Below are 114847 nucleotides of genomic sequence, written 5' to 3' on the forward strand. Positions count from 1 at the left end.
TGAGCCGTCGGCGCGTACGACGTTCCGGCCGACCCGTTCGTAGAGGTTGCGCGGGTGGCCCGGCACGTACTCCTCCAGCCGGTCGAGTTCGCGCAGGAGCCGCCCGTACTCCTCGGGCAGCACGGTGACGAGGTCCCCGCGGACCTCGCCGCCCGGCTGCTCGACGACGTAGGGATAGCCGGGACCGTCGTACAGCACCGCGCCGGGGAGCCGGCCGGGTTCCTCCGAGCGCGTGCGGCCGCGAAGGAACAGGTCATGGTTGCCCTCGCCGGGGCGGAGGGTTCCGTAGACGAAGAACGGCAGGGACGGCGAGGTCGGCAAGGACTGCGAGGTCACAGAAACGATTCTGTACCCCCTCCGACTCCCCACACATCTCCTCGAAGGCGCTATGGACATGACATGCCGACGGCCCTTAAATCTCAGGGACATCAGCGCGCCACCCCCACGCCTTCCAGGCGCCTTCCCAAGGAGACCGATGAGTCGGACACGGCATCACCGAGGATCCCGTCTCGCCACGGCCGGCATCGCCGCCACGACCGCCACGCTGCTGGCCGCAGCACTCTCCCCCGCCGCCCACGCCGACGGCAGACCGACCCGGGCTACCGCGATCGAGAACGCGGCGTCGGCGCTCCTCGCCCACGCCACCGGCCTGGGACTCACCTCCACCCAGGACACCTCGGTCCGCGACGTGATCGTCGACAAGGACGGCACCCAGCACGTCCGCTACGACCGCACCTACCGCCAACTCCCCGTGCTGGGCGGCGACTTCGTGGTCCACCTGGCCCCGAACGGCACGTACCGCAGCGCGGACCGGGCCACGCGGAGCGCGATATCCCTCCCCTCCATAACCCCGAAGGTCTCCGCCCCCAAGGCCGCCGACCTCGCGGTGAACGCACTGCGCGCCGCCAACCTGGGTCAGACCCTCCGCCAGTTGAAGGCCAAGCCGGAGCTGGTGGTCGACGCCCTGCACGGCACCCCCAAACTGGCCTGGCGCACCAACGCCGTCGGCAAGGACTCGCTCGGCAACCCGGTCGCCCGCACCGTCCTGACCAACGCCCTCACGGGCGCGCAGATCGACGCCTGGGACAGCATCGAGACCGCGACGGGCGACGGCAAGTCCCTCTACAGCGGTACGGTCCCGCTGGAGACGACGCAGTCCGGGTCCTCGTACCAGCTGAAGGACCCCACCCGCGGCAACACCTACACCGGCGACGCCGAGAACAAGACCGACCTGTGCATCTTCGGCATCTGCTTCAGCCGCGCCCCCGCGACGCTGTACACGGACACCGACAACCACTGGGGCACGGGGACTGCGAGCGACCGTTCCTCGGCGGCGGTGGACGCCCAGTACGGCACCAACGAGACCTGGGACTACTACAAGAACGTCCACGGCCGCAGCGGCATAGCCGGCGACGGCAAGGGCTCGTACAACCGCGTCCACTACGGCAACAGCTACAACAACGCCTTCTGGGACGACAGTTGCTTCTGCATGACCTACGGCGACGGTGACGGGACGACCTTCGGCCCGCTGGTCGCGCTGGACGTCGCCGGCCACGAGATGACCCACGGCGTCACCTCCAAGACGGCCGCCCTGACCTACTCGGGCGAGTCCGGCGGCCTGAACGAGGCCACCTCCGACATCCTCGGCACGCTGGTCGAGTGGTACGCCAACAACCCGTCCGACCAGGGCGACTACCTGATCGGCGAAAAGATCGTCAAGTCCGGCTTCGGCAAGGCGGCCCTCCGCTTCATGGACAAGCCGTCCAAGGACGGCAACTCCGCCGACTACTGGAGCAGTTCGGTGGGCAACCTGGACGTCCACTACTCCTCGGGCGTAGCCAACCACTTCGCCTACCTCCTCGCGGAGGGCAGCGGCGCCAAGACCATCAACGGCGTCAGCTACGACTCCCCCACCTCCAACGGCTCCACGGTCACCGGCATCGGCCGCGACAAACTCGGCAAGATCTGGTACCGAGCCCTGACCGTCTACATGACGTCCTCCACCAACTACGCGGGCGCCCGCACGGCAACCCTCAACGCGGCGAGGGACCTCTACGGCGCGGGCAGCACGGAGTACAACGCGGTGGCGGCGGCTTGGAGCGCGGTCAACGTCAACTGACCTCTCGCCCGCCTGATGGTGCGGCTGTCCAGGTTGACCGAAGCCTGGACAGCCGCACTGCCGCGCTCGTCCACCCCTGCCGGATCCGCACCTCGGGCACCGGAATCCTCCGGGCGCACGGACTCGGGAACTGCCTCACGCCTGGGCGAGAGGTGCGACGGGAACGGTGGCGCCGAGCGCGGCGCTCTGTAGCGCCGTGATGCGCTCGATGACGAGCCCCACCAGCACGGCCGCCGCGATCATGAGGGCCTCCTCCACCACGAGGAAGGCCATCGACCCCGGGGCCACCCGGCCCGCCACCGTGAGCACCATCGCGTGCGCGATCCAGGCGACCCACCACAGATTCACCAGGGTCGTATCTCGCTTCTCCTGCCACGACGCGGAGCTCGCGCGCCCGATGTCGAGGACCGACCGGCGAGGGACAAAGAAGTTGAGCACCGGTATGAACCACGCGCCGACCCTCCAGCCCCGACTCGGGACCGAGGTTTGGGGCGACAGCTCCTGGGCGTTGCGCCGGGACCGGGCGAGCCACACGAGGAACAGCACGATCGCGAGAGTCATCAGATAGAGGAAGATCATGGAGATGAAGCCCGACTTGTGCAGGGACGCGTCCGTGGGGTGCAGGTAGTGGTCCCGGACCGCCGCCGCGCGCAACGCGTCCGTCACGGCGGCCACCGCTATCGCCGCCTGCGCGCAGCGGGCAAGGGTCCGGGGAGCTTTGCGGGCGGTACTCGTCATCGTCTTCGGCCTGTCTCGGAGGCGTGTGCGGCCGCGGCGGACGCCGGGGCGGAGTGATCATAGGATCTGATCGCCGTTACGATCAGGCGGAATGCGGCCGAAGTTGCCTCAGACTGCACGAAGAACAGTCCCAGCGACACTGACCAGCCTCAGCGGAACGCGGCGACATTGCGGTCGACCCAGTCGGCGAAGGGGCGCGGCCGAGGACTCGCTGGACGTCCGGACTGACACGCTGCTCGGCCGGGCTCGGGAAACCGAGGATGTCCAGAGTGTCGAGGCCCCGCAGGAAGCAAATTTCGGGGGGCCTCCGCCTTCAAAGCACTGAACGCACCCTACAGCTCCCAGTTCCCTATGAGCTGCGGCCTGGATCCACCTGCCAGCTTCGCAAAGAACTCGTCGACATGGTCCGCATAGGCGAATACCGAAGAGTCCATCCCGGCATAGAACCTTCCAGAGGGCGACACGTAAACGGTGAGATGAAAGCCGTCAATGCCCAATGGACACAGAGATTCACTAGCCACCCTAGCGCAGCGACCCGCAATTCTAGCGTCACGCTCAGTGCACACTCGCGCTGGATCAAACTCAGTCCAACAGAATATCTCTCTGCCCTTCAACTCGATGCTGGGCGGATGCTCAACCCGAAGTTTGCAGAACGCCTCCAGGAATCGACGCGCAGCAGCCGATACGTCGAAGCGAGTGCACTCTGACAGGATAGACACGCTGCCTCCGGTAGGCCAGTCGAGCTCCTGACCGTAAGAAATTCGATATCGCCGCTTGGACTGCTCCCACGACCAGCCGATCACGCTGCACACCACGGGGTCCATCAACGCCGACACGGACTGGAAGCACCAGCCCGACACCCTCGATGACAACGGCTACCCCGCCGTGAAGACGACCGTGCCCAGCGGTGCGAACAGCAACTGCGGCAACAGCACGGCGAGCTTCCGCGTCGACGACCAGATCCAGAAGATCGCCGACGGCAACAAGGGCACCTGGACGATCGCGCTCTTCGGGAACGAGTCCAAGACCAGCTCAAACGACGACTACCTGCGTATGTCGCAGGTCCTCAGCCTCACCACGAACTTCGACATCCCGCCCGACACACCCACGAAGCTGCACACCACGCCGAAAGCCCAGAGCGCGGACAGCGACTGCGTGACGGGCAGCGACGCGATCGGCTGGATCGGTGCGACGACGTACGACGCCGCCGGCAGCAAGGTCCAGCTGCACTCCACCGTCATCACCCATATCTCGGGCGAGCATGCCCAGGCTCACTACCACGTCTGGGACCGCACCGACCTCGACGCCGACGGCAACGCCGTGGACAAGGGCACACCGGACAGCGACATGGTGGCCTCGGGCCAAGACGCCGACGCGCCCATCGGCTTCACCCTCAAGGACGGCCACGAGTACGGCTGGGACGTCTACGCCCAGGACAACTCCTCGCTGAAGATGAAGTCCCCGATCAGCGACCACTGCTGGTTCGACACCGACTTCACCCCGCCCCAGACGCCGGTCATCGCCGACAACCCGCACTTCCCGCCCGTCGGTAGCGGTGCCGGCGACACCAACGCGGGCAGCGGCGTGACCACCAGCTTCTCCGTCTCCGCCGCCGACGGCACCCCGGCCGACACCTGCGACCCGGCCGGCTGCAAGTCCAGCGGCATCGACCACTTCCTGTGGCAGCTGGACAGCCAGCCGACCGCCACGACCGGCCACACCGCGAAGGTGGCCTCGACCAGCGGCAGCACCGCCTCCGGCACCGTCACGGTGCCGGTGACCAACTGGGGTGTGCACACCCTGTACGTCGCCGCCGTGGACAAGGCAGGCAACATCTCGCAAAGCCCCGCCGGCTATACCTTCACCGCGCCCTGGGACCCCAAGACCAAGATCGCCCCCGGTGACGTCACCGGCGACGGCAGCCCCGACCTGCTCGCCACCACCAGCACCGGCGACCTGGAGCTGATCCCCGGCGACAGCGACCCCGCCCAGGCACCCGCCCCGGCACAGGACGGCCCCGTCAGCGGCACCCCGCCCGCCATCACCGGCCCGGTCATCGTCTCCACCGCCGACGACGCACCCCCCACCGACGACTCGCCCACCCACACATGGAAGGACTACCTCGTCGCCCATCGCGGCAACCTGCACGGCGACGCCCATGACGACCTGTTCGCGTACAACGTCAAGAGCCACCAGTTGTACGTCGTCAAAAACGACCTCGACCCCAAGGACGACGGCTCGGTCCCGCGCGACCCGTACTCCACCTTCCCCGGCTTCCTCGGCCGCCGCTACGACGTCGTGGCCAAAGATCCCTGCGAGTCCACGACCACCGTCCCCGCTGACCGCTGCGCGGACGCGGGCTACGACCCGAAAGCGCCCTGGGACATCTCCCAGCTGGTGACCGCAGGCGACGTCTACGGCAACAGCGACCACCCCGCCGTGATCACGGTCGAACACGGCAAGCTGTGGATCTACCAGACCTACGGCACCGGCCGCATGGGAAATCCGCGGCTGCTCGGCGACGGTGACTGGTCCGGCCTGACCCTGATCGCCCCGGGCCGCGTCGGCGGCACGTTCACCGTGGACGCCGACGGCAACGGCAAGGTCACCGGCGGAACCCCCACCCTCTGGGCTCGCGACGACGCCTCCGGCACCGTCTACACCTTCCCGATCGACGTCGGCTCCTCCACGACCCTGCCCAAGCTGCTGCACGCCCCCGTGCGCACCGATCTCGCCTCGGCCCTCAAGACCGCGGCGGGCGGGAGCGTCTGCCTCGACGACACAAACGCCCACACCGAGGACCACACCAAAATCCAGATCTACACCTGCAACCGCTCCGCCGCCCAGCAGTGGGTCCTGCACGACGACGGCTCTCTGCGCGTCCTCGGCAAGTGCCTCGACGTCACCGGCGGCGACACCGACAACGGCACGCTGGTCCAGCTGTACACCTGCAACGGCAGCGCCGCCCAGAAGTGGACGACCGGTGCGTCCGGCAGCCTGGTCAACCCGCAGTCCGGCAAGTGCCTCGACGATCCGGGCGCGAGCACCACGAACGGCACCCAGGTCCGTATCTACACCTGCAACAGCAGTGCGGCCCAGAACTGGACAAGCAGCGCCGCCGCAGGCTGGACCGCGCACCCCCCGACTGCTCTGCCCATGGTCCTGCGCAAGCACGACTACCCCACCGTGGCCTCCCCCGGTGACGTCAACAGCCCCTCCGGCGGTCCCGACGGCAGACCGGACCTGTACGCCACCGACACCTCGGGACAGCTCACCGAATACCCTGGCGCAGCCCCAGCCGGCACTACAGCCTCTTTCGCCGACCCCGTGGGGCTGGGTACGGTCACCGACACTGCCACGCATCGTTGGAAGTTCGATGACGGCACCGGCACCACCGCGGCCGACTCCGCGGGCGGCCTGCCCGCCACCCTGACCGGTGGAACCGCCTGGACCACTGATACCGACCGCGGCACGGTCCTCAGCCTCAACGGCACCTCTGCCTATGCGGCCACAAGCGCTCCGGGCGTGGATACCAGCGGCAGTTTCACGGTCTCGGCCTGGGTCAGGCTCAAGTCCCTGTCCGGCGGCAACTCCACGTTCGTCTCACAGTCCGACGACCCGTCTGTCGGCGCGGCCAACGGGTTCCAGCTCTACTACTCCTCCGCAGCCCAGGTCTGGGCCTTCGGCCGCCACGACGACGACAGCACCAGCACCGACTTCACCTCCGTCTACGGCGCGAAGGCCGTGGCCGGCAAATGGACCCACCTCGTCGGCGTCTACGACGCGGACGCCGGGCAACTCCTGCTGTACGTCAACGGCCGCCTGACGGCCTCGAAGACGTACACGGGGAGTGCCTGGAACGCGGGCGGTCCCGTCCAGTTCGGGCGTCGGCTCTATCAGGGCGCCTACGGTGAATACGCGAGCGGCCGTCTCGGTGACGTCCGCCTCTACGGCACCGCGCTTCCTCCGGCGGACGCGGCAGTACCGGGCGGCGGCGCAATACTGTTGCAACTCGGCTGAGCGCACGTGCGTCTCCCCCGTCACTTTGACGGGAGCGTGATGGGTTCCCCGGCCGCCGAGTACCTTCTTGACCCTCACACCGTGTCAGGCGGTCAGCTCGGAGACATCATGTTCACCATCGGAGACTTCGCCCGGCACGGCCGTGTCTCGGTCCGGATGCTGCGGCACTATGACGCGACCGGACTGCTGCACCCGGCTCACGTGGATCCCCTCAGCGGCTATCGCTACTACACCGCTGCCCAGCTCGCCCGCCTCAACCGGATCATCGCGCTCAAGGACCTCGGATTCACCCTCCAGCAGGTCCAGGACATCGTGGACGAGAAGGTCGGCGTCGAGGAGCTGCGCGGCATGCTGCGGCTGCGGCGGGCCGAACTGGAGACCGCTGTGGCCGCGGCGGGGGCACGGCTGGTCCAGGTCGAGGCGAGGCTCCGAGCGATCGAGAGTGAGGGGCACATGCCCACGAACGACGTCGTCATCAAGAGCGTCCCCGCTGTCCGGGTGGCGGAACTGACCGCGACCGCCGCGAGCTTCGGGCCCGAGGACATCGGCCCGGTCATCGGGCCGCTCTACGGCGAGCTGTTCCGGCGTCTGGAGGCGGCGGGTATCACCCCCACGGGGCCCGGTATCGCCTACTACGAGGACGCCCCGGAGGGCGGCGGCAGGATCAGCGTCCACGCCGCCGTCCAGGTCTCCGCCCCTCTCCAGGACGGCGCCTTCCGGATCCTCGACCTGCCGTCCCTCGACCAGGCGGCGACCATCGTCCACCGCGGTTCGATGGACACCGTGCTCCCCACCGCCCAGGCCCTGACCCGCTGGATCGACGCCAACGGCTACCAGCCGACCGGGCACCCCCGCGAGATCAACCTGGAGTGTCCCGAGAATCGTGAGGACTGGGTGACCGAGCTTCAGGCACCGGTGACCCGGGCCTGATCGTCGCGCCTCGGCCTGCTGAGTGCACGTGTGCGAGAGGGCCGGTGCCTGTTCAGGCGCCGGCCCTCTCGTGTGAGGCCTTGGTCAGGCAGCCAACTCCGGCTCCTGCGCCGAGGCTTCGGCCGGCTGTTCCGGCTTCGTGTCGCGCATCACCAGCGTGGCCAGGATCGCCGCCGCGAGGACGCCCGCCGCGCTGAGGGTGAAGGTGGTGGACATCGCGGAGGTGAAGGCCTCGCGGGCCGTGTGCAGGAGGGTCGGGTCGGCGGTGGTGTACGCGCCGGCGATGGACTGGCGGGCCGCGGTGGGGGCGTTGGAGGGCATGTGGTCCGCGTAGCCGCTGGAGAGGAGTGAGCCGAGGATCGCGATGCCGAGGGCGGTGCCGGCCTGCTGGATGGTGTCGTTCAGGGCCGAGCCGACGCCCGCCTTGTCCGCCGGGATGGTGCCCATCAGGGCGCCGACCGCGGCCGGCATCGCCATGCCCGCGCCGAGGCCGAGGAGGCCGAGGGCGATCGCCGGGACGGTGAAGCCGGAGTCGGCGTCGACCGTGGTCAGCAGGGCGAAGCAGGCGACCATCACCAGCATGCCGGTGAGGACGACGAAGCGGTTGCCGATCCGGGCCGCGAGCTTGACGCCTCCCGTGTTGCCGATCAGCGCGGTCACCGCCAGCGGCAGGAAGGCCAGGCCCGCCTTGACGGGTGAGTAGCCGAGGACGAACTGGAGGTACTGGGTCAGGACCAGCAGCAGACCGCCGTTGCCTATCTGGACCAGGGCCAGGGAGAGCGAACCGCCGCTGAAGTTGCGGTGCTTGAAGAGGGACAGGGGGACCATCGGGGCGGCGGTCACGTTCTGCCAGACGACGAAGCCGGTGAGGGCGATCACGGCGGTCGCGAGAGTGAGCAGGGAGCGGCCCGCGAACGCGCCGTGCTGCGGGATCTCGATGATCCACCAGACCAGGGCGGTCATGCCGACGGCGGAGAGCACCGCGCCCAGCGGATCGGCCTTCTGCCAGGGCGCCTTGGACTCCGGCATGAGGAGCAGGCCCGCGGCTACGGCCAGGGCGACGACCGGGACGTTCAGGAAGAAGATCGAGTGCCAGGAGAAGTGGTCGATCAGCACGCCGCCGAGGATCGGGCTGCCTACCAGGCCGAGCATCGACACCGAACCCCACGCGGCCATCGCCTTGCCGCGTTCCTCCTCGTCGAAGACGGTGATGAGGATGGACAGGGTGGAGGGCATGATCAGCGCTCCGCCGACGCCCATCGCGACCCGGGCGGCGATGACTTCACCGGGGTTCACGCAGAAGACCGCGGCCAGTGACGCCGCCCCGAACAGCATCAGGCCGATCAGCATCACCTTCCGGCGGCCGAAGCGGTCACCGAGGCTGCCCGAGGTGAGCAGCAGGCCGGCGAAGACCAGGATGTAGGAGTCGAGGATCCACTGGGTCTGCTGGGCGCTCGCCCCGAGGTCCTCGGTCAGCGAGGGCACGGCGACGGTGAGTGCCATGCTGTCGATCACCAGGACCAGCGTGCTCAGGCAGAGCACGACGAGGATCCACCAGCGGCGGGGATCACGCGGCTGCCTCAAGGTCTCCTTCAGGGCTTCCATCGGTCTTCCTCTCGGTCAGCACAATCGGTCAACGCCATCGGTCAGCGCAATCGGTTTGGCGCAATCGGTCAGCGCACACTGTTCCCGGCTTGCGAACACCGTTCCTGCGGCGCCTGCGAACACTGTACGCATCGCGGAACGGTGTGCGCAACCCACGATCGCTGTACGCTGGCCGCGCACGATGTACGCAGACGGGCCCGTCGGGGATGGGCGCGAGAGCCGTAGAGGAGCCCCATGGCCGCCAAGGCGAAGACGACGCAACCGGATCCGGTCCCCTCCGTCTGGGCCCGGCAGCGGCGCGAACCCGACCAGCCCGGCCTCAGCCGGGAGGCGATCGTCCGCGAGGCGATCGCGATGCTGGACGCCGAGGGAGTGGACGCGCTGAGCATGCGCAAGCTCGGCGCCCGCCTGAACGCCGGCGCGACCTCCCTCTACCGGCACGTGGCCACCAAGGACGAGCTGATGGAGCTGGCCGTGGACGAGGTCGCCGCCGAGACCCACGTACCGCCGGCGGACAGCCCCGACTGGCGGGCCGCCGTCTCCGAGGCCGCGAACTCCTTCCGGGCGACGGCGCTCAGGCACCCCTGGCTTTCCTCGGTCATCGGCCAGGCGGGCCTGACCTACCTCGGCCCCAACCTGATGGCCTACTTCGAGCGGCTCGCCGCGCTGTTCGCCGCGATCGGCTTCCCCGAGCCGCGGGGCGCGATCGACGCGGTGCTGTCCTACACGCTCGGCATGAGCACCACGGAGGCCGCCTGGCTCACCACGGTCGCCCGCTCCGGGCACGGCGAGGCCGAGTTCGTCGCCCGGACGCTGCCCGCCGTCCAGCAGGCCGCGGCCGGCCACGACCACCTCGCCGATTCCTACGCCGAGGCCTCCGCGGCGGCGGAGGACCCCGTGCGGGTGCGCGACGCCAAGTTCGCCTACGGCCTGGACGTCGTCCTGGACGGGCTGGCGCTGCGGCTGCCGCAGGGCTAGGAGTTCCGCGACCGGACGTTCACCCCGGGGCGCCCGGCCGTTCGGGTGCTCTTGTCCGGGGCCTCTCGTACGCCCATGACCTGCCGGAACGCCCCTCGGCGGGCCGGGCGGCGACACCCGTTCATCCCATCCCGGGCCTCCGCTCGACAAGCGCGCGCGGCGAAGTGCCATTTACCTCGGAAGAGCACGTCAACGAGTCGGACGAGCTCGAGGGAGCACCATGCGTCGCACCGCCCGTCTGCTGACCGGTACCGCGCTCGCCGCCGCCACCGCCGGGCTGGCCGGCACGCCCGCGTACGCCGGGAACACCACCGGGCTCGACGTGTACCCGTCCACGGTGGCCCCGGGCGACACGGTCACGGTGAACACGGCGGCCTGCGGCGGGCGGGGCGCGGCGGCCGGGGACGCCACCGCGGTGGGCGGCGGAACGTTCATGCTGGCGCCCAGTACGCACGAGGGCGAGGCGATCGGACAGTTCCGGGTGCCGCCGAGCGCTCAGCAGGGGACGTACGAGATCGTCGCGCGGTGCGCCGAGGGCAGCACAGCCGGCAAGACCGGTGCGGCCGGTGCGGCCGAGGACGGCAAGCGGGTGGCGGGCGACCTGGTGGTGACGCTGGCGACCGCGCGCGACCAGCTCCAGCCGCACGGAAGTGTGAAGACCGGGGTCGGCGGCGCACTGGGCCCCGACCCCACGCATACCACGGCGGGTGTGGCGGCTCTGGCCGTCGCCGCCGCGGGCGGTACCTGGCTCCTGCATCGCCGGGCGAGAGGCGACGGGTTCTGACGGACACCCTCCGCTGTCCGTCAGCCGGTACCGCTGGCCCCCTCCCCCTCCGGGTCCGATGCCCCTCGTGGCCCGGAGGGGGAAGGGGGTCCACCTACGGAAGGAAATCCGGGAAAGGGAACCGGGAAGGACATCGCATGCGCAGGATCGGGGACACCGCGATAACCGCGGTCACCGTGGCCGCCCTGGGCTCCGGTGTGTGGCTGCTGGGCAGCGGCTACGGGACGCACGCCCCGCCCCAGCCGTCCGCCGTCGAGGGCCGCCCCGATCCGGCCGAGGAACGGCTCGCGTCCCCCGCGCTGGCCGCCTCGCCGCCCACCCGTATCCGTATCCCCGCGATCCGCGTGAACGCCCCGCTGATGGGGCTGGGCCTGACGAGTTCGGGCAGCCTGGACGTGCCGCCCGCGGGGAACAAGAACCTCGCCGGCTGGTACGAGGCCGGCACCAGCCCCGGCGAGCGGGGCACCGCGATCGTCGCCGGGCACGTCGACAACGTCGAGGGCCCCGCCGTCTTCTACGACCTCGGCGCCCTCAGGCGCGGCGCCACGATCGAGATCGCCAGGCAGGACGAGAGCGTGGCCGTGTTCACCGTGGACGCGGTCGAGGTGTACTCGGCCCGGAACTTCCCCGACGAGAAGGTGTACGGCGCGGCGAAGCGCCCCGAGCTGCGGGTGATCACCTGCGGCGGGGGTTACTCGAAGACGACCGGCTACCAGGGGAACGTGGTCGTCTTCGCCCACCTGACGGGTAGCCGACGGGGAGCCGACAGCGGGGAGTCGTAGCACCTCACAGCGGCGTACGGCCCGCTCCCAGGCCCCTCACACCCCCTCCCCACCCCCGCTGAGGGCAGCGTTCCCCGCGGGAAACAGATGTGATGCGGCCGGGTAACGTCCGCACCGCACGCTCAAGGACATGACCTCGAATACGCGTGTGGTGGTGATCGGCGCCGGCCTCGCGGGCGTACGGCTCGCCCGGCGGCTCGGTGAGCTCGGCACGCCCGCGCTGCTCGTCGGCGAGGAGGAGCACCGCCCGTACAACCGGGTGCTGCTCGCCGAGGTGCTGGCCGGCCGTTACGCACCCGAGGTGATCGCCCTCCCGGCGTTCGACGGGCTGCTCCGCACCCGGGTCACCGGCATCGACCGCGCCGCACGTCAGGTGCGCTGCGCGGACGGCTCGGAGATCGCATACGACGCGCTGGTCCTGGCCACCGGCTCCAACCCCGTACTCCCGCCGCTGCGCGGCCTGTTCACCCCGGACCACGAACTCCCCGAGGGCGTGCACGCGTTCCGCACCATGGACGACTGCCTGGGTCTTTCCAAGGCGGTCCGGCCGGGTGTGCGGGCGGTCGTCATCGGCGGCGGGCTGCTCGGGGTCTCCGCGGCCCGGGCGCTCGCGGTGCGCGGCGCGCAGGTCGTCCTCGCCCAGCAGGGCGAGCGGCTGATGGAGCGTCAGCTCGACCCGGTCGCCTCGAAGCTCGTCCGGCGCCACCTGAAGGACCTGGGTGCCGAGGTGCACACCGAGTGCCGGGTACGGGACGTGCGCTGCGTGGGCGGCGCGGTCCGCTCGGTGGAGATGGCCGACGGCTACGCCCTCGACGCCGACCTGGTCGTCCTGGCCTGCGGGGTGCACCCGCGGACCGGGCTCGCCCAGGACGCCGGGCTCGCCGTCCGCAAGGGCATCCTGGTCGACGACGAACTGCGCACCTCCGACCCGCACATCCACGCGATCGGCGACTGCGCCCAGCACGACGGCACGGTGTACGGCCTCGCCGCCCCGGCACTCGAACAGGCCGAGGCACTGGCCGAGTTGCTCGCGGGACGCGCCGACGCCCGCTACACCGGCACCCGTTCCCTGACCCGGCTCACCCTGACCGGGCAGGACTCCCCCTTCGACCTCGCCGCCTTCGGGGAGCCCGAGCCGCGTCCCGGCGACGACGTCGTGCAGCTCACCGACGCCACGCGGGGCACCTACCGCAAGGTCGTCGTCCGCGACGACCGGCTGGTCGGCGGGGTCCTGGTCGGCGAACTCGGCACCGTCGGGGCGCTCGCCCGCGCCTGGGAGGGAGCAGAGCCGCTCCCCACGGACGGCGGCCCCCTGCTCCACCTGCTCACCAACGATGGAGGCTCCTGATGACCGCCACCCTGGGGGCCACCCCCACGATCGTGCTCGTCGGCCACGGCATGGTCGGCCAGCGCTTCCTCGAAGCGCTCGCCGAGCGCGGCCTGACCGCCACGCACCGCGTGGTCGTGCTGTGCGAGGAGCCGCGCCCCGCCTACGACCGGGTAGCGCTCACCTCTTACTTCTCGGGCCGGACGCCCGAGGAACTGTCCATGACCGACATGGAATTCATCGACACGCACGGCATCGAGCTGTACGTCGGCGACCCGGCGGAGACGATCGACCGCGAGGCGAGGAAGGTCACGGCCAGGTCGGGCCAGGTCTTCGAGTACGACACCCTCGTCCTCGCCACCGGCTCGTACCCCTTCGTACCGCCGGTCCCGAACAAGGACGCCGAGGGCTGCTTCGTCTACCGCACGATCGAGGACCTGCTCGCGATCGAGGAGTACGCGAAGACGGCCCGGGTGGGCGCCGTGGTCGGCGGTGGTCTGCTCGGTCTCGAGGCCGCCGGTGCGCTGAAGGGCCTCGGACTCACCTCGCACATCGTGGAGTTCGCGCCGCGCCTGATGCCGGTGCAGGTCGACGACGGCGGCGGCGCCGCGCTGCTGCGCACCATCGAGGAGATGGGCCTGACCGTGCACACCGGCGTGGGCACGCAGGAGGTCGTGGTCGACTCCGAGGGCGCCGTCACCGGTATGAAGCTGTCCGACGGTTCCGAACTCGCCACCGATCTGGTGGTGTTCTCCGCCGGTGTCCGCCCCCGCGACCAGCTCGCCCGCGACTGCGGCCTCACGGTCGGCGAACGCGGTGGCATCACGGTCGACGAGCAGTGCCGCACGGTCGCCGACCCGCACGTGTTCGCGATCGGCGAGTGCGCGCTGGCCTCCGACGGCCGGGTGTACGGGCTGGTGGCGCCCGGTTACGAGCAGGCGGAGACGGCCGCGGCGACCATCGCGGACGACGAGGCGGCGTTCACCGGCGCCGACCTGTCCACCAAGCTGAAGCTCCTCGGCGTCGACGTGGCCTCCTTCGGCGACGCGCACGGCACGACCGAGGACTGCCTGGACGTCGTCTACTCCGACTCCCGGGCGGGCCTGTACAAGAAGCTGGTCATCGGCCGCGACGGCACGCTGCTCGGCGGCATCCTGGTCGGTGACGCGGACGCGTACGGCACCCTGCGCGCGCTGACCGGCTCGGTGCCCCCGATCTCCCCCGAGTCGCTCGTCCTGCCCGCCGGAGCCGACTCGGGGGCCCAGCTCGGCCCGTCCGCCCTCCCCGACGAGGCGATCATCTGCTCCTGCCACAACGTCAGCAAGGGCACGATCCGGGGCTCGGTCACCGAGCACAGCTGCACCACGGTGCCCGAGGTGAAGAAGTGCACCAAGGCCGGTACCGGCTGCGGCAGTTGCGTGAAGGTGCTCGGCCAACTGGTCACCGCCGAACTGGAGGCGAGCGGCGTCGAGGTCGACAAGGGCCTGTGCGGCTGCTTCTCCCAGACCCGCGAGGAGCTGTACGAGATCGTCCTCGCCCTGCGCGTCGCCTCGTACCAGGACCTGCTGGACCGGTACGGCCGCGAGGGCGCCCGGGGCGGCGACGGCTGCGAGGTCTGCAAGCCGGCGGTGGCCTCGATCATCGCCTCCCTCGCCCCGACGATCGGCGCGAGCGGCTACGTCCTGGACGGCGAGCAGGCGGCCCTCCAGGACAGCAACGACCACTTCCTCGCCAACCTCCAGAAGAACGGCTCCTATTCGGTCGTGCCGCGCATCCCCGGCGGTGAGATCGCCCCGGAGAAGCTGATCGTGATCGGCGAGATCGCCCGGGACTTCGGCCTCTACACGAAGATCACCGGCGGTCAGCGGATCGACATGTTCGGCGCCCGCGTGGAGCAGCTGCCGCTGATCTGGGCCCGGCTGGTGGACGCCGGCTTCGAGTCCGGGCACGCCTACGGCAAGTCGCTGCGCACGGTGAAGTCCTGCGTGGGCCAGACCTGGTGCCGCTACGGCGTGCAGGATTCCGTGCGGATGGCGATCGACCTGGAGCTGCGCTACCGGGGGCTGCGCTCCCCGCACAAGCTCAAGTCCGCCGTGTCCGGCTGCGCCCGGGAGTGCGCGGAGGCCCAGTCGAAGGACTTCGGCGTGATCGCCACCGTGGGCGGCTGGAACCTCTACGTCGGCGGCAACGGCGGCGCGACCCCGCGCCACGCGGACCTGCTGGCCCAGGACCTGTCCGACGCCGAACTGATCCGTCTCATCGACCGGTTCCTGATGTTCTACATCCGCACCGCTGACCGGCTGGAGCGCACCTCCACCTGGCTGGAGCGGATCCCTGGCGGCCTGGACCACGTACGGGACGTCGTGGTGGAGGACTCGCTCGGCATCTGCGAGGAACTGGAGGCGCTGATGGCGGCACACGTCGGCGGCTACCGCGACGAGTGGGCCGAGACCGTCAACGACCCCGAGAAGCTGGCCCGGTTCGTGTCCTTCGTGAACGCCCCGGACACCCCCGACCCGGTCGTCGGCTTCGTGCCCGAACGCGACCAGATGAAGCCCGACCTGCCGCTGCTGTCCATCGGCATGCGCCCCACCGAAGACATTCTGGAAGGAAGCGCCCAGCGATGACCCTGGCACCCGAGACCACCGACCTGAAGGTCCAGATCCAGCTGGACACCGAGACCGACGACTGGTTCACGGTCTGCGACCTCAGCACCCTGACCCCGGGCCGGGGCGTGGCCGCGCTGCTCCCCGACGGCCGCCAGGTCGCCCTGTTCCGGGACCGGAACGGCCGGCTGTACGGCATCGACAACCGCGATCCGTTCGGCGGCGCGGCGGTCCTCTCCCGCGGCCTGACCGGCACCCACCAGGGCCGCCCGTTCGTCGCGTCCCCGCTGCTGAAGCAGCGCTTCGACCTGGTCAGCGGGGAGTGCCTGGACGACGGCTCGGTACGCGTCGCCGCGTACGAGGTGCGGGCCTCCTGAGGACCGGGGCCGACTGATTCTCAGGTCCTGGCCGCCACGCCGCCCGCGCGCGGCGGCCAGGACCGCTCCCGCCACCAGGATCCCGGCGCCCGCCGACTGGGTGCCCGTGAAGGACTCCCCGAGGAAGACGGCGGCGCACAGCGTGCCGATGGCGGGGACGAGGAACATCATCAGCGAGGCGGACGCCGGTCCCACCTCCTTCACGCCGCGGTAGTACAGCAGGTTGGTGAGGGCGGCCGGGCCGAGGTCCGCCCTCACCGGCGGCGCTGAGGAGCTCGTGCGCGACGAGCGGCTGACCGCCGCGGTCACGGCGATGGCCGCCCGGGGCGCGACCCGGCCCGCGCGTACCCGGCTGCTGTCTCCGGCGGGCGAGCGGACCCGGGCGGTGCGCCGGGCCCGGGACGTGCTGCGCGAGCGCTTCGCCGAGCAGCTGTCCGCGCGGGACCTGGCGGACGCGGCGGGGGTGAGCCGCTTCGCGCTGTACCGGGCGTTCCGCGAGGAGTACGGCATGGCGCCCAGCGACTACCAGCGCCACCTGCGTCTCAGCCGGGCCCGGCAGTTGCTCGCGGCCGGCCGGCCGGCGGCCCTCGCGGCGGCGGAGACCGGCTTCGCGGACCAGAGCCACCTGCACCGCTGGTTCGTCCGCGGCTACGGGGTGACGCCGGGGGTGTTCCAGCGGGCGGCGGTCGTATCGTGATCGACTGACGATAATTGACCGATCGTTCTGGACAACGGTAGCGTGCGGCGCATGGCCAGAACCAAGGAGTTCGACCCGGACGCGGCGCTTCAGTCGGCCCTGGAGCTGTTCTGGCGGCAGGGCTACGAGGCGACGTCGATGTCCGACCTGGTGGCACACCTGGGCATCGGCCGGGCCAGTCTCTACGCGACCTTCGGCAGCAAGCACGAGCTGTACCTGAAGGCGCTGGACCGCTACCAGCAGAACTGTGACGCGCCACTGCTGCGCGAGCTGTCACAGCCCGGCCCCGCCCTGCCCGCCGTACGGGCCGTCGTTCGGCGTTTCGCCTCGGAGGCAGCCACCGAGGAACGGCGACTGAGCGGTTGCCTGGTCACCAACACGGCCGCCGAACTGGCCCCGCACGACCCGGCCGCCGCCCGCCGCGTCCAACACAGCTGGGACCAACTGGAGACCCTGCTGCACTCGGCGCTGCTCCGCGCGCAGGCCCAGGGCGAACTGGCCGCCGACCGCGATCCGCAGACCCTCGCGCGCCTGCTGCTGGTGCTGATGCAGGGCCTGCGGGTCGTCGGCAAGGCCTCGCCGGACCCGGCCCGGGTGCGGGACGCGGCGGAACAGGCGCTGGCACTGCTCGACTGAGGCACTCCGGCCAGGGACGTCTTTTGGTCCCTCCATACTGAACCGATCGGTCAAAAACAAGGGGAGATCATGACCACCACGAACACGACCCGCTTCACCGGCAGAACCGTCCTCGTCACCGGCGCCGGATCCGGCATCGGCCGTGCCGTCGCCCTCGCGTTCGCCGCCGAAGGGGCACAGGTCGTCGTGGCCGGGCGGCGGCGCGAGCCGCTCGACGAGACGGTCCGGCTGATCGAGGACCGGGGCGGCAAGGCGCTCGCGGTGACCGCCGACGTCTCGCGCGCCGAGGACGCCGAGGCGCTGGTCCGTGCGGCGGTGGACCTCCCCCGCTCTCGGCTTCGCTCGAGCGGGGGGACCCCCATCGGCTCGCTCGACGTGGCCGTCAACAACGCGGGCGTCTTCCGGGGCGGGCAGCCCCTCGCCGATCTCCCCGAGGCCGACTGGCGCGAGCAGCTCGACGTCAACGTCACCGGCGTGTTCCTGGCCCTGCGGGCCGAGATCCGCCGGATGCGGACCCAGCCGTCCGGCGGCGCGATCGTCAACGTCTCCTCCACCTTCGGGGCGCACACGAGCCCGGCCGGGGCCGCCGCGTACTCCGCCACCAAGGCCGCCGTGACCGCGCTCAGCCGGTCCGCCGCCGCGGACCACATCCGGGACGGGGTCCGCATCAACGTGGTCAGTCCCGGTGCCACGGCCACGCCCATGTCCCTGCGTCGCGGCGAGACGGAGGCCGACCGGGCCGAGCGCGCCCGGGCCACGCTGCCGCTCGGCCGGATCTCGGCCACCGAGGAGGTGGCCGCCGCCGTCCTCCACCTCGCCTCCGACGCCGCGGCGTCCACCGTCGGCACGGACCTGGTGGTGGACGGTGGCGGCTCGCTCTAGCGCGTCACGCCTCCGGCCGTCACGGTTTCAACGCGTCGTACGTGACCCCCGTCAGCCGCTCGGACTCCGCCCAGAGCCGCTCGCCCATCGCGTCGTTGAGCGTCCACGGTGCCCGCCAGGACGGCGCCGGCGCGCCCCGCCACGCGGCGAACGACGGGCCGAAGAAGGCGTCGGGCCGTACGTCGGGGGCGGTCGCCGCGTACAGCGTGGGCAGGGCGCCCGCCTCGGCCGGCTGGGCGACGACCCGGTTGCCGAGCTCCACGAGCCGCTCGGCGACCCTGCGGCCCTCGGCCCGGACACCGGCGGTCTGGAGGTTGGTGGCGGCGTACCCGGGATGGGCGGCGGCCGCGACGACCTCCGACCCGGCACCCGCGAGCCGGCGGCCCAGCTCATGCGTGAAGAGCAGGTTGGCGGTCTTGGAGCGGGCGTAGGCGATCCAACGCCGGTACCGGCGCGCGCTGTCGAGATCGGCCGGGTCGATGTTGGCCAGCGTGTGCATCATGCTGGACACGGTCACGATCCGGGCGCCGGGCGTGCCGAGCAGCGTGGGCAGCAGCAGGCCGGTGAGAGCGAAGTGGCCCAGGTGGTTGACGCCGAACTGGGTCTCGAAGCCGTCGGCGGTCGTCCCGTACGGCAGCGCCATCACACCGGCGTTGTTGACGAGCAGGTCGATCCGGTCGTACGGCAGGCCGTGCGCGAACTCCCGTACGGACGCGAGGTCGCCGAGGTCCAGCAGACCCAACTCCGCGGACGCGCCCGGCACTTCCCCGGTGACCCGCTCGACGGCCTCCCTCCCCCGCGCCTCGCTCCGGCACGCCATCACCACCCGGGCCCCCCGGCGCGCCAACTCCCGTGCGGTGACGTAGCCGAGGCCGCTGTTGGCGCCGGTGACCACGGCGGTGCGGCCGGTCTGGTCGGGGATGTCGTGCGCGGTCCAGCCGGGCATGAGCCTGGTCCTTCCGAAGGGATCGCCATGGGGAATCACCGGTACCAGGATGTCGTGACCGCCGCCGAACGCAAAGAACCCCTGTGACGTCAGGCCGTCCGGGCGCGCCGCTCGTCCCACGCCACGATCCGCCGCAGGGCCAGGGAGAAGGCCCAGGCGCCCAGGAACAGGGCGGTGGCTATGCCGAGGGTCCACCAGCGCAGGTCCGCCTTCACCACGAGACGGTTGCCGACAGCCGGGTGGAGGCTGTTCAGCAGGACGTGGAAGAAGAAGGTCAGACCGGTCAGGTAGACGGCGTACCAGGCGGGCTTGTTCCACTCCTTCAGAGCGCGTCCGTCCATGCCGGACAGCGGGAGCAGGCCGAAGACCACCACCTCGATGCCGGCGACGACCGCCAGCCCCACGGCGTAGGCGAGCAGGTAGCGGAGGCTGCCGGGCGGGGAGTGCCTGGTCTGGACGGACTGGACCAAGGGCGCGCCCAGCACCCAGACGAGCACCGCGGCGGCCAGGACGCAGATGCCGCCGATCAGCACCGCCTGGCCCTTGGGCATGACCCCGCCGGGGGCACCGGGCCGGTTGCCGCGGGCGCCGAACACCATGTAGACGGCTATCAGGCCGTAGACATACGGGACCGGGAACTCCAGTAACCGGGACATCGCCGTCATCAGGGCCGCGAGCAGCAGCCCTACTGGGACCACCCGCAGCTCGGAGCGGACTCCGTGCCCGCGCGGGCGGGTCAGGGAGTCCTTGGTCTTCTCGTAGGTGACCAGGACGATGAGCATCGACGCTGCGGCGCCGACGGTCTTGCCCACGGTCGACAGACCCCAGTTGGTCCTGGCATCGGCCCAGACGGCCATCGAACCGCCGAGGAGCGCGTAACCACACACCCTGGCCCAGCCGGGCAGCCATGCCTCGCGCTCCGCCCGCCCCGCCCGGCGACGACGCCACCAGCGCGTTATCGCACTGTCGGCCAACTGGTTCGGGAAGGCCCTCTCCAGAAGGAGGACCAGCATCAGGAACCAGGCAGCCATGCCCGCCGACCCGGCCAGGTCCTTCAACGCCCACGAGACGTGGGCCGGGGTGCGCAGGGCGTCGGCGAGACCGGGCGCCGGGTGGTGGCCGGTCCCGCCGCCCGAACCGTTGCCGCCACCACCACCGCCACCACTGTTGCCACCGCCGTTACCACCGCCACCGCCGTTACCACCGCCGCCGCTGTTGCCACCGCCGTTGCCACCGCCACCGCTGTTGCCACCGTCGCTCCCGCCGTCGGTGCCCCCCGAGGACGTCGGGGTGATCTCCCCTGTCTTGCCCTCGGGGTGCACGGTGGATCCGAGGGGCAGCTCGAAGACCGCCAGCGGGTCCGGTGACGGCAGGATGATCTCGCCCGCCTTCTCACGGTCCCGACCCGGGCAGTCCAACTGCACGTCGTGACGCCCGTCCATGTCGCCCGGGAGGTGGGCGTGGAGGTCGATGAACGCCCAGAGCCCCGCCCCCGCGTCGCCCTCGGTCGAGCCGTCGTCCAGCCAGGTGTGCAGGCGGCGGCCGCCGATGACGATGGCGCCCCGTGTGCACGCGGCCGGATAGTCGGTCATGTGGATGGTGACGTCATGGGCATCCTCCGGCGGCCCGGTGACGGGCGGGTCCACGGTGAACGTCCTGGAGTCCTGAACCGCTTGCGGCGAGTCACAGGTCGCGGTCACCTCATGCCCCCCTTCCGCGGCGGACGACGGGACGGACAGCGTGACGGTGAAGGCCCCGTCGGGGTCGGGTGTGCCGCCGACGGCGGCCTCCCCGTCCCACTGGACGTCCACCCCCGCGCCCTCGTCGCACACGAATCCCTCGCCGGTGACCGTCAGTTGCTGCTCCGGCCGGCCGGAGTCGGCTGACAGGCTGAGATGCGGGTCGGGTTCGGGACGGGTCGGCTCGATGACCTCGAAGGTGGTTTCGGCGGTGGGCGCGTCGTCCACCGCCGTGCAGACCGCCGTGATCCCGTACTGCCCGGGGGCGGCGTCCGCCGGCACGGCGACGGAGCGCGTGAAGCCCCCGCTGTCGTCGACCGTCAGGTCCATCGGTTGCTGCCCGTCCACGGTGAGCGTCAACGGGCCGGCGAGCCCGTCGCCCTCGGAGCAGTCGAAGTCCGCGCCGGTCACCGTGAACGACTGGCGGGGTTCCACCCGTTGACCGGGGGGCGTCAGCGAGGGATCAGCGGGCGGAGGCGGCGGAGGCGGGTCGTCCGTCTCGGTGTCCGTCGGCTGCGGGTCGGGCTGTGGATCGGGCTCTGGGTCGGGGTCCGTAGGGGACTCGACCGGACCCGACGGCTCCGGCGTGTCGTCCGCCCGGACCCCGGTCACCGCCCGCGCGCCGCCGCTCGCCACGGCCACGCTCGGTGTCGCCGTCACCGCCACGAGCAGCACCGCCGACACGACCGCCCGCCCCAGCCCCCGACCACATGTCCGCCCGCCCCACCTCATGACCGTCCCCCCTCACACCCCCGCGGCCCCCCGCACGCCGCGCCCCCTCGGCCTCCACCACGTCAGACGAACGGGCAGCCCCCGACTGTTTCCGGCCGCGGGGGGCGCAACATGGTGCGCCCCCGCAGCCGCCAGACCCGCACGCCCCCACCACGCGCCTCCGAGCTGGCTTTCACGCTCCGCTCCCCGGGGTTCGTGTACGCAGGCACGCCGAAGGGGCGGCACCCCCGCACAGGGTGCCGCCCCTTCTTCTCGTGCACCGGAGCCGCCGTCGATCGGTTGAGGGTCGGGGACCGACGACGGCTCCGGGGTCTCGCGGGAGGGTCAGCGGTGGTCGCTGCCCTCCGACTGGGTGGCCGCACGGCCGGCCTCCAGGCGGGCGACCGGGATGCGGAACGGGGAGCAGGAGACGTAGTCGAGTCCGGCCTCGTGGAAGAAGTGGACCGACTCGGGGTCGCCGCCGTGCTCTCCGCAGACGCCGAGCTTGAGGTCGGGGCGGGTCTCGCGGCCCGCCTTCGCCGCCGCCTTCACCAGGGAACCGACGCCGTCCTTGTCGATCGTCTCGAAGGGGGACACCCCGAAGATGCCCTTCTCCAGGTAGGCGGTGAAGAAGCTGGCCTCGACGTCGTCCCGGCTGAAGCCCCACACCGTCTGGGTGAGGTCGTTGGTGCCGAAGGAGAAGAACTCCGCGGCCTCGGCGATCTGACCGGCGGTGAGCGCGGCGCGCGGCAGCTCGATCATCGTGCCGATCGACAGCTTCAGCGACACGCCCGTGGCCGCCTCGACCTCGGCGACGACCTGGTCGGCCTCCTCGCGGACGATCTCCAGCTCCTGGACGGTGCCGACGAGCGGGATCATGATCTCGGCGCGCGGGTCGCCCTTGGCGTTCTTGCGCTCGGCCGCGGCCTCGGCGATGGCCCGGACCTGCATGGTGAACAGGCCGGGGATGACCAGGCCGAGACGGACGCCGCGCAGACCCAGCATCGGGTTCTGCTCGTGCAGCCGGTGCACGGCCTGGAGCAGGCGCAGCTCGTTCTCGTGCGGCTCCTGACGGGACTCGGCGAGGGCCACGCGGACCGAGAGTTCCGTGATGTCGGGGAGGAACTCGTGCAGCGGCGGGTCGAGGAGGCGGATGGTGACCGGGAGGCCGTCCATCGCTGAGAACAACTCCACGAAGTCCTGCTTCTGCATCGGGAGCAGGGCCTTCAGGCTCTCCTGGCGCTCTTCCTCCGTGTCGGCCAGGATGAGGCGCTCGACCAGCTCGCGGCGGTCGCCGAGGAACATGTGCTCCGTGCGGCACAGGCCGATGCCCTGCGCGCCGAAGCGGCGGGCGCGCAGCGCGTCCTCGGCGTTGTCCGCGTTGGCCCGCACCCGCAGCCGGCGCTTGCGGTCGGCGAAGGCCATGATCCGGTGCACGGCCTCGACGAGTTCGTCGGCGTCGTGGGCTCCGGCGTGCATCCGGCCCTCGAAGTACTCCACGACCGGGGAGGGGACCACCGGGACCTCGCCCAGGTAGACCTTGCCACTGGAGCCGTCGATGGAGATGACGTCGCCCTCCTCGACGACGTGCCCGCCCGGGACCGTCATCCGGCGCCGCTTGGTGTCGACTTCGAGGTCCTCGGCGCCGCAGACACAGGTCTTGCCCATGCCGCGTGCGACGACGGCCGCGTGGGAGGTCTTGCCGCCGCGGGAGGTGAGGATGCCCTCGGCCGCGATCATGCCGTCCAGGTCGTCGGGGTTGGTCTCCCGGCGGACCAGGATGACCTTCTCGCCCGAGCGGGACCACTTGACGGCGGTGTAGGAGTCGAAGACGGCCTTGCCGACCGCCGCGCCCGGCGAGGCCGCGATGCCCCGGCCGACCTGCTCGGCCTTGGCGTCCTCGTCGAAGCGGGGGAACATCAGCTGCGCGAGCTGGGCGCCGTTGACGCGCTGGAGCGCCTCGGTCTCGTCGATCAGGCCCTGGTCCACCAGCTGGGTGGCGATGCGGAAGGCGGCACCGGCGGTGCGCTTGCCGACGCGGGTCTGGAGCATCCACAGCTGGCCGCGCTCGATGGTGAACTCGATGTCGCAGAGATCCTTGTAGTGGTTCTCCAGGGTCTCCATGATCTGCATGAGCTGGTCGTACGACTTCTTGTCGATCTGCTCCAGCTCGGCCAGCGGGACCGTGTTGCGGATGCCCGCGACCACGTCCTCGCCCTGGGCGTTCTGGAGGTAGTCGCCGTAGACGCCCTGGTGGCCGGAGGCGGGGTCGCGGGTGAAGGCGACGCCGGTGCCGGAGTCGGGGCCGAGGTTGCCGAAGACCATGGAACAGACGTTGACGGCCGTGCCGAGGTCGTGCGGGATGCGCTCCTGGCGGCGGTAGAGCTTGGCCCGGTCGCCGTTCCAGGAGTCGAAGACCGCCTTGATGGCGAGGTCCATCTGCTCGCGCGGGTCCTGCGGGAAGTCCCGGCCGGCCTCCTTCTTCACGATCTTCTTGAAGGTGGTGACCAGCTTCTTCAGGTCGGCGGCCTCCAGCTCGGTGTCGACCGTGACCTTCTTGGCCTCCTTGGCCTTGTCGAGGGCCTCCTCGAAGAGCTCGCCGTCGACGCCGAGGACGGTCTTGCCGAACATCTGGATGAGGCGGCGGTAGGAGTCCCACGCGAAGCGGTCGTCGCCGGCCTGCTTGGCCAGGCCCTGCACCGACTTGTCGGAGAGGCCGATGTTCAGGACGGTGTCCATCATGCCGGGCATGGAGAACTTGGCGCCGGAGCGGACGGAGACCAGGAGGGGGTCGTCGGCCTGGCCGAGCTTCTTGCCCATCTTCTGCTCGAGGGCGTCGAGGTGCGCACTCACCTCGTCACGCAGTGCCGCGGGCTCCTCGCCGCTGTCGAGGTAGACCTTGCAGGCCTCGGTGGTGATGGTGAAGCCGGGCGGCACCGGGAGACCCAGGTTGGTCATCTCGGCGAGGTTGGCGCCCTTGCCGCCCAGGAGGTCCTTGAGGTCCTTGTTGCCCTCGGTGAAGTCGTAAATGAACTTCGCTACGTGGGGTTCTTTGTTTTCCGACACGGGTCTCGACTCCTTGAGGCCGCGGTGGCTGCCCTGACGGCGAGGAACATACCCAGATCGAAGGTGCCTGGGTACGTCCACTTGCGTGTCATGCGCCCGTAACCAGCCGTCCGCCAGCGGATCCAAAGTCAAAGCTTGGCAAGCGGTGACGGGCGAGTGTTTTCACTTCTTGAACACACAGGTGCCCACAGGTGCGATTTTCCGCTCAGATGAGCGGGGCGCTCGCACGTCTGATTTCGATCGATGAACGATCAAGGGGTGGCACCGAGTGCCACCCCTTGGAGAAGTGCAGTCGCGCAAGATCCGCTCATCTGAGCGCTACCCTTATCAAGGGTGGCGAGAATCACGCTGCCACAGCGCGCCGAATTTCACCATGCGGACGTGCGTCCGGACGTCACACACCCAGCGCCAGCAGCCGTTCCTCCACCCGCTCCGGCGCGTACAGATGCTCCACGACCAGGGCACCCGCCCCCACCAGCCCGGCCCGCTCCCCGAGCCGCGAGGTGACGACGTCCAGGTGGGCGGTGGAGCGCGGCAGGGCCCGCTGGTAGAGCAGCTCCCGTACGCCGGTGAGGAAGGACGTCCCGGCCAGGTCGCCGGCGATCATCAGCACGCCGGGGTTGAGCAGCGTCACCACGGTCGCCAGGACGTCCCCGACCCGGCGCCCGGCCTCCCGGGCCAGCGCCGCCGCCTCCGGGTGCCCGGCCGCCAGCAGGTCCCGCACGTCCGAGCCGCTGGCGGCCCGCACACCCGCCTCGGCGAGCCGGCGGGCCACGGCGCCACCGCTGGCGACGGCGGCCAGACAGCCGTACGACCCGCACCGGCACAGTGCCTCGGCGCCCTCCGGCACCCGGATGTGCCCGATGTCCCCGGCGCCGCCGTCGATGCCCCGGTAGATGGAGCCGTCCACCACGACCCCGGCGCCGATCCCGGTCGACACCTTCACCAGCACGAACGCCGAGCAGTCCGGGTGCCCGGTGCGCTGTTCCCCGTACGCCATGAGGTTGGCGTCGTTGTCCACGAGCACGGGGACGCGCGGGGCACCAGTGCGCTCGGTGAGGGCACGGGCCAGGCGGCCTCTTATGTCGTAGCCGTCCCAGCCGGGCATGATCGGCGGCTGGACGACCCGGCCGGTCTCGCTGTCGACGGGCCCCGGTACGGCGAGCCCGATGCCGCAGACCTCCTCCGCCCGGTACCCCGCCTTCTCCAGCAGCTCGGCGAACCACCGGCCGAGCTCGCCGAGCACGGTGTCCGGGCCGTCCTCGACGGCCAGCGTGCCGGAGTGCTCGGCGAGCATCTCGCCGGTGAGCGTGAGGACCGCCACGCGCGCGTGCCGGGTGTCGAGGTCGGCGGCGAGGACGACGGCGTGGGCGTCGTCGAACTCCAGGGTGATCGAGGGCCGGCCGCCCAGCGGGGAGCCGACCGGGCCACCGGCGCCCTCGCGCAGCCAGCCGGCCCGGAAGAGACGGTCGAGCCGCTGGCCGACGGTGGCCCGGGACAGCCCGGTGACCTGCTGGAGGGCACCACGCGTCGTGGCGCGCCCCGTGCGCACCAGTTCGAGCAGATCACCGGCGCTCGCCTGACTCCGACCGCTCATGCACACCCCCTTGTGCTTCTCAAGTCTGCATTACATAGTGAGTTTTGCGTGTTAAATAGACGTAACCCTACGGTGGTCACGGCCGAACCGCTCGGCCGGACGTCTTTCGGGGAGCCCCGAGTGGATCGCACTGCCCAGCTCACCGCCGACCGCACCGCGCGTGCGATCGCATACGATCCGCCGTCCGCGGCGAGGTCGACCGGTTCACCGCACGTCGGCGCCGCCCGCGTGCTGGAGGGCAACTGGACGGGCACGTCGACGGTCCCCTCGCGCAGCCTGTACCCGCACCAGTGGTCCTGGGACTCCGCGTTCATCGCGATCGGCCTGCGGCACGTCTCGCCGTTACGGGCGCAGACGGAGCTGGAGACGCTGCTGGCCGCGCAGTGGGGCGACGGGCGCGTCCCGCACATCGTCTTCAACCCCTCCGTACCGCTCGACGCGTACTTCCCGAGCCCCGACTTCTGGCGCTCCTCGACCGCGGGGCGCGCTGCGGGCGCCCCGCGCACCGTACAGACCTCCGGCATCGTGCAGCCACCGGTGCACGCGCTGGCGGCCTGGCTGGTGCACCTCGCCGACCCGGGGCTGTCCCGGGCCCGGGGCTTCCTGGCGGGGGTGTACCCGCGGCTGGCCGCCTGGCACCGCTATCTGCTGCACCGACGGGACCTGGGCGGCGGCGGGCTGGCGTCCGTCGTGCACCCCTGGGAGCAGGGCATGGACAACAGCCCCTGCTGGGACGCCCCGCTCTCCCGCGTCACCCCGGCACCGGCCCGCTCCTTCCGCCGTGCCGACCTCGACCACGGAGCGGCGGAGGCCCGGCCGACGGACCTGGACTACGGGCGGTACGTGCGGCTGGCGACGGACTACCGGGACGGCGGATATGCCGACGGCGGAGGGGAGTTCGCTGTCGAGGACCCGGCCTTCAACGCCCTGCTGATCGCCTCCGAGCACGCGCTGGCCCGGATCGCCGAGGAGCTGGGCGCGACCGGCACGGCCCGGCACGCGCGCGCGGAACGCCTGACGGACGCGCTGCTGGAGAGGCTGTGGGACCCGGCGCGGGGCATGTTCCTCTGCCGGGACGTACGGGACGGCGGCCTGATCCCCGAGCGCGGCGTCTCCGGTCTCGTCCCGCTCCTCCTGCCCGGCCTGCCCCGCGAGACCGCCGCCGCGCTGGTCGGCACGCTCACCGGCCCGCACTTCGGCCTCGGCGCCACCACCCGTCTGGTGCCCAGCTACGACCTGCTCGGCGAGGCCTTCGACCCGCACCGCTACTGGCGCGGCCCCGCCTGGTTCAACACCGGCTGGCTGGTGGAGCGGGGCCTGCGCGCGCACGGCGAGCGGGAGCGGGCCGACGCGCTGCGGGCGGACCTCGTGCACACCGCCGGGGCGACCGGGTTCGCCGAGTACGTCGACCCGTACACCGGCGAGGCCCGCGGCGCGCTCGGCTTCGGCTGGACCGCCGCGCTCACGCTCGATCTGCTTCACGGGTCCCCCGGGCACGGCGTGTCCCCCGAGGGCCCCGGCGCGTTCGACAGGAGTGACTTCCACAGGAGCGACCACCGTGGAAGCGACCCCCGTGGAAGCGATTCTCACGGAAGCGACTCCCACGGAGGCGACCCCCGTGGAAGCGAATCCCGCGGAAGCGATTCTCACGAAAGCGACTCCCGCGGAAGCGACTTCGGCAGCAGCGACAAGGGAGGGGGCCGGGGATGACGGACCGGCATCATCTGCTCGTGCATGGCGCGACCTTCGCGGCCGTGGGCGACCGGGGCGACATCAGCGGCGTCCGGGGCGGCGGCTCCCCGGACGGGTTGTTCGTCCGCGACGGCCGACACCTCAGCCGCTGGCAGCTCACCGTGGACGGCGCGGTGCCCGAGGTGCTCACGCCGGTCGCGGACGGCGACGGCACGCGCTGCGTCCTGGTCCCGCGCGGCGGCCGGCAGGAGCCGCCCGCGCACACCCTGTTCCGTGAACAGGCGGTCGGTGACAGCTCGTTCGTGGAGTCGCTGCGGGTGACCAGCAACCGCCCGGTGCCCACCACGGTCCGCCTGGCGATCACCGCCGACGCCGACTTCACCGACCAGTTCGAGCTGCGCTCCGACCACCGCACCTACGCCAAGACCGGCGTCGTACGCTCCCGCCGGGTCCTGGACGACGGCCTGGAGTTCACCTACCGCCGCGGCGAATGGCGGTCCGTCACGACCATCACGGCCGACCCCGCCCCCGACGGTGTGGAGGAGACCGGCACGGGAGCCCGCCGGCTCGTGTGGACCCTCGAACTGGAACCGCACGGCACGGCCGAGCTGGTGCTGCGCGTGATCGCCCGGCCGCACGGCGAGAAGCGGGCGTTGCGGGTGCCGCGCTCCCCCGCCGCGGTGAACGAGCAACTGCTCGCTGCCGAGGGTGAGTTCGTGGAGGGCGTGGCCTTCCCGACCGGCTGGCCGGAGCTGGCGGCGGCCTGTGCCCGGGGTCTGACCGACCTCGCCTCGCTCCAGGTCCCGGCGACCGGGCCGGACGGGGAGGAACTGCGCGTACCGGCGGCGGGCGCGCCCTGGTTCCTCACCCTCCTCGGCCGCGACGCCCTGCTGACCTCGCTGTTCACCCTCCCCTACCGCCCCCGCCTGGCCGCCGCGACACTCCCCGCGCTCGCCGCCACCCAGGCGACCCGGAGCATCCCGGCCTCGGTCGCCCAGCCCGGCAAGATCGTGCACGAGGTGCGGCACGGCGAGCTGGCCCACTTCGGGCAGGTGCCGTACGGGCGGTACTACGGCTCGGTCGACGCCACCCCGCTGTTCCTCGTCCTGCTCGGCGCGTACGTCGAACAGACCGGGGACGCGGCCCTCGCCCGCCGGCTGGAACCGCACGCCCGCGCGGCGATCGGCTGGATGCTCGACCACGGCGGCCTGGCCTCGCGCGGCTACCTGGTGTACCGCGCCGACCGGGGCGGCCTCGCCAACCAGAACTGGAAGGACTCCCCCGGCGCCATCTGCTCGGCCGACGGCACCCGCCCGCACGGGCCGGTGGTGGCGGCGGGGGCCCAGGGCTACGCCTACGACGCGCTGCGCCGCACGGCGTGGGTGGCGCGCACGGTGTGGGGCGACGAGACGTACGCGGCCCTGCTGGAACAGGCCGCCGCCGACCTGCGCGACCGCTTCCAGCGGGACTTCTGGATGCGGGAGCGCTCCTTCCCCGCGCTCGCGCTGGACGGAGAGGGCCGCCAGGTCGATGCGCTGGCCTCGGACGCGGGGCACCTGCTGTGGTCGGGGCTGCTGGACAAGGAGTACGGGGAGGTGGTCGGCCGCAGGCTCCTGGAACCGGACTTCTTCTCGGGCTGGGGCGTCCGCACGCTGGCGGCCGGGCAGTCGGCGTACCACCCGCTCTCCTACCACCGCGGTTCGGTCTGGCCGCACGACAACGCGCTGCTCACCCTGGGTCTGGCCCGCTACGGCCTGCACGACGAGGCCCGTACGGTCGCCCACGCCCTGGTCGACGCGGCGACGGCCACCGGGCACCGGCTGCCGGAGGTCCTCGCGGGGTACGGTCGCGACACCCACGCCGAGCCCGTGCCGTACCCGCACGCGTGCGTACGCGAATCCCGCTCGGCGGCGGCGCCGTTGGCGCTGCTCACGGCGGTCGGGGGCGCCTAGGGTCTGTTGCCCCGGTCCCGTCCGAATGGAGTATTGGCGAGCCGTTTGCCGGGTGTTTGCCCAGGGTCCTGAACAGGCATCGGAGGCGAGCCGTACGGGATGGCGGCCGGCCCCTGCCTCCCCGCGTGGCCTGCCGCCTCCGTTCACGGGCCTCGCACGGAAGGACCTCCGGGTTGCCTCAGCACACGAGCATTCGCCAGTCACCGGAAACGGACGGCGCCGCCGCCCGGCCGGACTTCGAGGAACCCGGGGCCGAGACCGAGGGCGCTGCCTCTGCCGAGGCCGGGCCGGACGACTCCGGCGAAGCCGCCACCGGGAACGCCGGCGGGGACGGCACCGCGCGGGCCGCCGAAGCAAGCGCCCCGGAAACGGAGCCCCCGTCCACCGGCCCGAAGCCCGCCCCGGACGCCGCTGCCGACCCGGAGGCCACCGCCCAGGCGGCCCCGGAAGAGACCGCCACTTCGGAAGCCGCCGCCTCCGAGCCCACACCGGAGACCGACGCCCCGGAGACCACGGGCGCGGCCACCACCTCCACGGCGCCCCCCACGGCCACCTCGAAGGACGCCCCCGAGGCAGCCACCCCCACCCCGGCAGGCGCGCTCGAAGCGACCGCTCCCGCGACCACCCCCGAAGCCGATACTCCAGAAACCGACGCCCCCGAAACCGCCGACGGGGCCCCCACCGCCGGCCGGCGTCCCGCGCGGCGTGGCTGGCCCGGGTGGAGCGGGCGAGCCCGGATGCGGCGGCGGCGGGAGGCGTGGCGGGCGGCGCATCCGACGGCCGCTTCCGTGCTGTCGGTGTCCGTGACCGTACTGGCCGCCGCGCTGGTGCTGGCCGCGCTGCTGCTGCCGAACACCGTGGTCGGGCTCAAGCCGGTGAAGTTCGCGCGAATACCGGCGGAGGCGATCATCGGGGCCGCCGTGATGCTGGCGCTGCCGCGCCGCCCCCGGGTCGTGCTGGCGGCCGTCTCCGGCGTCGCGCTCGGTGCGATGACCGTACTGAACTTCCTCGACATGGGCTTCAACCAGTACCTCGGCCGGACCTTCAACCCCATCCTCGACTGGACCCTGCTCAGCGACGCGCAGTCGTACCTGAACGACTCCCTCGGCAAGACGGTCACGCTCGCCGCCACCGTCGGCGTCATCGCGCTCGTCCTGCTGCTGTTCCTCCTGCTGGCCCTGTCCACGGTCCGGCTGAGCAACCTGCTGGCCCGCAACACCGGCGCGGCCACCCGGGGCACACTGATCGCCGGCGTCGTCTGGATCACCTGCTCCTCCCTCGGCATCCAGATCTCCGGCGTGCCGATCGCCTCCGACCGCACCGCCGCCGCCCTGAAGGTCCAGGCGCACAAGGTCGAGAGCACCCTGCGCGACGAGGCGGAGTTCGAGAAGGTCGCCAAGGTCGACGCCTTCGGCAACACGCCGGCCAGCCAGCTGGTGCCGGACCTGCGCGGCAAGGACATGATCTTCACGTTCATCGAGAGCTACGGCCGCAGCGCGATCGAGGACCCGATCATGGCGCCCGGCGTGGACAAGACGTTGGACGTGCGGACCAAGGCCCTGGCCAAGGCGGGCTTCCACGCCAAGAGCGGCTGGCTGACGTCGGCGACGTACGGCGGCAGCAGCTGGCTCGGCCACTCCACCACCATGTCGGGCCTGTGGATCAGCAACCAGCAGCGCTACCGCACGGTCATGGCCAGCGACCACCTGAGCCTCACCGACGCCTTCAAGAAGACCGGCGCGTTCGACACGGTCGGTGTGATGCCGGGCGTGCAGAAGGGCTGGCCGGAGCAGAAGTGGTACGGCCTCGACAAGGTCTACAACGCCTTCCAGCTGGGCTACAAGGGCCCGAAGTTCAGCTGGTCGACCATGCCGGACCAGTACGCGCTCCAGCAGTACCAGGAGCGGGTGCACAGCAAGAAGGTCGCCGCCGGCAAGTCGCGGATGTCGCTGCTCATCCTGACCTCCAGCCACCAGCCCTGGGCGCCGATCCCGAAGATGGTCGGCTGGGACCAGCTGGGCGACGGCTCGGTCTTCAAGGGCATCGAGGCGGCGGGCAACAAGCCCGAGGACGTCATCGCCGACACCACCAAGTCCCGCGAGGAGTACGGCAAGTCGATCCAGTACTCGGTGACCGCCCTCACCCAGTGGCTGGAGCGCTACGGCAGCGACGACACCGTCCTGGTCTTCCTCGGCGACCACCAGCCCATCGCCCGGGTCAGCGGCAACCACGCCAGCCGGGACGTCCCGGTCTCCATCGTCGCCAAGGACCCGAAGGTGCTGGACAAGATCGCCGACTGGAACTGGACGGACGGCCTGCGGCCCGCGCACGACGCGCCGGTGTGGAAGATGAGCTCCTTCCGGGACCGCTTCCTGACGGCGTACGGCTCGACCCCGCACCCGAAGAGGCGCTGACCGTCACCCCGCGGCGAGCGGCGCCGCGGGGTGTCAGCCCCCGGAGGTGTCCAGCTCCGCGTCCTCGCTGACGCCCGCGCAGTCGTACGGGTCCTTCAGCCAGCCGTCCGGCAGGACCACGCGGTTGTTGCCGGAGGTACGGCCGCGGGGGCCGTCTGCGCCGGTGGGCCAGGGCTGGTCGAGGTCCAGCTCGTCCAGGCCGGAGCGGAGTTCCGCGAGGGAGGAGGTGATGGCGAGGCGCTTGCGCTTCTCCGAGCCGACCGCGAAGCCCTTCAGGTACCAGGCCACGTGCTTGCGGAAGTCGACGACGCCCTTGGACTCGTCGCCGATCCACTCGCCGAGGAGGGTGGCGTGGCGGACCATGACGTCGGCGACCTCGCGGAGCGTGGGGCGCGCGACGGCCTCCGTCCGGCCCTCGAAGGCGGCCACCAGGTCCGCGAACAGCCAGGGCCGGCCCAGGCAGCCGCGTCCCACGACCACGCCGTCGCAACCGGTCTCCCGGACCATCCGCAGCGCGTCCTCGGCGGACCAGATGTCGCCGTTGCCGAGCACGGGGATCTCGGGGACGTGCTCCTTCAGGCGGGCGATGGCGTCCCAGTCGGCGGTGCCGCCGTAGTGCTGGGCGGCGGTGCGGCCGTGCAGGGCGATGGCCGTGACGCCCTCCTCGACGGCGATGCGTCCGGCGTCGAGGTAGGTGATGTGGTCGTCGTCGATGCCCTTGCGCATCTTCATCGTGACCGGCAGGTCCCCGGCGCCCGACACCGCCTCGCGGAGGATCGCGCGCAGCAGGTTGCGCTTGTACGGGAGGGCCGAGCCGCCGCCCTTGCGCGTCACCTTCGGCACCGGGCAGCCGAAGTTCAGGTCGATGTGGTCGGCGAGGTCCTCCTCCGCGATCATGCGGACGGCCTTGCCGACGGTCGCCGGGTCGACGCCGTACAGCTGGATCGAGCGCGGCTTCTCGGTCGCGTCGAAGTGGATCAGCTGCATGGTCTTCTCGTTGCGCTCGACCAGCGCCCGGGTCGTGATCATCTCGCTCACGAACAGGCCCTTGCCGCCGGAGAATTCCCTGCACAGGGTGCGGAAGGGCGCGTTGGTGATGCCCGCCATGGGGGCGAGGACAACGGGCGGCTGGACGGTGTGCGGGCCGATCGACAGGGGCGTGGTGGGCGTGGGCATTGCCCCATTGTCACCCATGGCCCGTGATCGTGTACCGGTAATTAGTTAGACACACTATCGAAGTGGACGTACGATGGACACATGCCCGAGCTGAGCCATCGCCGACGTCTGCTCGTGCTCGCGATCTGCTGCATGAGCCTGCTGATCGTCAGCCTCGACGTCACCGCCCTGAACGTCGCCCTGCCGTCCATGCAGAGCGATCTGCACGCCACCACGTCCGGCCTCCAGTGGACGATCGACGCCTACACGCTGGTGCTGGCCTCGCTGCTGATGCTCGCGGGCTCCACGGCCGACCGGGTCGGCCGCAGGAAGGTCTTCATGACCGGCCTGATCGTGTTCGTGACGGGCTCGCTGCTGTGCTCCCTCGCGCCCAGCCTGGGGGCGCTGGTCGTCTTCCGGATGATCCAGGCGGTCGGCGGCTCGATGCTCAACCCGGTCGCCATGTCGATCATCACCAACACCTTCACCGACCCGCGTGAGCGCGCCCGCGCGATCGGCGTGTGGGGTGCGGTCGTCGGCATATCCATGGCCGCCGGTCCGCTGGTCGGCGGCCTGCTGGTGGAGTCGGTCGGCTGGCGCTCGATCTTCTGGGTCAACCTCCCGGTCGGCCTGGCCGCGCTCCTGCTCACCCTGCGCTTCGTCCCGGAGTCCCGGGCGCCCAAGGCCCGCCGCCCCGACCCGGTCGGCCAGCTGCTGGTGATCGCCCTGTTCGGCTCGCTCACGTACGCGATCATCGAGGCGCCGGACTCGGGCACGGGCCGGGTACTGCCGTTCGCGCTGCTTGCCTTCGTCGCCCTCCTCGGACTGCTGTGGTACGAGCCCCGGCGCGGCGAACCCCTCATCGACCTGCGCTTCTTCCGGTCCGCGCCGTTCAGCGGGGCCACGGTGATCGCCATCAGCGCGTTCGCGTCGCTGGGTGGCTTCCTTTTCCTGTCGACGCTGTACCTCCAGAACGTGCGCGGTCTTGACGCCCTCCACGCCGGTCTGTGGATGCTGCCGATGGCCGTGCCGACCTTCCTGTGCGCGCCGCTGTCCGGCCGGCTGGTCGGCAGCCGGGGGCCGCGGCTGCCCCTGCTGATCGCCGGGCTCGCCATGACCGCGAGCGGGGTGCTGTTCGCCGCGTTCGAGGCGGAGACGTCGAACGTCACGCTGGTCATCGGGTACGTGCTGTTCGGCATCGGGTTCGGCTTCGTGAACGCGCCGATCACCAACACGGCCGTGTCCGGGATGCCGCGGGCGCAGGCCGGGGTCGCCGCGGCCGTCGCCTCCACCAGCAGGCAGCTCGGGCAGACGCTGGGGGTCGCCGTGATCGGGGCGGTGCTCGCGTCCGGGGTCGGCTCGTCGTCGTACCGCACCGCGTTCGTGTCGGCGGCCAGGCCGGGCTGGTGGATCCTCACCGCCTGCGGCCTCGCGGTCCTCGCCCTCGGCGCCCTCACCAGCGGCCGCTGGGCCCGCCGCACGGCCGAGCACACAGCCCGGCGGCTCCAGTCCAACGAGGTACGGGAAGCGGCCGGCGTCGGCTGAGCCGCCTGCTCCGCGGGCCGACGACCCTGTACGGCATGTCCGCGTCCGCCGCCCGGCGGATTCAGTCCACGGAGGCCAGGGAAGCGGCCGGCGTCGGCTGAGCCGCCTGCCGGGTCTCCTGTTCGAGGACGAACGCGTACAGCTGCTCCACGCGCTCCCTGCTCACCTCGTCGGTCGGCACGTACGTGACCATCCGGGCGCCGACCTCCGGGTTCAGCCACAGGTCCACGTGGTCGAGGGTGAGGAGGCCGACGTAGGGGTTGAGGAACTGCTTGGTCTTGCCGCGGGTGCCGACCACCTCGTAGCGGTCCCAGTTCTCGCGGAACTCTGGTGACGCGCACTCCAGCCGCTTGATCAGCATCTTCCAGGCGGGTTCGCCGAGGTGGCCGGCCATGGAGGCGCGCAGCTTGGCGGCCATCAGGCGCCTGGTCTCCTCCAGGTGGACGATCGCGGCCCGCCACTCCTCGTTGGTGTGGACGAGGAGCATGCAGTTGCGGTCCTCGGGCGGGACCGCGTCCAGGTCGCCCATCAGACGGGCGTAGGTGCGGTTGTAGGCGAGGATGTCGTACCGGCTGTTCTGGATGCAGGCCGGGACCGGCTCCAGCCGGCGCAGCAGCTCGAACTGGGCCGGGGTGACCCCCGAGCAGTTCGAGGCGGGTGTCGGGTCCACGGAGCCGGCCAGCTGGAAGAGGTGGGCGCGCTCGCTCGCGTCCAGCATCAGGGTGCGGGCCAGGGCGTCGAGGACCTGTACGGAGACCTGGATGTCACGCGCCTGCTCGAGCCAGGTGTACCAGGTGACGCCGACCGCGGAGAGCTGGGCGACCTCCTCGCGGCGCAGTCCGGGCGTGCGGCGCCGGGTCCCGCGGGGCAGCCCCACCTGCTCCGGGGTGATGCGCTCGCGGCGGCTGCGCAGGAAGGCGGCCAGCTCGTGGCGCCGGATGTCCGAACCCCTGTCCGGCCGGGCCGGGTTCTCCTGGGCCGTGGTCGTCATGTCTCCAGCCTGCCGTCTCGCGGACCCTGTTGCCAGGTACTCCTTGTACCAGGACTAGAAGACTCTGGTACCAGTCTGGGCGCACGCGCAGGCTCGGGGCCATGACCGAAACCGTCACCACGCCCACCGTCCGCTCAGCGGCGGCGCCACCGGCACTCGGCACCCTCGGACTGTTCACCGTCCTGCTGGCCGCGTCCCTGCCCCTGGTGGACTTCTTCATCGTCAATGTCGCCCTGCCCACCATCGGCGCGGACCTGCACGCGAGCGAGGCCGTCCTCGAACTGGTCGTCGCCGGTTACGGGGTGGCGTACGCGGTCCTCCTCGTCCTCGGCGGGCGCCTCGGCGACCTCTTCGGCCGCCGCCGGCTCTTCCTCGGCGGCATGGCCGCCTTCGGTCTGACCTCACTGGCCTGCGGGCTCGCGCCGGGCGCCTGGAGCCTGGTCGCGGCGCGGGTCGCGCAGGGCGCGTCGGCGGCGGCGATGCTGCCGCAGGTGCTCGCCACCATCCAGGCGACCACCACGGGCCCGCGCCGGGCCCGTGCCATGAGCCTGTACGGCGCCACCGCCGGCCTGTCCATGGTGGCGGGCCAGATCCTGGGCGGCGTCCTGGTCGCCGCCGACATAGCGGGCACCGGCTGGCGCTCGGTGTTCCTGGTGAACGTGCCCGTGGTGCTCGCCGGTCTGGTGCTGGCCACCCGCGCCGTCCCGGAGACCCGCTCCCAGCGGCCCGAGCCGCTCGACGGCCCCGGCACGGTGCTGCTCGCGCTCTCCCTGCTCACGCTGCTCGCCCCGCTCACCGAGGGCCGGGCGGCGGGCTGGCCGGTGTGGACGTGGCTGTCGCTGGCGGCGTTCCCGGGGGTCGCCTCGGCCTTCTACGCGGTGGAGCGGCGGGCGGACCGGCAGGGCCGTACGCCCCTGGTGCCGCCGAGCCTGTTCGCGCTGACGTCGCTGCGCCGGGGGCTGGTGCTGATGGTGCCGTTCTCGATCGGCTTCAGCGGGTTCATGTTCGTCATCGCGGTGGCCCTCCAGCGCGGTGCGGGCCTCGGGCCGGTCCCGGCGGGCATGGCGCTGGCCCCGATGGCGGTGGCGTTCCTCGTCGTCTCGCTCGCCGGGCCGCGCCTGGTGGCCCGCTACGGCACGCGTGTCGTCACCGCCGGATCCCTGGTCCAGGGCGTCGGCGTGGCGCTGATCGTGCTGGCCGCCTGGCGGGACTGGCCGGACCTGGGCTTCGTGGAGCTCCTGCCCGGTGCGGCGGTCGCCGGCGCGGGGCAGGCGCTGCAACTGCCCGTCGTCATGCGGATCGTGCTCTCCGAGGTGCCGGCCGCCCGGGCCGGCGTCGGCAGCGGTGTGATGGTCACCACCCAGCAGTCCGCCCTCGCCCTGGGCGTCGCCACCCTGGGCACCCTCTTCCTCTCCCTCGTCCCCGGCCACGGCATGCGGGACGCCCTGGTGACGACGCTGCTGGTGCAGCTGGCCGGGGTGGTGCTGACCGGGCTGCTCAGCCTGCGGCTGCCGCGGACGATCCGGTGACGAGCGGGTGACTAGCAGGTGAGACAGAACACAGCCTGGTGAAGTACGGGCCCGGGGCACTCTGTTGGCGTAGAACGTCGGGGGGCGCGGAACGCGGGGCGCCGGTACGGGAGGGCACATGTCGCGGGACAGCACGAGCGAGATAAGCCGCTGGGACCAGCACGGCCGGCGGCACGTCGTCAGAGCGCGGCGGGCGGGCGTGCAGCGCACGATCAGATGTGACACCTGCGGCTGGCGCAAGGGGGCGCCGTTCCTGTCCTGGGCGAGGGCCGCGGAGCACCTGGCCGAGGCGCACCAGGCGACGGTGGACCCGACCGCGGCGGCGTGAACGGTCCGGCGGTCCGGCGCTCCGATGACTTTCCGCAGCGGGAGGAGTCGTACGTACGACCGCGACCGCGAGCGACGGAAGGCCTGGGACCGATGAGCGAACGACGGGATCTGCACGAGCTGCTCCGGCGGTACGTCGACGACGGGTCGGTCCCCGGAGCGGTGGGCCTGCTCGCCCGAGGGGACGACGTCGAGGCGGTGGCCGTCGGTTCCATGGACGCCGGCGGCTCCGCCCCGATGGCCCGGGACTCGATCTTCCGGCTCGCCTCGGTCACGAAGCCGGTCACCGCGGCGGCGCTGATGATGCTGGTGGAGGAGGGCCGGGTGGCGCTCGACGACCCGGTGGACACCTGGCTGCCGGAGCTGGCGAAGCCGGTGGTGGTGCGGACCCCTTCGAGCCCCGTCGACGACGTGGTCCCGGCGGCCCGCCCGGTCACCGTCGAGGACCTGCTCAGCTTCCGGGCGGGCTGGGGCCTGCACTCCGACTTCTCGCTCCCGGCCGTCCAGGCGCTGCTCGGGGTGCAGAAGCTCGGCGACGCCATGCGGGAGCGGCCGGACCCCGACACCTGGCTGGCCTCGCTCGCCGCGGTGCCGCTGCTATACCAGCCGGGCGAGGCATGGCTGTACGGCACCTGCTCCGACATCCAGGGCGTGCTGATCGCCCGGGTCTCCGGCAGCAGCCTGCCGGACTTCATGGCCGAGCGGATCTTCGAGCCGCTGGGCATGACGGACACCGGGTTCGCGGTGCCGGCGGGTGAGCGCGGACGGTTCACGACCGCCTACCGGCCCGGCACCGACGGCACGCCGGAGGTCACGGACACCCCGGACGGCGACTTCAGCGGCATCCCCGAGTTCCCCTCCGGCGGCAGCGGGCTCGTCTCCACGGCCGACGACTGGCTGGCCTTCGCCCGGATGCTGCTGGGCGGCGGCGAATGGCGGGGTCGCCCCCTGCTGACCCCCGCCTCGGTCAGCCGGATGACGGCCAACCACCTCTCGGCGGCCCAGCGGGAGATGGGCGCGCTCTTCCTGCAGTGCCAGGGCTGGGGCTACGGCGCCCAGGTGGACGTCGCCCCGTCCGACCCCTGGAACGTCCCCGGCCGCTACGGCTGGCTCGGCGGCACCGGGACCACGGCCCATCTGGTGCCCACCACGGGAACGGTCGCCGTCCTGCTGACCCAGGTGTCCATGACGAGCCCGAAGCCGACCCCGCTGATGCGGGACTTCTGGCGGGTCACCGCGTGAGGCCGGCCTTCAGGCCCCGCACCAGCAGGTCCACCAGACTCGCGAGGTCGTCCTCCACCCCCTGCTGCTTCCACTCGGGGGCGTAGCGCGGGTCGTGGAAGCGGACGGTGGCCTGGAAGACGGCGCGGGCGGTGGTGGCGGGGTCGGGGGCGGTGAAGGTGCCCGTGCCGACGCCCGCCTCGATGATCCGGGTCAGCTGGCCGGTCAGGTCGGTGATGTGCTCGGAGACCGCCGGGCCGCTCTCGTCGACCAGCACCATGTACGTGGCGAACAGCTCGGGGTCGTCGCCCGCCTTGCGGCGCTTGGCCTCGAACAGGGCCCCGAGCCACTCGCGCAGCCGGGCCCCGGGGTCGCGGTCCCCTTCGGCGGCGATCCCGGACAGGGTCTGGGACGTGCGGTCCAGCCACCGTTTGGTCACGGCCTCCCGCAGCGCCGCCTTGGTGCGGAAGTGGCGGTAGACGCTGCCGTGGCTGACGCCGAGCGCACGGGCCACGTCCACCACGGTGGCCTTGGCCGGGCCGTGACGGCGCAGCACCTCCTCGGTGGCTTCGAGGATGCGCTCGGCGGTCAGGGCTTCGGTGGTCGGAGACATGTCGTGAACCGTACCCGGCGTGTCACCTGCTGCCGAGGTGGCCCATCTGTGAGGCCGGGTAGCGGTCGCCCGCCGCCGCGTCCGCCGGGACCGCCTCCTCGATCGCGGCGAGGTCGGCCGCGTCCAGCGTGACGTCCAGGGCGCCCAGCGACTCGGTGAGCCGCTCCCGGGTGCGGGCGCCGACCAGCGGCACGATGTCCTCGCCCCGGGAGAGCACCCAGGCGATGGCGATCTGCGCGACGCTGACGCCCTTCTGCTCGGCCGTCTTCCGCAGCGCCTCGACGAGGCGGAGGTTGTGCTGGAGGTTCTCGCCCTGGAAGCGGGGCGAGTGGGCCCGGAAGTCGTTCGCGGCGAGCTGCCGGTCGGGGGTGAAATGGCCGGAGATCAGACCGCGGGAGAGGACGCCGTACGCCGTGATGGCGATCCCGAGCTCACGGGTGGTCGGCAGGACCTCCTCCTCGATGCCGCGGGAGATGAGCGAGTACTCGATCTGGAGGTCCGAGATCGGCGCGGTGGCGGCGGCCCGGCGGATGCTGTCGGCGCCGACCTCGCTCAGGCCGATGTGCCGGACGTACCCCTTCTCGACCAGCTCGGCGATCGCGCCGACGGTCTCCTCGATCGGCACGTCCGGATCGGCCCGGGCGATGCGGTAGACGTCGATGTGGTCGGTGCCGAGGCGCTGGAGCGAGTAGGCGGCGAAGTTCTTCACGGCGGCCGGGCGGCCGTCGTAGCCGCTCCAGTTGCCGTCCGGGTCGCGCAACGCGCCGAACTTCACGCTGGTCAGCGCCTGCTCGCGGAGGGCGGCGGGGGCGGTGCGCAGGGCCTCGCCGATCAGCATCTCGTTGTGGCCCATGGCGTAGAAGTCGCCGGTGTCGAGCAGGGTGATGCCCGCTTCCAGGGCGGCGTGGATGGTGGCGACGGCCTCGGTCCGGTCCGCGTCCCCGTAGAGCGCGGACATGCCCATGCAGCCGAGGCCGAGGGCGGAGACCTGGGGGCCGGTGGTTCCGAGTGTGCTGGTTCGCATCGTCATGTCCCTCACTCTTCCATGACAGCTGACAGATTTCAATATCTGTCAGCTGTCATCCGTCAATCCAGGCGCACGTAAGTTTGGTCCAGACCTATTGACGAAAGGTCTGGACCACGCGCACTGTCATGCCTACGACACCTCACCGCACCCCCACCGGGAGGCCTCGCATGATCCGCCGCACGCTGCGCCTGCTCACCACCGCGCTGACCGGGGCTCTGCTCGCCCCGCTCGCCCTCGCCACCGCACCGGCCGCCTCCGCCGCGGACACCTGCGCCGTGAAGTCCCGCCCGGCCGGCAAGGTCCTCCAGGGCTACTGGGAGAACTGGGACGGCGCGGCCAACGGCGTCCACCCGCCCTTCGGCTGGACCCCGATCACCGACTCCCGTATCGCCGCGCACGGCTACAACGTGGTCAACGCGGCCTTCCCGGTCATCCGCTCCGACGGAACGGCCCTCTGGGAGGACGGCATGGACACCGGCGTGAAGGTCGCGACGCCCGCGGAGATGTGCGCGGCGAAGGCGTCCGGGCAGACGATCCTGCTGTCGATCGGCGGGGCGGCGGCCGGCATCGACCTCTCGTCCAGCGCCGTCGCCGACCGGTTCGTCGCGACGATCGTGCCGATCCTGAAGAAGTACAACTTCGACGGCATCGACATCGACATCGAGACCGGCCTGGTCGGCAGCGGCAGCATCACGCAGCTGTCCACGTCCCAGGCCAACCTGATCCGCATCATCGACGGGGTGCTGGCGAAGATGCCGTCCGGCTTCGGTCTGACGATGGCCCCGGAGACGGCCTACGTCACCGGCGGCAGCATCACCTACGGCTCCATCTGGGGCGCGTACCTGCCGATCGTCAAGAAGTACGCCGACAACGGCCGCCTGTGGTGGCTGAACATGCAGTACTACAACGGCAGCATGTACGGCTGCTCCGGCGACTCCTACTCGGCGGGCACGGTCGCGGGGTTCACCGCGCAGACCGACTGCCTCGACAAGGGGCTGGTGGTGCAGGGTACGACCGTGAAGGTGCCCTACGACAAGCAGGTGCCGGGCCTGCCCGCGCAACCCGGCGCGGGCGGCGGCTACATGTCGCCCTCACTGGTCTCCCAGGCCTGGAGGCACTACGGCACCTCACTCAAGGGCCTGATGACCTGGTCGGTCAACTGGGACGGCTCGAAGAACTGGACCTTCGGCGACAACGTCAAGTCGCTCCAGGGTCGTTGACCCTCACCGGGCGGTCAGCGCCAGCTTCGCGCCCAGCGCCACGAACGACCCCGCGAAGCTCCGCCGCAGCCACGTCATCACACGCGGCCGCGAGGTGACGTGGCCGCGCACGGAGGCGGCGAGGACGCCGTACGCGGCGAAGACGACGAACGTGGCCAGCATGAACACACCGCTCAGCCCCAGCATCCGGACGACCGCGTGCGGCTCGTCGGGGCTCACGAACTGCGGCAGGAACGCGAAGAAGAAGACGGTGAGCTTGGGGTTGAGCAGGTTGACCAGCACCGCCCGGCCGATCACCCGCGCCGCCGGGCGCGGGGCGGCCTTCTCGTCCACGGCGATCGCCTCCTTGTCCCGCGCCGTCGCCCAGGCCATGTACAGGAGGTAGGCGACACCGGCGTACTTGAGGACCTGGAACGCCGTCGCGCTCGCGTTCAGCAGCGCGGCGACCCCGGTGACGGTGGCGACCACGTGCGGCACGATCCCGAGCGTGCAGCCGAACGCGGCGACGACGCTCGCCCGGCGCCCCTGGGAGAGCCCGGCGGCGAGTGTGTAGACGACGCCGGTGCCCGGCGTGGCGACGATGACGAGGGTGGTCAGCAGGAAGGCGAGGCTCATGCGGGCCACCCTGTCGCCGCCGTGGCCCGGGCGACAGGGCCAATCGCGGGCGGCGCTGCCGGACCAATCGGTCCGTGAGAGAGCCGAACACACCGGTGCCGGGCCCCCGAAGGGACCCGGCACCGGTGGAACGGACGCCTCAGTGGATGCGTCAGCTGCCGATCAGGCGGCCCGCGAGGTAGCCCTCGATCTGGTCCAGCGACACGCGCTCCTGCTTCATCGTGTCGCGCTCACGGACGGTCACCGCGTTGTCCTCGAGCGTGTCGAAGTCGACGGTGACGCAGTACGGCGTGCCGATCTCGTCCTGGCGGCGGTAGCGGCGGCCGATGGCGCCGGCGTCGTCGAACTCGATGTTCCAGTTCTGGCGCAGCGCCTGGGCGAGGCCCTTGGCCTTCGGGGACAGCTCCGGGTTGCGGGACAGCGGGAGCACCGCGACCTTCACCGGGGCCAGACGGTGGTCCAGGCGCAGGACCGTGCGCTTCTCCATCTTGCCCTTGGCGTTGGGCGCCTCGTCCTCGACGTAGGCGTCGAGGAGGAAGGCCAGCATGGTGCGGCCGACACCGGCCGCGGGCTCGATGACGTACGGCGTCCAGCGCTCGCCGGCCTCCTGGTCGAAGTAGGAGAGGTCCTGGCCGGAGGCCTTGGCGTGGGCGCCGAGGTCGTAGTCGGTGCGGTTGGCGACGCCCTCCAGCTCGCCCCACTCGCTGCCGCCGAACTGGAAGCGGTACTCGATGTCAGCGGTGCGCTTGGAGTAGTGGGAGAGCTTCTCCTGCGGGTGCTCGTACCACCGCATGTTCTCCTCGCGCAGGCCCAGGCCGGTGTACCAGTTCCAGCGCTGCTCCATCCAGTACTCCTGCCACTTCTCGTCCTCGCCCGGCTTGACGAAGAACTCCATCTCCATCTGCTCGAACTCGCGGGTGCGGAAGATGAAGTTGCCGGGCGTGATCTCGTTGCGGAAGGACTTGCCCATCTGCGCGATGCCGAACGGCGGCTTGCGGCGCGAGGTGGTCTGCACCTGGGCGAAGTTGGTGAAGATGCCCTGGGCGGTCTCGGGGCGCAGGTAGGCGACGGAGCCGGAGTCCTGCGTGGGGCCGAGGTGGGTGGAGAGGAGGCCCGAGAACTGCTTGGGCTCGGTGAACTGGCCCTTGTTGCCGCAGTTCGGGCAGTTGATGTCGGCCAGGCCGTTGGCCGGGGCGTGGCCCTTCTTCTCCTCGTACGCCTCTTCCAGGTGGTCGGCGCGGAACCGCTTGTGACACGAGGTGCACTCGGTCAGCGGGTCCGAGAAGGTGGCGACGTGACCGGAGGCGACCCAGACCTCGGGGGCCAGGATGACGGACGAGTCGATACCGACCACGTCCTCGCGCGACGTCACCATGTAGCGCCACCACTGGCGCTTGATGTTCTCCTTGAACTCGACACCCAGCGGCCCGTAGTCCCAGGCGGCACGCTGTCCGCCGTAGATCTCACTGCACGGGAATACGAAGCCACGGCGCTTGCTCAGGCTGACGATGGTGTCGATCTTGTCGGCGGCCACGGTGCTCTCTTCATTACGACGACGGGCGACGAAGCGAGTTGCTTCCAGCGAATGCTTCAGGGTACCGGCGTGGCCTCCCCCTCAACCAAATCGGTAGCCCCTTCAACCGTTGTTGACAACGGTTTCCATTTTTGTTGAAAATGAGTGTCATGAACGTACGACGACTCATACCCGCGGTGGCGACGACCGCGGTCACCGCCCTCGGCCTCGCCACCCTCTCCGCCTGCTCCGGCGCGAGCGCCGCGGGCAACACGGACAAGTTCGACGTCGTCGCGTCGTTCTACCCGATGGCCTTCCTCGCCGAGCGGATCGGCGGGAGCCACGTCCACGTCACCAGTCTCACCCAGCCCGGCCAGGAACCGCACGACCTGGAGATCAGCGCCAGGCAGACCGCGCAGCTCGAGGAGTCCGACGCGGTGCTCTACCTCAAGAACCTCCAGCCCGCCGTCGACAAGGCGGTCGCCCAGTCCGAGGTGAAGACCAAGATCGACGCCGCCTCCCTCACCTCCCTGGAGAAGCACGGCAACGAGGCCGGCGGCCACGCGGCCGAGCACGACTCCTCGAAGAACGAGGAACTGGCCGGCCTCGACCCCCACGTATGGCTCGACCCGGTGCGCTACGCCCAGGTCGCCGAGGGCGTCGGCAAGGCCTTCGAGAAGGCCGACCCCGACCACGCCGCCGACTACAAGGCGAACACCGCTGCCCTGGTCAAGCAGCTGGACGACCTGAACACGCGGTTCAAGAACGGCCTCGCGCACACGAGGACCAAGGTCTTCCTCACCACCCACGCCGCCTTCGGCTACCTCGCCGAGCGCTACGGCCTGACCGAGGAGGCCATCAACGGCCTCGACCCCGAGTCCGAGCCCAGCGCCTCCCGCGTCAAGGACCTCGAGACGATGGCGAAGGCCGACGGCGTCACGACCGTGTTCTACGAAACGCTCGTCAGCGACAAGACCGCGAAGACCATCGCCGCCGACGCCGGGCTGAGGACGGACGTCCTCGACCCGATCGAGGGCATCACGTCGAAGTCCCGCGGCAAGGACTACTTCACGGTCCAGGAGTCCAACATCAAGGCCCTTCAGAAGGCCCTGGGGGCCAAGTGACAGCCCCACCGACACCCGCGGAGGACGACGCCATGACCGAGCCGCCCGTCATACGTCTGCACGGCGTACGCGCCGAGCTGGGCTCCCGGGCCGTGCTGCGCGGCATCGACCTCACCGTGCGCCGCGGCGAGGTGGTCGCGCTGCTCGGCGCGAACGGATCCGGCAAGTCGACCGCGATCCGCACGATCATCGGCCAGGTGCCGGTGAGCGCGGGCGGGATCGAGCTGTTCGGCACCTCGCGCCGCGCCTTCCGGGAATGGGCGCGGGTGGGCTACGTACCGCAGCGCACCACGGCCGCGGGCGGCGTCCCCGCCACCGTGACCGAGATCGTCTCCTCGGGCCGCCTCTCCCGCACCCGCTTCGGCCTCTTCCGCAAGGCCGACCGCGAGGCCGTACGGCGCGCCCTGGAGCTGGTCGGCATGGCCGACCGGGCCGGGGACTCGGTCACCGCCCTCTCCGGCGGCCAGCACCAGCGGGTGCTGATCGCCCGCGCCCTGGTCGCCGAACCCGAGCTGCTGATCATGGACGAGCCGATGGCGGGCGTCGACCTGGCCAGCCAGGAGGTGCTCGCGCGGACCCTGCGGGAGCAGGTGGAGGCCGGCACGACGGTCCTCCTCGTCCTGCACGAACTGGGCCCCCTGGAACCCCTGATCGACCGGGCGGTCGTCCTGCGCGACGGCTGCGTCACCCACGACGGCCCGCCCCCGCGCGCGGTCGGCCAGCATGCCCTGCCCGGCCACGACCACGTCCACCCGCACGCGCCGGCGGGCACCGAACCCCACCGCACAGGACTGCTGAGCTGATGGAACTCCTCGACTACGCCTTCATGCAGCGGGCGCTCCTCGCCGCCGTCCTCGTCGGTGTCACCGCCCCCGCGATCGGCATCTACCTCGTGCAGCGCCGCCAGCCCCTCATGGGCGACGGCATCGGGCACGTGGCGATGACCGGCGTCGGCCTCGGCTTCCTCCTGAACGCCTCGCCGGTGTGGATGGCGACCGCCGTCTCCGCGCTCGGCTCGGTGCTGATGGAGCTGATCCGCTGGTACGGGAAGACCCGCGGCGACATCGCCCTCGCCATGCTCTTCTACGGCGGCATGGCCGGCGGCGTGATGTTCGTCAACCTCGCGCCCGGCGGCTCCAACGCCAATCTGAACTCGTACCTCTTCGGCTCCCTGTCGACGGTCTCCCCGTCGGACGTGACCGCCATCTCGCTGCTCGCCGCCTTCGTGGTCCTGGTGACCCTGGGACTGCGCCGCCAGCTGTTCGCGGTCAGCCAGGACGAGGAGTTCGCCCGGGTCACGGGGCTTCCCGTGCGCGCGCTGAACCTGCTCACGGCGGTCACCGCGGCCGTCACGGTCACCGTCGCCATGCGGGTGGTCGGCCTGATCCTGGTCTCCGCACTGATGGTGGTCCCGGTCGCCGCCGCGCAGCAGCTCACCCGGAGCTTCGCCGCCACCTTCGCTATCGCCGTCGCGCTCGGCGTGACCGTGACCATCGGCGGCACGGTCACCTCGTACTACCAGGACGTCCCGCCCGGCGCGACGATCGTGCTGCTGACCATCGCGGCGTTCGTCGTCCTGACCGCCCTGGCCACTCCGCTGGCCCGCCGCCGCGCCCGGGCGGCCCCCGCCGCGCGGCCCGCCGGGGATCCGGCGGAGTGCTCGATTCCGGCCACCCGGGGGGCCGCCGACGAGCTCGGCGTCTGACCGCGCACAGGCCGGGCTGGCACAATGGCCCGGGCTGATGTGAGACGTGAGCCGACGAAGGAGGAACCGGTGACGACCGCTGGACCGCCCGTGAAGGGCCGTGCCACCCGGCAGCGTGCCGCCGTGGCGGCAGCCCTCGACGAGGTCGACGAGTTCCGCAGCGCGCAGGATCTCCACGACATGCTCAAGCACAAGGGCGACTCGGTCGGCCTGACCACGGTCTACCGCACCCTCCAGTCCCTCGCCGACGCCGGCGAGGTCGACGTCCTGCGCACCTCCGACGGCGAGTCCGTCTACCGCCGCTGCTCCACCGGCGAACACCACCACCACCTCGTCTGCCGCGTCTGCGGCAAGGCCGTGGAGGTCGAGGGCCCCGCGGTGGAGAAGTGGGCCGACGCCATCGCGGCAGAGCACGGATTCGTCAACGTGGCACACACGGTGGAGATCTTCGGCACCTGCGCGGAGTGTGCCGCCAAGTAGGCCCGCCCTCAGACCCCTGACCGGCTGGGCATCGGCCTGCGGACGGTGCTGAACAGCCGGGCCAGGACGGCCGAGCGGCCCTGGTCCGCCGTGTTCGGCGCGATGGCGGCCACGCCCGCCCGGAGCCACTCGTCCCACTCGGGGCGGTCGGCCGGGTCCAGGCGCCCGTGGGCCTCGGCCAGGTCCAGGATCTGGGTGCCTATCTCGGTCGCCATCGAGCCGCCGTGGAAGCGGTAGCGGCTGCCGACGACACCGAGGTGACACACGTTCACCCGCCCGCCGGCCAGGGCGACGGAGATGTTGAGGAAGGTCTCGACACCGAAGTCCGGCGGCAGCGGGGCGGCCCGCAGGAGGCGGGTCCGGACGGCTCGGTAGCCCGTGAGGGCGTTGGCCCCGTGGAAGCCGACCTCCGGGAAGAACCGGCCGGTGAGCGGCTCGTAGATGGTGAACGTGGACGCCAGGATGGTGCCCGGGTGGTCGTACTCGTAGTCACCGACCACATGGTCCGCCGTGCCGCCGGCCGCGGCCTCGCGGAGCAGCGCGGCGACGTTCCGCTCCGAGGTGACGAGGTCGGCGTCGAGGAAGCACGTCCACTCGCTGTCCACCGCCGACACGGCAAGCTGCATGGCCGCGCCCTTGCCGAGCGGGCCGCCGATCACCTCCGCACCGGCTTCGCGGGCCCGCCGGGCCGTGTCGTCGGTCGAGCCGCTGTCCACGACCAGCACCCGGTCGCCGGGCCGCGCGGCCGCCAGGGCCTGGCCGACGATCGTGGCCACCGTGGCCTCTTCGTTGTGCGCGGGAATCACGAAAGTGAACAAGCGGAACCAGCCCCCGGTGAGATCGAGCAGTCGCTCAAGATCTTAAATCGCACACGCGAGCGGCTTATTCCGGGCGGACGGGTTCCGCAGGGTCAGACGCGGGTGGCGTTGCGGTCGAGGACTGTGCCGGCCCTTCCATGGCCGTCGGCGGGATGGCCTGACACCGGCCGCCAGCAGCGCCACCTCCAGGAGGAGATAGACCGTCAGCACGCCGATCGCCCGCAGTTGCAGCCGCCCCGCCCGGCTCACCCGCATCCGGGTGAGCCGGGATCGTACAGTCGGCGCGGTGGCTACTCGGCGTCCGGGCGGCCCCTCATGTCCCGCTCCATGGCGAGCAGTTGCTCGTTGGGCACGGCCCCGCCGAAGCGCCGGTCGCGGGAGGCGAACTCGACGCACGCGCGCCACAGGTCACGGCGGTCGAAGTCCGGCCACAGCACGTCCTGGAAGACCATCTCGGCGTACGCGCTCTGCCAGAGCAGGTAGTTGGAGGTGCGCTGCTCACCGCTGGGCCGCAGGAACAGGTCCACGTCCGGCATGTCCGGGTAGTAGAGGTACTTCTGGATGGTCTTCTCGGTGACCTTGGCCGGGTCGAGGCGGCCCGCCCGCACGTCCTCCGCCATCGCCTTCGCCGCGTCCGCGAGCTCGGCCCGGCCGCCGTAGTTCATGCAGAAGTACAGCGTGAGCCGGTCGTTGTCCTTGGTCTGCTCCTGCGCGACCTGGAGCTCCTTGGCGACCGACTTCCACAGCTTGGGCATCCGCCCCACCCAGCGCACCCGGATGCCGAGCTCGTCGAGCTGGTCGCGGGTCTTGCGGATGAAGTCGCGGTTGAAGTTCATCAGGAAGCGGACCTCGTCGGGCGAGCGCTTCCAGTTCTCGGTGGAGAAGGCGTACAGGGAGATGCTCCCGACGCCGACCTCGATCGCGCCCTGGAGCACGTCCAGTACGCGCTCGGCCCCGACCTTGTGCCCTTCCGTCCTCGGCAGCCCGCGCTCCTTGGCCCAGCGGCCGTTGCCGTCCATGACGATCGCCACATGGTTCGGGACGAGCTCACCGGGGAGCTTGGGCGCGCGGGCGCCGGACGGGTGCGGCTCCGGCGTGCTGTACTCGCGGCGCTGGCGCCCCAGGATTCCGCGTACCACCATGTGCTTCTCGTCTCCCTCGGTGTTGCCGGTCCACTTCGTTGCCGGTCTACTTCTCTACGCCGGTCTATTTCTCTACGCCGGTCTACTTCTCTACGTACCGGAGCGAGCGCAGCCCGCGCTCCAGATGCCAGTGCAGGTAGGCGGACACCAGCCCGCTGCCCTCCCGGACGTACCGCGGCTCGCACGCGTCCGCGGTGTCCCAGTCTCCCGTAAGCAGCGCGCCGAGCAGTTCGAGGGTCGCCGGCGACGGTACGACGCTGCCGGGCACCCGGCAGTCCACGCACAGGGAACCGCCCGAGGCCACCGAGAAGAACCGGTTCGGACCGGGCATCCCGCACTTGGCGCAGTCGCCGAAGCTCGGGGCGTACCCGTTGACGGCGAGCGAGCGCAGCAGGAAGGCGTCCAGCACCAGGTGCGGCGCGTGCTCGCCGCGGGACAGCGTCCGCAGGGCGCCGACGAGCAGCAGGTACTGCTGCACGGCCGGCTCGCCCTCGTGGTCGGTGAACCGCTCGGCGGTCTCCAGCATGGCCGTCCCGGCGGTGTAGCGGGCGTAGTCGCTGACGATGCCGCCACCGTACGGCGCGATGGTCTCGCTCTGCGTGCACAGCGGCAGCCCGCGCCCCACCAGCTCGCTCCCCCGCGCGAAGAACTGCACGTCCACGTGGGAGAAGGGTTCGAGCCGCGCCCCGAACTTCGACTTGGTCCGCCGCACCCCCCGAGCCACCGCCCGCACCCGCCCGTGCCCTCGCGTGAGCAACGTGATGATGCGGTCCGCCTCACCGAGCTTCTGGGTGCGCAGCACGATGCCGTCGTCCCGGAACAGACTCACAGCCCACCCCCGCCGGGCCTCTGCCGGGGGTCCGGGGGTCGTCCCCCGGGAGACAGCGGCATGATGCGGTCCGCTTCACCCAGCTTCTGGGTGCGCAGCACGATGCCGTCGTCGCGGAACAGACTCATGGGGTCCATTCTCCCCTACGGCGCCGGCGGCCCTGTGCGTAGCGGTGGGCCAGGGCGTGGAAGGCCTGCTTCGGTTCCCGGTGCCAGGGGGAGCGTGGGTCGCCGGGGCGGTCCTGGACGGGCTTGGTGATGGCGTAGCTCGCGAGGTCGAGGTCGTGGCGCGGGTCGTCGGGGCGGTACGGGGCGTCCGGGGTGACGAACTCGAACGCCATCGCCGCGTAGAGCCCCATCGCCTCGAAGACGTCCACGAGGCCGGTGAGGTAGGCGGCCTGGGTGTGTTCGCTGCGCACCGGATGTCCCTTGATCTCCTCGGGCCGCTTGTCGTGGTCGACGATGTCCCAGGCCATGCCGCCCGCCTCGGGGGCGCCGACGTACGCGCACGTGCCGAACTCGGTGACGGCCAGCGGCTTCCCCCGGCGCAGATGGCGGCGCAGTTCCCGGACGTGGTCGGCGCGGCACGGGAAGTACGCGTAGTAGTCGATGCCGACGATGTCGAAGAGCCGCCAGTCGACGCGGTCGTCCTCCGCGGCGGCGTAGCTGAGATTCCCCCCGAACACGGAGCGGCCGACCGCCGCGGCCTTCGCGGTGAAGCGGTCGAGCAGGCGCTGCGCCCGCACCGGGTCGAAGGTGCCGTCCAGGAGGTGCCGGACGCGCTCCAGGGCGTTGTCGCCCGGCACGATCCCCGGCACGAACAGGATGAACTCGCACCCGACGCTGAGGTCGACGCTCGCCCCCTGTCGGCGCAGCCGCTCCGCGAACCGGCCGCACTCGGCGAGGTGCTCCAGGATCTCCCGCTCGGGGACGTCCCCGAGGGTCGGCTGGAGCCAGACGTGCAGTCCGCGTTCGGCGGCCTCGGCGGCGGTGGCCGTGAGGCGTTCGACGCCGTCGCCGGTGACGTCGACGGTGTCGGCGTGCAGGTCGTCGCGGACGGCCCGGATGTCCTCGCGCATCCGGGCGGCGCTCCACGCGGTGGCCGGGGTCGCGCCCTCCCCGACCGTGTAGACGACGCCCCGGTGGCGGAGCCCGCGCCGGTGCCCCGCGGCCGCCGCCGTCGGCCCGGTCGCCGCGGCGGGGCGCGCGGGCAGCAGCGCCGCCCCGGCGCCGGCCGCCGCCGCCCCGGCGAGGAAGCGTGCCCGGCTGATTCCTTCGCTCTTCTTCTCCATACGGCGACCGTGCCGGGCGCACCACCCGACGGGCCATCCACCGATGGTCTACGGCAGTGCGACGAAGGTACGGGTTGTTCGTTGAGGGGCACATGGACGAGACGGCGGTACTGGTGGCCCTGTGGCGTGCACTGCATCTCGAGGTGGACGCGCCACCGTACGTGTTCGTGGACGAGGTCGGGATCCGGCTCGCGGAGCCGGAGCCGGGGTGGCGGGGCCGTCCGACGATGGACCCGCGGTTCACGGCCCCGGGCCGGGCGAGCATCGTGGCCCGGGCCCGGTTCGTGGAGGACCTGGTGGCGGAGCAGGCCGCGCGGGGCGTCACCCAGTACGTGGTGCTGGGCGCCGGGCTGGACACGTTCGCCCAGCGCAGGCCGCCGGGCGCCGAACGGATCGACGTCTTCGAGGTGGACCTCCCCGCACCCCAGGCGTGGAAGCGGCGGCGTCTGCTCGACCTCGGCTACGGCGTCCCGGAGTGGCTGCACCTCGTGCCGGTGGACTTCGAGACGGGCGAGGACTGGTGGGAGAACCTGTCGGCGGCCGGCTTCGACCGCACGCGGCCGGCGGTCGTGGCGTCGACCGGCGTCAGCGTCTATCTCACCCCGGAGGCGAACGCGGCGACGCTGCGCCGGGCCGCGGCTCTCGCTCCGGGTTCCTCGCTGGCCGTGTCGTTCATGCTGCCGACGACGCTGGTCGTACCCGAGGAGCGGGCGCTGTTGGAGGTGGCGGCCCGGGCGGGGGCGGCGGCCGGGACCCCCTTCCGCAGCCACTTCACCCCGCAGGCCCTGATGTCCCTGGCCGAGGAGTCCGGCTTCCGCACCACCCGCCACATCTCGGCATCTCACCTCAGCGACCGCTACTTCGCCGGCCGTACGGACGGCTTCCGCCCCCTGGGTGCCGAGGAACTGCTGCTGGCGACCACATAGGGCCACCGTCAGCGTTCTCAGGGCCACCGTCAACGTCCTCCGTGGCTCCGTGACTCCGTGACTCCCTCCGGACCCCGTCGCGCCGGCCGGGCAACCGAATGTGCGCCGTCGGTGGTCGGAGGGAGCAAGGGGGTGCTTGATGCAGGCCGAACAAGAGGCCCAGTACGAGGAGTTCGTCAGGGCGCGGTGGTCACGTCTGGTGCGCACGGCGTATCTGCTCACGGGCGACGCCCACCACGCCGAGGATCTGACGCAGACCGCGCTGGCCAAGGCGTACCGGTCGTGGCGGCGCGTCTCGCGCAGCGACAACCCGGAGGCGTACGTCCGCCGGATGCTGGTCACGTGCAACAGCGACCGCTTCCGCAAGCGGCGGGTGACCGAGGCGCTGACGGCGGCGCCGCCGGAGACGACGCGGCGGGACGATGCGGTCTCCCGGGTCGACGAGCGCGGCGCGCTGGTCGGGGCGCTGGCCGAACTGCCGCCGAGGCAGCGGGCGGTGGTGGTGCTGCGCTACTGGGAGGACCTGTCCGAGGCGGAGGTGGCCGAGGCGCTCGGCTGCTCCCCGGGCACGGTCAAGAGCCAGGCGTCCAAGGCGCTGGCCAAACTGCGCAGACATCCGGGGCTCCTCCCGGCCGCGCGGGCCGAAGAGGGTGAGCGGGCCGAGCGGGCCGAGCGGGTCGACAAGGCGGCGGCGCACAGCGGTGCCACGTCCGGACAGGGAGGCGAGAGGTGAGCGGAGAGACGCAACGAAAGGGTGTCGAGGGGGAGTTCGAGGAGCGGCTGCGCGGGATGCTCAGCGAGACCGCGTACGCGATGGGGCCGCCGCCCGTGCCGTACGGGACGATCCGGCGGCAGGGCGTGGTGGAGCGGCGCCGGCGGGTGGCCGCGGTGGGGGCCGTGCTGGTGGCGCTGGCCGCGCTGCCGGCGGGCGCGTACGCGCTGGGCGACGGGCGGCACGGCAGGACCGGTACGGCGGCCCCGACGCCCTCCGCGAGCGTCTCGCGGGGGACCGCGGCGGCGCCGAGCGCGTCGCCCTCGGGGCCGGAACGGCCCGTCACGAAAGGCCAGTTGCTGGACGGGGTCACGTTCGGGCAGGCGGTGGACGGGCTGGAGAAGTGCCTCGCGGACGACGCGAAGCGCGTCCACCCCAAGGGGTACGCCGACCTGGGTGAGGTCGCGGACTACCGGATCATCCTGGCCATGCGCAGCACGGGCGACTCCAACGCGCCCGGCGACGGCGTCCACGTGGTCGCGGTGACGAAGGACCCGGCGCCGAGGCGGATCCGGCTGATCTGCGCGATCGTGGACGGCGAGGCCCAGGGGCTCAACACCTCGGTGGGCGACGAGGCTCCCCCGGACGCCGGCGCGGTGTACCCGGACATCAACAGCGGCGCGCTGTACCAGCAGTCGTTCATCGACAAGGGCAAATGGAAGCTACCGTTCCGTTGGGGGATCATCGGCACGGTGAAGCCGTCGGTGACCAAGCTGGCGGTCTCCTACGGGGGCGGGAGCGGCAAGGCGGTCGTGGACCACGGCTGGTTCGTGGCGTACGGCACGCTGGACCAGCAGGTGACCGTGGCGCCGCACATCAAGGGCTACGACGCGGCGGGCAAGCTCGTGTACGACTCCGACCGGGACGAGTCCTACGCCAAGACGCTCCCCTGACGGCGCGGAAACCCGCCATTGGTCCAACCTCTGGCGGATACCGCCGTTCGTGTGCCATCCCTTGACCGCCCCCACGGGCCCTCCTAAGGTCACGCTGACCGACCGGACGTAGGACGTCGTATCTCCTGGACGTCGTATCTCCCCCGCTGGAGGACCCGTGCGCGACGTGACCCACGACGTGCCGGCGGTGCACCGCCGGTCGTTCCTGAAGCACACCGGCGCGCTGGGCGCGGCCGCCGCCCTCACCTCGTCGTTACCCGCGCTGACCTCGTGCTCCTCGGGCCCGGAGTCGACGAACGACACCGGTGGCGGGGGCGGCGGGGACCGCACCCTGACCGCGGTGATCGGCTACGGCAACGACGGCAGCTGGGATCCGACGCAGACGGCGTCCGCGTTCGCCATGGCCGCCAACAACCACATCTACGAGGGGCTGCTCGACACCGACCCGATCTCCCGCGAGCCGTACGCGGCGCTCGCCACGGAGGTCCCCAAGGATCCGAACAGCACGTCCTGGAGGTTCACGCTGCGGGCCGGGGCGACCTTCCACGACGGGAAGCCGGTCACCGCCGACGACGTCGTCTTCGTCTTCGGCCGGATCCTCGATCCGAAGACCCAGACCCTCGCCAAGGGCTTCTTCGCGAGCTGGCTGAAGGAGGTGCGCAAGGTCGACGCGCGGACCGTGGAGCTGGTGCTGAGGTTCCCGTTCCCGGAGGGCGTCGCCCGGCTCACCCTGGCCAAGGTGATGCCGAAGCACGTGTTCTCCCGGCCCGGCGCCTGGGACGACGCGATCAAGGGCAAGGCGATCGGCTCGGGACCGTACCGGCAGACCGCGCACCACCCGAAGTCCAACACCACCTTCGAGGCGTTCGACGGCTACAACGGGCCGCGCAGGGCCGCCTTCAAGAAGATGAACTGGCTGACGATCGTGGACGCGGCACCGCGCGTCGCCAAGATCTCCGGGTCCGGCGCGGGCGCCCAGATCGCCGACAACATCCCGTACGCCAACATCGCGCGGCTGGAGCAGGGCGGGCTCACGGTCGCGGGCGGCGCCGGGATGAACAACCTGTTCCTGATGTTCAACACCAGGCACAAGCCCTTCGACGACGTACGGGTGCGGCAGGCGCTGCACCACGCCATCGACACCGAGAAGATGGTGCGGGTGGCGCTGAAGGGGCACGGGAAGCCGTCCTCGTCCTTCCTCGACGAGGGCAACCCGGCCTACCGGCGGGCGAAGACCGTCTACGACCACGACCCCGACAAGGCGAAGGCACTGCTGAAGGCCGCCGGGGTCAGCGGTCTGAAGATCGACATCCTGGCCGTCAACGTCAGCTGGATCGTCGACTGCCTGCCCACCATCAAGGCATCCTGGGACGCGATCGGCGTCGAGACGACCCTCTCCCCGCAGGAGACCACCGCCGTCTTCACCAAGATGGACCAGAAGCAGGACTACCAGGTGGTCGCCGCCGCCTCGAACCCCAACCAGTTCGGCCTCGACGCCGACCTGATCATGCACTACAACTACGGCCCCGAGAACCTCTGGATGCGCTACACCCGGTGGGCCGACGACCCCGTCGCAAAGCAGCTGTTCAAGGACATGGACCGGGCGACCCGGGAACCGGACCCGGACCGGAAGAAGGCGATGGTCCAGGACTACATCGACGTCGTCGCCGAACAGGCCGTGCTCTACCCGGTCGTCCACAACGAGCTGATGACCGCCTGGGACCCGAAGAGGCTCACCGGGATAAGGCCCCAGCCGTACCCGGGCATCAACCTCCTCCAGGCCAAGTGGGCCTGAGGGCATGACAGCCGTCGTACGGATCCTGCTCCGCCGTGTCGCCCTGCTCGTGCCGCTGATGCTCGGCATCGTGCTGTTCGTGTTCCTGGTGATGAGGTTCTCGGACGTCGACCCGGCGTCCGCGTTCTTCCAGGGCGCCAACCCGACGCCCCGGCAGCTGCACGACTTCCGGGAGCGCAACGGCCTGCTCGACCCGCTGCCCGTCCGCTACGCCCACTTCGTCGGCGACCTGCTCCACGGCGACCTGGGCACCAGCGCGCTGACCCGGGCGCCGGTCGTCGACCAGGTCACCACCGCGCTGCCGCTCACCCTCCAGCTGACCTTCCTCGGGCTCGGCATCGCGGTGGTGCTGGCGCTGGCCGGCGGGATCACGGCCGCCGTCCACCGGGACCGGCTGCCGGACCAGGTGATCCGGGTCGTCTCCCTCGTCGGGGTCGCCGCGCCCGGCTTCTGGCTGGCGCTGCTGATGATCCAGTACCTGGCGGTCGACCGGGGCTGGTTCCCGACCGGCGGCTACGTCAATCCGGCCGACTCCTTCACCGGCTGGCTGAGGACGATGGCCCTGCCCGCGTTCGCGCTGTCCCTGCCGGTGGCCGCCCAGCTGACCCGGATCGTACGGACGTCGGTGGTGGAGGAGCTGGACAAGGACTACGTGCGCACCGCGATCGGCGGCGGGCTGCCGCCCCGGGTGGTGGTCGGCCGGAACGTCCTCAGAAACGCCCTGGTCAATCCGCTCACCGTGCTCGGCCTGCGCGTCGGCTATCTGCTCGGCGGTGCCGTCGTCATCGAGACGATCTTCTCGCTGCCCGGCATGGGGAAGCTGATGATCGACGCCGTGCAGAACGGTGACCCGGCGGTGGTCCAGGGGGTCGTACTGACCACGGCGACCGGGTTCGTCGTCGTCAACCTCGTCATCGACATCCTCTACCTGCTCGTCAACCCACGTCTGAGGGCGGCCTGATGGTCACGCGCGCCGATCTCACCGAGCGGCTCTCCCGGCCCGGCGTCCGGCTGCGCGGACGGCACCGGCTGCCGGCGCTGTCGAAGGCCGCCGTCTGCTTCCTGGCGCTGGTCGTCCTGGTCGCCGTCCTCGCGCCGGTGCTCGCCCCGCACGATCCACTCGACCAGCAGGACCCGGTCGACGGCACCGGACATCCGTCGGCGGCGCACTGGATGGGCCAGGACAGCCTCGGCCGGGACCTCCTCAGCCGGCTGATGTACGGCGCCCGCTGGTCGCTGGCGATCGGGCTCGGCGCGACCGGGCTCGCGCTGGTCGCCGGGGCGCTGCTCGGGGCGCTCGCGGCCACCTCCCGCAAGGCCGTGGACGAGACGCTGATGCGCTGCCTGGACGTGGTGATGGCGTTCCCGGGCATCGCGCTGGCGGCCGTGCTGGTCGCCGTCTTCGGCGGCGGGATCGGCGTACTGATCTGCGCGATCGCCTTCCTGTTCACGCCGCCGGTCGCACGGGTGGTGCGGGCCAACGTGCTCGACCAGTACGGGGAGGACTACGTCACCGCGGAACGTGTGATCGGCGCCCGCACCCCGCACATCGTGCTGCGGCACGTGGCCGTCAACTGTGCCGCCCCGGTGCTGGTGTTCTGCACGGTCCAGGTTGCCGAGGCCATCGTCTTCGAGGCGTCGCTGTCCTTCGTCGGCGCGGGGGTGCGGCCCCCGGACCCGTCCTGGGGCAGTGTCATCGCCGACGGCAAGAACATGGTGCTGACCGGGGGCTGGTGGGCGACCGTCTTCCCCGGGCTGCTGATCCTGCTCACCGTGCTGTGCCTGAACATCCTCTCCGAGGGCGTCTCGGACGCCTGGGCGGCCCCGGCACCCCGGGAGGTGGCGGCGCCCGAGGACCGCCTGGAGGCACCGGAACCCGGCACCGGTGAGGTGCTCCCGCTGCCCGGCCTCGCCGACGCCGCCCGCCGGCTGCGCGCGCGGGCCCGGCCCCGGCCCGCGCCCGGCGGGCCGCCGGTGCTCGCGGTGGAGGACCTCACCATCGGCTTCCCGGGCCGGCACCGGGGCGTGGACATCGTGGCCGGCGTCGGCTTCGAGGTGCGTCCGGGCGAGGTGCTGGGGCTGGTCGGCGAGTCGGGCTGCGGCAAGTCACTGACCGCGCTCACCGTCATGGGGCTCCAGCCCGCGGGCGCCCGCGTGCGCGGCCGGGTGCGCTTCAGGCAGCGGGACCTGCTCGCCGAGCCGATGCGGGTACGGCGGCGGCTGCTCGGCCACGAGATGGCGATGGTCTACCAGGACGCCCTGTCCTCGCTGAACCCGGCGATGACCATTCGCGCCCAGCTGAAGCAGCTCGTGCGCCGCGGCGGCCGCCGCGGTCCGGGGGAACTGCTGTCACTGGTCGGCCTCGACCCCGACCGCACCCTGCGCAGCTACCCGCACGAACTGTCCGGCGGCCAGCGCCAGCGCGTCCTGATCGCCATGGCCCTCTCCCGCGACCCCGCCCTGATCGTGGCCGACGAGCCGACCACCGCCCTGGACGTCACCGTGCAGGCCCAGATCATGGAGCTGCTGCTGCGACTGCGCAAGGAGCTGGGCTTCGCGCTGATCCTGGTCTCGCACGACCTGGCGCTGGTCGCGGACGTCACCGACCGGGTGGCGGTGATGTACGGCGGGCAGATCGTGGAGACGGGCGTGACCGCCGACCTGGTTCAGGCACCGGCCCACCACTACACGCGCGGGCTGCTCGGCAGCGTGCTGTCGCTGGAGTCGGCCGAGGAACGGATGACGCAGATCAAGGGGGTCGTACCGGCCCCCGCCGACTTCCCGCCGGGCTGCCGCTTCGCCGACCGCTGCCCGCTGGCCACCGAGGTCTGCCACACCACCGCGCCCGCCCTCGCGGGCACCCCCGCGCACACGGCCGCCTGCCACCACCCCGCGGTGGAGCTGACGTCGGCGGAGAGCGAGGAGGCCCTCCAATGACCGCTGTCGTGCAAGTCCGGGGCGCCCACGTCGTCCACAGGGCCCGCAGCGGCGGCCTGTTCGCGCGGGACCGGGTGTACGCCCTGACCGACGCCGATCTCACGGTGGCGCCCGGCGAGACGGTCGGGGTCGTCGGCGAGTCGGGGTGCGGGAAGACGACGCTGGCGAAGGTGCTCGTGGGCATCCAGCGGCCGACCTCGGGGACGGTGTCGTACGGGGGCCGCGACCTGTGGTCGATGCCGCCCGCCGAACGCCGCTCGGCCGTCGGCGCGGGCACCGGCATGATCTTCCAGGACCCCTCGACGGCCCTGAACCGCCGGCTGACGGTACGCCGGGCCCTGCGCGACCCGCTGGACGTCCACGGGCGCGGCACACGGGCCGAACGGGAGGACCGGGTACGGGAGCTGATGGCCCTCGTGGGTCTGCCCCGGGCGCTCGCCGACGCGCTGCCCGGGCAGCTCTCCGGCGGACAGCGGCAGCGGGTCGCCATCGCCCGCGCGCTCGCCCTGGACCCCGCCCTGGTGGTGGCGGACGAGCCGACCAGCGCCCTGGACGTCTCCGTCCGCGCGCAGATCCTCAACCTCCTGCTGGACCTGAGGGAACGCCTCGGCCTGGCTCTGGTGTTCGTCTCGCACGACATCCAGACGGTACGGCGGATGAGCGACCGCGTGATCACCATGTACCTGGGCCGGATCGTCGAGGAGAGCCCGGCCGGCCGGGTCACCGACCGCTCCCGCCACCCGTACACCCGGGCCCTGTTCTCCGCGACCCCCGGCCTGCTGGACCCGATCGACCCGATCCCGCTGACCGGGCCGGTGCCGTCGGCGACCCGGCCGCCGAGCGGCTGCCCGTTCCGCACCCGCTGCTGGAAGGCGGACGAGGTGTGCGCGGCGGAGCTGCCGGACTTCTCGGCCGCGTCGGACCCCGGGCACCGCTACCGCTGCCACCATCCTGTGGAGGAGGACCGTTCGACCCGCGACCTCGTCCCCCAGAGCCACCCCAGGGAGCCTTCATGACCTTGCCCGCCCCGCTCTCCGGTGTCGTACCGCCCGTCTGCACACCCCTGACACCGGACGGCGAGGTGGACGTCCCCTCGCTCCTCAGGCTGGTCGACCACCTGGTGGCGGCCGGGGTGCACGGCCTGTTCGTGCTCGGCTCGACCTCCGAGGCGGCGTTCCTCACCGACCTCCAGCGCAGGCTGGTGGTGGAGGCCGTCGTGCGGCACGTCGGCGGCTCGCTGCCGGTGCTGGCCGGGGCGATCGACATGACCACGCCCCGGGTGCTGGACAACGTCCGCGAGGTCACCGCGGCGGGCGCCCAGGCGGTCGTCGTCACCGCCCCCTTCTACGCCCGCACCCATCCGGCGGAGATCGCCCGCCACTACCGCCGGGTCGCCGCCACCTGCCCGGTGCCGGTGTTCGCGTACGACATCCCGGTGGCCGTGCACACCAAGCTGCCCGCCGAACTCGTGCTGGCACTGGCCGCCGACGGGGTGCTGGCGGGGCTGAAGGACTCCAGCGGCGACCTGGGCGGCTTCCGGCAGGTCGTCACCGGCGTCCGCGGTGGTCCGGGCGCCGGCGGCTTCAGCGTGCTCACCGGGTCCGAGCTCGTCGTCGACGCCGCCCTCGCCCTGGGCGCCGACGGGGCCGTGCCCGGCCTCGCCAACGTCGACCCGCACGGCTACGTCCGCCTCGACGAGCTGTGCCGGGCGGGCGACCTGGACGGCGCCCGGGCCGAACAGGAGCGGCTGTGCGCCCTGTTCCGGATGGTGGGCGTCGGGGACCCCGCGCGGATGGGCCAGAACTCCTCGGCGATCGGCGCCTTCAAGGCGGCCCTGCACCTGCGGGGCGTGATCGACTGCCCGCTGACCGCCGAGCCGCAGATCCCGCTGTCGGCGGAGGAGGTCGAGCAGGTGGGGAAGTTCCTGGCGGCGGCGGGTCTGCTCTAGCCCGGCTCCAGCCGGCGGAACTCGATGGTCTCGTACGGCCCCGCCGCGCCCGTCTCGTACAGGATCCCGACGGTGTCGTGGCCGGTCTGCACGAGGTCGGAGTAGGCGGCCGGCCGGTCGGACAGGGTCAGCACCTTGCCGAAACCCGCCCCGCCGTCCGTGCTGCGCCAGATCGCCATGGAACGGCGGGCGGTGGGCACGGAAGGCGCCGAGAACAGCAGCGGGGCCCCGGGTCCCCGCATCTGGAGCACGCTGCCCTCGACCACCGGCACGTCGTCCAGCGTCGGCTGGACGGCGTAGGGCCGGTCGAGGGTCTCCCCGCCGTCGCCGGAGTAGGTGTCGAGGCGATTGCCGGGGCTGGTGCCGTTCTGGTCGCGGGAGCTGAAGTACAGTCGTCCGTCGGGGAGTTGGGCGGTGGTGCTCTCGTTGGCGTTGTTCAGGCCGTCGTAGGAGTCGTCCACGAAGCCCAGCCGCCAGCCGCGCCCGCCGTCGTCGCTGTAGAGCGCGTGGGCGCCGTAGTACTTCGCCTCCTGGCCGGTGTCCGGGGAACCGGCGGGCGGGGCCGCCGAGTGGTTGGCCGGGACCACCAGCCGCCCCGCGTGCGGACCGCGGGTGAGCGCCACCGCGTGCCCCGGTCCCGTCGCGTACCAGCGCCAGCCGCGCGGCTTCACCTCGTCGGTGATGTCCCGGGGCCGCGTGAAGTGCCGGCCGTCGTCCCGGCTGCGCTGTACGAACACCCGGCGGCCCTGCTCGGCGGTGACCTCGCCGCGCATGATCTGCGCCTCGGTCACGGCACCGCTGTTGTAGGAGGTCAGCAGCACGATCGCGCCGGTGCGCGGGTCCACCACGGGCGCCGGGTTCCCCCGGGTGTCCCCGTCCCCGGCGGCGACCACCGCGAGCGGGCCCCAGGTGCAGCCGCCGTCGGTGGAGCGGCGCAGGACGACATCGATGTCACCGGTGTCGCCCGCACCGCTGTGCCGCCCTTCGGCGAAGGCCAGCAGGGTGCCCGTCCGCGTGGCGACCACGGCCGGGATGCGGTACGTGTCGTAGCCGCCCTCCCCGGAGACGTACGGCACGGAGGACACGCAGCCGGGCGTGGCGTGGGCGGCCCGGGTGGCGGTGAGCGGGGTGAGGAGCACGGCGGCGGCGAGGAGGGCGCGGCTCAGCAGGGTCACGGCCCCATGTTTCCCTCAGGCACCGGTCCGGACTCGTACGCCACGACGTGCCTAGGACGGTGTCCGGGCCGCCGCCAGCAGCCTGGTCACGTCGTCGGCGCGGATGGTGAGGGCGGCGCCGACGGTGATCAGGGCGTCGCGTTCGGCCGGGGTGTAGGGGCCGTCGGCGAGGGCGATGCGGGCGGCCTGGAGGAGGATCGCCTCGCGGCCGGCGGCGGCGAGGTGCGGGGCGAGCGGGTCGAGGGACTCGTGCAGCTCTATGGCCAGGCTCGCGCCGCCCGGCTGCCCGAAGACCCGGCCGGTGTCGGCGTGGAGCGCCTCGACGAGCGCGGCGAGCTGCTCCTCGGTGCAGTCCTGGAGGCCGGCGGCGCGCACCCCGCCGGCCGCGGTCTCCAGGGACGCGCGGGCGCAGGTGCCGCCCGCCGCGAGGACGGCGAGGGCGACGGTGTGCACGGCGTCGCGGAGCATGGCGGAGAAGCGGGAGGTGGTCGGGTGGTCGAGTACGTCGGTGCCGAAGTGGTGGCGACAGGACGCGCACTCCACGACCGGTCCGGTCACGCCGCGCGGCAGGACCGGCACGCCCAGGAGGGTGAAGCGGCGGCGGCCGGTGAGGCGCTCGTAGTTGCGGTCGCCTCCGCAGCCCGGGCAGAAGAACTCGCCGTCACCGACGGGCGTCCACGCGACGCGCGTACCCACGATGCGGACAAGCCTGGTGGCACGGTCGTCTCGTCCCCGTACTGGCAGCACGTCGCACCTCCGTAACGACGCGGCAACATCGCCGCGCTGGCGTGATGTTAGCCACATTGTTGAGGTGGAGTCAGTACCCCGTACGAGACCTGTCCGTGACCTTCACGAACAGATGGCCGATACACGACGGTGCCCTGACCGCCTCGAAAGGCGGTCAGGGCACCGAAAGCGCTGGTCGGAGGGTGTCAGCGGGTCGCGCGGTTCACGGCTGACACGACCGCCTTGAGTGACGCACGCGTCGTGTTCGCATCGATGCCGATACCCCACAGGACCTTGCCGTCGATCGCGCATTCGATGTAGGAGGCGGCCTGCGCGGAGGCACCCTCGCTCATCGTGTGCTCCGTGTAGTCCAGCAGGCGTACGTCGATGCCGACGGACTGCAGGGCGTCGAAGAAGGCGGAGATCGGACCGTTGCCGGAACCGGTCAGGACGGTGTCCTCGCCGTCGACCGTGGCCTCGACGGTGAGGGTGTCCACTCCGTCGGTGTCGGTGGTCGTCTGGCCGGTGCGGACCTGGATGCGGCCCCACGGGTTCTCCGGGTTCGGCAGGTACTCGTCCTGGAAGACCGCCCAGATGGCGCCGCCGGTGACCTCGCCGCCCTCGGCGTCGGTCTTCGCCTGGATGATCTTCGAGAACTCGATCTGCATCCGGCGGGGCAGGTCCAGCTTGTGGTCGTTCTTCAGGACGTACGCGATACCGCCCTTGCCGGACTGCGAGTTGACGCGGATGACGGCTTCGTAGGAGCGGCCGACGTCCTTGGGGTCGATCGGCAGGTACGGGACCGCCCACTCGATGTCGTCGACGGTGACGCCCTTGGCCGCCGCGTCGGCCTCCATGGCGTCGAAGCCCTTCTTGATGGCGTCCTGGTGGGAGCCGGAGAAGGACGTGTAGACCAGGTCGCCCACGTACGGGTGGCGCGGGTGGACCTCCATCTGGTTGCAGTACTCCCACGTGCGACGGATCTCGTCGATGTCGGAGAAGTCGATCTGCGGGTCGACGCCCTGCGAGAACAGGTTCATGCCCAGGGTGACCAGGTCGACGTTGCCGGTGCGCTCGCCCTGCCCGAACAGACAGCCCTCGACGCGGTCGGCGCCGGCCATCAGGGCCAGCTCGGCGGCGGCGACGGCGGTGCCGCGGTCGTTGTGCGGGTGGATCGACAGGCAGACGTGCTCGCGGCGGGACAGGTTGCGGCCCATCCACTCGAAGCGGTCGGCGTGCGTGGAGGGGGTCGAACGCTCCACCGTGGCGGGCAGGTTGAGGATGATCTCGCGGCCCGGGCCGGGCTGCCAGACGTCCATGACCGCTTCGCAGACCTCCAGCGCGAAGTCCAGCTCGGTGTCGGTGAAGATCTCGGGGCTGTACTGGTAGCCGAACTCCGTCTCGGGGCCCAGCAGCTTCTCGGCGTACTCCATCACCAGGCGGGTGCCGTCGACGGCGATCTGCTTGATGTCGTCCTTGGAGCCGCGGAAGACGACCCGGCGGAAGACCGGGGCGGTGGCGTTGTACAGGTGGACGGTGGCCCGGCGGGCGCCCTTGAGGGACTCCACGGTCCGCTCGATCAGGTCCTCGCGGGCCTGGGTCAGGACGGAGATCGTCACGTCCTCGGGGATCGCGCCCTCTTCCTCGATGATCGAGCGCACGAAGTCGAAGTCGGTCTGGCCGGAGGCGGGGAAGCCGACCTCGATCTCCTTGTAGCCCATCTTGACCAGCTGGTCGAACATCCGGCGCTTGCGCTCGGGCGACATGGGGTCGATCAGGGCCTGGTTGCCGTCGCGCAGGTCGGTGGAGAGCCAGCGGGGGGCGACGGTGATACGCCGGCCGGGCCAGGTGCGGTCGGGGATGTCCACCTGGTCGTACCGGCCGTACTTGTGGATCGGCATGGAGGTGGGCTGCTGGCGGTTCGCCATGATTGCGTGGGCTCCTCGAGAAGTCCGGTGTGACCGGTGTCCGGAAGGACGGCCGACGACGCAACACCAAGCTCCGCGGGGAGGGAGTCGGCCTTGTCTACAGGCCCTCGCCGCGGCAGCTAAGGAGAAGCAGCCCGAAACGCATGATGCTCCGCAGCCTAGCCGAGGCCCCGCCGTACGCGCGGGACCGTCCCAGTATGCGGGACCGCGAGTTCGAAAAAGAATGAATAGGACAAAAAGTGCGCCATACCACTCCGTGACGCTGGGCGACGCCGAATGTCGGGGTATTTCACCAATCATGGTTGCGAGTAGTGACACGGAGGTCACTCAGTGCAAGGGTGCCCGGCATGACGACCAACGGGGGCTTCCAGCCCGTCTTCTGCACGATCGTGCCGCCGCACGTCCTCGACAAGCTCGCGCAGGCCGAGGACTCCGCGCTCTCCGCGCCCGCCCGCCGCTCCCTGGAGCACGACGCCTACCAGCGCACCAAGCGGCGCCTGACCACGGTCATCGGCGCGCCCACCGTCGCCCCGCCCGCCGGGGCCACCGCCGACCAGCCGCACCGGACCATCTACGACGCCGGGCACACCGAGAACCTGCCCGGCGAGAAGGTCCGCGCGGAGGGCTCCGACCCGGGCGAGGACGCCACCGTCAACCGCGCCTACGCGGGCCTCGGCGCCACCTTCGAGCTGTACCTGAAGGCGTACGGCCGCCACTCCATCGACGACAACGGGCTGCCGCTGGACGCCACCGTGCACTTCGGCGAGGGCTACGACAACGCCTTCTGGAACGGCGAGCAGATGGTCTTCGGCGACGGGGACAACGAGATCTTCCTCGACTTCACCATCCCGGTCGACGTCATCGGCCACGAGCTGACCCACGGCGTCACCCAGTACACCGCGAACCTGGAGTACTACGGCCAGTCCGGCGCGCTGAACGAGTCGGTCTCCGATGTCTTCGGCTCGCTGATCAAGCAGTACAGCCTCGGCCAGACCGCCGCCGAGGCCGACTGGCTGATCGGCGCCGGGCTGCTCGCCCCGCGCGTCACCGGCACCGCGCTGCGCTCGATGAAGGCCCCGGGCACGGCGTACGACGACGACGTCCTCGGCAAGGACCCGCAGCCCGCGACCATGGACGACTACGTCCGCACCGGCCGCGACAACGGCGGCGTCCACATCAACTCCGGCATCCCCAACCACGCCTTCTACCTGGCCGCCACCGCCCTCGGCGGCCACTCCTGGGAGAAGGCCGGCCAGATCTGGTACGACGTGCTGACCGGCGGCGAGCTGCGGCAGGACGCCCTGTTCGCGGACTTCGCCACGCTGACCGTGAAGGCCTCGCGCGAACGGTACGGCGCCGGGGACGAGCTCCAGGCCGTGCAGAAGGCGTGGGAGCAGGTCGGGGTGCGGACGCTGTGACGCGGACGCTGTGATTCCCGGCGGATCCGTACTAGACAGGGACCCATGCGGATTCGGGTGAGGCGCACGGGTGGGTTCGCGGGCATCGAGCGCCGCGCCGAGGTGGACACCTCGGGGCGGCCCGATGCCCACGAGTGGCAGGCCCTGGCCGAGAAGGCACTGGCCGACGGCCGGGGCACGCCCCCGGCGGGGGTTCCGGACGGCTTCAGCTACGCGATCACCGTGGACGGGACGACGGTGTACGCCGCCGATCCCCGGCTGACGCGGGAGCAGCGCGAGCTGATCTCGCGCGTCCTCAAAGAGGGCGCCTAACGCCCCCGGGACGCCGCCCACTCCTCGTCGAGCATGCCGAACTGCACGCCGTCGTACCAGGTGTCCCCCACCCGTACGGCGGCCCGGCGGCGCCCCTCCTCGACGAAGCCGAGGCGGCGGAAGGCCCGGATGGCGCGCTCGTTGCCGCTCCAGGTGTCCAGTTCGACCCGCCGCAGCCGGCAGGAGCCGAACAGGTGGCCCAGCAGCAGCCGCAGCGCCTCGGAGCCGTAGCCGCCGCCCCAGCGGTCGCGTTCGCCGATGGTGACGCCGACGGTGGCCCGGCTCGCGAACGGGTCGAGGTCGCGGTAGTCGGCCATGCCGATCGGGCGTCCGCCCTCCCGCTCCTCGACGGTGAAGGTCGCCCCGTCGCGCGGGTCCTCGCGCAGCCGGGCCTCGTGGAAGCGCTCCATCGCCTCCCGGGTGACGGGGCCGAAGCCCGGGTGGCCTCCGGTGGCCCAGTGCACCACCTCGGGGTCGTTGCGCCAGCGCAGTTGGGCGTCCAGGTCCTCGGCGCGCAGTGCCCGAAGTCGTACGAGTTGGCCGTCGATCATCAGATGATCATAGATACCTGTTCCCGCCTGGGCGTTGACTTCCGTTACCGGCGGTAAGGATGATCGCGCCCATGGCGACTGATGCAGGCAACCCGATACCCCGGTTCCCGGCCGGCTTCCTGTGGGGCGTGTCGACCTCGGCCCACCAGATCGAGGGAGCGGCGGGCGAACGCGAGCCTTCCGTGTGGGACGCGTTCACCGCCGGGCCGGGGCGGGTCAAGGACGGCTCGACGGCGGAAGTGGCCTGCGACCACTACCACCGCTACCGGGAGGACGTGGCGCTCCTGGCCGGCCTGGGAGTGGACGCGTACCGCTTCTCGATCTCCTGGCCCCGGGTGAACTCCCCCGGCGGCCTGGACTTCTACGACCGCCTGGTGGACGAGCTGTGCGCGGCGGGCGTACGGCCCGTCCCGACCCTCTTCCACTGGGACCTGCCGGCCGCGCTGGACTGGCTGGAGCGGGACACGGCGTCCCGGTTCGCCGAGTACGTGTCGGTGGTCGCCGAGCGGCTCGGTGACCGCGTGACGAAATGGATCACCCTCAACGAGCCCGCGGAGCACACCCTGCTCGGCCATGCCCTCGGCGTCCACGCGCCCGGCCGGAAGCTCCTGTTCGACGCGCTGCCGGTGGCCCACCACCAGTTGCTGGCCCACGGTCTGGCGGTACGGGCGCTGCGCGCGGCCGGCGCGAGCGACATCGGCATCGCCAACTCGCACGGGCCGACCTGGCCGGCGTCGAAGGAGAGCGCCGACACCGAGGCCGCGGACTTCTACGACGTCCTGCTGAACCGGCTCTTCGCCGAACCGCTGATCCTCGGCGAGTACCCGTCCGGGCTCGGCGAGTTGATGCCCGGCGACGTCACCGCGGACCTGAAGGTCATCTCGGAGCCGATCGACTGGTACGGCGTCAACTACTACGCCCCGACGAAGGTGGGCGCCCCGCAGGGCACCGAGATCGAGTTCGGCGGCATCACCATGCCCGCCGAACTGCCCTTCTCCGTACGGGACGTCGAGGGCCGCCCGGTGACGGACTTCGGCTGGCCGATCGTCCCGGAGGGGCTGACGGAGCTGCTCACGGGCTTCCGCGACCGCTACGGCGACCGCCTCCCGCCCATCGTCATCACCGAGAACGGCTGCTCGTACGAGGGCATCGACGACCAGGACCGGATCGCCTACCTGGACGGCCACGTACGGGCCCTGCACAGGGCGGTCGAGGCGGGCGTCGACGTCCGCGGCTACTTCGTCTGGTCCCTGCTGGACAACTTCGAGTGGGCGGAAGGCTATGCGCGCCGCTTCGGGCTGGTGCACGTGGACTACTCGACGCTGGAGCGCACCCCGAAGGCCTCGTACGGCTGGTTCCGGGAGCTGCTGCGGGCGCAGAGATGAGAGCCGTCCGCCCGCCGGGCGCGCTCACCGAGCCCGTCGAACGGGTCGGCCGGGGCTGGACGGCGTCCCTCTCGCTCGCCAACGGAGCGATCTGGGTGGGCTGGTACGGCCCCCTCCAGATCCTGCTCGCCTCCCAGGCCAAGGACTTCGCGCCCGGCTCCGGCATGTCGAAGGAGACGATGCTGGCCTGGGTGACGGGCGCCGGCGCGGTGGTGTCGCTGGTGGCGAACCCGCTCTTCGGCGCGCTGTCGGACCGTACGACGTCCCGCCGGGGCCGCCGTACGCCGTGGATCGTGGCCGGGACGGCGGGCGGCGCGCTGTCCCTGCTCCTCCTCGCGGGCGCGGGCGGGACGGCCACGATGACGCTGGGCTGGTGCCTGGTCCAGCTGACCCTCAACGCGGCCTTCGCCGCGGTGACGGCGGCGGTCCCCGACCGGGTGCCCCGGCTCCAGCGGGGCTCGGTCGGCGGCTGGCTCGGGGCGGCGCAGATCCTGGGCGTGGTCGGCGGCACGGGACTGGCGACGGCCGCCGGGGGTGTCGGGGCGGGCTACGTGGCCTGCGCGGTGTTCACGGCGGTGGGCGTGCTGCCGTACGTGTGGCGCTACGAGGATCTGCGGCTGGCCGCCGAGGACCGCCCGCCGTGGTCCTGGCACGGCTTCCTCGCGGGTTTCTGGCTGAGCCCGCGCCGGTATCCGGACCTGGGCTGGGCGTGGCTGACCCGCTTCCTGATGAACCTCAGCAACGCACTGGTGCTGCTGTACCTCCTGTACTACCTGCGCGACCGCCTCCACCACCACGACCCCGACCAGGGCGTGCTGATCCTGACCGCGGTGAACGGGGTGACCCTGCTGGCCACCGTCGTGGTCGGCGGGGTGTGGTCGGACCGGGTGGGCCGGCGCAAGCCGTTCGTGGTGTGGTCGGGCGTGCTGATGGCGGTGGCGACGGCGGCGCTGGCGGGCTGGCAGACCTGGCCCGGCGCGATCGTGGCGGCGGCGGTCCTCGGCATCGGCTTCGGTGTGTTCACCTCCGTCGACTTCGCCCTGATGACGGACGTCCTGCCGAAGGCGCTGGACCGCGGCAAGGACCTCGGCGTGATCAACATCGCCAACGCCCTCCCGCAGGTCGCGGCCCCCGCCCTCGCCGCGCCGATCGTGACGTACCTGGGCGGCTACCGGGTGCTGTACCTGGTGGCGGCCGTGATCGGGCTGGCGGGGGCGGTGCTGGTGGGACGGATCAGGGGGGTGGAATGAAAGGCGGGGCTCAGAGGGCGCCGGCGTCCCGGGCCGTCCAGACGCTGGGGTAGAGGGGCCGGAAGCCGAGTTCGCGGCGGATCCGCTGGTTGGACATGATCCCGAACCACGGGTCGGGGTCCGTGAGCTCGTGGAGCCCGGCGGGGACCTCGACCCCGTTGAGCCGGTACAGCTCCACCGTCGTGACGGGGGCGTCGTCGGCGATGTTGTAGATCCGGCCCGCGATGCCCGGCGCGTACAGCAGACGCATCAGGCCCTGGGCGACGTCCGCGTGGTGGGCCATCTGGAGGCGCTGGTGCGGGGCCCAGTTCTCCGCCCAGTGCAGGGAGTTCGCCAGGTGCGGGTCGCCCTCGCCGTAGACGAAGGGGAGCCGTCCGACCCGTACGTCCAGGCCCTCCAGTGCGAGCAGCTCCCGCTCGGCCTCGGCCTTGGACTCGGGGTAGGCGCCCCACATCTCGCCGCCGGGCCGGCTCTCGTCCTCCTCGGTCAGCGGGCGGCCCCGTCCGACGCCGTACACGTTGCCCGTGCTGACCTGCACGAACCGCTCCACGCCGGAAGCCTGCGCCGCGCGGCCCAGGGCCACCGCCGCGTCCCGGTTGACGGCCCACGCCTCCTCGTCCGGCACCCCGCGGAAGGAGGCGGCGACGTTCACGACCGCGTCCACCCCGGCGAGCGCCTTGCCGAGCGTCTCCTCGTCCCGCATGTCCCCCACGGCCACCTGGGCGCCCAGCTCCGCGAAGGGCTCGCCGCGGGCCGCGTCCCGCACCAGGACCCGTACCCGCTCGCCCGGCTGCCGCTGGGCCAGCAGCCTCGGCACGAAGCGCCGCCCGACCTGTCCCGTCGTCCCGGTCACCAAAGTCAGCACGATGTGCTCCTCACGCACTCTGTCGCCTGTCGTCGCCGACCAGCCTCGGCGGACGGGACAGGGGGCGGGAGAGACCTCCTGATCAGGGGATCGGCAGTCCCTGGATAAGCCGGACGGCCTCCCGCACCCTGGAGAGGTGAACCGAGCCGAACTCGCCGACTTCCTGCGCCGCGGCCGGGCCCGCCTGGACCCCTCCGACGTGGGCCTCACGGCCGGCGCCCGCCGCCGAACGCCGGGGCTGCGCCGCGAGGAGGTGGCGTCCCTGGCCGGCATGTCGGCCGACTACTACACCCGCCTGGAGCAGTCCCGCGGCCCCCGCCCCTCCCGCCAGATGCTCACCGCGCTGGCCCGCGCCCTGCGCCTCACGGAGGACGAACGCGACCACCTCTTCCACCTCGCCGGCGAGGAGCCGCCGCGCCGGGAGGCGACGAGCACCCACGTCCGCCCCGGCCTCCTCCTGGTGCTGGACCGGCTGCACGACACCCCGGCGCTGGTGGTGACCGACTGCGGCGAGGTCCTGGCCCAGAACGCGATGTCGCGGGCGCTGAGCGGAGACGCCCTCGCCCGCCCGCCCCGCGAGCGCAACATGCTCCGCAGCTTCTTCCTGGACCCGGCGGCCCAGGACCTCTTCCCGCCCGAGGACCGCCCGGAGCGGGCCCGTGAGCAGGTGGCGAGCCTGCGCGCGGTGGCGGCGGCCCGCCCCAGGGACCCGGAGCCCGCCGCCCTCGTCGCCGAACTGCGCGCCGGTAGCGAGGAGTTCGCCCGCCTATGGGACGAACACGAGGTGGCCGTCCGCCGCGCCTCGACCAAACGGTTCCGGCACCCCGTGGTCGGCGTCCTCGAACTCGACTGCGAGGTCCTCGTCAACTCCGACCACAACCAGCAACTCGTCGTCCACACGGCCCGCCCGGGCACGGAATCGTACGAACGGCTTCAACTGTTGCGGGTGGTGGGCCTGCAGGACATGACACCCAGCCCGGCCGGCTGACGGCCTCAGGCGGCGCCGGCGTCGGTCGCCGCCAGGACCGCGACCCGCGTACGGGAGGGGTCGAGCACGGCGAAGGCCAGGTCCGCCGTGTCGTGGTGGAACCAGTCCGTGAACGCCATGAACCGCAGCCACCGGTGGTCGACGGCCTGCCACGCGGCCTGCGGGAACGGGGCGTCGACGGGCAGTCCCAGCAGGGCGTACAGGCTGTCCCACGCGTACAGCCGCGCGTAGGCGCCGCCCTGTGGGGTGCCGTTCACCCCGCCGTGGCGAGCGGCCGAGAACAGCTCGTTCAGCACATCGTCGGCGGTCGTCCGGCAGGCGACGGGGGCACCATGGCGCGTGCCCTCGCCCGCCAGGCAGTCCAGGGGTAGTTCCCGGAGGAAGGACATGCCGAAGTCGTCCGGGTCGAGCGAACGCGGCAGCGAGAAGAAGCGCACCTCGGGGTTCCGGGCCCAGCCGCCGGCGGTGAAGGGCCGGCCGTCCGTACGCGGTCGTCGTCGGTCGCCTCCACCGCTTACGCGCTGCTGCCGCTCCGCCGTCCGAGGGGGGAACCTCCGGGAAGCGCGCGCGGAGCTGGGCCGTCGTCTTGACGGACCCGAGACCGCGCACCCGGACGCCGAAACGGTGCTCGATGTCCAGCCGGGTTCTGGGCAGCCGGGCCAACGGATGCCCCAGTTCCCGCAGTCCCTCCGCGTACGCGTCCAGCGCGGGCCGTCCCCCTCCGGCGCCGATCAGCGCCAACTCGCCCAGCAGACAGGCCCGCAGCTCCACCGCCGGGTCGGTGAGGTCGTCTGGCGGGGCGTCGACCTGGCGGACCCGACCGGCACGAGCGCGCCCGAGCTCGTCCTTAGCATGTGGCGGGTCGCCCGCCTGCCGGGCATCCTCCGCCCCGAGTCGGACGCACCGGAGCCGGGCAAGGCCGGGTTCCGGGCCTACGACGAGGCGCTGGAGGAAGTACTCGGCAGGCCCTGAACCGACACGCCGTCTCAGAACCCCAGCCGCCGCAGCTGCTTCGGGTCCCGCTGCCAGTCCTTGGCGACCTTCACGTGGAGGTCGAGGAAGACCGGCGTACCCAGCAGCGCCTCGATGTGCTTGCGGGACTTGATGCCGACCTCCTTCAGGCGCTTGCCCTTGGGACCGATGATGATCCCCTTCTGGCTGGGGCGCTCGATGTAGACGTTGGCGTGGATGTCGAGGAGGGGACGGTCCGCGGGCCGGTCCTCGCGGGGGAGCATCTCCTCCACGACCACCGCGATGGAGTGCGGCAGCTCGTCGCGCACACCCTCCAGCGCGGCCTCGCGGATGAGTTCCGCGATCATGACCTGCTCGGGCTCGTCCGTGAGGTCGCCTTCGGGGTAGAGCGCCGGGCCCTCGGGGAGCAGCGGGACCAGGAGGTCCGCCAGCAGGTCCACCTGCTTGGCGCCCACCGCCGACACCGGGACGATCTCCGCCCACTCGATGCCCAGCTCCTTGCCCAGCTGGTCGATGGCGATCAGCTGCTCGGCGAGGGACTTCGAGTCCACCAGGTCCGTCTTGGTGACGATGGCGACCTTCGGGGTCTTCCGGATCCCGGCCAGCTCCTTGGCGATGAACCGGTCACCGGGGCCGATCTTCTCGTTCGCGGGCAGGCAGAAGCCGATCACGTCGACCTCGGCCCAGGTCGTGCGGACCACGTCGTTCAGGCGCTCACCGAGCAGCGTGCGCGGCTTGTGGAGGCCCGGGGTGTCGACCAGGATCAGCTGCGCGTCCGGCCGGTGCACGATGCCGCGTACCGTGTGCCGCGTCGTCTGCGGCTGGTTCGCCGTGATCGCCACCTTCTGCCCGACGAGAGCGTTCGTGAGGGTGGACTTGCCCGCGTTGGGACGGCCCACGAAGCAGGCGAAGCCGGCACGGTGGACGGTCTCGCCCGACTCTTCGGATGACTGGGTACGAACGCTCATGGCGTTCATTGTCCCTGATCCACAGGGCCCCGCCGTACAACCGGGGTCCACCGGTTCTCCCCGTGAGGTTCCGGAAACCCACCCGCAACGAAACGTCACGGAAACACACCCGTACGCAACCGGAAACGCGCGCCGGTGACGCTCTGACGAGCCCCCACACCGTTGGAGACACCCGTGACCCTCGCCGCAGCACACGCCGCAGCGCACGTCGACACCGGCGACACCGCCTGGCTGCTCGCCGCCACCGCCCTCGTCCTGCTGATGACCCCGGGCCTCGCCCTCTTCTACGGCGGCATGGTCCGCACGAAGAGCGTCCTCAACATGCTGATGATGAGCTTCGTGTCGATCGCCCTGGTGACGGTGGTGTGGCTGGCGGGGGGTTACTCGCTCGCCTTCGGCGACGACATCGGCGGCGGGATCATCGGCGGGCTCGACCACGCCGGAATGGCCGGTCTCGGCCCGGGCAGCGTGCAGGGGACCGTTCCCACCCTGCTCTTCGCCACCTTCCAGCTCACCTTCGCGATCGTCACCGCCGCCCTGGTCAGCGGCGCGATCGCCGACCGCGCGAAGTTCTCCGCGTGGCTGGTCTTCGTCCCCGTGTGGGCGCTGCTCGTATACGTTCCCGTCGCCCACTGGGTGTGGGGCCCGGGCGGCTGGATCCTGGACAGGCTCGGCGCGCTCGACTTCGCGGGCGGTCTGCCGGTCGAGATCACCTCCGGCGCCTCCGGGCTGGCGCTGTGCCTGGTCCTCGGGCCGCGGCTCGGGTTCAAGAAGGACGCCATGCGGCCGCACAACCTCCCCATGGTCGTGCTCGGCGCCGGCCTGCTCTGGTTCGGCTGGTTCGGGTTCAACGCGGGCTCCGCGCTCGGCGCGAACGGCCTGGCCGCCGCGGCCTTCCTCAACACCCTCGCCGCCGGCTGCACCGGTCTGCTCGGCTGGCTCTTCGTCGAGCAGAAGCGGGACGGCCACCCCACCACCCTGGGCGCGGCCTCGGGTGCCGTGGCCGGCCTGGTCGCCATCACCCCCTCCTGCGGCTCCGTCTCCCTGCTGGGCGCCCTGGTGGTCGGCCTCGCCGCCGGTGCCCTGTGCAGTTACGCCGTGAGCTGGAAGTTCAAGCTGAACTACGACGACTCCCTGGACGTCGTCGGCGTCCACCTGGTCGGCGGAATCGTCGGCACCCTGCTCATCGGTCTCTTCGCCGAGAAGGCGATGACCGGCGGCACGGAGGGCCTCTTCTACGGCGGTGGCGTCACCCAGCTCGGCAAGCAGCTGCTCGCCGTCGTGGTCGTCGCCCTGTACGCCTTCGGGATGACGTACGGCATCGGCAAGCTGCTCGACAAGGCGATGGGCTTCCGGGCGAGCGAGGAGCAGGAGTACACCGGCCTGGACCTTACGGTGCACGCCGAGACGGCTTACGATCACGGGGTCCTGGGCCACGGCGCCCCGGTGTCCCAGTCCGTCCCCACCGCCCAGAAGGTCGACACCCAGGCATGAAGCTCATCACCGCCGTCGTCAAGCCCTACCGCCTCGACGAGGTCAAGACCGCCCTCCAGGAACTCGGTGTGCACGGCCTGACCGTGACCGAGGCCAGTGGGTACGGCCGGCAGCGCGGCCACACCGAGGTGTACCGCGGCGCCGAGTACCGGGTCGACCTGGTGCCCAAGGTCCGTATCGAGGTCGTCGTCGAGGACGCCGTCGCCGACGACGTGATCGACGCGATCGTCAGGGCCGCGCAGACGGGGAAGATCGGGGACGGGAAGGTGTGGGCTCTGCCGGTGGAGACGGTCGTACGCGTGCGGACGGGCGAGCGCGGCCCCGACGCACTCTGAGCAGGGCCCCGGCCGCCACCCCGGCGACGAACACCACCGCCACCACCAGCCAGGGCAGCGCGAGGAAGGAGGCACTCGCCGACTCGCGGGTGCCGGTGGCGCTGGCCGTCAGGGTCACGTCCCCCCAGTCGAGCTGGGGCGCGCCCCGCCAGGGTTCGCTGAGCCGCACCCGCTGTCCGGGCAGCAGTTCGGAGGGGATCCTCGTCAGGTCGCGAGCCAGCAGCGTGCGGCCGAACAGGCCCGTCGCCTTCAGCTCCACCTTCGGGTCGAGAGTGACGTTGCCGGTGTTGTGCAGGGTGTAGGAGACGGTCGCCGTGCTGGCGCCGAGGCCGGGGACGAGCGGCTGGTGGTGGGTGACGTGGACGTTCTCGACGGCGACGGCGGGCAGCGTGGGCCCGCCGACCCGCAGGTAGACGCGGGCGCCGACGGCCCGTTGCAGACCCAGCGCGAGGGATCCACCGCCCTTGGCGGGCCCCTTTTCGACGCGTTCGTCCAGTGCCACGATCGCGCCCGGGTGGTCGCCCGGTTCGGCGCCCTCGGGAACGCGCAGTGTGAAGGGGACGGTGACCTTCTTGTGGCCGGGGACGGTGATCCGGGACTTCGCGGGCCGCGCCCAGGCGCCGACGCCCCGCATCCGCTCCTTGAGCGTGCGCACGGCGAAGCCGCCGTCGCGGGCGGTGTTGTAGGCGTCGGCCGCGTACAGCCGGAAGGTCAGGGGCTCGCCGGTCTTGTTGGCGACGACCACCTTGTCGGTGATGGTCTGGCCGGGGTCGGCGGAGAGGTAGAAGTACGGCCGGGCGGCGATGCGGGAGGAGACGGGGTAGACGGACCAGCTGCCGTTGTCGGCGGCATGCGCGGGGACCGTCCCGGCGGCCAGGAACAGGCCGAGGAGCAGGAGGAGGACGTACGGCTTGCGCATGGGTGCGGACCCCCACAGGCATGAGTCGGGTCGGCGGTCGGGCGGGTGCGGCCCCGGTGCGGTCGGGCGCCCGGCCACCGGCGAGGTGACGCGTACGCTCAGCTGAGCGTGAGGGTGAGGACGCCGGAGTACGCGCCCGGAGGCGTGAACGCCGGTACGTCCAGGGAGAGTCCGGCATCGACGGTGAACTCGCCGCCGGTGAGCGTGGAGTCGGGGGTCGACGCCAGGGTCGCTCCCGAGGTGCCCACCGTGCCCGCCGAACCGGCCTTGCAGGTGCTCGGGCTGCCCGCCTTGGTGGCGCAGGCGGGGGTCCAGCTGAGCTTTCCGGCGTCGATCTTGGCGCCGGGACCGGTGAAGTCGGTGACCTTGCCGGTCAGGGACCAGCCCGCGGGGCCGCCGCGGAAGTCCTTGACGGTCACCGTGTTGAGGGAACCCGTCGACGCCCCGCCCTTGCCGAAGTCGACCGCCGACAGCGACACGGCGTCCCCGGCCTGGGACATGGACAGCGTCCCCGCCTTCACGGTCGTCGTCAGCTTCTGGCTGCCGGCGGGCACGGGCGTGGTGTCGTTCACGACGTAGGAGGCGGGCGGGGCGCCCTTCTCCGAGCTCCAGGAGGATCCCTCGTACGCCACGATCCCGGTCGTCGTCTTGTCGTTGACGGCGAGCGAGCCGCTGAAGGAGCCGTCGGTGCCGGCGGTCACGGTCGCGGTGTCCGCGGTCTGTGCGTTCCCGGAGCGTCCGGCCAGTGTGACGGTCGCGCCCGCCGTGAAGCCGGTGCCGTTGACGGTGACGCTGTCACCGGGGTTTCCGGAGGCCGAACCCAGCGTGATGGCACGGTTGTTGACCGGGGCCGAGTCCGTCGCGGTGACGGTCTCGGAGACCGGCGCGGGCGGGTTGGTCACCGTGCACGGGGTGTCCAGCTCCAGGATGTAGCTGGTGTGGATGTTGTAGTCGCCGGGCGAGAGCTTGATCGCGCCGGGCGAGGTGACCTTGAACGTGCCGGTCATGGAGAACGACGGGAAGACGCCCTTGCCGGGCACCGGGTCGTTCTTCTTCGGCCCCGCCACCGTCACGTCCCCGGTCTGCGCGCCACTGAGGGTGACCTTGCCGGTCGGGGTCATGATGTCGGCGGGCAGAGCCAGGTCGGTGGGGTTGTTGGCGGCCGGGGTGACCACGGTGTACGTCACGGTGACCGTGTCGCCGACCTTCGGGCTGGTGTTGTCCACCGAGACGTTCCCCGTGGTGGTGCCGTCGATCGGCGGGAGGCCCGCGATGGCGGGCGGGATGCAGTGCGTCGCGTAGTCCACGTTGGTGCCGGTCGCGCCCGCGGGGCAGGCCAGCGCCCCGCCCGCGGTGACCGCGACCGTCGTCACCGCGAGCAGCGACGCCCAGCGGCGCCGGCGCGGTCTTCGGAGTGTCGGACCCATGCTTGCCCCCTCCTGAGGGATGCGGGCGCAGCGGCTCGGCTGCGCCGACAGGGGGCCATTGATGAGGAGGCAGCGTGAGAAGTCAATGCAGATGCCGCAGAAAGCTGACGGATCATCAGTTCTGCGGCATCCGGAGCGGATGGCTCAGTGCGAGTGCTCAGAACACGAACGGGCCGGGGGACTGCTTCGCGGTCGCCGTACAGGTGACGTTGATCCCGAAGATGGTCATCACCAGCGAGCCGCCGTAGAACTCCAGGCTGTCGCCGGAGGCCACGGTGCCGCTGAGCGGGCCGACCGTCACGGGGTCCCCGGCGGCCATGGCCGGATTCTTCGTCCCGGTGAAGACGGTCGTGCCGCCGCTCTTCTTCACCATGGTGAGCTTGGACGTGATCGAGTCCTTCGCCAGGGCGAGCGGTGTGGTGATGGCGGTGGACGTGAGGGTGATGGTGGCCGAGGTGCCGCTCTGCGTGGCGGTGAGCGTGGCCGCCCCACCACCGAACAGCCCGCAACTGGCGTTGATCGTCGCCGACGTCGGAGTGACGGCGGCCGCGGAGGGCGCGAAGGCCAGTCCGGTGACCGCGAGGGCCCCGACCAGCAGTGCCGCACCCGTACTTGCGCGCTTGCCTCTCATGGGCATGAACTTCCTTCCCGTCGCCTGTGAATGCGCGTCGACGGGCCGTCGGTCTCGGCAGGTGGGTGCGGTCAACTGCACGACGGCTCGAATCTGACGGTCCGTCGGAAGTGACGAGTCTCATTGATGCGCGGCGGGCAAGCGCTTGCAAGGTTGCATTCCGGCCATTCACTTTTGGTGGGTGGGCTCAGGCCGGGGGTCTGGGGGCGGAGCCCCCAGGGGCCTCAGCTCGCCGGGACGGTCAGCCGGATCGTGCCGTCGGGCGCGGCCACCAGCACCGGCGTCCCCGCCCCGCCGAGGTCCCGCACGGCCGCGAGGTCATCCGCCGGGAGGGTCTCCGCGTCCGTCACCACCGCCGCCGCCTCCAGGGACTTCGCCCCGGAAGCCACCGCCATCGCGACCGCCGTCCGCAGGGCGCTGAGCCGGAGGGAGTCGAGGGCCACGCTCCCGGCGACATACGTACGGCCCGTCTCGTCCCGCACCGCCGCGCCCTCCGGCACACCGTTGCGGGCCCGCGCGGAGCGGGCCAGGGTGACGATCTTGCGGTCCTCGGGGTCGAGCGCGTTGCTGTCGGTCATGCCCCGAGCATACGGAGTCAGGGCCGGTCGAGGCGGAGCCGGTCGGCGCGGGGCAGTCCGGCGACGACCAGGTCGTAGGAGTCCTCGATGAGCTCCCGGACCAGGCGGTCCGGGAGCTCGCCCTCGACGGTGACGGTGTTCCAGTGGCGCTTGTTCATGTGGTAGCCGGGGGCGATCAGCCCCTCGTGCTCGGTCCTCAGGCGCACCGCGTCCTCGGGGTCGCACTTGAGGTTGACCTTCAGGGGCCGGTCGTCCAGCCAGCTCAGCGCGAACATCTTGCCCAGCACCTTGAAGACCGAGATCTCCGGGTTGAACGGGAAGTCCTCCACCGCCGCGTTGAACGACAGGCAGAACGCACGCAGCTCCTTGGGGGTCACTCCGGCTTCGTCTCCTCGTCGTCACCCGGCAGGTCCGGCGGAGCGACCGGCTCCACCAGCACCGTCACGATCTTGTTGCGTCGTCCGGCCGCGGCCTCCGCCGTCAGGCGCAGCTTGCGTCCGTCCGGCAGTTCGACCTCGGCGGAGGCGCCGGCGATGGGCACCCGGCCCAGCGCCTTGGCCAGCAGGCCACCGACGGTCTCCACGTCCTCGTCGTCGTACTCCTCCAGGCCGTACAGCTCGCCGAGGTCGGTGATGTCGAGGCGGGCGGTGACCCGGTGGCGGCCGTCGCCGAGGTCCTCGACGGGCGGGAGTTCACGGTCGTACTCGTCGGTGATCTCACCGACGATCTCCTCGAGGATGTCCTCGATGGTGACGATGCCCGCGGTGCCGCCGTACTCGTCGATGGCGACGGCGACGTGGTTGCGCTGCTTCTGCATCTCGCGCAGCAGATCGCCGGCGTTCTTGGTGTCGGGCACGAAGAACGCGGGCCGCATCGCCGTGGACACCAGCTCGTTCTCGGCGTCGCGGCTGATGTGCGTCTTGCGGACCAGGTCCTTCAGGTACACGATCCCGACGATGTCGTCCTCGTTCTCTCCGGTGACGGGGATGCGTGAGAAGCCGGACCGGAGGGCCAGGGTGAGGGCCTGGCGGATGGTCTTGTAGCGCTCGATGACGACCAGGTCGGTCCGGGGGACCATGACCTCGCGGACCAGGGTGTCGCCGAGTTCGAAGACGGAGTGCACCATGCGGCGCTCGTCGTCCTCGATCAGGGACTCCTGCTCGGCGAGGTCGACCAGCGCGCGCAGCTCCGCCTCGGAGGCGAAGGGGCCGCGGCGGAAGCCCTTGCCGGGGGTGAGCGCGTTGCCGATGAGGATCAGCAGGTACGGGATCGGGCCCATGATCCGGGCCAGCGGCAGCAGGACGTACGCCGCCGCCGTCGCCGTGTTCAGCGGGTGCTGGCGGCCGATGGTGCGCGGGGAGACGCCGACGGCGACGTACGACACCAGGACCATGACGCCGATCGCGACGAGCAGGGCCTGGGCGGTGCCGTGGATCTCCTTCAGGCAGGCGTACGTGACCAGCGCCGCGGCCGCCATCTCGCAGGCGACGCGGACCAGCAGGGCCACGTTGAGGTAGCGGGTGGGGTCGGCGGCGACCTGCGCGAGCTTGGCGCTGCCGCGCCGCCCGGACTTCACCGCCTCCTCCGCCCGGAAGCTGGAGACCCGGGCGAGGCCCGCCTCCGCGCAGGCGGCGAGCCAGGCCACGACGACCAGGGCGATCGCGCCGAGGACGATCTGAGGACTCATGGGCCGCGCTTACGAGACGGTCGGCGCCGGAGACGGCCCGGTCAGGCCCTGCTCGGCCCGCCAGCCGTCCACGATCGCGGCCTGGAGCCCGAACATCTCGGCCTTCTCGTCGGCTTCCTCGTGGTCGTACCCGAGCAGGTGCAGCACGCCGTGGACGGTGAGCAGCTGGAGCTCCTCGTCCATGGAGTGCTGCGTGGGCGCCTCCGCGCCCTGCTTGGCGGCGACCTCCGGGCAGAGCACGATGTCGCCGAGGAGTCCCTGCGGGGGCTCCTCGTCGTCCTTGCCCGGCGGCCGGAGCTCGTCCATCGGGAAGGACATGACATCGGTCGGCCCGGGCAGGTCCATCCACTGGATGTGCAGCTGCTCCATGGCGCCGGCGTCCACGACGATCACCGAGAGCTCGGAGAGCGGGTGGATGCGCATCCGAGCGAGCGCGTAGCGGGCGATGTCGAGGATCGCCTGCTCGTCGACCTCGGTTCCGGACTCGTTGTTGACGTCGATCGACATGGTGCTGTGCTTGTCTACTTCCCCTTGTGCCCGGCCTTGCCCCGGACGCCCTTGTGCGTTCCGTTCTCCGTGCCGTGCTTGGTGTCGTACTTCTCGTACGCGTCGACGATACGGCCGACGAGCTTGTGCCGTACCACATCCTGCGACGACAGCCGGGAGAAGTGGACGTCGTCGAGCCCCTCCAGGATCTCCTGCACCTGCCGCAGACCGGACTTGGTGCCGGTCGGCAGGTCCACCTGCGTCACGTCACCCGTGATCACTATCTTGGAGTCGAAGCCGAGGCGGGTGAGGAACATCTTCATCTGCTCGGGGCTCGTGTTCTGGGCCTCGTCCAGGATGATGAAGGCGTCGTTGAGCGTGCGACCTCGCATGTAGGCGAGCGGCGCGACCTCGATGGTCCCGGCGGCCATGAGCCTGGGGATCGAGTCCGGGTCGAGCATGTCGTGCAGCGCGTCGTAGAGCGGGCGCAGGTAGGGGTCGATCTTCTCGTAGAGCGTGCCGGGCAGGAAGCCCAGCCGCTCGCCGGCCTCGACCGCCGGGCGGGTCAGGATGATGCGGTTGACCTGCTTGGACTGCAGGGCCTGCACCGCCTTGGCCATGGCCAGGTAGGTCTTGCCGGTGCCCGCGGGGCCGATGCCGAAGACGATGGTGTGCTTGTCGATGGCGTCGACGTACCGCTTCTGGTTCAGCGTCTTGGGACGGATCGTGCGGCCGCGCGAGGACAGGATGTTCTGCGTCAGTACCTGGGCCGGGGTCTCCTGCCCGTCGCTCGTCCCTGCGTCGCTCGCCTTGAGCATGGCGATCGAGCGTTCCACTGCGTCCTCCGTCATCGGCTGCCCGGTGCGGAGCACCAGCATCATCTCGTCGAACACGCGCTGGATGAGGGCGACTTCCGCCGCGTCGCCGACCGCGCTGATCTCATTGCCCCGGACGTGGATGTCGGCCGCCGGGAAGGCCTTCTCGATCACGCGCAGGAGGGAGTCGCCGGACCCCAGTACGGTGACCATGGGGTGCTGGGCGGGCACGGTGATCTGTGCTTTCGCCTGCTCCTGCGCGGGGGTGCGAGCTGTGGGTGTCTGAGTCATGGGCCGGCGCTTAAGGCCTGCGGTTCCTCCTCGTCACGGCCGCATAGCTGAGGGCGGCCTCGCGCTATCAAGAGTACGACGGGGGGCTGACTACGCCGTAAGGCTTTTCGTACAAGCGGGTGTCCAGGGCGCGAAGCCACTGCCGTCACGCCGACCGGCCGAACCCGATCGTCGGCACGGCCCGGCGCCGGGGCCACGCCGTGAGCGGCTCCTGGGGGGCCAGGCCGGCCAGGAACGCGTAGCGGCGCAGGGCCGCGGGGTCCTGGCCGGTCACCGACTGGACGCGGCGCCACCACGCGCCGATCTCCGCCCACCCGGGGGCCGACAGGGAGCCGCCGAACTCCTGGACCGACAGCGCGGCGGTCAGCCCGGCGAAGGCGAGGCGGTCCGCGAGGGGCCAGCCCGCCAGGGTGCCGGTGACGAAACCGGCGACGAAGACGTCCCCGGCGCCGGTGGGGTCGAGGGCCTCGACGGCGATCGCGGGCACCTCGGCGCTCTCGCCGGTGCGCCGGTCCACCGCGTAGGCGCCCTCCGAGCCGAGGGTGACCACCGCCACCGGCACGTGCTCGGCGAGGGCGTGGGCCGCCGCGCGCGGGGAGTCGGCGCCCGTGTAGCGCATGGCCTCCTCGGCGTTCGGCAGGAACGCCTCGCAGTGCTCCAGGTCGGCAAGCCCGGCCAGGTCCCAGGCGCCGGTGTCGTCCCAGCCGACGTCGGCGAAGATCCGGGTGCCCTCGCCCGCGGCCTGCGCGATCCATGGTGCCCGCTTGCCCGGGGTCAGCGAGGCGACCGCGGCCCGCGCGCGGGGCGGGCAGTCGGGGGCGGGTTCCTCGGGGGGCGGTTCGTGGCCGTGGGAGACCATCGTGCGTTCGCCCTCGTAGGCCATGGAGACGGTCACCGGGGAGTGCCAGCCGGGGACGGTGCGGGAGGCGGAGAGGTCGATGCCCTCGCCCTGTTCGAGCGCGTCCCAGCAGTACTCGCCGTAGTGGTCGTCCCCGAAGGCCGCCGCGAGCGAGGTCCTGAGGCCCAGTCGGGCCAGTGCCGTGGCCATGTTGGCGACGCCGCCGGGGCTCGATCCCATCCCGCGCGCCCAGGACTCGGTGCCGCGCACCGGGGCGGTGTCGAGCCCGGTGAAGATGATGTCCAGGAAGACGGTGCCGGTGAGGTAGACGTCCCAGGGCGGGTCGGCCGACGAGCGCACGGCGGCGAGCGGGTCGACGTGGGCGTGGGCGTGCGGGGCCTCTCCGAGGTGCTCCCGTTCCTCTCCGGCGAATCCGGCAAACGCGTTGGACGCGGTCACGATGGCGCTCCCTGACGTGGTGCGGATCTGGCCAGTGTGCACCACTTCGCCCACCCGGCGGGGGCGTGCCACCGGGTGGGCGATGGCCGCAGGGAGCCTCAGGTGACCTGAGGGGACCTCGGGGTCCTACCAGCGCGGCACGGACGGCGTGACCCATCCGGGGTCGGCGACGCGCATCGCGGCGGCGTCGTCGCGGTCGCGCAGCGAGCCGTCGTCCCGCGCCCACCGGCGGTGCAGGAACGCCAGCTTCTCCCGGTCGAGTTCCACGCCGAGCCCGGGTGCGTCCGGCACGGTGACCCGGCCGCCGGTGAAGGTCAGCCGCTCGGTGAGCACGTCCTCCGACTGCCAGGGGTAGTGCGAGTCGCAGGCGTGGTGGAGGTTCGGCACGGTGGACGCGACGTGGGTCATCGCGGCCAGGCTGATCCCCAGGTGGGTGTTGGAGTGCATGGACACCCCGACGCCGAAGGTGCGGCAGATCGCGGCGAGCTGCTGGGTGTTGCGCAGGCCGCCCCAGTAGTGGTGGTCGGACAGGACGACCTGGACGGCGTCCTTCGTGAACGCCTCCTTGATCTCGGCGAAGGTCGTCACGCACATGTTGGTGGCCAGCGGCACGTCGGTCCCGGCGGACACCTCGGCCATGGCGGGGGTGCCGAGCGCCGGGTCCTCCAGGTACTCCAGGACGTCCCCGAGCTCCTTCGCCACCTTCAGCGAGGTCTCCACGGACCAGGCGCCGTTGGGGTCGAGGCGCAGGGGATGCCCCGGGAACGCCTCGGCCAGGGCCCGTACGGCCGCGATCTCCTCGTCCGGCGGGAAGACACCACCCTTGAGCTTGAAGGAGGTGAACCCGTAGCGCTCCTTGAACTTCCGGGCCTGTTCGACGACTCCGGCCGGGTCGATCGCGGCGCCCCAGCCGTCCTTCTCCGCCGTGACCCCCTCCGGGTGGTCGGCCCACTTGTAGAAGAGGTAGGCGCTGTACTCGACCGTGTCCCGCAGCTTGCCGCCGAGCAGCGCGTGCACCGGCAGGCCGAGGGCCTTGCCGAGGGCGTCGAGGCAGGCGACCTCGAAGCCGGAGACGACGGACAGCCGCAGTTTGTCGGCGGTCTGCACGCCACGCAGCCCGCCGACGTCGACCCGGCCGGAGACCCTGGCTGCGTCCACGGACACCTCGTCCGCGAGGGTGAACAAGCCGCCCAGGTCGCTGACCTGCCGGCCGACCAGTGCGTCCGCGAACGGGCGGGCGAGCTCCAGGTACTTGGTGTCGCCGTACGTCTCGCCGACGCCCGTGATCCCGTCGGCCGTGACGACCTCCACGATGAGCCGGGGCGTGTACGGCTGGTGCACGCCCTGCGTGTTGAGCAGGGGCGGGTCGGCGACCAGGATCGGGGTCAGCCGTACGTCCGTGACGGCGAGGTTCACAGGGTGGCTCCTACGAGGTCGAGTCCGGCGGTGAGCAGGGTCTTCAGGTCGGCGAGGTCGGCGGCCGACGGGTCGGTGAGCGGGGCGCGCACGGGACCCACCGGTCGGCCGCGCAGCCGGGCCGCCGCCTTCACCAGCGACACGGCGTAGCCGGGCACCCGGTCGCGCAGTTCGACGAGCGGGACGTAGAAGTCGCGCAGCAGCTTGTCGGCCGTGCCGTGGTCGCCGTCCCGCAGCGCGGCGAAGAAGGCGTTCGCGATCTCGGGCGCGAAGGCGTGCACGGCGGAGGAGTAGGCGGGGACGCCGACTGTGGCGTAGGCCCGGGCCTGGATCTCGGCGGTGGCGGCACCGTTGAAGAACAGGAAGCCCTCGGGGGCGGCCAGGGTGAGGCGCTGGAGGCGGTCGAGGTCGCTGTGGCCGTCCTTGAGGCCGATGACGCCGGGGATCGCCGTGATCCGCCGGAAGGCGTCCGCGCCGAAGGCGACCTGGCCGCGCTGGTAGGCGATGAGCGGCAGCCGGGTGCGGGCCGCGATGTGTTCCAGCTGGGCGACCAGTCCGTCCTGCGGGGCGGCGACGAGGTAGTGCGGCAGGACGAGGAGCGCGTCGGCGCCGGCCTCCTCGGCGATCCGCGCGAACCGTACGGCCTGCGCCCAGCCGTATCCGACGCCCGCCACGACGGGCACGCGGCCCGCCGCCTCCTGCACGGCGATCGTGAGCACCTGGCGGTACTCGTCCTCGTCCAGCGAGAAGAACTCGCCCGTGCCGCAGGCGGGGAAGACGGCCCCGGGGGCGGTGGCGATCTGCGCCGCGGCATGGGCGCGGAAGCCGTCGGGGTCGAGGGAGCCGTCCGCGTGGAAGCTCGTCAGCGGGAACGACAGCACACCGTTCGCCATCCCGGTCCGCAGCCGGTCCGTAACGCCGTTCACCCTCAGCATCTCCCCATGTAGACGTCATCCACGTACGTAGATGGAGATTAGATACGCGAACGACACCCGTCAATGGTCCGGCTCGCCCCGATTACGATCGCCCCATGGAGAGTGGGGGCGTCCGCGAGGTGAAGTCGGCGGCGCGGACGGTCGAGCTGCTGGAGGTGCTCGCCGCGCGCGGCGACCGTCCGGCGCGGCTTCAGGAGCTGGCGGACGAACTCGGCGTGCCGCGCAGCTCGATGTACGCACTTCTCCAGACCCTCATCGGCCGGGGCTGGGTGCGTACGGACGTCACCGGGTCCCTGTACGGCATCGGCATCCACGCGCTGCTCACCGGCACCGGCTACCTGGACTCCGACCCGCGGGTGCGCGCCGTACGCCCCTGTCTCGACGAGGCGTCCGAGGCGCTCGGCGAGACCATCCACCTGGGGCGGCTGGACGGCCGGGACGTGGCGTACCTGGCGACGCGGGAGTCGCACGAGTACCTGCGGACCATCAGCCGGGTGGGGCGGCGGCTGCCCGCGCACGCCGGCGCGCTCGGCAAGGCGCTGCTCGCGGAGCGCCCGGACACCGAGCTGCCCGAGGGCCCGTACGCGGCGCTGACCCCCAACTCCCGCACCACCCGGGAGTCCTTGGCGGCCGACCTCGCCGAGACCCGGGCCCGCGGCTACTCGGTCGACCGCGAGGAGGGCGTCCTCGGCATCGTCGGTTTCGGCTTCGCCCTGCGCTACGACTCCCCCGCCCAGGACGCGATCAGCTGCTCGGTGCCGGTGGCACGGCTGACTCCGGGCCATGAGGAGCGGATCGTGGCGGTGATGCGGGAGATCAGGGCGAAGATCGAGGAGACGGCGCCCGGGGCGGGTGGAGCGGTGAACTGGCGGTAGCCCGCCGAGGAAAGCGACCGCCTTTACCCGACTTCCCCAACCCCAAACACAACGTGACCTAGATCACGCACCTCACACAGTCTTCGCGCTTCTTCCGTAACCGCGTGCTTGATACAACTAGCTCGCGCGTTCCTGTCCGTCGACGGCCTGCGCCCAACCCCCCCTTCTTGAGCCGCTCCTTTCGCATGCCCTGGGAACGCCCGTGTCCTCCCCCCGCACCACGCCCTGGCCCCTCGTCGCCCTTTTCACGGCCGGGTACCTCGCCCCGTACCTCCTGCCCACCACCGTCGGCAGGCTCGACTCGGGGCTTCCCCTCTCCGCCACCCAGGCCGGGGCCATCGGCAGTGCGCTGCTGCTGAGTTCGGCCGCGGCGGGGTTCCTGCTGGCCTCCAGGGTGGAACGGATCGGGGCCCGCACGCTCACCCGGATCGGGCTCACGCTGGCCGTCCTCGGCTACGGCGGGGCCGCGCTCACCGGCGCGGTACCGGCCGTCGTCGCGGGCGCGGTCCTCGGCGGGTTCGGCTCGGGCACGGTCACCGCGGTCGCGGCCACCGGAATCGCCGCCCAGCAGGATCCGCACCGGGTCACCACGCTCGGACTGCTCGGCGTCTCCGGCCTCGCGGGCGTCGTGTACCTGACGGTCCCGCACCTCGGCCCGGGCCACGGGCAGCCGCTGGCCGCGATCGCGCTCGCCGCGCTCGCGGTGTGGCCGCTCACCGGCCGTCTGTCCGCCCCGGCCACCGCCGCCGCCCGCGGCCACGTCGCACGGGGCCCCCTGCCCAACCCGCGCTCCGGCCTGCTCCTCGCCGCCGCGATGCCCTGCTGGTCCCTGGCCCAGAACGCCCTGTGGGGCGTCAGCGGCCGGATCGGCCTGGCCCAGGCGCACCTCACCGAGGTGACCGTCGGCGCGGTGTTCGCGGTCGCGCTCGGCGCCGGGCTGCTCGGGGTCGTCGGGGCGGGCGCGCTCGGGCCGCGGCTCGGGCGGGCGGTGCCGATCGGCGCGGGTACGGCACTCATCGCGGCCTGCATCGCGCTCAGCGCCTCGGCGCGGGACCTGCCGACCTTCGCGGCGGGCGAGATCGCCTGGAACGCGCTCTACCCGATCGTGCTGTCGTACCTGATCGGTCTCGCCGCCTCCCTCGACCCGCGCGGCCGCTGGGCGGTCCTGGTCGGCTCCGCCGGCTCCCTTGGCACGGCGGCGGGACCGCTGGCCGGCAGTCTGCTGTCCGCGCGGGCGGGTTTCCCCGTCATGGGCGAGGTCCTGGCCGTCGGGCTGCTGCTGATCGCCGCGCCGATGACGGCGGTGGCGCTGCGCGCGACCCGGCACCCGCTGCCGGCCGCCGCGACGCTGGAGGTCGTGGAGGTCCCGGTGGACACCCCGGCCACCACAGCCCGCCAGGCCTACGACACCGCGTCCCCGAACTCGTACGCCGCCACCTCCGCGAACTGATCCCCGGGAGTTTGCAGCCCGTCCGGCGCTTGAGGACGAGGCCGTTCAGGCCGAAGCGGGGGTCTGGGGGCGGCAGCCCCCAGCGACGCCCGCACCAGACGCCCGCACCAGCGCCGGTCCCCCAGCCACGGCGCTCAGCCGAACTCGTACGCCTCGACCTCCGCGAGGTACCGGGCCCGGAGTTCCTCGTCGTCCTCCAGGAAGGACGCCAGGAAGGAGTTGCGGGCCAGTTCGCGCAGGCGGTCGTCGGTGAGGCCCAGCGTCTCGCGGACGGCACGGAAGTTGTCGCCCGCGTAGCCGCCGAAGTAGGCGGGGTCGTCGGAGTTGACCGTGCACAGCAGGCCCGCGTCGAGCATGGCGGGCAGCGGGTGGTCGGCGAGGACGTCGACGGCGCGGAGGCGGACGTTGGACAGCGGGCACAGGGTCAGCGGGATCCGGTCGCGGACCAGGCGGGCGACCAGCGCCGGGTCCTCCACGCAGCGCAGGCCGTGGTCGACGCGCTCCACGCCGAGCACGTCCAGCGCCTCGGTGATGTACTCCGGCGGGCCCTCCTCACCGGCGTGCGCCACCCGGCGCAGTCCGAGCGCGGCGGCGGCCTCGTACACCTCGCGGAACTTCACCGGCGGGTGGCCGACCTCGGCGGAGTCGAGGCCCACACCGGTGATCCGGTCGAGGTAGGGACGCGCGGCCTCCAGGGTCTCCATGGCCGACTCGGCGGACTCGTCCCGCAGGAAGCACATGATCAGCTTGGTGGAGACGCCGTGGTTCTCCACGCTGCGGCCCAGCGCCCGCCAGAGCCCCTCGACGACCGTCCCCATGCCGACGCCCCGGGAGATGTGCGCCTGCGGGTCGAAGAAGATCTCCGCGTGCCGCACGCCCTGGGCGGCGGCGCGGGCGAGGTAGGCGTCGACCAGGTCGGCGAAGTCCTGCTCGGTGCGCAGGACGGCCATCAGTTCGTAGTACAGGTTCAGGAAGGACTGGAGGTCCTCGAACTGGTACGCCTTGCGCAGCTCGTCGGTGTCCGCGTACGGCAGGGTGACGCCGTTGCGCTCGGCGAGCCGGAACGCCAGCTCGGGCTCCAGGGTGCCTTCGATGTGGAGGTGCAGTTCTGCTTTGGGGAGGGGCATCAAAGCATCGTACGGCCGTTTTAGCGTCGTTTCGGAACCGGCACCCTCTGAAGATCGTGCGCCACGGTCAGCTCGCCGTCGAACCCCGCCGCCCGCGCCTGCCGCTCGAACTCGTCCGGCTCCGAGTAACGCTGGCTGAAGTGGGTGAGGACGAGGTGGCGCACGCCGGCGTCCCGGGCCACCCGCGCCGCCTGACCGGCCGTCAGGTGGCCGTGCTCGACGGCGAGGGCCTCGTCCTCGTCGAGGAAGGTGGACTCGATGACCAGCATGTCGCAGCCCTCGGCGAGCGCGTGCACACCGTCGCACAGCCGGGTGTCCATGACGAACGCGAACCGCTGCCCGCGCCGCACCTCGCTGACGTCCTCCAGGGCGACACCGTCGATCCTCCCCTCCCGCTGGAGACGGCCCACGTCCGGCCCCTTGACGCCGTGCGCGGCGAGCCGTTCGGGCAGCATGCGGCGCCCGTCGGGCTCGATGAGCCGGTAGCCGTAGGACTCGACGGGGTGGGAGAGCCTGCGGGCCTGAAGGGTGTACGAGGCGGTCACCGCGAGGTCGCCGTCGGCGTCGACCGGTGCCTCGGTGAGCTCGACCGTCTCCCGGTAGGCCGTCGCGTGGCGCAGCCGGTCGAAGAAGCGCTGCCCGGAGCGCGGGAAGTGGGCGGTGACCGGGTGCGGGACCTGGTCGAGGTTGATGCGCTGGATGACCCCGGCGAGCCCGAGGGAGTGGTCGCCGTGGAAGTGGGTGACGCAGATCCGGTTCAGGTCGTGCGCGGCGACCCCGGCGCGCAGCATCTGGCGCTGCGTGCCCTCGCCGGGGTCGAACAGGATGCCCTCGCCGTCCCAGCGCAGCAGATAGCCGTTGTGGTTGCGGTGCCGGGTCGGGACCTGGCTGGCGGTGCCGAGGACGACCAACTCGCGTACGGACACGGCTGCCTAACCGGGGGGCCACTGGAGGCCGCGGCCGCCGAGGACGTGGGCGTGGGCGTGCCAGACGGTCTGGCCGGCGCCGGTGCCGGTGTTGAAGACGGTGCGGTAGCTCTCCAGCTTCTCCTCGTCGGCGACCGCCTGGGTCTCGGCCAGGACGTCGGCGGCGAGCTGCGGTGCGCCGGCGGCGAGCGCGGCGGCGTCCCGGTAGTGCGCCTTGGGGATCACCAGGACGTGGGTGGGCGCCTGGGGATTTATGTCGCGGAAGGCGACGGTGGTCTCGGTCTCACGGACGATCGTCGCCGGGACCTGGCCCGCGACGATCTTGCAGAACAGGCAGTCGTCCTGCGGCGCGCCGCCCTCTTGCCCTGCCATGCGTGTGCCTCCTCACGCCGGTGATCCGGTACGGGGGCATCGTAGCGACCCCGGGTGTCAGTCCAGCTCCGGCAGGGGCGGCGGGGTCTTCGCCGGGTTGTCCTCCAGCGCGGCCAGGGCCATCCGCACCGCCTCGTCCAGCTGGGCGTCCCGGCCGGCGGCCCAGTCCTGCGGGCGCTGGACCACCTCCACGTCCGGGTCCACGCCGTGGTTCTCCACGCCCCAGCCGTAGCCCTCCAGCCACATCGCGTACTTGGGCTGGGTGATCAGCGTGCCGTCGACCAGGTGGTAGCGGCTGTCTATGCCGATGACGCCGCCCCAGGTACGGGTACCGACGACCGGGCCGATGCCGAGCGCCCTGACCGCCGCGTTGACGATGTCGCCGTCGGAGCCGGAGAACTCGTTGGCGACCACGACGACCGGGCCCCGGGGAGCGTCCTGCGGGTAGCTGTAGGGCCTGAGGCCGCGCGGCCGGGCCCAGCCGACGATCCGCCGGGCCAGCTTCTCGACGACCAGCTGGGAGGTGTGGCCGCCGCGGTTCTCCCGTACGTCGACGACGAGCCCCTCGCGGGCCACCTCCACGCGCAGGTCGCGGTGGATCTGGGCCCAGCCGGGGGCCTGCATGTCGGGCACGTGGAGGTAGCCGAGCCGGCCGCCGGAGAGTTCGTGGACGTGGGCGCGCCGCTCGGCGACCCAGGCGTGGTAGCGCAGCGGCTCCTCGTCGGCGACCGGGACCACCACCGCGTGCCGCGGCTCGCCGCCGCCTGCCGGTGAGATCGTCAGCTCGGTCGCCTGGCCGGCCGTGCCGACGAGCAGCGGGCCCGGACCGGTCACCGGGTCGACGGGGTGCCCGGCGACGGCGACGATCGCGTCCCCGGCGCGCACCGCGACGCCCGGCGCGGCGAGCGGGGCGCGGGCGTCGGGGTCGGAGGTCTCGGCGGGCAGGATGCGGTCGATGCGCCAGCTGCCGTCCTCGTGGCGGGAGATGTCGGCGCCGAGCAGGCCCTGGCGGGGGCCGCCGCCGTGCGCGCCGTACGCGGTGACGTACGCGTGCGAGGTGCCGAGTTCGCCGTGCACCTCCCACAGCAGGTCGACGAGGTCGTCGCGGGTGGCGATGCGGTCCAGCACCGGGCGGTAGCGGTCGAGGACGCCGTCCCAGTCGACGCCGCCCAGGTCCGCCCGCCAGAAGTGGTCGCGCATGATGCGGCCGGTCTCGTCGTACATCTGGCGCCACTCGGCGGCCGGGTCGACGGTCTGCCGCACCCGCGCGAGGTCGACGGTGACGGAGGTGTCGCCGTCGTCGTCGGTGGAGGCGCGCCGGTCGCTGGGGACGACCCGGAGCCGGCCGTCGGTCCACAGCAGGACGCGTTTGCCGTCGCCGCTGACCTCGAAGTGGTCGGCGTCGGCGGCGAGGTGCTCGATGCGCTGCTGGACGAGGTCGTAGCGCTCCAGCTCGGTCTTGGGGTCGGGGTCGTCGGGGTTGGCCCGGGAGGCGCCGAGCACACCGCGCACCGGGTGGCGCAGCCACAGCACCCCGTCCTTGGCGGCGCGCAGGTTGGAGTAGCGGGCGGCCTCGACCGGGAAGGGCACGATCCGGTCGGCGAGCCCCTCCAGGTCTATCCGGGTGGTCGGGGTGCCCTCGCTGTCGGGAGTCTCGTCCTTGTCGGGCGCGTCGAAGGGCCGGCCGTGCCGCTGCGGGCCGAACGGGGAGGGGGTGGTGGCGGCGAGGGCGATCAGGTAGGGGCGGGAGCCGACCACGAAGGCCAGGTCGAAGACGTGCTCGTCGTAGACCGGGTCGAAGGCGCGGGTGGAGAGGAACGCGAGGTGCTTGCCGTCGAGGGTGAAGGCGGGCGCGTAGTCCTGGAAGCGCAGCGGGGTCGCGTCGGTGACCGACAGGTCGGTGGTGTGGGCGAGCCGCAGCTGGGACAGGGGGCGGGGGCCGGGGTGGGACCAGGCGAGCCAGGCCGAGTCCGGCGAGAAGACCAGCCCGGAGGGCTCGCCGTCCTCGCTGCGGTCGACCTCGCGGACCTCGCCGGTCTCCCGCTCGACGAGCAGCAGCCGCCCGTCGTGGGCGGCGACGGCGGCCCGGCTGCCGTCGGGGGCCATGGTCAGCTCCAGGACCCGGCCGAGCTGTCCGGCGGCGAGCCGCCGGGGGGTGGCGCCGGGCGCGAGTCCGGTGGCGGGGGCGAACTCCAGGGCGTCGTCGCCCTCGGCGTCGGTCACCCACACCACCCACTCCTCGCCGTCTGCGCGGAAGGCCCGCGGCAGCCGGGCCCGGACGCCGGGCCGCGCGGCCAGCGCGCGGGCGGGCCCGGAGCGGTGGGTGACCCAGTGGACGGAGCCGCGCACCTCGACGGCGCTGCCGCGCGCGGTGTGGTCGGGGGCGGCGGAGTCGAACCAGCGGCCGGCGTTCACCGGGTGCGGCTGGAGGTCCATGCGCGGCCCGCCGAGCCGGATGTCGAGCCGCCGCGGCTCGGCGCCGTCCAGGTCGTCCAGGAGCCACAGCTCACCGGCGGCGGCGTAGACGACGCGGGTGCCGTCGCCCGCGGCGTGCCGGGCGTAGAAACCTCCCCCGCTCTCGGCTTCGCTCGAGCGGGAGGTGCCCCCACGGGGCGTGTGCCGGTGCAGGTCGGAGCCGTCGGCCAGGGAGGAGTACAGCGCTCCGGTGCCCTCGTGGTCGGACAGGAAGGCTATGCGCTCCCCCACCCACACCGGGTACTCGATGTTCCCGTCGAGCTCCTCGTGCAGCCGTACGAACTCCCCGGCCCCTTCTTCGCCTTCGGCGGCACGGTCGATCCACAGCTTGCCCGCCGTACCGCCCCGGTAGCGCTTCCACCAGGCGGCCTCGCGGCCCATCGGCGCGGACAGCAGCACGGTGGCCGGGCCGTACGCCACGTCCCCGACGGGTCCGTACGGCAGGGTGGCGGCGGGCCCGCCGTCCAGCGGGACCGCGTGGGCCCAGCTGCGGCGCAGGCTGGCCTGGCCCTGGGTGCTGAGCGCCAGGACCCGCCCGTCGGGTGTCCAGCCGCGCACCTGGGTGCGCCAACTCCCCCAGTACGTCAGCCGCTTCGCCGGGCCGCCGGTGACGGGGGCGATGTGCACCTCGGGGGCGCCGTCGCGGGTGGAGGTCCAGGCGACCGTCGTGCCGTCGGGCGAGATGCGCGGATGGGTCACCGGTACGTTGTCGGCGCTGACCCGCCAGGCCCGCCCGCCGTCGAGCGGGGCGAGCCACACGTCGTCCTCGGCGGTGAAGGCGACCAAGTCGCCCCGCACATGCGGGAATCGGAGGTATGCCGGGGTTGCCGCTGTCGTGGTGGATGCGCCCTGGGTCACCCGATCACCCTACGCAGCGGACGGCGTCCGCGGGTCCGGTTTCCGATCACTTGCCCTCGACGGGCCAGCAGGTCGGGTCGCCCTTGCACCAGATCGTCCTGGTGACCGTGACGGTGACGGTGGGGCGGGGCTGCCCGTTCGAGGGCCGGTAGGTGACGGGCGGGGTGTAGGTGGGTCCGGGCTTGGCGTCGCAGTTGCCCAGCCCGTCCACGTGGAACCACTCCTTGCCGCCGACCTTCGCGGTGAGGTCGCCGCGTACGCACGCGCCGTCGACGGCCTTGGTGACCTTGCCGGTGACGGTGATCTTCCGCCCGTCGTCCGTCTCTCCCTGGCAGTCGACGCTGACGACGGTGCTCTCACTCGGCGACGGTGTCTTCCCGGGGGTGTAGCCCTTGCCTCCGTAGCTGCCCGTGCAGGTGAGCCACCGCACCTTCACGTGCTGCCGCTCCAGCTCCGCGGTCGCGGTCCTGTCCGTCGTGTACGCCACCGACGCCGAACTCAGATCGGTCGGCTGGCACGCCACGACGCCGCCCACGGCCACCGCCGCGAGCCCCGCCACGGCCGCCACCCGCGTCCGGCGGGACCGGTGCCGATCATGCCTGAAAGCCCCCATGGAGGGCAGCGTGCCACCGACGGGGACGGGGCGGTAGGGCGCATATGGCCACTCGAGTGTTCGGGTGCCCCACCTTCGAGTGGCTCTCCGGTGCGCGGGGACGCGTCAGGTGCGCAGCAGCAGCCACTCCTGGAGTTCGACCAGGTTGCCCTCGGGGTCCTTGAGGTGGGCGACCCGCATGCGTTCGGTCATGGGGGCCGGGCCGTGCAGGAGGGTGGCGCCGCGGCCGGTGATCTCCGTGCAGTAGGCGTCGAGGTCGTCGACGCGCAGGACCACCAGGGAGCGGTGGCCGGTCGCGGTGTCGCCCAGCTCGTCCAGGACCTCGGCCATCATCGAGCGGTCCTGTAGCGCGATCCCGGCGGAGCCGGTGGCCGGGCTGAACTTCTCGTACGGTCCCCCGGTCGCGCCGGACTGCGGCTTCAGGCCGAGCACGTCGGCGTAGAACCGGTAGCAGGCGGTGAAGTCGCTGACCAGCAGCCTTACTTGGGCGAGTTCCACGGTCTTCCCCCAGCGGTCAGGACCAGCGGCCGGTACGGCCCAGGAGCAGGGCCACCGCGGCGGTCCCGGCGGTCGATGTACGCAGTACGGTACGCCCGAGCCGGTACGCCTTCGCGCCCGCCTCCTCGAAGAGCGCCAACTCCTGTGGGGAGACGCCTCCTTCGGGACCGACCACCAGCACGATCTCGCCCCCGGCGGGGAGTTCGGCGGTGGCCAGCGGCTCGCTCGGGTAGTCCCGGTCCTCGTGCAGGACGGCGGCGAAGTCGGCTTTGGCGAGAAGCTGGGCAACCTGCTTGCTCGTCGCCGCGTCCGCGACGTCCGGGAAGCGCAGCCGCCGGGACTGCTTGCCGGCCTCGCGGGCGGTGGCACGCCACTTGCCGAGCGCCTTCAGACCGCGCTCGCCCTTCCACTGGGTGATGCAGCGGGACGCCGACCAGGGCACGATCGCGTCGACGCCGGTCTCGGTCATCGTCTCCACGGCGAGCTCGCCGCGGTCGCCCTTGGGCAGGGCCTGGACGACGGTGATGCGGGGGCTGGGCTCGGGTTCCACCGGGAACTCGAAGGGCTCGACGACCAGGTGGTCCTTGCCCTCCACGCGCAGGACGACCCCGGCCGCCCCCCGGCCCTGCCCGTCGGTGACCACCACGTCCTCGCCGGGCTGGAGCCGCCGTACGGAGACCGCGTGCCGTCCTTCGGGGCCCGTCACGTCGACGACCGAGCCGGGGCCCACGCCCTGAAGGGAGTCGACCACGAAGACCGGCGCGGTCATCGGGCACCGCCCTGGGACAACGCCGTCGTCGCCGCCTCGGCCTCGGCGGCCAGCACCTCGACCAGCTGCCCGGCCGGCAGGTCGCGCGCCATGCGGTGCCCCTGGCCCGCCCACAGCGCCATGCCCTGCGCGTCACCGGCCTTGGCGGCGGCCTTGCGCAGCGGCGCGGTCAGGTGGTGGACCTCCGGGTAGGCGGCGGGGGCGTACGGGCCGTGCTCCCGCAGGAACCGGTTGACCAGGCCGCGGGCCGGGCGGCCGGAGAACGCGCGGGTCAGCTCGGTGCGGGCGTACAGCGGGTTGGTCAGCGCCTGCTTGTGCAGGGCGTTCGCGCCGGACTCGGGGGTGGCGAGGAACGCGGTGCCCAGCTGGGCCGCGCTCGCGCCGGCCGCCCTGGCCGCGGTGATCTGGCTGCCGCGCATGATGCCGCCGGCGGCGACGATCGGGATGCTCACGGTCTCGCGGACCTGCGCGATCAGCGAGAGGAGACCTATGCCGGAGCCGTCGGTCTCCTGGACGTCCCGGTGGGCGCCCTGGTGGCCGCCGGCCTCCACGCCCTGCGCGATGACCGCGTCGGCCCCGGCCCCCTCCACCGCGAGGGCCTCCTCGGCGGTGGTCGCGGTGACCAGGGTGAGGGTGCCGGCCCGGCGCAGCGAGTCGAGCACGTCCCGGCTCGGCACGCCGAAGTGGAACGAGACCACCGGCACCGGGTTGTCCAGCAGCACGGCGAGCTTGGCGTCGTAGCCGTCGTCCCGGCCGCTGTCCGGGTCCCCGAGCTCGGTCTCGTACCAGGCGGCCTCGCCGGCCAGCTGGTGGGCGTAGACCTCGACGGCACCGGACTCGGCATACTCCGGCTGCGGCATGAAGAGGTTCACGCCGAAGGGGCGGCCGGTCAGGCTCCGCAGCTGCTTGATCTCCTGGTACATGCCGTCGGCGGTCTTGTACCCGGCGGCCAGGAACCCGAGACCGCCCGCCTCGGAGACGGCGGCGGCGAGCTGCGGCACGGAGACGCCGCCCGCCATGGGGGCCTGCACGATCGGATAAGTGAAGAGATCGGTCAGTGCGGAGGACATGACGGCATGTTGTCACGTCCTCCGAACAAGTCCGAATCCGGGCTTCCCCTGACATATGCCAGGGGAAGATGTAGGCGCTGGCCAGGCAAAATAAGCCCGTCCGGCGCTTGAGGACGAGGCCGTTCAGGCCGAAGCGGGGGTCTGGGGGCGGCAGCCCCAGGCACGCTCACCGACCGTTGAACGCGTCCTTCAACCGCGAGAACAGACCCTGCTGCCCCGGCTGACCGTGCCTGCCCGGGGGCAACCCCCGGACCCCCGGCAGAGCCGGTCAGCCACCGCGCACCAGCTCACCTCAGCGCCCGTTGAACGCGTCCTTCAACCGCGAGAACAGACCCTGCTGCCCGGGCTGGAACTGCCCCTGCGGGCGTTCCTCGCCGCGCAGCTTGGCAAGCTCGCGCAGCAGTCGCTCCTGCTCGGGGTCGAGCTTCGTCGGGGTGGTGACCTCGACGTGCACGATCAGGTCGCCCCGGCCGCCGCCCCGCAGATGCGTGACGCCCCGGTTGTGCAGCGGGATCGACTGGCCGGACTGGGTGCCCGGGCGGATGTCGACCTCCTCCATGCCGTCCAGCGTCTCCAGCGGCACCTTGGTGCCGAGGGCGGCCGCGGTCATCGGGATGGTGACCGTGCAGTGCAGGTCGTCGCCGCGCCGCTGGAACGTGGAGTGCGGCAGCTCATGGATCTCGACGTACAGATCACCGGCGGGACCGCCGCCCGGACCCACCTCGCCCTCACCGGCGAGCTGGATGCGGGTGCCGTTGTCGACACCGGCCGGGATCTTCACGGTCAGGGTCCGCCGGGAGCGTACGCGGCCGTCGCCGGCGCACTCCGGGCACGGCGTCGGCACCACCGTGCCGAAGCCCTGGCACTGCGGGCAGGGGCGCGAGGTCATGACCTGGCCCAGGAAGGACCGGGTGACCTGGGACACCTCACCGCGGCCGCGGCACATGTCGCAGGTCTGGGCGGTGGTGCCGGGCGCGGCGCCCTCGCCGTTGCAGGTGTTGCAGACGACCGCCGTGTCGACCTGGATGTCCTTGGTCGTGCCGAAGGCCGCCTCGTCCAGCTCGACCTCGATGCGGATCATCGCGTCCTGGCCGCGCCGGGTCCGCGAGCGCGGGCCGCGCTGGGACGCCGTACCGAAGAAGGCGTCCATGATGTCGGAGAAGTTGCCGAAGCCACCGGCCCCGAAACCGCCCGCGCCGCCGCCCGCCTGTGAGAGCGGGTCGCCACCGAGGTCGTAGACCTGCTTCTTCTGCGGGTCCGACAGCACCTCGTAGGCGGCGTTGATCTCCTTGAACCGCTCCTGCGTCTTGGGATCAGGATTGACGTCCGGATGCAGCTCGCGAGCGAGCCGACGGAAGGCCTTCTTGATCTCTTCCTGCGACGCGTCGCGGCGCACGCCGAGAACGGCGTAGTAGTCCGTGGCCACTTACGACTCCGCCAGGATCTGTCCGACGTACCGTGCCACTGCGCGTACCGCTCCCATCGTTCCCGGGTAGTCCATGCGGGTCGGTCCGACCACGCCGAGCTTGGCAACCGCCTCGCCGCCCGAACCGTAACCGACCGACACCACCGACGTGGAGTTGAGTCCCTCATGGGCGTTCTCGTGGCCGATGCGCACGGTCATGCCCGAATCCTTCGCCTCGCCCAGCAACTTGAGCAGGACGACCTGCTCCTCCAGCGCCTCGAGCACCGGCCGGATGGTGAGGGGAAAGTCATGTCCGAAGCGGGTGAGATTGGCGGTACCGCCGATCATCAGCCGCTCCTCGTTCTCCTCGACGAGTGTCTCCAGCAGGGTGGAGAGCACAGTCGAGACCGTACCGCGATCCTCCATGTCGAAGCCCTCCGGGAGGTCCTCGACCAGTTGCGGCACATCGGTGAACCGGCGGCCCGCGACCCGGCTGTTCAGCCGCGCGCGCAGGTCCGCGAGCGACGCCTCGCCGAACGGGGCCGGGCAGTCGACCATCCGCTGCTCGACCCGGCCGGTGTCCGTGATCAGCACGAGCATCACGCGCGCGGGGGCGAGCGAGAGCAGTTCCACGTGCCGCACGGTCGAGCGGGTCAGCGAAGGGTACTGCACGACCGCGACCTGCCGGGTCAGCTGCGCGAGCAGCCGCACCGTGCGGGCCACGACGTCGTCGAGGTCGACGGCGCCGTCGAGGAAGTTCTGGATCGCCCGCCGCTCGGGGGCGGTCATCGGCTTGACGCCCGCGAGCTTGTCGACGAAGAGCCGGTAGCCCTTGTCGGTGGGGATGCGCCCGGCGCTGGTGTGCGGCTGCGCGATGTACCCCTCGTCCTCCAGGGCCGCCATGTCGTTGCGGACGGTGGCCGGGGAGACGCCGAGGCTGTGCCGCTCGGTGAGCGCTTTCGAGCCGACGGGCTCCTCCGTGCCGACGTAGTCCTGGACGATGGCGCGCAGCACCTGAAGCCTGCGTTCACTCAGCATCCGCGCACACCTCCAGAAAGTCGTCCCCTGCGGCCCTCGGGCCCTTGGCCTGGCACTCTGAGCTCGCGAGTGCCAGCATCCCCCGGCCCAGTGTACGGCCGTGGGGTACACCCCGGGCAAGGCCGGTTCGTGCCGCCGTGCCCGGGTGTTGGTCGTACCCGCTAGCGTCGCGGTATGACCGTGACTTGGGAAGAGCTGGGGTGGGAGCGGGTGGCCGCCGGGGTGGGCCGGGTCCGGCTGCCGCACTGGGACTGCACGACGGGGCTGGTCCTCGGCGAGGGTACGGCGCTCGTGGTCGACGCGGGGTCGACTCTCGCCGAAGGCGCGCGCCTGCGCGCGCAGGCCCAGGAGCTGGCCGGGTGCCGTGTGACCCATCTCGCGCTCACCCACCCCCATTTCGACCATGTGCTCGGTGCGGCGGCCTTCGCGGGCGCGGAGATGTTCGCGGCGGTGGGCATGGACGCGCTGTTCGCCAACGAGCGAGCGGAGCTCCGCCTGGACGCCGTCCGGCAGGGGGTGCCGGTGGCGGAGGCGGACGAGGCGGCGGACTCCCTTCCGCTGCCCCGCCATCTGGTGTCGGGCGAGTGGACCCTCGACCTCGGCGGAGGCAGGCAGGCGCTGCTGGCCAACGTGGGCCCGGGGCACAGCGGCCACGACCTCGTGGTGCTCGTCCCCGGCTCGGTTCCCGGCGAGCCCGAGGTGGTGTTCTGCGGCGACCTGGTCGAGGAGTCCGGCGAACCCCAGGCCGGTCCAGACGCCGTACCGTCCCAGTGGCCCGCCGCCCTGGACCGGCTGCTGGCCCTCGGCGGGGAGGACGCGCTGTACGTGCCCGGTCACGGAGCGGTGGTGGACGCGGCGTTCGTGCGGCGGCAGCGCGACGAGCTGGCGGCGCGTTTCGGCGTGTCGCCCTGATGGCGGAGCGGCTTCTCCTATCGTCATCCGAATGCGCCAGTACTCCGCCGACCTGACCCCTTCGTGGAAGAAGCCGAAGCCCGTCCCGGAGGTCCCGGCGGAGCCCGGTCTTGTGGTGGAGGAGCCCGGCACCGGTTTCTGCGGCGCGGTGATCCGCTGCGAGGCGGGCACGGTGACCCTGGAGGACCGCTTCGGCAAGCACCGGGTGTTCCCGCTGGAGCCGCGCGGGTTCCTGCTCGAGGGCCGGGTCGTCACGCTGGTGCGGCCGTCGTCGTCCGCTCCGGTACGTCCCACCCGTACCGCGTCCGGTTCGGTCGCCGTCCCCGGCGCACGCGCGCGCGTGGCCCGCGCCGGGCGCATCTACGTCGAGGGCCGGCACGACGCGGAACTTGTCGAGAAGGTGTGGGGCGACGACCTGCGCATCGAGGGCGTGGTCGTGGAGTACCTGGAGGGCGTGGACGACCTGCCCGCCATCGTGGCCGAGTTCGCCCCGGGGCCGGACGCGCGGCTCGGTGTCCTGGTGGACCACCTGGTGCCGGGTACCAAGGAGTGGCGGATCGCGGAGTCGGTGACGAGCGAACACGCGCTGGTGGTGGGTCACCCGTACATCGACATCTGGGAGGCGGTGAAGCCGGCCGCCCTGGGGATTCCGGGCTGGCCCCGGGTGCCGCACGGCCAGGACTGGAAGACGGGGGTCTGCCGGGCGCTGGGCTGGCCGTCGGAGAACACCGGGGCGGTGTGGCAGGCGATCCTGAAGCGGGTGGGGTCCTACAAGGACCTGGAGCCGGAGCTGCTGGGGAGGGTGGAGGAGCTGATCGACTTCGTTACGGGTAGCGGTGGGGCCTGACGTTGGGGAATGTTGCGAACTCGGTGGTATCGAGTTCGAGCCCGAGTTCCTCCAGTGGCAGCGGCGCCCCGAACTTGGTGACCTGCTGCCGCTGATAGTCGGCGTCGTCTCCCTTCCCGACGGGCCTCGTCAGCAGGACGCACTGCGCCATGACCGGATCCACGATGAGGTAGACGGGCACCTTGCCGGCAGCGTAGATCGACCGCTTGATCTCGTAGTCCCGCTGGACGCTGGTCTTGGAGACGACCTCGACGACCATCGTGATCAGTGAGGACGGCAGCAGGCGGCCCGAGGCGGGCCTGGCGTCGCGCTCGAGAACCACCAAGTCCGGTACCGGCTCACTGGCCTCATCGAGGATGTCGACGTCCTGGGTCTGCAGGCGAGACCACCGCTTACGTGGGATCTGGTCCAGCACGTCTTCCACGATCATGTTGTGCACAAGATCAGGGCTGGCCATCATCACGATTTCCCCCCGGAGAAGCTCGACCTTGACACCCTCGGGAGGCTGAAGCTCCTCGAAGTACTTGGTCATCCCACGCTCGTCCACAGCGGTCATCTCCGTGGCCTCCACATCCGCCGCGTCCTGTCGGCGGCAGCCTACGAACCAGGGTAGGGAGCGAACCGGAGTTCCGGGGCGATTCACTCGCCGGAGTGATCAGTCCACCAGATCCCGCACCACCGCGTCCGCCAGCAACCGCCCCCGCAGCGTCAGCACCGCGCGCCCCTCGTCGTACGGGCCGCCCTCCAGCAGCCCCTCCCCCAGCGCGCGTCTGGAGGCCGCCAGGCCCTCCTCCTTGAGCAGGGACAGCGGCGTCCCCTCCCGCAGCCGCAGCTCCAGCAGGATGCGCTCCACCCTGCGGTCCTCGTCGGACAGGAGCTCCCGGCCCGCGCCCGGTGTCCGGCCGGACGCCAGTGCCGCCGCGTACGCCCCCGGGTGCTTCACGTTCCACCAGCGGACGCCCCCGACGTGCGAGTGCGCCCCCGGCCCCGCGCCCCACCAGTCGGCGCCCCGCCAGTACAGCTCGTTGTGCAGGCAGCGGGCCGAGTCGGAGGTGGCCCAGTTGGAGACCTCGTACCAGTCGAAGCCGGCCGCCGACAGCCGCTCCTCGGCGATCAGGTAGCGGTCGGCGTGGACGTCGTCGTCGGTCATCGGGACCTCGCCCCGGCGGATGCGGCGGGCGAGCTGGGTGCCCTCCTCGACGATCAGGGCGTAGGCCGAGATGTGGTCGGGTCCGGCGCCGAGGGCCGCGTCGAGGGAGGCTCGCCAGTCGTCGTCGGACTCGCCCGGCGTGCCGTAGATCAGGTCGAGGTTGACGTGCTCGAAGCCCGCCGCGCGCGCTTCCGCGACGCAGGCTTCCGGGCGGCCGGGGGTGTGCGTGCGGTCGAGGACCTTCAGCACGTGCTGCCGCGCGCTCTGCATGCCGAAGGAGATCCGGTTGAAGCCGCCCTCCCGCAGCCGCGCGAGGTACGCCGGGTCCACCGACTCCGGGTTCGCCTCGGTGGTGATCTCCGCGTCGGGCGCGAGGCCGAACTCGTCGCGGATCGCGCCCAGCATCCGGACCAGGTCGTCGGCGGCCAGCAGCGTGGGCGTACCGCCGCCGACGAACACCGTGCGGACCTCGCGCGGGTCGTCGCCGAGCACCTTGCGGGCCAGGCGGACCTCGTCGGTCAGGGTGTCCGCGTAGTTCTCGCGGGAGGCGAGCACGCCGCCGGTGCCGCGCAGCTCGGTGGCGGTGTAGGTGTTGAAGTCGCAGTAGCCGCAGCGGGTCGCGCAGTACGGGACGTGCAGGTAGAAGCCGAGGGGCCGGTCGGCGGCCCCGGCGAGCGCGGAGGCGGGCAGGGCACCGTCGGCGGGGACGGGCTCGCCGTCGGGGAGTGCGGAGGGCATGACCCCCATTGTCCCGTACCGGCGGGGTTACTCCGCCTGGAGCACCAGCAGCGCCAGGTCGTCCTCCGGCAGGCCGCCGCCGAACTCGTGCACCAGCCGGCGGATGCGCTCCGCGACCAGCTCGGCGCTCAGCCCCGCGCAGCCCGCGAGCGCTTGCGCCAGCCCGTCGCCGTCGTCGAACTGGCGGGAGCCGGAGCGGCGCTCGGTCACCCCGTCCGTGACGCACAGCAGGGTGTCCCCGGGTCCCAGCTCGAAGGTCTCGCTGGTGTACGTCTCGTCCTCGATGACCCCGAGGAGCGTTTGCGGCTTCGCGACCGTACGGACCCGGCCGTCGGGTCCGAGGAGCAGCGGCAGGGGGTGCCCGGCGGAGGCGAGGGTGCAGCGGACGCCTCCGTCGAAGGGGGCCAGTTCGCCGTACAGCAGGGAGAGGAAGCGGGTCTGCGGGCCGTCGCCGGGGGCGACGGGGCGGCCGCCGGCGGCGACCAGGGCGCGGGCGGCGGCGTCGGCGGCCTCGGTGGCGTCGTCGAGGAGGAGCTGGTTGAGGCGGTCGAGGACGTCGGCGACGCGGTAGCCCTCGCGGGCCAGGAGCCGCAGCCAGGGGCGGGCGAGCCCGATCACCACGGCGGCCTCCGGTCCCTTTCCCTGTACGTCGCCGATCGCGAAGCACCAGCGGCCGTCGCCCGCCGGGAACAGGTCGTAGAAGTCGCCGCTGGGGCCGCCCTTGTCGCACGGCTCGTAGACGAGTGCGCTGCTCACGCCGGGGATCTCGGCGACCGCGCCGGGCAGCAGGCCGCGCTGGAGGACGGCGCTGATGGTGGCCTGGCGGGCGTACTGGCGGGCCGCGCCGATGGCCAGCGCCACCCGGCGGGCGAGGTCCTCGACCAGGCCGGTGATCTCGTCGGGGAAGGCCGGTGGTCCGCACCGCCCGATCACCAGCGTGCCCAGCGGACGGCCGCCCGCGATCAGCCGGTACGCCAGCGCGGAGCCGTCCGTGCCGTGCGGGCCGAGCGCCTCGCCGGGCCAGGGGTAGGGCTCGGGGCCGGACCGCAGTCCGTCCCGGGGGCACGGCGGGTCCTTCTCCAGGGCCCGGCGCAGTTCCTCGATGCGGTTCTCACTGCCGTGCCACACCCGTGCCAGCCGGGGCCCGGCCGTCCCGGTCACGGTCGACTCGTCCTCCAGCCACACCGCGCACCAGTCGGCGAGCCGGGGCACGAGCAGCTGCCCGGTGAGGGCGGCGACGAGGTTCTCGTCGAGTTGTCCGGCGAGCAGGTCGGAGGCCTCGGCGAGGAAGGACAGGGCGCCGCGGCCGAGCCATTCGCGGTCGCGTTCGGCGCGGTGGGGGTCCCCGCGCTCGAGTGCGGTGGACAGCGGGGGCGGGTCGAAGGCGAGGATGCCGGCGACCTCAAGACCGCGTTCCGTGGCGTAGGCCTCGCATTCCGCGGCGTAGGGCTCGGGTTCCTCGGCGGCCGGCCTGTCCTCGGCGGGCAGGCGCGCCCAGACCGTCTTGGCGCCGGTGCGGTAGGTGACGCCCCAGGCCTCGGCGAGGGTGGCGACCAGGCGCAGGCCGCGCCCGTACTCGGGGGGTTCGTGCGGCGTTTCGGTGCCGCCGCGGCGCGGGGCGCGGGAGGGGTGGTGGTCGCGGGCCTCGACGACGAGCGCGCCGGTCTCCTCCAGGCGGCAGGTCAGCTCGACGTCGGTGCCGGCGTGCACGACGGCGTTGGTGACGAGTTCGTTGACGACCACCATGGCGTCGTCGGCGAGCCGCTGGGAGGGCGCGAGGCCGAGGTCGGTCCACTCGGCGAGCGCCGCGCGCAGCAGTGCGCGGGCGGATCCGGGCGCGAGGGGGCTTCCGGAAAGCGTCGCGCATATCTCGGCGCGCTCCCCCGCGCCCCCGTGCGCGGGCACATCAGAGGGACGGGAAACGGTTTCCCGTTGCGTCGGTATGGCGCCCATGGCCGACTCCCCGAGCAGATCGGACGAACTTCAGACGAATGCGTCTCGGTGACAGCGGACAGAGTGACAGACTGACTGCGCCCATAAGCGCCGAGTTACCGAAGTGGGCCGCCATGAGTGAGAACACTGGCACGCGTGTGCTCGAAGACGGACAGAAAACGGCACAAGTCCGAGCACCCGAACTCCGTCCGTCCGAACTGGGTCCGCTGCTCGCCGCGATGACCGCCGCCCGGGACGGCGACTTCACGAAGGTACCGGAGACGGGTCACGGGATCGTCGCCGAACTCGTCGCGGTCTACAACCAGATCATGGACCGCGGTGTGCACTTCAACTCGGAAGTGCGGCGGGTGAAGCGGGAGTTGGTGCGGCACGGCCGACTCGACGAGCGGGTCTCGGCGAGCCCGGGGCAGGGTGCCTGGACATCCCGGGTGAACGACGTGAACCAGATCCTGGACGCCCTGGTGGCCCCGGCGGCCAACGCCACGCGCGTGCTGGACGCGGTGGCCGGGGGCGACCTGACCCAGCGGGTCGACCTGCACGACGGCAGCCGTCAGTTACGGGGTGATCTGCGGCGGCTCGGCCGGGCGGTGAACACGATGGTCGACCAGTTGTCCCTGTTCACCGGTGAGGTGACCCGGGTGGCGCGCGAGGTCGGCACCGAGGGCAGGCTCGGCGGGCGGGCGAAGGTGCGGGGGCTGTCGGGCAGTTGGCGGGACGTGACCGAGGCGGTCAACACGATGGCGGCCCGGCTGACCGCGCAGGTCCGCGACATCGCCCTGGTGACCACGGCGGTGGCGCGCGGCGATCTGACCCGGACGGTGACGGTGGAGGCGACCGGTGAGCTGCTGGAGCTGAAGCTCACCGTGAACACGATGGTGGACCAGCTGTCCGCCTTCGCCGACGAGGTCACCCGGGTCGCCCGCGAGGTCGGCACCGAGGGCCGGCTGGGCGGCCGGGCGCAGGTGCGGGGTGTGTCCGGGGTGTGGAAGGACCTCACCGACAACGTCAACTTCATGGCGTCGAACCTGACCTCGCAGGTCCGCAACATCGCCCAGGTCACCACGGCCGTCGCCAACGGCGACCTGAGCCAGAAGATCACGGTCGACGCGCAGGGCGAGATCCTGGAGCTGAAGTCGACGATCAACACGATGGTCGACCAGCTGTCCGCCTTCGCCGACGAGGTCACCCGCGTGGCACGCGAGGTCGGCACCGAGGGCAACCTGGGCGGGCGCGCGCAGGTGCGGGGTGTGTCGGGGGTGTGGAAGGACCTGACGGAGAACGTCAACTTCATGGCGGACAACCTCACTTCGCAGGTCCGCAACATCGCGCTGGTCTCGACCGCCGTCGCGCAGGGCGACCTCGGCAAGAAGATCACGGTCGAGGCGAAGGGCGAGATCCTGGAGCTGAAGTCGACGATCAACACGATGGTCGACCAGCTCTCCGCCTTCGCCGACGAGGTCACCCGGGTCGCCCGCGAGGTCGGCACCGAGGGCAACCTCGGTGGTCAGGCGCAGGTCAGGGGCGTCTCGGGGGTCTGGAAGGACCTCACCGACAACGTCAACTTCATGGCGCTGAACCTGACCTCCCAGGTGCGCAACATCGCCCAGGTGACCACCGCCGTCGCCAACGGGGACCTGTCGAAGAAGATCACCGTGGACGCGCGCGGCGAGATCCTGGAGCTGAAGGACACGGTCAACACGATGGTGGAGCAGCTGCGCGCGTTCGCCGACGAGGTGACCCGGGTGGCCCGCGAGGTGGGCACCGACGGCCGGCTGGGCGGCCGGGCCCAGGTGCTGGGCGTCCTGGGGGTCTGGCGGGACCTGACCGACAACGTCAACTACATGGCCGACAACCTCACCTCGCAGGTCCGCAACATCGCGCAGGTCACCACGGCCGTCGCCAACGGCGACCTGTCCAAGAAGATCGACGTGGACGCCCGCGGCGAGATCCTGGAGCTGAAGACCGCCATCAACACCATGGTCGACACTCTGTCCTCCTTCTCCTCCGAGGTCACCCGTGTGGCCCGGGAGGTCGGCAGCGACGGTCGGCTCGGCGGTCAGGCGCGGGTGGAGGGCGTGTACGGCACCTGGAAGCGCCTGACGACGAACGTGAACGAGCTGGCGTCGAACCTGACCACCCAGGTCCGCGCCATCGCCGAGGTCGCCTCCGCGGTGGCCCAGGGCGACATGTCGCGCTCGATCACCGTGGAGGCGCGCGGCGAGGTCGCCGAGCTGAAGGACAACATCAACCTGATGGTGGCCAACCTCCGTGAGACCACCCGGGCCAAGGACTGGCTGGAGTCCAACCTGGCCCGGCTGGCCGCGCTGATGCAGGGCCACCGGGACCTCATGGAGGTCGCCGACCTGATCCTGCGGGAGCTGACCCCGCTGGTGAACGCCCAGTACGGCGCGTTCTACCTGGCCAGCCCGGAGGAGGACCCGGCGGTCCGCAGTACCGTGCCGGCCAAGGGGCTGGCGTTCATCGCCGGGTACGGGTCGGCGGAGGGCGCGACCGTCGAGACCGGCGGTCTCCCGGTGCACGGCCTGGTCCGCCAGGCGGCCCGGGAGAAGAAGCGGATCCTGGTGGAGGAGGCGCCGCCGGACTACATCAAGATCAACAGTGGTCTGGGCGAGGCGGCCCCCACCACCATCGTCATCATCCCGATCCTGTTCGAGGACAAGCTCCTCGGCGTGATCGAACTCGCCTCCTTCTCCCGCTTCTCCGATGTGCACCTGGCGTTCTTCGACCAGTTCGTGAACACCATCGGCGTCGCCATCAACACGATCATCGCCAACTCCCGTACGGAGTCCCTGCTCGGTGAGTCACAGCGACTGGCGACGCAGCTCCAGGAGCGCTCCGACGAACTCCAGAAGCAGCAGGCGGAGCTGCGGCGCTCCAACGCGGAGCTGGAGGAGAAGGCCGCGCTGCTGGCGACGTCGTCGCAGTACAAGTCGGAGTTCCTCGCCAACATGTCGCACGAGCTGCGCACCCCGCTGAACTCGCTGCTGATCCTGGCCCGCCTGCTGTCCGACAACCCGGACGGCCACCTCTCCGACCAGGAGGTCCAGTTCGCGACGACGATCCACCGCTCCGGCTCGGACCTGCTCCAGCTGATCAACGACATCCTGGACCTGTCGAAGATCGAGGCGGGCCGCATGGACGTCCGCCCGAAGCGGCTGCCGCTGATCAAGCTGCTGGACTACGTCCACGCCACCTTCCGCCCGCTCACCATCGACCGGGGGCTCGCGTTCGAGGTCGCGGTCGGCGAGGCCGTACCCCGGGAGATGTACTCGGACGAGCAGCGCCTCCAGCAGATCCTGCGCAACCTGCTGTCCAACGCGATCAAGTTCACCGCGACGGGCCGGGTGGAGCTGCGGGTGAACCGGCTGCGGGACCCGGAACGCCAGTACGTCCGCGACAGCGACGAGGTGATCGCGTTCGCCGTCACCGACACCGGCATCGGGATCGCCCCGGAGAAACTCCCGGTGATCTTCGAGGCGTTCCAGCAGGCCGACGGCACCACGAACCGCAAGTACGGCGGCACGGGGCTCGGTCTGTCCATCAGCCGGGAGATCGCGGGCCTGCTCGGCGGCCGGATCGTCGCGGAGAGCGAACCCGGCAAGGGGTCCACCTTCACGTTGTACGTCCCCGTCGCCGGCCCCGGTCACACAGCGGCCGGCCCGGCGGGAGACGACCGGCCGCCGGAGCCCTCGGCGGAGCCGCTCGCGGCGGACGACTCCTGGCCCACGCCCGCCAAGCTGGAGGCGTGGCGGACGGGCCGCGCCGGGCAGGTGCTGCCCGGCAGGCGGGTGCTGATCGTCGACGACGACATCCGCAACGTCTTCGCGCTCACCCATGTCCTGGGCCGCGTCGGCATGCCCGTGCTGTACGCGGAGAACGGCCGGGAGGGCATCGAGACCCTCGAACGCGACCCGGACGTCGAACTGGTCCTGATGGACATCATGATGCCGGAGATGGACGGCTACGAGACGATCTCCGCCATCCGCCGCACCCCTCGCTGGGCCGGTCTGCCCATCGTGGCCCTGACCGCGAAGGCCATGCCGGGCGACCGGGAGAAGTCCATCGCGCGCGGCGCCAACGACTACGTGCCCAAGCCGGTGGACGTCGACCGGCTGCTCACGGTGGTCTGCGCGCTGCTGGACCCGGAGGGCAGCGCCGGCACCGGGGAGCCGACGGGTGGCTGAGACCGGGGTGAGGGAGCCGCGGCGGCCGGTGAACGGGGCGGCCGAACCGCCCCGTCGCTCCGCCGACGCTCCCCCACCGCTCGCTACGCCTCCCGCGACCCCGCGTACATCTCGTCGATGAGGTGCTTGTACTCCCGCTCCACCACCGGCCGCTTCAGCTTCAGGCTCGGGGTGATCTCGCCGTGTTCGACGTCGAGGTCGCGCGGCAGGAGGCGGAACTTCTTGATGGTCTGCCAGCGCTGGAGGCCCTCGTTGAGCTGCTTGACGTAGCCCTCCACCATCGCGACCGTCGCCGGCGCGGCGACGACCTCGGCGTACGACTTGCCCCCCAGCCCGTTCTCCTCGGCCCACTGAAGGATCGACGGCTCGTCGAGGGCGATGAGGGCGGTGCAGAAGTTCCGGTCGGCGCCGTGCACGAGGATGTTGGAGACGTACGGGCACACGCCCTTGAACTGGCCCTCGACCTCGGCGGGCGCGATGTACTTGCCGCCCGAGGTTTTGATCAGGTCCTTCTTGCGGTCGGTGATGCGCAGATAGCCGTCGGGCGACAGCTCGCCGATGTCGCCCGTGTGGAACCAGCCGTCCGACTCCAGGACCTCGGCGGTCTTCTCGGGGAGCTGGTGGTAGCCCTGCATGATGCCCGGGCCGCGCAGCAGGATCTCCCCGTCCTCGGCGATGCGCACCTCGGTACCGGGCAGCGGCTTGCCGACCGTGCCGGTGCGGTAGGCCTCGCCGGGGTTGACGAAGGAGGCGGCCGAGGACTCGGTGAGGCCGTAGCCCTCCAGGATGTGGATGCCGGCGCCGGCGAAGAAGTAGCCGATCTCGGGGGCCAGGGCGGCCGAGCCGGACACACACGCCCGCAGCCTGCCGCCGAAGGCCTCGCGGATCTTGGCGAAGACGAGCGCGTCGGCGGCCTTGTGCTTGGCGCCGAGACCGAAGGGCACGGAGTGGGTGCCGGTACGGCGGAAGTTGTCCTGCGAGACCTTGGCGTACTCGCGGGAGACCTGGGCGGCCCACTGGAAGATCTTGTACTTGGCGGCTCCGCCGGCGCGGGCCTTGGCGGCGACGCCGTTGTAGACCTTCTCGAAGATGCGCGGCACGGCCGCCATGTAGGTCGGCTGCACCACCGGCAGGTTCTCGATGATCTTGTCGACGCGGCCGTCGACGGCCGTGACGTGCCCGACCTCGATCTGCCCGGAGGTGAGCACCTTGCCGAAGACGTGCGCGAGCGGCAGCCACAGGTACTGCACGTCCTCGGCGCTGATCAGCCCGGTCGCGGAGATCGCCTTCGCCATGTACGACCAGTTGTCGTGCGGGAGGCGGACACCCTTGGGGCGGCCGGTGGTGCCGGAGGTGTAGATCAGCGTCGCCAGCTGGTCCTTGGTGATGGCGCCGACCCGCTCCTTGATCAGCTCGGGGTGCTTCTCCAGGTACGCGGCACCGCGCTGCTCGAGTTCGGCGAGGGTGAGCACCCAGTCGCCGCTCTCCACACCGGCCGGGTCGATGACGACCACGTGGTGCAGCTCGGGCAGCTCGGAGCGCTTCTCGACCGCCTTGGCGAGCTGGTCGGCGTTCTCCGCGATCAGCACCCGGCTCTCGGAGTCGGAGAGGATGAAGGCCGACTCGTCGGCGTTGGTCTGCGGGTAGATGGTGGTCGTGGCCGCACCGGCGCACAGGATGCCCAGGTCGGCGAGGATCCACTCGACCCGGGTCGAGGAGGCCAGCGCCACCCGCTGCTCCGGCTGCACGCCCAGCTCGATCAGACCGGCCGCGATCGCGTGGACGCGCTCGGCGGTCTGTCCCCAGCTCAGCGACTTCCAGTCGTCGGGGCCCTGGCCCGAGGCCGGCGGCACGGGGTAGCGGTACGCCTCGGCGTCCGGTGTGGCGTCGACGCGCTCCAGGAAGAGGGCCGCGACGGACGGCGGACGGTTCTCGATCTGTGTCTGTGTGTCGCTCACGACATCCTCCGGGGCCCGCGGCGGTGCGGCTGTCAGTTGCGGCTTGGGTGACTCACGGCAGTGGTTCGGCCACTTGTTTAACTCGTGAGTAACTATCGAGCAGGGATCAGAGTAAAGCGCTACGGGCCGACGCGTAAGGGGCGGCGGCATGTCATTTCATACAGAGGGTCATACAGAGAGCGACGCCACGCACGCGTAGGGGCCCGCCGCACTTTCGCACGACGAGCCCCTGTTGCACCCGGTTTGCGGACGCCACCTCTTATTACCGGTGGTTACTTCTTGCCCTTGGCCGACCCCGCGCTGTCATCGCTGGAGAGGACCGCGATGAAGGCCTCCTGCGGAACCTCCACGGAACCCACCATCTTCATCCGCTTCTTGCCTTCCTTCTGCTTCTCCAGCAGCTTCCGCTTGCGGGAGATGTCACCGCCGTAGCACTTGGCGAGGACGTCCTTGCGGATGGCGCGGATGGTCTCGCGGGCGATGACCCGCGATCCGATGGCGGCCTGGACGGGGACCTCGAAGGCCTGCCGCGGGATCAGCTCCTTGAGCTTGGCCACGAGCCGCACGCCGTAGGCGTACGCCTGGTCACGGTGCGTGATCGCGGAGAAGGCGTCCACCTTGTCGCCGTGCAGCAGGATGTCGACCTTGACAAGTGAGCTGCTCTGTTCCCCGGTGGGCTCGTAGTCGAGGGAGGCGTAGCCGCGCGTCTTGGACTTCAGCTGGTCGAAGAAGTCGAAGACGATCTCGGCGAGCGGCAGCGTGTAGCGGATCTCGACCCGGTCCTCGGAGAGGTAGTCCATGCCGAGGAGGGTGCCGCGCCGGGTCTGGCACAGCTCCATGATCGACCCGATGAACTCGCTCGGCGCCAGGATGGTGGCGCGCACGACCGGCTCGTACACCTCGCCGATCTTCCCCTCGGGGAACTCGCTCGGGTTGGTGACGGTGTGCTCGCTGCCGTCCTCCATGAGCACGCGGTAGACGACGTTCGGCGCGGTGGCGATCAGGTCGAGGCCGAACTCGCGCTCCAGGCGCTCGCGGATCACGTCGAGGTGCAGCAGGCCCAGGAAGCCGACGCGGAAACCGAAGCCGAGGGCGGCGGAGGTCTCCGGCTCGTAGACCAGCGCGGCGTCGTTGAGCTGGAGCTTGTCGAGGGCCTCGCGCAGCTCGGGGTAGTCGGAGCCGTCCAGCGGATACAGGCCGGAGAAGACCATCGGCTTGGGGTCCTTGTAGCCGCCGAGCGGCTCCGTGGCGCCCTTGGCCTGGCTGGTGACGGTGTCACCGACCTTGGACTGGCGGACGTCCTTCACACCGGTGATCAGATAGCCCACCTCGCCGACGCCGAGGCCGTCCGCCGGGAGCATCTCGGGCGAGTTGGTGCCGATCTCCAGCAGCTCGTGGGTGGCGCCGGTGGACATCATCCTGATGCGCTCGCGCTTGTTGAGCTGTCCGTCGATGACTCGTACGTAGGTCACGACGCCGCGGTAGGAGTCGTAGACGGAGTCGAAGATCATGGCGCGCGCGGGGGCGTCCTTGACGCCGACCGGGGCGGGGATCTCGGCGACGACCTTGTCGAGCAGCGCCTCCACGCCGAGGCCGGTCTTGGCGGAGACCTTGAGCACGTCGTCCGGGTCGCAGCCGACGAGGTTGGCGAGCTCCTCGGCGAACTTCTCCGGCTGGGCGGCCGGCAGGTCGATCTTGTTGAGCACCGGGATGATGGTGAGGTCGTTCTCCATCGCCAGGTACAGGTTGGCGAGGGTCTGCGCCTCGATGCCCTGGGCGGCGTCCACGAGGAGGATGGTCCCCTCGCAGGCGGCGAGCGACCGCGAGACCTCGTAGGTGAAGTCGACGTGCCCCGGCGTGTCGATCATGTTGAGGATGTGCGTGTTGCCGGGGTCGTGGGTGGGAGCCCACGGCAGGCGCACCGCCTGGGACTTGATCGTGATACCGCGCTCACGCTCGATGTCCATCCGGTCGAGGTACTGAGCACGCATCTGCCGCTGCTCGACCACACCGGTCAGCTGGAGCATCCGGTCGGCGAGCGTGGACTTGCCGTGGTCGATGTGCGCGATGATGCAGAAATTGCGGATCAGCGCCGGGTCGGTACGGCTCGGCTCGGGCACATGGTTAGGGGTCGCGGGCACGCAGGGTCCTGTCTCTTGAGGCGCCTTATGCCTCGGGTCGGATCGATACGTAGTCTCCATGGTCCCACGGGTGGGGACCGGCGACGGGTTTGGGCCACTCGATGGGCCGCTGGTAGGCTGGGTGGCTGTGTCTCATGCCCTCTCTGCGTGAGGCACGACCCAAGAAATCACCGGTACGGGACCCGTGCGGCCCCGTGCCAGAACCTGAGAAGGCTCATTCGTGGCGAACATCAAGTCCCAGATCAAGCGGATCAAGACCAACGAGAAGGCCCGGCTGCGCAACAAGGCCGTCAAGTCCTCCCTGAAGACCGCGATCCGCAAGGCCCGTGAGGCCGCTGCCGCGGGTGACGTCGAGAAGGCCACCGAGTACCAGCGCGCTGCCGCGCGTCAGCTCGACAAGGCCGTCTCGAAGGGCGTCATCCACAAGAACCAGGCCGCCAACAAGAAGTCGGCGCTGGCCAACAAGGTCGCGTCCCTCAAGGGCTGAACCCCTTCTTTGATCTGATCGCCGGAAGGACCCAGAGCGGGCCCTCTCTCATCCGCTCCCGACCGGCACCCCAGGATCCGCGCGCGGCCTGCGTTCGCCACGCGGGCGCGGATCCGCCAGTCCGAACCGAAGGCCCCGGCCTCCGCCCTTCCCCAGGGCGGGTGCCGGGGCCTTCGGCGTGACCCGCCCGGCGCCGCCGTCCTACGCCCGTCCTCTGGACCGCGCCGCCCGTGCGACGGTGACGACCGCCTTCTCCAGGGCGTACTCGGGATCGTCCCCGCCGCCCTTCACACCCGCGTCCGCCTCGGCCACCGCCCGCATGGCGACGGCCACCCCGTCCGGCGTCCACCCGCGCATCTGCTGCCGCACCCGGTCGATCTTCCAGGGCGGCATGCCCAGCTCCCGGGCGAGGTCGGCGGGGCGGCCACCGCGCGCCGACGACAGCTTCCCGATGGCCCGTACGCCCTGCGCCAGGGCGCTGGTGATCAGCACCGGCGCCACCCCGGTCGCCAGCGACCATCTGAGCGCCTCCAGGGCCTCCGCCGTGCGCCCCTCGACCGCCCGGTCCGCGACCGTGAAGCTGGAGGCCTCCGCCCGCCCGGTGTAGTACCGCCCGACGACGGCCTCGTCGATCGTCCCCTCCACGTCGGCGACCAGCTGCGACACCGCCGACGCCAGCTCCCGCAGATCGCTCCCGATGGCGTCCACCAGCGCCTGGCACGCCTCGGGCGTGGCCGACCGGCCGAACCCGCGGAACTCCCCGCGCACGAACGCCAGCCGGTCCGCCGGCTTGGTCATCTTCGGGCACGCCACCTCGCGCGCCCCCGCCTTGCGCGCGGCGTCGAGCAGTCCCTTGCCCTTCGCGCCGCCCGCGTGCAGCAGCACGAGGGTGATCTCCTCCGCGGGCGATCCGAGATAGGCCTTCACGTCCTTGACCGTGTCGGCCGACAGGTCCTGCGCGTTGCGAACGACCACCACCTTGCGCTCCGCGAAGAGCGACGGGCTGGTCAGCTCGGCGAGCGTGCCGGGCTGCAACTGGTCCGGGTTCAGGTCCCGCACGTCCGTGTCGGCGTCGGCGGCCCTGGCGGCGGCCACCACCTCCTGCACGGCACGGTCG

General features: G+C 71.7%; 99 protein-coding genes and 3 pseudogenes (3 of these 102 running past the window's edge). 46 read left to right on the forward strand and 56 right to left on the reverse strand.

The window, feature by feature from the left end:
* Positions 1-3 carry the 3' end of an alpha-galactosidase gene (locus ACFY01_RS13700; RefSeq protein WP_390735902.1) on the forward strand. It extends 2169 nt beyond the left edge of the window, so 3 of the gene's 2172 nt are visible here — the last part of the coding sequence; the start codon falls outside the window, past its left edge; its stop codon occupies positions 1-3.
* Here ACFY01_RS13700 and ACFY01_RS13705 read toward each other — a convergent pair.
* A protein-coding gene (locus ACFY01_RS13705) for a gamma-glutamylcyclotransferase family protein (protein ID WP_390735903.1) crosses the window boundary here: on the reverse strand, positions 1-336 show its 5' portion. It extends 108 nt beyond the left edge of the window; the window shows 336 of its 444 coding nt (coding positions 1-336); the start codon lies at positions 334-336; its stop codon lies off the left edge, out of view. The genes ACFY01_RS13700 and ACFY01_RS13705 overlap by 111 nt on opposite strands.
* A 139-nt stretch (positions 337-475) precedes the next feature.
* Between ACFY01_RS13705 and ACFY01_RS13710 the strand changes: the two genes are divergently transcribed.
* Positions 476-2119: a M4 family metallopeptidase gene (locus ACFY01_RS13710; RefSeq protein ID WP_390735904.1), complete on the forward strand. Its 1644-nt coding sequence runs from the start codon at positions 476-478 to the stop codon at positions 2117-2119.
* A 135-nt stretch (positions 2120-2254) separates the two neighbouring features.
* On the opposite strand, the gene ACFY01_RS13715 is transcribed toward ACFY01_RS13710, so the two are convergent.
* The 3 genes and pseudogenes from ACFY01_RS13715 to ACFY01_RS13725 form a co-directional block, all read right to left on the reverse strand.
* Positions 2255-2857, reverse strand: coding sequence for a DUF4328 domain-containing protein (locus ACFY01_RS13715; protein ID WP_390735905.1), 603 nt, complete (start codon positions 2855-2857; stop codon positions 2255-2257).
* A gap of 149 nt (positions 2858-3006) precedes the next feature.
* A pseudogene (locus ACFY01_RS13720) lies at positions 3007-3131 on the reverse strand (NmrA family transcriptional regulator); the annotation flags it as partial.
* A 58-nt stretch (positions 3132-3189) separates the two neighbouring features.
* Complete coding sequence (locus ACFY01_RS13725; RefSeq protein WP_390735906.1) at positions 3190-3681, reverse strand: SUKH-3 domain-containing protein; 492 nt, start codon at positions 3679-3681, stop codon at positions 3190-3192.
* Between ACFY01_RS13725 and ACFY01_RS13730 the strand changes: the two genes are divergently transcribed.
* Positions 3632-6877 (forward strand): LamG-like jellyroll fold domain-containing protein, encoded by a 3246-nt coding sequence (locus ACFY01_RS13730; protein WP_390735907.1) that lies wholly within the window; start codon positions 3632-3634, stop codon positions 6875-6877. The two genes, ACFY01_RS13725 and ACFY01_RS13730, sit on opposite strands and share 50 nt — an antisense overlap.
* Before the next feature lie 108 nt (positions 6878-6985).
* Positions 6986-7807 carry a MerR family transcriptional regulator gene (locus ACFY01_RS13735; RefSeq protein WP_390735908.1) on the forward strand — a complete coding sequence of 274 codons (822 nt, stop codon included), beginning with the start codon at positions 6986-6988 and terminating at the stop codon, positions 7805-7807.
* An 84-nt stretch (positions 7808-7891) separates the two neighbouring features.
* On the opposite strand, the gene ACFY01_RS13740 is transcribed toward ACFY01_RS13735, so the two are convergent.
* Positions 7892-9412 carry an MFS transporter gene (locus ACFY01_RS13740; RefSeq protein WP_390735909.1) on the reverse strand — a complete coding sequence of 507 codons (1521 nt, stop codon included), beginning with the start codon at positions 9410-9412 and terminating at the stop codon, positions 7892-7894.
* A gap of 234 nt (positions 9413-9646) precedes the next feature.
* Between ACFY01_RS13740 and ACFY01_RS13745 the strand changes: the two genes are divergently transcribed.
* From ACFY01_RS13745 to nirD, 6 genes are all read left to right on the forward strand, one after another.
* Positions 9647-10390, forward strand: a complete 744-nt coding sequence (locus ACFY01_RS13745) for a TetR/AcrR family transcriptional regulator (RefSeq protein ID WP_390735910.1) — start codon at positions 9647-9649, stop codon at positions 10388-10390.
* Between the two features lie 220 nt (positions 10391-10610).
* Complete coding sequence (locus tag ACFY01_RS13750; RefSeq protein WP_390735911.1) at positions 10611-11174, forward strand: hypothetical protein; 564 nt, start codon at positions 10611-10613, stop codon at positions 11172-11174.
* Positions 11175-11311: 137 nt separating this feature from the next.
* Entirely contained in the window at positions 11312-11956 is a 645-nt protein-coding gene (locus ACFY01_RS13755) for a class F sortase (RefSeq protein WP_390735912.1), read from the forward strand.
* Positions 11957-12086: 130 nt separating this feature from the next.
* A complete protein-coding gene (locus ACFY01_RS13760; protein WP_390735913.1) occupies positions 12087-13304 on the forward strand; it encodes an NAD(P)/FAD-dependent oxidoreductase in 1218 nt (405 codons plus the stop codon).
* Complete coding sequence (gene nirB, locus ACFY01_RS13765) at positions 13304-15910, forward strand: nitrite reductase large subunit NirB (protein WP_390735914.1); 2607 nt, start codon at positions 13304-13306, stop codon at positions 15908-15910. Before ACFY01_RS13760 ends, nirB begins: the two co-directional genes overlap by 1 nt.
* Positions 15907-16266, forward strand: a complete 360-nt coding sequence (gene nirD, locus ACFY01_RS13770) for a nitrite reductase small subunit NirD (RefSeq protein WP_390735915.1) — start codon at positions 15907-15909, stop codon at positions 16264-16266. The genes nirB and nirD overlap by 4 nt, the downstream gene beginning before the upstream one ends.
* A 114-nt stretch (positions 16267-16380) precedes the next feature.
* On the opposite strand, the pseudogene ACFY01_RS13775 reads toward nirD, so the two are convergent.
* Positions 16381-16575, reverse strand: a pseudogene (locus tag ACFY01_RS13775) (hypothetical protein); the annotation flags it as partial.
* On the opposite strand from ACFY01_RS13775, the gene ACFY01_RS13780 reads away from it, so the two are divergent.
* The 3 genes from ACFY01_RS13780 (at position 16544) to ACFY01_RS13790 (ending at position 18481) form a co-directional block, all read left to right on the forward strand.
* Positions 16544-16963, forward strand: coding sequence for a helix-turn-helix domain-containing protein (locus ACFY01_RS13780; RefSeq protein ID WP_390735916.1), 420 nt, complete (start codon positions 16544-16546; stop codon positions 16961-16963). The pseudogene ACFY01_RS13775 and the gene ACFY01_RS13780 overlap by 32 nt on opposite strands.
* A 51-nt stretch (positions 16964-17014) precedes the next feature.
* Positions 17015-17599 (forward strand): TetR/AcrR family transcriptional regulator, encoded by a 585-nt coding sequence (locus ACFY01_RS13785; protein ID WP_390735917.1) that lies wholly within the window; start codon positions 17015-17017, stop codon positions 17597-17599.
* Positions 17600-17668: 69 nt separating this feature from the next.
* Entirely contained in the window at positions 17669-18481 is an 813-nt protein-coding gene (locus tag ACFY01_RS13790; RefSeq protein ID WP_390735918.1) for an SDR family NAD(P)-dependent oxidoreductase, read from the forward strand.
* A gap of 19 nt (positions 18482-18500) precedes the next feature.
* Here ACFY01_RS13790 and ACFY01_RS13795 read toward each other — a convergent pair whose 3' ends face one another.
* The 4 genes from ACFY01_RS13795 to ACFY01_RS13810 all read right to left on the reverse strand — a co-directional run bounded on the left by ACFY01_RS13795 (position 18501) and on the right by ACFY01_RS13810 (position 26540).
* The gene (locus tag ACFY01_RS13795) at positions 18501-19427 is read right to left on the reverse strand and encodes an oxidoreductase (RefSeq protein WP_390735919.1); all 927 of its coding nucleotides are present in this window, start codon (positions 19425-19427) and stop codon (positions 18501-18503) included.
* Between the two features lie 89 nt (positions 19428-19516).
* Positions 19517-21850, reverse strand: coding sequence for an FGLLP motif-containing membrane protein (locus ACFY01_RS13800; protein ID WP_390735920.1), 2334 nt, complete (start codon positions 21848-21850; stop codon positions 19517-19519).
* Between the two features lie 372 nt (positions 21851-22222).
* Positions 22223-24943, reverse strand: coding sequence for a pyruvate, phosphate dikinase (ppdK, locus tag ACFY01_RS13805; protein WP_390735921.1), 2721 nt, complete (start codon positions 24941-24943; stop codon positions 22223-22225).
* A gap of 394 nt (positions 24944-25337) precedes the next feature.
* Entirely contained in the window at positions 25338-26540 is a 1203-nt protein-coding gene (locus ACFY01_RS13810) for an ROK family protein (RefSeq protein ID WP_390735922.1), read from the reverse strand.
* A 120-nt stretch (positions 26541-26660) separates the two neighbouring features.
* On the opposite strand from ACFY01_RS13810, the gene ACFY01_RS13815 reads away from it, so the two are divergent.
* From ACFY01_RS13815 to ACFY01_RS13825, 3 genes are all read left to right on the forward strand, one after another.
* Positions 26661-28250 carry a hypothetical protein gene (locus ACFY01_RS13815; RefSeq protein ID WP_390735923.1) on the forward strand — a complete coding sequence of 530 codons (1590 nt, stop codon included), beginning with the start codon at positions 26661-26663 and terminating at the stop codon, positions 28248-28250.
* Positions 28247-30184, forward strand: a complete 1938-nt coding sequence (locus ACFY01_RS13820) for a glycogen debranching N-terminal domain-containing protein (RefSeq protein ID WP_390735924.1) — start codon at positions 28247-28249, stop codon at positions 30182-30184. Before ACFY01_RS13815 ends, ACFY01_RS13820 begins: the two co-directional genes overlap by 4 nt.
* A gap of 737 nt (positions 30185-30921) precedes the next feature.
* A complete protein-coding gene (locus ACFY01_RS13825) occupies positions 30922-32598 on the forward strand; it encodes a CDP-alcohol phosphatidyltransferase (protein WP_390736220.1) in 1677 nt (558 codons plus the stop codon).
* A gap of 33 nt (positions 32599-32631) precedes the next feature.
* On the opposite strand, the gene dusB is transcribed toward ACFY01_RS13825, so the two are convergent.
* Complete coding sequence (dusB, locus tag ACFY01_RS13830; protein ID WP_390735925.1) at positions 32632-33774, reverse strand: tRNA dihydrouridine synthase DusB; 1143 nt, start codon at positions 33772-33774, stop codon at positions 32632-32634.
* Between the two features lie 81 nt (positions 33775-33855).
* On the opposite strand from dusB, the gene ACFY01_RS13835 reads away from it, so the two are divergent.
* Complete coding sequence (locus ACFY01_RS13835; protein WP_390735926.1) at positions 33856-35298, forward strand: MFS transporter; 1443 nt, start codon at positions 33856-33858, stop codon at positions 35296-35298.
* A 61-nt stretch (positions 35299-35359) separates the two neighbouring features.
* On the opposite strand, the gene ACFY01_RS13840 is transcribed toward ACFY01_RS13835, so the two are convergent.
* Entirely contained in the window at positions 35360-36289 is a 930-nt protein-coding gene (locus ACFY01_RS13840; protein ID WP_390735927.1) for a helix-turn-helix transcriptional regulator, read from the reverse strand.
* 101 nt (positions 36290-36390) lie between these two features.
* On the opposite strand from ACFY01_RS13840, the gene ACFY01_RS13845 reads away from it, so the two are divergent.
* From ACFY01_RS13845 to ACFY01_RS13855, 3 genes are all read left to right on the forward strand, one after another.
* Positions 36391-37818: an MFS transporter gene (locus ACFY01_RS13845; RefSeq protein ID WP_390735928.1), complete on the forward strand. Its 1428-nt coding sequence runs from the start codon at positions 36391-36393 to the stop codon at positions 37816-37818.
* Positions 37819-37936: 118 nt separating this feature from the next.
* Positions 37937-38146 carry a hypothetical protein gene (locus tag ACFY01_RS13850; RefSeq protein ID WP_390735929.1) on the forward strand — a complete coding sequence of 70 codons (210 nt, stop codon included), beginning with the start codon at positions 37937-37939 and terminating at the stop codon, positions 38144-38146.
* A gap of 92 nt (positions 38147-38238) precedes the next feature.
* Entirely contained in the window at positions 38239-39387 is a 1149-nt protein-coding gene (locus ACFY01_RS13855) for a serine hydrolase domain-containing protein (protein WP_390735930.1), read from the forward strand.
* On the opposite strand, the gene ACFY01_RS13860 is transcribed toward ACFY01_RS13855, so the two are convergent.
* Both ACFY01_RS13860 and ACFY01_RS13865 read right to left on the reverse strand, forming a co-directional pair.
* Positions 39377-39979: a TetR family transcriptional regulator gene (locus tag ACFY01_RS13860; protein ID WP_390735931.1), complete on the reverse strand. Its 603-nt coding sequence runs from the start codon at positions 39977-39979 to the stop codon at positions 39377-39379. The two genes, ACFY01_RS13855 and ACFY01_RS13860, sit on opposite strands and share 11 nt — an antisense overlap.
* 22 nt (positions 39980-40001) lie before the next feature.
* Positions 40002-41009 (reverse strand): aldo/keto reductase, encoded by a 1008-nt coding sequence (locus ACFY01_RS13865; protein ID WP_390735932.1) that lies wholly within the window; start codon positions 41007-41009, stop codon positions 40002-40004.
* A 164-nt stretch (positions 41010-41173) separates the two neighbouring features.
* Here ACFY01_RS13865 and ACFY01_RS13870 point away from each other — a divergent pair, with 164 nt between their 5' ends.
* A complete protein-coding gene (locus ACFY01_RS13870) occupies positions 41174-42226 on the forward strand; it encodes a chitinase (protein ID WP_390735933.1) in 1053 nt (350 codons plus the stop codon).
* A gap of 3 nt (positions 42227-42229) precedes the next feature.
* Here the strand turns inward: ACFY01_RS13870 and ACFY01_RS13875 are convergent, their stop codons facing one another.
* The gene (locus tag ACFY01_RS13875; protein ID WP_390735934.1) at positions 42230-42841 is read right to left on the reverse strand and encodes a LysE family translocator; all 612 of its coding nucleotides are present in this window, start codon (positions 42839-42841) and stop codon (positions 42230-42232) included.
* A gap of 151 nt (positions 42842-42992) precedes the next feature.
* Positions 42993-44375: a glycine--tRNA ligase gene (locus ACFY01_RS13880; protein ID WP_390735935.1), complete on the reverse strand. Its 1383-nt coding sequence runs from the start codon at positions 44373-44375 to the stop codon at positions 42993-42995.
* Positions 44376-44524: 149 nt separating this feature from the next.
* Here ACFY01_RS13880 and ACFY01_RS13885 point away from each other — a divergent pair, with 149 nt between their 5' ends.
* The 4 genes from ACFY01_RS13885 to ACFY01_RS13900 all read left to right on the forward strand — a co-directional run bounded on the left by ACFY01_RS13885 (position 44525) and on the right by ACFY01_RS13900 (position 47663).
* Positions 44525-45478 carry a metal ABC transporter substrate-binding protein gene (locus tag ACFY01_RS13885; RefSeq protein WP_390735936.1) on the forward strand — a complete coding sequence of 318 codons (954 nt, stop codon included), beginning with the start codon at positions 44525-44527 and terminating at the stop codon, positions 45476-45478.
* A 32-nt stretch (positions 45479-45510) separates the two neighbouring features.
* A complete protein-coding gene (locus ACFY01_RS13890; protein WP_390735937.1) occupies positions 45511-46281 on the forward strand; it encodes a metal ABC transporter ATP-binding protein in 771 nt (256 codons plus the stop codon).
* Complete coding sequence (locus ACFY01_RS13895; protein ID WP_390735938.1) at positions 46281-47183, forward strand: metal ABC transporter permease; 903 nt, start codon at positions 46281-46283, stop codon at positions 47181-47183. The genes ACFY01_RS13890 and ACFY01_RS13895 overlap by 1 nt, the downstream gene beginning before the upstream one ends.
* Positions 47184-47252: 69 nt before the next feature.
* Positions 47253-47663 carry a transcriptional repressor gene (locus tag ACFY01_RS13900; protein WP_361450882.1) on the forward strand — a complete coding sequence of 137 codons (411 nt, stop codon included), beginning with the start codon at positions 47253-47255 and terminating at the stop codon, positions 47661-47663.
* Between the two features lie 8 nt (positions 47664-47671).
* Here the strand turns inward: ACFY01_RS13900 and ACFY01_RS13905 are convergent, their stop codons facing one another.
* From ACFY01_RS13905 to ACFY01_RS13925, 5 genes are all read right to left on the reverse strand, one after another.
* On the reverse strand, positions 47672-48481 hold the full coding sequence (locus ACFY01_RS13905; RefSeq protein WP_390735939.1) for a glycosyltransferase family 2 protein: 810 nt from the start codon (positions 48479-48481) through the stop codon (positions 47672-47674).
* 290 nt (positions 48482-48771) lie between these two features.
* Complete coding sequence (locus tag ACFY01_RS13910; RefSeq protein WP_390735940.1) at positions 48772-49623, reverse strand: isoprenyl transferase; 852 nt, start codon at positions 49621-49623, stop codon at positions 48772-48774.
* Between the two features lie 82 nt (positions 49624-49705).
* Positions 49706-50452 carry a DNA repair protein RecO gene (recO, locus tag ACFY01_RS13915; protein ID WP_390735941.1) on the reverse strand — a complete coding sequence of 249 codons (747 nt, stop codon included), beginning with the start codon at positions 50450-50452 and terminating at the stop codon, positions 49706-49708.
* Entirely contained in the window at positions 50449-50580 is a 132-nt protein-coding gene (locus ACFY01_RS13920) for a hypothetical protein (protein WP_390735942.1), read from the reverse strand. Before ACFY01_RS13920 ends, recO begins: the two co-directional genes overlap by 4 nt.
* Positions 50577-51743 carry an abortive phage infection protein gene (locus tag ACFY01_RS13925; RefSeq protein WP_390735943.1) on the reverse strand — a complete coding sequence of 389 codons (1167 nt, stop codon included), beginning with the start codon at positions 51741-51743 and terminating at the stop codon, positions 50577-50579. Before ACFY01_RS13925 ends, ACFY01_RS13920 begins: the two co-directional genes overlap by 4 nt.
* A gap of 92 nt (positions 51744-51835) precedes the next feature.
* On the opposite strand from ACFY01_RS13925, the gene ACFY01_RS13930 reads away from it, so the two are divergent.
* The 8 genes from ACFY01_RS13930 to ACFY01_RS13965 all read left to right on the forward strand — a co-directional run bounded on the left by ACFY01_RS13930 (position 51836) and on the right by ACFY01_RS13965 (position 61014).
* Complete coding sequence (locus tag ACFY01_RS13930; protein WP_390735944.1) at positions 51836-52669, forward strand: class I SAM-dependent methyltransferase; 834 nt, start codon at positions 51836-51838, stop codon at positions 52667-52669.
* Between the two features lie 139 nt (positions 52670-52808).
* A complete protein-coding gene (locus tag ACFY01_RS13935; RefSeq protein WP_390735945.1) occupies positions 52809-53402 on the forward strand; it encodes a SigE family RNA polymerase sigma factor in 594 nt (197 codons plus the stop codon).
* Entirely contained in the window at positions 53399-54334 is a 936-nt protein-coding gene (locus tag ACFY01_RS13940; protein WP_390735946.1) for a hypothetical protein, read from the forward strand. Before ACFY01_RS13935 ends, ACFY01_RS13940 begins: the two co-directional genes overlap by 4 nt.
* A 157-nt stretch (positions 54335-54491) precedes the next feature.
* A complete protein-coding gene (locus ACFY01_RS13945; protein WP_390735947.1) occupies positions 54492-56129 on the forward strand; it encodes an ABC transporter substrate-binding protein in 1638 nt (545 codons plus the stop codon).
* A 4-nt stretch (positions 56130-56133) separates the two neighbouring features.
* Positions 56134-57090, forward strand: coding sequence for an ABC transporter permease (locus ACFY01_RS13950; protein ID WP_390735948.1), 957 nt, complete (start codon positions 56134-56136; stop codon positions 57088-57090).
* The gene (locus ACFY01_RS13955) at positions 57090-59066 is read left to right on the forward strand and encodes a dipeptide/oligopeptide/nickel ABC transporter permease/ATP-binding protein (RefSeq protein WP_390735949.1); all 1977 of its coding nucleotides are present in this window, start codon (positions 57090-57092) and stop codon (positions 59064-59066) included. Before ACFY01_RS13950 ends, ACFY01_RS13955 begins: the two co-directional genes overlap by 1 nt.
* A complete protein-coding gene (locus tag ACFY01_RS13960) occupies positions 59063-60082 on the forward strand; it encodes an oligopeptide/dipeptide ABC transporter ATP-binding protein (protein WP_390735950.1) in 1020 nt (339 codons plus the stop codon). Before ACFY01_RS13955 ends, ACFY01_RS13960 begins: the two co-directional genes overlap by 4 nt.
* Positions 60079-61014 (forward strand): dihydrodipicolinate synthase family protein, encoded by a 936-nt coding sequence (locus ACFY01_RS13965; RefSeq protein WP_390735951.1) that lies wholly within the window; start codon positions 60079-60081, stop codon positions 61012-61014. The genes ACFY01_RS13960 and ACFY01_RS13965 overlap by 4 nt, the downstream gene beginning before the upstream one ends.
* Here the strand turns inward: ACFY01_RS13965 and ACFY01_RS13970 are convergent.
* The 3 genes from ACFY01_RS13970 to leuA form a co-directional block, all read right to left on the reverse strand.
* On the reverse strand, positions 61011-62189 hold the full coding sequence (locus tag ACFY01_RS13970) for an exo-alpha-sialidase (RefSeq protein ID WP_390735952.1): 1179 nt from the start codon (positions 62187-62189) through the stop codon (positions 61011-61013). The genes ACFY01_RS13965 and ACFY01_RS13970 overlap by 4 nt on opposite strands.
* Positions 62190-62240: 51 nt before the next feature.
* Positions 62241-62936: a TerB family tellurite resistance protein gene (locus ACFY01_RS13975; protein ID WP_390735953.1), complete on the reverse strand. Its 696-nt coding sequence runs from the start codon at positions 62934-62936 to the stop codon at positions 62241-62243.
* A 185-nt stretch (positions 62937-63121) separates the two neighbouring features.
* Positions 63122-64843, reverse strand: a complete 1722-nt coding sequence (gene leuA / locus ACFY01_RS13980) for a 2-isopropylmalate synthase (protein ID WP_390735954.1) — start codon at positions 64841-64843, stop codon at positions 63122-63124.
* Between the two features lie 347 nt (positions 64844-65190).
* Here leuA and ACFY01_RS13985 point away from each other — a divergent pair, with 347 nt between their 5' ends.
* Together ACFY01_RS13985 and ACFY01_RS13990 are read left to right on the forward strand one after the other, a co-directional pair.
* Positions 65191-66261: a M4 family metallopeptidase gene (locus ACFY01_RS13985; RefSeq protein ID WP_390735955.1), complete on the forward strand. Its 1071-nt coding sequence runs from the start codon at positions 65191-65193 to the stop codon at positions 66259-66261.
* A 45-nt stretch (positions 66262-66306) separates the two neighbouring features.
* Positions 66307-66573 (forward strand): protealysin inhibitor emfourin, encoded by a 267-nt coding sequence (locus ACFY01_RS13990; RefSeq protein ID WP_390735956.1) that lies wholly within the window; start codon positions 66307-66309, stop codon positions 66571-66573.
* Here ACFY01_RS13990 and ACFY01_RS13995 read toward each other — a convergent pair.
* Positions 66570-67124, reverse strand: a complete 555-nt coding sequence (locus ACFY01_RS13995; protein ID WP_390735957.1) for a GNAT family N-acetyltransferase — start codon at positions 67122-67124, stop codon at positions 66570-66572. The genes ACFY01_RS13990 and ACFY01_RS13995 overlap by 4 nt on opposite strands.
* Positions 67125-67195: 71 nt before the next feature.
* Between ACFY01_RS13995 and ACFY01_RS14000 the strand changes: the two genes are divergently transcribed.
* Both ACFY01_RS14000 and ACFY01_RS14005 read left to right on the forward strand, forming a co-directional pair.
* Positions 67196-68509, forward strand: coding sequence for a GH1 family beta-glucosidase (locus tag ACFY01_RS14000; protein ID WP_390735958.1), 1314 nt, complete (start codon positions 67196-67198; stop codon positions 68507-68509).
* Entirely contained in the window at positions 68506-69759 is a 1254-nt protein-coding gene (locus ACFY01_RS14005) for an MFS transporter (RefSeq protein WP_390735959.1), read from the forward strand. Before ACFY01_RS14000 ends, ACFY01_RS14005 begins: the two co-directional genes overlap by 4 nt.
* A 10-nt stretch (positions 69760-69769) precedes the next feature.
* Here ACFY01_RS14005 and ACFY01_RS14010 read toward each other — a convergent pair whose 3' ends face one another.
* Positions 69770-70624 (reverse strand): NAD-dependent epimerase/dehydratase family protein, encoded by an 855-nt coding sequence (locus tag ACFY01_RS14010; protein ID WP_390735960.1) that lies wholly within the window; start codon positions 70622-70624, stop codon positions 69770-69772.
* 136 nt (positions 70625-70760) lie between these two features.
* Here ACFY01_RS14010 and ACFY01_RS14015 point away from each other — a divergent pair, with 136 nt between their 5' ends.
* Positions 70761-71612 carry a helix-turn-helix transcriptional regulator gene (locus tag ACFY01_RS14015; RefSeq protein ID WP_390735961.1) on the forward strand — a complete coding sequence of 284 codons (852 nt, stop codon included), beginning with the start codon at positions 70761-70763 and terminating at the stop codon, positions 71610-71612.
* A 5-nt stretch (positions 71613-71617) separates the two neighbouring features.
* Here the strand turns inward: ACFY01_RS14015 and ACFY01_RS14020 are convergent, their stop codons facing one another.
* The 3 genes and pseudogenes from ACFY01_RS14020 to era all read right to left on the reverse strand — a co-directional run bounded on the left by ACFY01_RS14020 (position 71618) and on the right by era (position 73552).
* Entirely contained in the window at positions 71618-72049 is a 432-nt protein-coding gene (locus ACFY01_RS14020) for a DUF6183 family protein (protein ID WP_390735962.1), read from the reverse strand.
* A gap of 202 nt (positions 72050-72251) precedes the next feature.
* Positions 72252-72383 (reverse strand): annotated as a pseudogene (locus ACFY01_RS14025) (hypothetical protein); the annotation flags it as partial.
* 215 nt (positions 72384-72598) lie between these two features.
* Positions 72599-73552 carry a GTPase Era gene (era, locus tag ACFY01_RS14030; protein ID WP_390735963.1) on the reverse strand — a complete coding sequence of 318 codons (954 nt, stop codon included), beginning with the start codon at positions 73550-73552 and terminating at the stop codon, positions 72599-72601.
* A 174-nt stretch (positions 73553-73726) separates the two neighbouring features.
* Between era and ACFY01_RS14035 the strand changes: the two genes are divergently transcribed.
* Positions 73727-75046, forward strand: coding sequence for an ammonium transporter (locus tag ACFY01_RS14035; RefSeq protein WP_390735964.1), 1320 nt, complete (start codon positions 73727-73729; stop codon positions 75044-75046).
* Entirely contained in the window at positions 75043-75381 is a 339-nt protein-coding gene (locus ACFY01_RS14040) for a P-II family nitrogen regulator (protein ID WP_361797268.1), read from the forward strand. Before ACFY01_RS14035 ends, ACFY01_RS14040 begins: the two co-directional genes overlap by 4 nt.
* Here ACFY01_RS14040 and ACFY01_RS14045 read toward each other — a convergent pair.
* From ACFY01_RS14045 to ACFY01_RS14095, 11 genes are all read right to left on the reverse strand, one after another.
* Positions 75275-76300 (reverse strand): WxL protein peptidoglycan domain-containing protein, encoded by a 1026-nt coding sequence (locus ACFY01_RS14045; protein WP_390735965.1) that lies wholly within the window; start codon positions 76298-76300, stop codon positions 75275-75277. The genes ACFY01_RS14040 and ACFY01_RS14045 overlap by 107 nt on opposite strands.
* Positions 76301-76398: 98 nt before the next feature.
* Complete coding sequence (locus ACFY01_RS14050; RefSeq protein ID WP_390735966.1) at positions 76399-77727, reverse strand: beta-xylosidase; 1329 nt, start codon at positions 77725-77727, stop codon at positions 76399-76401.
* A 157-nt stretch (positions 77728-77884) separates the two neighbouring features.
* Positions 77885-78358, reverse strand: coding sequence for a hypothetical protein (locus ACFY01_RS14055; RefSeq protein WP_390735967.1), 474 nt, complete (start codon positions 78356-78358; stop codon positions 77885-77887).
* Between the two features lie 224 nt (positions 78359-78582).
* Positions 78583-78936, reverse strand: a complete 354-nt coding sequence (locus ACFY01_RS14060; protein ID WP_390735968.1) for a cytidine deaminase — start codon at positions 78934-78936, stop codon at positions 78583-78585.
* A 17-nt stretch (positions 78937-78953) separates the two neighbouring features.
* Positions 78954-79313 (reverse strand): MmcQ/YjbR family DNA-binding protein, encoded by a 360-nt coding sequence (locus ACFY01_RS14065; RefSeq protein WP_390735969.1) that lies wholly within the window; start codon positions 79311-79313, stop codon positions 78954-78956.
* Complete coding sequence (locus ACFY01_RS14070) at positions 79310-80623, reverse strand: hemolysin family protein (protein WP_390735970.1); 1314 nt, start codon at positions 80621-80623, stop codon at positions 79310-79312. Before ACFY01_RS14070 ends, ACFY01_RS14065 begins: the two co-directional genes overlap by 4 nt.
* Before the next feature lie 9 nt (positions 80624-80632).
* A complete protein-coding gene (gene ybeY / locus ACFY01_RS14075; protein ID WP_390735971.1) occupies positions 80633-81130 on the reverse strand; it encodes an rRNA maturation RNase YbeY in 498 nt (165 codons plus the stop codon).
* A 14-nt stretch (positions 81131-81144) separates the two neighbouring features.
* Positions 81145-82215: a PhoH family protein gene (locus ACFY01_RS14080; RefSeq protein ID WP_390735972.1), complete on the reverse strand. Its 1071-nt coding sequence runs from the start codon at positions 82213-82215 to the stop codon at positions 81145-81147.
* Positions 82216-82360: 145 nt separating this feature from the next.
* Positions 82361-83512, reverse strand: coding sequence for a carbohydrate kinase family protein (locus ACFY01_RS14085; RefSeq protein ID WP_390735973.1), 1152 nt, complete (start codon positions 83510-83512; stop codon positions 82361-82363).
* Positions 83513-83638: 126 nt separating this feature from the next.
* Positions 83639-84928, reverse strand: a complete 1290-nt coding sequence (locus ACFY01_RS14090; RefSeq protein WP_390735974.1) for a glucarate dehydratase family protein — start codon at positions 84926-84928, stop codon at positions 83639-83641.
* The gene (locus ACFY01_RS14095) at positions 84925-85863 is read right to left on the reverse strand and encodes a 5-dehydro-4-deoxyglucarate dehydratase (protein WP_390735975.1); all 939 of its coding nucleotides are present in this window, start codon (positions 85861-85863) and stop codon (positions 84925-84927) included. Before ACFY01_RS14095 ends, ACFY01_RS14090 begins: the two co-directional genes overlap by 4 nt.
* Before the next feature lie 95 nt (positions 85864-85958).
* Between ACFY01_RS14095 and ACFY01_RS14100 the strand changes: the two genes are divergently transcribed.
* Both ACFY01_RS14100 and ACFY01_RS14105 read left to right on the forward strand, forming a co-directional pair.
* Positions 85959-86738, forward strand: a complete 780-nt coding sequence (locus ACFY01_RS14100) for an IclR family transcriptional regulator (protein WP_390735976.1) — start codon at positions 85959-85961, stop codon at positions 86736-86738.
* A gap of 202 nt (positions 86739-86940) precedes the next feature.
* Positions 86941-88188, forward strand: a complete 1248-nt coding sequence (locus tag ACFY01_RS14105; RefSeq protein WP_390735977.1) for an MFS transporter — start codon at positions 86941-86943, stop codon at positions 88186-88188.
* A 134-nt stretch (positions 88189-88322) separates the two neighbouring features.
* Here ACFY01_RS14105 and ACFY01_RS14110 read toward each other — a convergent pair whose 3' ends face one another.
* The 10 genes from ACFY01_RS14110 to hrcA form a co-directional block, all read right to left on the reverse strand.
* Positions 88323-89315 (reverse strand): adenosine deaminase, encoded by a 993-nt coding sequence (locus tag ACFY01_RS14110; RefSeq protein ID WP_390735978.1) that lies wholly within the window; start codon positions 89313-89315, stop codon positions 88323-88325.
* 20 nt (positions 89316-89335) lie between these two features.
* A complete protein-coding gene (locus ACFY01_RS14115) occupies positions 89336-90241 on the reverse strand; it encodes a ribonuclease Z (RefSeq protein ID WP_390735979.1) in 906 nt (301 codons plus the stop codon).
* Between the two features lie 6 nt (positions 90242-90247).
* The gene (locus tag ACFY01_RS14120; protein ID WP_361451004.1) at positions 90248-90613 is read right to left on the reverse strand and encodes a histidine triad nucleotide-binding protein; all 366 of its coding nucleotides are present in this window, start codon (positions 90611-90613) and stop codon (positions 90248-90250) included.
* Between the two features lie 57 nt (positions 90614-90670).
* Positions 90671-93946: a S41 family peptidase gene (locus ACFY01_RS14125; RefSeq protein WP_390735980.1), complete on the reverse strand. Its 3276-nt coding sequence runs from the start codon at positions 93944-93946 to the stop codon at positions 90671-90673.
* 46 nt (positions 93947-93992) lie between these two features.
* Positions 93993-94559, reverse strand: a complete 567-nt coding sequence (locus ACFY01_RS14130) for a hypothetical protein (RefSeq protein WP_390735981.1) — start codon at positions 94557-94559, stop codon at positions 93993-93995.
* Between the two features lie 105 nt (positions 94560-94664).
* Positions 94665-95057: a VOC family protein gene (locus tag ACFY01_RS14135; RefSeq protein ID WP_390735982.1), complete on the reverse strand. Its 393-nt coding sequence runs from the start codon at positions 95055-95057 to the stop codon at positions 94665-94667.
* 16 nt (positions 95058-95073) lie between these two features.
* A complete protein-coding gene (locus tag ACFY01_RS14140; RefSeq protein ID WP_390735983.1) occupies positions 95074-95826 on the reverse strand; it encodes a 16S rRNA (uracil(1498)-N(3))-methyltransferase in 753 nt (250 codons plus the stop codon).
* Positions 95823-96896: a nitronate monooxygenase gene (locus ACFY01_RS14145; RefSeq protein WP_390735984.1), complete on the reverse strand. Its 1074-nt coding sequence runs from the start codon at positions 96894-96896 to the stop codon at positions 95823-95825. The genes ACFY01_RS14140 and ACFY01_RS14145 overlap by 4 nt, the downstream gene beginning before the upstream one ends.
* 292 nt (positions 96897-97188) lie before the next feature.
* Positions 97189-98322 (reverse strand): molecular chaperone DnaJ, encoded by a 1134-nt coding sequence (dnaJ, locus tag ACFY01_RS14150; protein WP_390735985.1) that lies wholly within the window; start codon positions 98320-98322, stop codon positions 97189-97191.
* On the reverse strand, positions 98323-99339 hold the full coding sequence (gene hrcA, locus ACFY01_RS14155; RefSeq protein ID WP_390735986.1) for a heat-inducible transcriptional repressor HrcA: 1017 nt from the start codon (positions 99337-99339) through the stop codon (positions 98323-98325). It abuts the gene before it with no gap.
* 174 nt (positions 99340-99513) lie between these two features.
* Here hrcA and ACFY01_RS14160 point away from each other — a divergent pair, with 174 nt between their 5' ends.
* Positions 99514-100251, forward strand: a complete 738-nt coding sequence (locus ACFY01_RS14160; RefSeq protein WP_390735987.1) for an MBL fold metallo-hydrolase — start codon at positions 99514-99516, stop codon at positions 100249-100251.
* A gap of 31 nt (positions 100252-100282) precedes the next feature.
* Positions 100283-101098 carry a DUF3097 domain-containing protein gene (locus tag ACFY01_RS14165; RefSeq protein WP_390735988.1) on the forward strand — a complete coding sequence of 272 codons (816 nt, stop codon included), beginning with the start codon at positions 100283-100285 and terminating at the stop codon, positions 101096-101098.
* Here ACFY01_RS14165 and ACFY01_RS14170 read toward each other — a convergent pair.
* The 3 genes from ACFY01_RS14170 to ACFY01_RS14180 form a co-directional block, all read right to left on the reverse strand.
* Entirely contained in the window at positions 101076-101654 is a 579-nt protein-coding gene (locus ACFY01_RS14170) for a Uma2 family endonuclease (RefSeq protein ID WP_390735989.1), read from the reverse strand. The genes ACFY01_RS14165 and ACFY01_RS14170 overlap by 23 nt on opposite strands.
* A gap of 99 nt (positions 101655-101753) precedes the next feature.
* On the reverse strand, positions 101754-102986 hold the full coding sequence (gene hemW / locus ACFY01_RS14175; RefSeq protein WP_390735990.1) for a radical SAM family heme chaperone HemW: 1233 nt from the start codon (positions 102984-102986) through the stop codon (positions 101754-101756).
* 27 nt (positions 102987-103013) lie between these two features.
* Positions 103014-104939 carry a SpoIIE family protein phosphatase gene (locus ACFY01_RS14180; RefSeq protein ID WP_390735991.1) on the reverse strand — a complete coding sequence of 642 codons (1926 nt, stop codon included), beginning with the start codon at positions 104937-104939 and terminating at the stop codon, positions 103014-103016.
* A 113-nt stretch (positions 104940-105052) separates the two neighbouring features.
* On the opposite strand from ACFY01_RS14180, the gene ACFY01_RS14185 reads away from it, so the two are divergent.
* Positions 105053-109144: a HAMP domain-containing protein gene (locus ACFY01_RS14185; protein ID WP_390735992.1), complete on the forward strand. Its 4092-nt coding sequence runs from the start codon at positions 105053-105055 to the stop codon at positions 109142-109144.
* 83 nt (positions 109145-109227) lie between these two features.
* On the opposite strand, the gene ACFY01_RS14190 is transcribed toward ACFY01_RS14185, so the two are convergent.
* Positions 109228-111102 (reverse strand): AMP-dependent synthetase/ligase, encoded by a 1875-nt coding sequence (locus tag ACFY01_RS14190; RefSeq protein ID WP_390735993.1) that lies wholly within the window; start codon positions 111100-111102, stop codon positions 109228-109230.
* Between the two features lie 272 nt (positions 111103-111374).
* Entirely contained in the window at positions 111375-113243 is a 1869-nt protein-coding gene (lepA, locus tag ACFY01_RS14195) for a translation elongation factor 4 (RefSeq protein ID WP_390735994.1), read from the reverse strand.
* 220 nt (positions 113244-113463) lie between these two features.
* On the opposite strand from lepA, the gene rpsT reads away from it, so the two are divergent.
* The gene (rpsT, locus tag ACFY01_RS14200; protein ID WP_361797179.1) at positions 113464-113730 is read left to right on the forward strand and encodes a 30S ribosomal protein S20; all 267 of its coding nucleotides are present in this window, start codon (positions 113464-113466) and stop codon (positions 113728-113730) included.
* Positions 113731-113931: 201 nt separating this feature from the next.
* On the opposite strand, the gene holA is transcribed toward rpsT, so the two are convergent.
* Positions 113932-114847, reverse strand: partial view of a DNA polymerase III subunit delta gene (holA, locus tag ACFY01_RS14205; protein WP_390735995.1) — the 3' portion only. The gene runs 74 nt beyond the window's last position; only the last 916 of its 990 coding nucleotides appear in the window; the start codon falls outside the window, past its right edge; it ends in the stop codon at positions 113932-113934.

It is taken from the genome of Streptomyces sp. NPDC001480 (assembly GCF_042894725.1).
Classification (GTDB): Bacteria; Actinomycetota; Actinomycetes; order Streptomycetales; family Streptomycetaceae; genus Streptomyces.

Coding starts and splice junctions, on each gene's coding strand:
- ACFY01_RS13750 (WP_390735911.1), top strand. CDS start 10,611: ATGCGTCGCACCGCCCGTCTGCTGACCGGTACCGCGCTCGCCGCCGCC.
- nirB (WP_390735914.1), top strand. CDS start 13,304: ATGACCGCCACCCTGGGGGCCACCCCCACGATCGTGCTCGTCGGCCAC.
- leuA (WP_390735954.1), bottom strand. CDS start 64,843: ATGGCGAACCGCCAGCAGCCCACCTCCATGCCGATCCACAAGTACGGC.
- ACFY01_RS13710 (WP_390735904.1), top strand. CDS start 476: ATGAGTCGGACACGGCATCACCGAGGATCCCGTCTCGCCACGGCCGGC.
- ACFY01_RS14110 (WP_390735978.1), bottom strand. CDS start 89,315: ATGCCCCTCCCCAAAGCAGAACTGCACCTCCACATCGAAGGCACCCTG.
- nirD (WP_390735915.1), top strand. CDS start 15,907: ATGACCCTGGCACCCGAGACCACCGACCTGAAGGTCCAGATCCAGCTG.
- ACFY01_RS14100 (WP_390735976.1), top strand. CDS start 85,959: ATGGAGAGTGGGGGCGTCCGCGAGGTGAAGTCGGCGGCGCGGACGGTC.
- ACFY01_RS14095 (WP_390735975.1), bottom strand. CDS start 85,863: ATGCTGAGGGTGAACGGCGTTACGGACCGGCTGCGGACCGGGATGGCG.
- ACFY01_RS13740 (WP_390735909.1), bottom strand. CDS start 9,412: ATGGAAGCCCTGAAGGAGACCTTGAGGCAGCCGCGTGATCCCCGCCGC.
- ACFY01_RS14120 (WP_361451004.1), bottom strand. CDS start 90,613: ATGGCAGGGCAAGAGGGCGGCGCGCCGCAGGACGACTGCCTGTTCTGC.
- ACFY01_RS13990 (WP_390735956.1), top strand. CDS start 66,307: ATGCGGATTCGGGTGAGGCGCACGGGTGGGTTCGCGGGCATCGAGCGC.
- ACFY01_RS13925 (WP_390735943.1), bottom strand. CDS start 51,743: ATGGAGAAGAAGAGCGAAGGAATCAGCCGGGCACGCTTCCTCGCCGGG.
- ACFY01_RS13820 (WP_390735924.1), top strand. CDS start 28,247: ATGACGGACCGGCATCATCTGCTCGTGCATGGCGCGACCTTCGCGGCC.
- ACFY01_RS14005 (WP_390735959.1), top strand. CDS start 68,506: ATGAGAGCCGTCCGCCCGCCGGGCGCGCTCACCGAGCCCGTCGAACGG.
- ACFY01_RS13985 (WP_390735955.1), top strand. CDS start 65,191: ATGACGACCAACGGGGGCTTCCAGCCCGTCTTCTGCACGATCGTGCCG.
- ACFY01_RS13920 (WP_390735942.1), bottom strand. CDS start 50,580: ATGAGTCTGTTCCGCGACGACGGCATCGTGCTGCGCACCCAGAAGCTG.
- ACFY01_RS13930 (WP_390735944.1), top strand. CDS start 51,836: ATGGACGAGACGGCGGTACTGGTGGCCCTGTGGCGTGCACTGCATCTC.
- ybeY (WP_390735971.1), bottom strand. CDS start 81,130: ATGTCGATCGACGTCAACAACGAGTCCGGAACCGAGGTCGACGAGCAG.
- ACFY01_RS13960 (WP_390735950.1), top strand. CDS start 59,063: ATGACCGCTGTCGTGCAAGTCCGGGGCGCCCACGTCGTCCACAGGGCC.
- ACFY01_RS14130 (WP_390735981.1), bottom strand. CDS start 94,559: ATGGGGGCTTTCAGGCATGATCGGCACCGGTCCCGCCGGACGCGGGTG.
- ACFY01_RS13955 (WP_390735949.1), top strand. CDS start 57,090: ATGGTCACGCGCGCCGATCTCACCGAGCGGCTCTCCCGGCCCGGCGTC.
- ACFY01_RS13825 (WP_390736220.1), top strand. CDS start 30,922: ATGCGGCGGCGGCGGGAGGCGTGGCGGGCGGCGCATCCGACGGCCGCT.
- ACFY01_RS14080 (WP_390735972.1), bottom strand. CDS start 82,215: ATGACTCAGACACCCACAGCTCGCACCCCCGCGCAGGAGCAGGCGAAA.
- ACFY01_RS13790 (WP_390735918.1), top strand. CDS start 17,669: ATGACCACCACGAACACGACCCGCTTCACCGGCAGAACCGTCCTCGTC.
- ACFY01_RS13885 (WP_390735936.1), top strand. CDS start 44,525: ATGAACGTACGACGACTCATACCCGCGGTGGCGACGACCGCGGTCACC.
- ACFY01_RS13860 (WP_390735931.1), bottom strand. CDS start 39,979: ATGTCTCCGACCACCGAAGCCCTGACCGCCGAGCGCATCCTCGAAGCC.
- ACFY01_RS14060 (WP_390735968.1), bottom strand. CDS start 78,936: ATGACCGACAGCAACGCGCTCGACCCCGAGGACCGCAAGATCGTCACC.
- ACFY01_RS14165 (WP_390735988.1), top strand. CDS start 100,283: ATGCGCCAGTACTCCGCCGACCTGACCCCTTCGTGGAAGAAGCCGAAG.
- ACFY01_RS13875 (WP_390735934.1), bottom strand. CDS start 42,841: ATGAGCCTCGCCTTCCTGCTGACCACCCTCGTCATCGTCGCCACGCCG.
- hemW (WP_390735990.1), bottom strand. CDS start 102,986: ATGCCCTCCGCACTCCCCGACGGCGAGCCCGTCCCCGCCGACGGTGCC.
- ACFY01_RS14170 (WP_390735989.1), bottom strand. CDS start 101,654: ATGACCGCTGTGGACGAGCGTGGGATGACCAAGTACTTCGAGGAGCTT.
- ACFY01_RS13715 (WP_390735905.1), bottom strand. CDS start 2,857: ATGACGAGTACCGCCCGCAAAGCTCCCCGGACCCTTGCCCGCTGCGCG.
- ACFY01_RS13735 (WP_390735908.1), top strand. CDS start 6,986: ATGTTCACCATCGGAGACTTCGCCCGGCACGGCCGTGTCTCGGTCCGG.
- ACFY01_RS13950 (WP_390735948.1), top strand. CDS start 56,134: ATGACAGCCGTCGTACGGATCCTGCTCCGCCGTGTCGCCCTGCTCGTG.
- ACFY01_RS14145 (WP_390735984.1), bottom strand. CDS start 96,896: ATGTCCTCCGCACTGACCGATCTCTTCACTTATCCGATCGTGCAGGCC.
- ACFY01_RS14185 (WP_390735992.1), top strand. CDS start 105,053: ATGAGTGAGAACACTGGCACGCGTGTGCTCGAAGACGGACAGAAAACG.
- ACFY01_RS13835 (WP_390735926.1), top strand. CDS start 33,856: ATGCCCGAGCTGAGCCATCGCCGACGTCTGCTCGTGCTCGCGATCTGC.
- ACFY01_RS13845 (WP_390735928.1), top strand. CDS start 36,391: ATGACCGAAACCGTCACCACGCCCACCGTCCGCTCAGCGGCGGCGCCA.
- ACFY01_RS14180 (WP_390735991.1), bottom strand. CDS start 104,939: ATGGGCGCCATACCGACGCAACGGGAAACCGTTTCCCGTCCCTCTGAT.
- ACFY01_RS13755 (WP_390735912.1), top strand. CDS start 11,312: ATGCGCAGGATCGGGGACACCGCGATAACCGCGGTCACCGTGGCCGCC.
- ACFY01_RS13935 (WP_390735945.1), top strand. CDS start 52,809: ATGCAGGCCGAACAAGAGGCCCAGTACGAGGAGTTCGTCAGGGCGCGG.
- ACFY01_RS13840 (WP_390735927.1), bottom strand. CDS start 36,289: ATGACGACCACGGCCCAGGAGAACCCGGCCCGGCCGGACAGGGGTTCG.
- ACFY01_RS13785 (WP_390735917.1), top strand. CDS start 17,015: ATGGCCAGAACCAAGGAGTTCGACCCGGACGCGGCGCTTCAGTCGGCC.
- ACFY01_RS13870 (WP_390735933.1), top strand. CDS start 41,174: ATGATCCGCCGCACGCTGCGCCTGCTCACCACCGCGCTGACCGGGGCT.
- ACFY01_RS14050 (WP_390735966.1), bottom strand. CDS start 77,727: ATGGGTCCGACACTCCGAAGACCGCGCCGGCGCCGCTGGGCGTCGCTG.
- ACFY01_RS14160 (WP_390735987.1), top strand. CDS start 99,514: ATGACCGTGACTTGGGAAGAGCTGGGGTGGGAGCGGGTGGCCGCCGGG.
- ACFY01_RS13760 (WP_390735913.1), top strand. CDS start 12,087: ATGACCTCGAATACGCGTGTGGTGGTGATCGGCGCCGGCCTCGCGGGC.
- ACFY01_RS13890 (WP_390735937.1), top strand. CDS start 45,511: ATGACCGAGCCGCCCGTCATACGTCTGCACGGCGTACGCGCCGAGCTG.
- ACFY01_RS14000 (WP_390735958.1), top strand. CDS start 67,196: ATGGCGACTGATGCAGGCAACCCGATACCCCGGTTCCCGGCCGGCTTC.
- ACFY01_RS13995 (WP_390735957.1), bottom strand. CDS start 67,124: ATGATCGACGGCCAACTCGTACGACTTCGGGCACTGCGCGCCGAGGAC.
- ACFY01_RS13865 (WP_390735932.1), bottom strand. CDS start 41,009: ATGACGATGCGAACCAGCACACTCGGAACCACCGGCCCCCAGGTCTCC.
- ACFY01_RS14055 (WP_390735967.1), bottom strand. CDS start 78,358: ATGAGAGGCAAGCGCGCAAGTACGGGTGCGGCACTGCTGGTCGGGGCC.
- ACFY01_RS13965 (WP_390735951.1), top strand. CDS start 60,079: ATGACCTTGCCCGCCCCGCTCTCCGGTGTCGTACCGCCCGTCTGCACA.
- ACFY01_RS14040 (WP_361797268.1), top strand. CDS start 75,043: ATGAAGCTCATCACCGCCGTCGTCAAGCCCTACCGCCTCGACGAGGTC.
- ACFY01_RS13725 (WP_390735906.1), bottom strand. CDS start 3,681: ATGGACCCCGTGGTGTGCAGCGTGATCGGCTGGTCGTGGGAGCAGTCC.
- era (WP_390735963.1), bottom strand. CDS start 73,552: ATGAGCGTTCGTACCCAGTCATCCGAAGAGTCGGGCGAGACCGTCCAC.
- ACFY01_RS13745 (WP_390735910.1), top strand. CDS start 9,647: ATGGCCGCCAAGGCGAAGACGACGCAACCGGATCCGGTCCCCTCCGTC.
- ACFY01_RS13855 (WP_390735930.1), top strand. CDS start 38,239: ATGAGCGAACGACGGGATCTGCACGAGCTGCTCCGGCGGTACGTCGAC.
- ACFY01_RS13850 (WP_390735929.1), top strand. CDS start 37,937: ATGTCGCGGGACAGCACGAGCGAGATAAGCCGCTGGGACCAGCACGGC.
- ACFY01_RS14045 (WP_390735965.1), bottom strand. CDS start 76,300: ATGCGCAAGCCGTACGTCCTCCTCCTGCTCCTCGGCCTGTTCCTGGCC.
- hrcA (WP_390735986.1), bottom strand. CDS start 99,339: ATGCTGAGTGAACGCAGGCTTCAGGTGCTGCGCGCCATCGTCCAGGAC.
- dusB (WP_390735925.1), bottom strand. CDS start 33,774: ATGCCCACGCCCACCACGCCCCTGTCGATCGGCCCGCACACCGTCCAG.
- ACFY01_RS13895 (WP_390735938.1), top strand. CDS start 46,281: ATGGAACTCCTCGACTACGCCTTCATGCAGCGGGCGCTCCTCGCCGCC.
- ACFY01_RS13810 (WP_390735922.1), bottom strand. CDS start 26,540: ATGAGCGGTCGGAGTCAGGCGAGCGCCGGTGATCTGCTCGAACTGGTG.
- ACFY01_RS14070 (WP_390735970.1), bottom strand. CDS start 80,623: ATGAGTCCTCAGATCGTCCTCGGCGCGATCGCCCTGGTCGTCGTGGCC.
- ACFY01_RS13795 (WP_390735919.1), bottom strand. CDS start 19,427: ATGCCCGGCTGGACCGCGCACGACATCCCCGACCAGACCGGCCGCACC.
- ACFY01_RS14140 (WP_390735983.1), bottom strand. CDS start 95,826: ATGACCGCGCCGGTCTTCGTGGTCGACTCCCTTCAGGGCGTGGGCCCC.
- ACFY01_RS13910 (WP_390735940.1), bottom strand. CDS start 49,623: ATGGTGGTACGCGGAATCCTGGGGCGCCAGCGCCGCGAGTACAGCACG.